Raw genomic sequence first — 115,343 nt, 5'->3', positions numbered from 1 at the left:
GATTTTCAAACATGCCATTAAATTTGCAGACCATATTGTTTATTTTTAAATATATGGAGGGTTCTTTATGAAAATTCGCACACACTACTTCGTCCTGATTTCCCTTCTTACCTTAACCTTGTTTACATTACCAAACACATCCATCTTTGCTGCCGGAGTTGAATTACATACTCCTTTTGTCAGAATTTCTGTTCCACCAGGTGAGTCAGTTGACTACACCATCGATGTAAAAAACAGCACAGGCGAAACTCAGAATATTCCGCTTTACGTGACGGGTATTCCTAAAAGCTGGACCTACAGCCTTAAAGGTGGCGGTTTTAATTTACAGGAACTTTCATTGCTACCGGGTCAGACAAGAACCGTGATGCTAAAGGTGGAAATACCGCAAAAAGTTAATAAGGGTACCTATAAAATAAATGTAGTTGCTAAAAGCTACGATGTATTACACCTGCAGATCAATGTATCCACCCAGGGAACATATAAAACCGAATTCACTACGAATCAGATTAATATGCAGGGTCACGCAAAATCCAAATTCAACTTTACTACGAAACTACGAAACCTCACAGGCGAAAAACAGGAATACTCTTTCCACGCTTCTCCACCGGAAGGCTGGAATGTAATTTTCAAACCTAATTACAAACAGGCTACGGCTGTAGAGGTTGATCCAAACAGTACCTCAAATGTGTCCATAGAAATAAATCCACGGTATAATGTACAGGCAGGAACCTATAAAATCCCGGTGGAAGCATCTAACAGAACGACATCGGCTTCACTTGAACTCGAAGTGGTTATAACCGGATCATACAACATGAACCTGTCAACACCAACAGGCAGGCTGAGTGATGAACTGACTGCAGGAAAGGAAAAAAGGATAGAATTAACGGTTATCAATACAGGAACAAGCACATTAAAAAATGTGATCTTCAGTGCGTCTAAACCACAGAACTGGGATGTTAAGTTTGAACCGGATACATTAACTGCCGTAGTTGCAGGAGGAAATTCCAAGGTAGTGGCGATAGTCAAAGCCTATGACAAATCCATTCCGGGCGATTACGCCGTCAAATTTTCTGCAAGAACAAAAGAAGTCTCATCGGAAGCAACATTCCGGCTCATGGTAAAAACCCCAATGTTATGGGGATGGTTGGGCATTTTGATCATTCTGGCCGTTGTTGCAGCCATATTTTTTCTGTTCAGGAAATACGGAAGGAGGTGATTATGGATCACATCATTGAAATTTCAGATCTAACGAAAAAATATGGCGAGTATTCCGCTGTAAATCATTTGAGCCTGAACATTGCCAAAGGTGAAATATTCGGACTGCTCGGGCCAAACGGTGCAGGTAAGTCCACTACAATTTTAATGCTGATGGGCCTTACCGAACCTTATTCTGGCCGAATCAGCGTGTGTGGGATCAACCCGGTAAAGCAACCAATACAGGTGAAGAAAAAGGTGGGTTATCTTCCGGAAGATGTAGGTTTTTATGATGACTACAGCGGACTTGAGAATCTCATATATACTGCACGCCTTAATGGGCTGTCAAAACACGAAGCTGAAGAAAAAGCTAACCTTCTGATGGAGAAGGTCGGTCTTGGGCAGGAAAAGAAGAAAAAGACCGGAAAATATTCCCGTGGAATGCGGCAACGCCTCGGTTTTGCAGATGTGCTGATCAAGGATCCGGAGGTTATCATTCTGGATGAACCAACCCTGGGAATTGATCCCTCAGGAGTAAAAGAATTTCTGGAGATGATCGTGGAACTGAGCAAAAAAGAAAAGATGACCGTTTTGCTTTCCTCACATCACCTGTATCAGATACAGAAAGTGTGCGACCGTGTGGGCATATTTGTTAAGGGTAATCTTCTGGCAGAAGGTGATATACAAAGCCTTTCCGCACAGCTTTTCACTAAAGAAAATACATTTATTGAAGGCGATATAGATATTTCAAATAACATTCAAAAAGAGTTGCTGCTTAAGGGGCTGAAGAATATTGAGGATATATCTGAGGTAAGGTTTGATAATAACCACTTCAATATTCGAGCACAAAAAGATGTTGCTGCAGAAGTGTCCAGATTTGTCATCAATAGTGGAGCAGGACTGCTTAGCCTGAATAAAAAAATCCTGGGACTTGATGACATTTATGAACGCTATTTCCAGGGCGCAGAGACAACTATATGAATACAGTTATTCATTTTAAGCAGATTTAGTTGAATTTAGAATTTTTCAAGCATGAAATCCAGTACAATACAACAAAATCCGACATCAGATTTAACCTCATTTAAAAACTTACTCTCATCATCAGGAAAGATTGAAAATCCATTATCATCCACGTTTTGGAACATGGTACGGAAAGAAATTTCGGATCATGTAAGAAGCTGGAGGTTTATTATACTTCTGATAATTATTTCTCTCACCTGCCTGGGCTCTCTTTATGTATCACTTTCAGGTTTTGCCGAGGTGGTAAAAAAAAGTGCTTCAAATGATGAGTTCTTTTTTTTGAAGTTGTTTACACAGTCAGACGGAACCCTTCCCTCTTTTTTTGTTTTTGTCAGTTTTCTGGGGCCGTTGTTGGGAATTAGTATTGGTTTCGACGCTATTAATTCAGAGCAAAACAGGGGCACTTTAAGCCGGATTCTGGCTCAACCTGTACCACGCGATTATGTTTTGAATTCAAAATTTATTGCAGGGACAATAGTCGTTGCCATTATGTTTTTCTCTCTTAGTTTTCTTGTCATAGGAACTGGTTTACTGGCGTTGGGTATACCTCCCACACCTGAAGAGTTTCTGAGAATAATGGTTTATACGCTTATAAGCGTCATTTATGTTTCCTTTTGGCTGAACCTGTCTATTCTGTTTTCCGTCAGATTTAAGCAAGCGGCCACATCTGCATTATCAGGCATCGCAGTATGGTTATTTTTCACCGTATTTTATCCGCTTCTGATGAATCTGGTTTTAAAGGGAATACAACCATCAAGATACGCTTTGCCCAGAACAATCTTCAGATATGAAACACTGAAATACGGACTTACGCAGATTATGCCAAACGAGCTGTTCAGTGAGATCACCTCTACTCTTTTAGTACCTTCAGTGCGCAGTCTAGGCCCCTTAACCCAGGGACAGATACAGGGCGCCATTCCGGGCCCTTTACCTCTGGGACAAAGTTTAATGGTGGTCTGGCCTCAACTTACCGGACTGATTGCGCTTACCCTCATCTGTTTTCTCATCTCCTATTACATGTTTATGCGACGTGAAATACGGTCAAGATAAGCATAAATGAGGGCCCCGCCGCAGAGCAGACGGGGTATCAATAAATAATTATTCGTTTAATCGTCCCAAGCGGCGGGGAATAAAACCCATAGATCATAGATCCCTCGACAAAAGGTCGGGATCAGTTCGACTTTGTAATTTCATTTCACTTCGTTTCTGAAATCGCAGTCTCACTGATTTAAAGAGATAAGAAATGCTTTCGTGCTTGCAGGTATGCATTTATTGTTAATTTTATAGCCTGCTAACGAATGTAATAATGAAAGAAAAAGCGTTTAAGACGATTTTTATCATATCTCTTTTTTTGATTTCGGCTTTGAACCAAAGTCAGACACCGGACTTCAGCATGATCGGTTTTGCTACGCTCAACGGCGTAACAACCGGTGGAGAGGGTGGTCAGATTGTAACGCCAACCACATTTGCCGAATTAAAACAGTATGTTGAAGCGATATCAGCACCTTATATTATTCGAATTACCAAAGAATTTAATACCGGTGTTGATACATGGGTGAATGCAGATGGAAGCATTGTAAACAGTGATACAACAGATGCTATAGCAACAACTTTTGGAGCTGTTTTACGGGTAGGATCCAACAAAACACTCATCGGCATCGGTGATCAGGCCTTTTTCAACCGTATAGGCCTGGTGGTTCAGTGCCAGTCAAACATTATCATCCGTAACATCCGGTTCACGATGAAAGATGTTCCTGCAACACGCGACGGTGAATATAAAATTCTGGATACGGACGGTGTCACCACAATCGGAGATCCTGACTGTATAGGTATTCAGGCTGACGCAGAAAGTATACCTGAAGCGGAACGCATCAGCCAGCACATCTGGATTGACCATTGTGAATTTTATAACGAGAATATTGATAACAAAGACCGGTACGACGGATTGTTGGACAATAAGAACAATGTACAAAACATGACTATTTCGTGGTGCTATTTTCATGATCACTCCAAGGCTATGTTGTCAGGAAAAGGTAGCAGCGATGATTATAACCGGACCATAACCTTTCACCACAACTATTTCTATAGAATCTATGGATCAAGGCTTCCTCTTTTGCGGTTCGGGCAACATCATTATTTTAACAATTTTATGGAGGATTGTGAAGGTGATGGTCTGGATCTGCGCATCAATACCAACTGTTACATCGAAAACAATTACTTTAAAGACTCTAAAAAGCCGGTATTCGGAAAACTTTCAGAAAACGGTCAAGGTCTTCTTGTTAACAATATATTTGAAAATTGCAGCAGACTACCGGAAGGGATTTCAAATATTAACGGTGCAAAATCTGATCCTCTGAGCAGCAGTGAAGAGTTTGTGCGCGCATGTAATTTTACTCCGGATAATCTATATGATTATGCCAGTGTTTTGACGGAAGCAACTGATGTTCCGAATATTGTAAAATCTTATTCCGGTATCGGTAAGATATCTGATGAATATACAAAAGTAATACAGGTATCGCCTCCTAAAACCAGGATCTGGGCAGGAGAAAACGCTATCCAAATTGAAACGGATCATGAGGGTATTATAACTGTTTTCAAGCTTGACGGGCAGAAAAAGCTGGAGACAGAGATTGCAAAAGGTACAACTGTCATTCCATTGCATGACCACGACATTTATATCATTAAGTTTCAGTCTCAATCATCAAATTATATTCACAAAATTTATTGGTAAAGATTCACTCCTGTTTAAATAAAAAACGGACTGGCATATTAAATGCAACCATTTTTAAGTAAGCTTACTCTGTTACATGTCTAATAAATAAAAATATGTAACCATGAAACTTTACTTAAACCTACTTATTTTTACAATTCTTATTCTTATCATCAGCTCCTGCGATACTGATAATTATGAAGCCGGATTTTATGCATACTCAGATTTTCAAAGTATTCAGGGTATTCCGGAAAATGAACAGTACAAAGATTACGGAGAAAATCCGTTTGTAAATGTAACTGATGATCCTGTTTCCACATTCTCGGTTGATGCTGATGGCGGATCCTATGCCAATATGCGTCGTTTTATTAATTCAGGACAAGTTCCACCTGTTGCATCCGTGAGAATTGAGGAGTATATTAACTATTTTACCTTTGACTATCCGGAACCAACAGATGGAGAAAATGTGTCCCTGAATTCAGAATTATCTTCCTGTCCCTGGAACAGTGATCATTACCTGCTACGGCTTGGCATGAAAGGAAAGAGCATTCCCGCTAATGAATTACCGTCTTCCAATTATGTATTTTTGATTGATGTATCCGGATCCATGAGTTATGACGACAAACTTGAGACTCTCAAAGCCGGGTTTAAAACCATGGTGGATAACCTGGGTCAAAATGACAGAATAGCTATTGTAACTTATGCCGGTCACGCCGGTGTGTTGCTCCAGTCAACCTCAGGATCAGAAAAAAGCAAGATTAAAAAAGCCATAGATAAATTGGGTGCAGGTGGCTCTACTGCCGGTGCTGAAGGCATTAAAACAGCCTATGCCATTGCAGAAGAAAACTTTATTGAGGGCGGAAACAACCGGGTAATTCTTGGTACCGACGGTGATTTTAATGTTGGTCCCTACTCTACCGAAGACCTTGTTGAACTGATTGAGGAAGAACGTGAGAGCGGTGTTTATCTTACAGTTTTGGGTGTCGGAACCGGAAATCTGAATGATTACATGATGGAACAGGTAGCCAATAAGGGCAACGGGAATTATGAATACATCGATAATGCCAACCAGATAAAAAAGGTATTTACCTATGAACTTTCAAAATTCTATACCGTGGCTAAGGATGCCCGCATACAGGTTACATTTAATCCGGACAAAATTGAAAGCTACAGACTTATAGGTTATGAAAACAGACAGATGGATGATGAAGATTTTAAAAATGATTCAACCGATGCCGGTGAGATTGGTTCAACTCAAACCATTACAGCATTGTATGAAATTGTGATGAACCCTCAACATACCGATGGAATCTATGCTCAGTTTGACTTCAGATATAAAAAACCGAATGAGGAACAAAGCCGGTTGATCTCACATGAGGTTACTTCAGAACCGGTAAATCTGGCTTCAGCATCTGAAAACATGCGGTTTGCAACAGCTGTAGCCGGATTCGGATTGTTGATGAAAGAGTCTGATTACATGGGTACCTTGAACAAACAGATGGTGATCGATCTGGCTAAAAATGCCAAAACATTTGATCCACACGACTATCGTCAGGAATTTGTTAGATTAGTGTCAAAATAGCTTTTCAGAGCTAAGCGGAAGCAGGAAAGTACAACTCTCCTCTTCCGCTTTTCACATTTTAACAGAATTTGATTTTTATGCAAAATTTTTATCTGTTATTTAAACCGAATGCATAATGACTGGTTAGCTAAAACTGAATTTATTTTTTCAATTCCTTTATTTCAATTCTAAAACTCATCTGATTACCAAATTCTGTCCATGGAGCCATACTGGAGGCCCTGGAAAAGCTCAATCCACTTTTCGCCTTCCCAACAGATAAATGAGTTGTTTTATATTCACTTGTCCAACTTTCAAGAGTTTCTAAAGTGACGATAAAATCATTATTAATTGTAATGTTATAGCCTGAAAGGTTAACGCTATCCCAGCCTTTCTCCTTCTTTGAGATAAATCGTATATCTTTTGTATTTATAATTTTCTGAGGATATTCATCTTCTCCACTATAAATCCTAATTCGGTATAAAATACTATCACAATAATTTTTTCTTATATGGAAATAGAACTTTTCTAAAAGAATTGATTTATCGTTTCTGAACAAAGTGCCAATTTCAGCGCCGTTAATTGCTTCGCTCCATACCCAAGCCATTCTTCCAGCTTTTTTAGAGCCTATATAAACAGGTTCTTCATTAGAAGGTTTTACAGTAATTTCCTGAAGTTGAATCTTTTTTTCTTTCATTTTCAGATTCAATAATTCATCATGCATTTTTTTTAAATCTCCAACCTTAAAATCAATACTAACATATCCTACATGTGAGAATCTAACTATCTTTTCATTATCAACTCCAGAAATGTCTATTTTATACATGCCATTACTGGAAGATATAGTTCCTTTGTTTAAACCAACAACACCAATATTCACATATGCTAATGGAGTATAATTTTCATCTGTTAATTTTCCGGAAATACTTTGGGCATTAATTAATATTGGCACAAAGAGTAACATCAAATAAAGTAAAGTTCTTTTCATTATTAGTTCTGGTTTATTCGCATTAATTAATTTTTTAATCTATCAAAATATGAAAATTACGACTGTATGCCAAAATATTACTTTTCCTAAAGCTTAAAGCTTTAGGAAAGGTATTTTACGGATAACAGTAAAACCGGCTGCTTTTATCCTTTTTCATGTTTAAGACTTCGGCATTATTGAACCGAACCTCGGAATTATCCTTAATCTGACCTGTTATCTCCGACATCATACACCTGACATTAACATTACTTCTGTCCGCATCCAGATTTATTTGGTCAAACGATCCGTTATAAGCATAGAACCGGGATTCTGACAACATGGCATTAACTACATGAATTTCAGTATTCCTAAATCCGCTCAACTCGCTATTTCCACTTCCTTCATAATTTAGAGTGTCTGATTTCATGTCATTGATCCAAACATGACTTTTATTTGAAATAAGGTTAACGACATGAGGATTAGTAATATTAACGGTCAGATTAATATATGCATCTGACTTTTTAATAAATAGTGTGTCATGAGCTAAATGGTAGTTTATTTTAACATCATTAGTATCCTTTCTGACCAAAACCGTGATTTCCGTGATTTCTCCACTTCGTACTGTTACAGACTGTTCGTCAACAGAAATATATTTAAACGATGGTAGTTCCACAGATATAGTTTTAAAATCCATCTGTTCCCTGTGCCTGGTTTCGTGATCAAATTGAGTAAGATATATTACAAAACCCAGGAATATCAGTGCCAGAAGACTTATGTAAGAGAATAGAATTATTTTACTTGTTTTCATTGTTTTATACATTTTTGCAGGTTAATAATTATGGGCTCCATCTCCTCCTTTGAAAGATTCAGCAGATCAACCTTTTTTATAAATTCAGGAAGCTCCTGCTCAAAAAATTCTTTCTTCCTGTTATTCAGGATTATCTTCACGGCATCGTCATTGATAAAAAAGCCAATACCCCTTTTATTACTGATAATATTATCGTTCTGAAGTTCAGTATAGGTTCGCATTACGGTATTGGGATTAACCCCGATGTCAGCTCCCATCTCCCTTACCGAAGGTAAACGATCGCCGGGATGATATACTTCATTCAGTATCTTCTCACAAATGGTATCACCAATTTGCTGAAAGATACTTTTGGTATTTTTAAATTCCATATTAAACCTCCTTCTCCTTTAACCTGAAAAACGCAGATGCATGTAACACAAGAGTTGAAAAAACCAAAACAGACGTAACTATATTCATCCCGGTTTCTTTTGTTATATCAGGATCAAAGCCATGTGCATGTGTAAAACCAAATATTTCATCCAGGATCCAGCCATATAACCAATATGTACCTATAAGAACAGCTAAAAAAATGAGGGTCTTAAATAGCGGAGCTTTTGAAAAGAAAGCAGATCCGGTAAACGGAATGGAAATTAAAAACAATACCATGGCATAGATAGTAACCTCTCCTTGTGTAAAGTGAACTTCCTTATGGATCATTTTAAATGGCGTCCAAAGATTATATCCCAACTCATAATGAGTAGTTGTAAAGCTGTTAAATATGGCTCCTGCAAAATTGGCGGCCAGCCAAAACAGTACCGGAAATACAAGGATATAGATTAAAATCCTGAACAAAACTTCAAATAAATATTTTTCGGTCATTGAATTTGGTATCAGCAGATAATCCATGGTCTTTTTCGAATTTCTGAATGCAGGAAAAGCTGTTCCGGAAAACACAATTCCACAGATTGCAAAAAGAGCCAGAAAAAGAGCGGATTGTTTATTAATATCCCAGCTTCTGTAATTGCGATCCACTCCGAGGATAAAAAGGGTCACTGCTGTAATGGCAATAAATAATCCTACCGAGGCGATTAAAAGAAAAGACCGTTTCATGATCACTTCGCGCCTGATGAGTAAACCGAAACGTTTGATACTAAAAATGGATTGTATACTATTCATAATCATAAGCTTTTTTAGTCGAAATTGATGCCTTTGGTGGCTGCATTAAATAAAATCTCAATATCCAGGTCGGTCTCCTCTCCGTTTCGTGGAGTGACAATCTTATATCCACCCGGAACCGCCTCCTGATACAGTGGTTGATACTTATCCGGATCTGTTACCGATTTAAAAGAAAACTTTTCTGTAATATCATAGATGCTGTGGTTCAGTATAATAGTGCCCTGATCCACAATGATCACCTTGTCAATTATGGTCTCAATATCCTTAACCTGATGCGTTGATATCAGTACCAGCTGATCTTCAGTCAACGCACCGGAAATCACTTTTCTGAATACGGCCTTTGAAGGAATATCCAGGCCATTGGTCGGTTCATCAAGGATTAAAAGCTTGCTGCCACAGGACAAAGTCACTGCGATCAGAAATTTCTTTTTCTGTCCATAAGAGAGCTTGTTAAGCTTCCGTCCCGGATCCAATTCAAAATCCAAAAGTATCCGGTCCATTTTTTTTGTGTCAAATCCGGGATAAAACCCGCGAATGGCACTTACAAAATCCTTCATGGATACTGAAGGCAATTCAAACTCTTCCGGAATAAAGAAAATATCCCGCAACAATTCAGGGTTTCTGCATCCGGGCTTAAAACCTAGAGTCTCAATACTACCTTTATCTTGTGTTTGTAACAATCCGGCAATGAGCTTCAACAGTGTTGTCTTGCCGGCACCGTTTTTTCCAAGCAGGCCTACAATACTTCCACCCTGAATATCAAGCGTAAGCTGATTGTATAATGCCGACTGTTTACGGTAAGCAAATGTGAGTTGATCAATTTTAATCATGTTCTATTGTTTTGGTGTATTAGTATATTAATACACTACAAAGTAAAATAGTTTATTTGGTAAAAACAAGTAAATGTTAAAAAATAATCAGATTATGTTGTACTCCGGAGGTTTTCTGGATACTTCATTAAGATATTTTGTCTTCGGGTAACCCACTGTCAGAGCTGCAAATACCTGATGTGTATCCGGAATTCCAAAAGCTGTTCTCATTCCTTTACTACGTTCCATGGCTTTCACAATAAACCCGATGAAGCAACTCCCAAGACCGGCTGAGTGAGCGTAATGTGTTGTATATGTTGCCCAGATTAAGGCATCATCTTTGGCCAGACTGTATTTACCCTTAGTACCATGAAAAAGTAACACCAATGGTGCACCATGACAGATTTGGGATGGGTTGGTTTCCTGCCTTTTAGTATATTTTTGCTTGTATGCTTCCAGGCTTTTTGCACCATATTGGGGAGAAATAAGATTTACAAAGGGTGAGATTATTGGGTGTGTCAGAAGTCCTATTGCCTTTAACAGTGTTTTAGCCGTAAGGTCGTTCAGTTCCTGAATTCTCTTTCTGTCCATTATAGCTGTCACATGAACCGTTCTTTTATTACTGGCAGACGGATAACGGCTCATATTTTTTATCATGTCTTCCAACAAATCTGAAGGTATAGCTTTGTCTCTATAAGATCTGCAACTTCGTAAGTCTGCTGTAAAATTACGGTATATCAAGGGATCAATACCTGAATTCATCACTGGCAACACATCACCAAACTCGGGCATTACAGCCTGTTCAGGGCAAACAGCCACACAGTGGCCACAATGAATACAGGAATCATTAATGTGCCAATGGCCTATTTCAATGGCGTCTGAAGGACAATCCTTCACACACTTCATACATTGAGTACATAAATCGGATGCAATAGCAGGCATATTTTTTAAACGAAAGTAATCATTTTAAGAAAACAGTCTTAGCTAAAGCCAATAATAAGGCCTTTTCTTCGTATGCTGTTCCCTACTTTTTTCTTCTTTCAAGACGGGAAAGATAACGTTCTTTTGCTTCCTCAGCATCAGCATCCTTATCGATATAAATTCTGGTTTTAAAATCGATGATTACTTCCTTGAGGTTATTGATATCAGGAGAAACAGCTGTGGGCTGATTTTTTTTATACATGTTATTAGCCATAACTAACGTTTTAAATTTAAATATCGAATTCATGGTAAGAGGAAGTATGCAGCGTGATGGTGCAACATAACTCAGGATGGGAAAACGATCTTAACGTTTAAATATACGACTAATAAACCTGAGATGTCCCCGGTAAATTCAAATAATGATATCGTTTATAGATAATTAACTAAATCACCCCAAAGAATCATATATATTGTGATACAATAGCGCTTAGTTGATTATGATCCACAACACCTGACTGACGCCAAAGACTTTGTCCGTTTTTATAAAGTGCCAGGGTTGGTACACCACGAATCTGAAAACGCGCTGCCATTTCCTGGTTTTTATCCACATCAATCTTAATGACCTTTACTTTTCCTTCCATCTCGCGAGCAAACTGAGCCAGAATAGGAGATTGAACTTTGCACGGGCCACACCACTCTGCAAAAAAATCAATTAAAACAGGTACATCTGAATGAATGAGTGCATTAAAATTTCCCTTCATGATATATAAAAAATCGGGCAGGCACTGCGTCCTGCCCGGGTTTAAATTATTATGATATTTTAATGGTTTTTGCCGGTTTTGGTTTTACCTCTTCCCTTTTGGGAATACTGATATGCAAAATTCCATCTTCGTACTTAGCGGAAATTTTTTCAGCATCCACAACTTTTTCAGATACACTGAAACTACGCTGGAATGACTGATAACTGAATTCCCTTCGGGTGATTTTCTCACCTTCTTTTTCTTCGTTTTTAAACTCTTTTTCGGATGAAATTATCAAACGTCCATTGTCATAGTCTACTTTGAAATCGTCTTTTTTCATCCCTGGTGCTGCAACTTCAATCGTGAAGTCGTTATCGGTTTCTTTAACATTTACAGCCGGTAAGGTTGAATTCATACCAGCGTAATTGAAATTGTTCCAGTCCATCAAATCTCCTTCAAAAAATCTGTCCAGTAATGAAGGAAAGGATGGAAACATGTTGTTCTGATAGTTATCAGATGATTTTCTTAACAGTGACATAATTGAATCCTCCATTTTTTAGTTAGACTTATGTTTTAATTTCGACACTAATTAATCAAAGGATATGCCATAAGATACGGGTACAACATAGCAGAAATATCACATTTATTGTAAATATCTGGATGTCAGTTTTTTTCAAAAAATTATGTTTAAAACGGCAATTTATACTTTTTAACTATCTATGCCAAAATGACTTACACAAACAATTCAACAATGAAAATTTGACACTGAATTTTATTTTTTTAATCGGCTCAGCCGGAATATTTTATTGGATTCTTATCTGATGATTCCTGTCCTATCCAACCCAGATGCGTGTGCTTAATATCATCCTTGTGCTTCAGTCCGTATCCGAATATGCGATCCATCGAGCTGTGACCGAATAATACGATACCAACGAACAACAACCACTGAAGTTCCAGAAAATAACCAGTCAAGGCAATAATAAGAGCGAGAGCACGATGATGAAACAAGTTATATAATGCTGCTCCTATCCGTGGTCCGGATAAATAGCCCAGCATGCTAAGGTCAGGAATCAGCAGACAAACCCAGAATAGCCACCAGTTGAATCCCAACACAAGCGACATCACGTATGCAAAAATCATTAAAGCTGCCTCCTCAAGCCTGATCATCTGAGTCATATTCAAACAATTAAATTTTCCTGGTCTCTTACCATCTCTTCCATGTAGAATTTTGGACAAATGGAATCGTTAAAATAAGCATCCATGGCCTGAACCAGTTTACGTAATCTGGTTTCAGTTTTAAGATCTGTACAATTACCGTTTGCATCAAATTTGTCCTTAACGTGAGCTACAGAAATGGGGCCCGGAAGAATTATCCCTCCTACATGCGAACAGACACCCCGTAAACTTTCCAGTGATTTAACAGCTCCAATTTCACCACTGGCCACTCCTAGCAGGGCAATGGGTTTTCCCGATAACACAGATGGATAGCCAAGATTTTCTATAATCAGTTTTATCACACTACTGAATGATCCGTGATACTCCGGTGTGGCGAGAATTACACCTGTAGAATCAGCAACCAGATGTCGTAGACGACTCACATCTTCTGAGTGATTGTTCATCCCTGGAAAGGGCAGTTCATAATCCACAGGATTAATAATGTTTACTGTAAGATCCTTCGTTTTTCGTATCTCATCAACCAGGACTTTAACAACCTTAGATGTATAATTTCCCGGCCTCACACTGCCAATTATAATAGATATAACTTTTGTCATGATGTAAAATATTATTCTCTAGCATAACAATTCTCAATCAAGAATGATCATTACAGTCCAGCCGAATCCTTCAGATAACTAATTTCTGTACGGATTCTATGCATAAATTTAAGATCAGAAATAAAAAATTTATGAGAATTTTGTCTGACTTTTTGGGAAGTTTCTCTTAAACATCAAAAATGGTTCATAATCATACCACCTTTGCTAACGAGGATAAGAACCGGAAATCTAAAGAACAAATAAACGCACGCAACCCTTACTTTTAACCTTAACCTTTTGCCTTTTTACTTTTCACTTTTCACTTTATCTGTCAAAACTTTCGGTAAATAAAAACATGTATTTCTTTAGTAGTAATGGAAGATTCAAAATCATCGTAGGATAAAATAGCATACTCAGAATCAGCCTCAGCAGAACCATTGCCAAGATTCACCGCATGAACATCCACCCATATTTCGTCCTCTGTATTTCGCAGATTGTATCCAACAACTGTTGAAGCACGCATACCACTTTCGTTGGTATTACCATCAAAATTAAAGAATCCTTTTGCTGCAGTCCCACATGGAATTTTGTAAATATTAAAATAAAGTAATTGGTCAGGAATAGGATTGTTATCTTTATCCAGTACTGTAACAGTAGCTTTCAACGAAACGGTTATTTCCGGTGCAACCGTATCATCACATGGGTCCATCTTAGTATCAGAACAAGAAAATAAAAGTACCGCAATCGCTGCTACCAACAAACGAACCGGGGAGATTTGTGAATTTTTCATGGCAACTGAGAATTTGCAAATTTTATGTTGAAGTACATAAATTTACGTCATTTTCAGTATTTTACGAAAAATATCTTCTGACCGGAAAGCGGTACTTTCGTCAACTATTTTTGAGCATCTATAATATTGCCTTACTTCTTCGTGTTTTTAAAAAGATGACCAGTTCTTCAAGTTCTCCTTTTGAATAACAATATTATGAATAACAATTCTAATCCATTTGCTACGACCTTTTTATAAATAATTAACACGAACAAAAAAAATCGGCATCACTTGAATCCTGTAACGCTAATATCCTTTTCAGTAAAGTGATCCCGAAGGATAAACATTTACAAACACCTGTAAAACCTGTAGATAGTATTACACATTCTGAGGAATTACTTCACGTTTAATTATGAAAGTGATTCTGCTTCTCATTGTTTAAATCCCTCTGTTAGATGTATTGTCAGAAGGATGTAAACGCCTTCACATTATTTAATACTTGAAGCGTATACGTGGTCCTGTTATTGGGACAATCCTGGCAATAATATGATGCATGTAAAACAAGTTAAAAATGAAAACTGATAATGATTATTTGCCAATTGAGAACTACGGGTTGATAGGCAACCTTCAAACAGGAGCATTGGTTTCAACTGAAGGATCCATTGATTATATGCCATATCCCCGATTTGATTCACCACCGGTTCTGGGTTCATTGCTCGATAAAAATAAAGGCGGTTTTTTTCTGATAGAACCTGAAAGTGAAGACATTAATTATAAACAAATGTATTTACCGGACACTGCTGTCTTGCTTACACGGTATCTGGCAGAAGACGGTATTGCAGAACTTACTGATTTTATGCCACCTGTAGTATTTGAGGAAAAGACTATTCTGGTAAGAAAGCTAAAAGTCATTAAAGGCACACATACTTTCAGAGTGGTATTTAAACCGGCATTCAACTTTGGTCAGGCCGGCTTTGAATATACAGACAAAATGGACCGGATCATGATTGAATCTGAAAATGGAGAAAAACTGGTGTTGAAAAGCAATCTTGAATTTTCATTTAAGGATGACAGGTTTGAAGCAGAAGCCAAACTGAATTCGAAAGATGAAATCTTCCTCATCCTTATCAGTGGTGGCGATGAAGACTCGGTTATACAGCTTAAACCCGCGACCTACTTCACCGAAAAGCTGTTTTCAGAAACCATCAGTTTCTGGAGAAACTGGATCAGCAAATCTAAATATAAAGGGAAATGGCAGGAGATTGTCAACAGGTCTGCCATTACACTTAAAATGTTGACTTCTTATGAATTTGGATCAACCATAGCAGCAGCTACCCTGGGACTGCCGGAAGTTATTGGCGGAAACCGTAACTGGGATTACCGCTACACATGGATCCGTGACGCTGCGTTTACCATGCGCGTGTTTTTACAGCTGGGATATATGAACGAGGCAAAACATTTTATTCACTGGATTGAGGATCGTTGTAACGAAATTTATGATGCAGGCGATTTGAAACTGATGTACAAAGTGGATGGCGGAAAAGATATAGAAGAAAAATCTCTGGATTTTCTGGAAGGCTACAGAAAGTCATATCCTGTACGAACAGGAAACGGTGCATACAGCCAGTTTCAACTTGATATTTACGGGGAACTTATCGATACCATTTACCTGTATAACAAACACGGAGGACCTATCAGTTATGAATTTTGGGTCAATCTGAAGAAGTTTGTCGACTTTGTTTGCGACAACTGGAAAACAAAGGACCGTGGAATGTGGGAAGTGAGGGACGAAAAACGTGAGTTCCTGATTTCAAAAGTCATGTCGTGGGTTGCCATAGACAGGGGAATACGGATCGCGGAACATCGTTCTTTCCCTGCGCCACTGGAAAAATGGAGAAAAACACGCGATGATATTTTCGATGACTTTTATAATAATTACTGGAATCCGGAACTCAAAGCATTTGTGCAGTTCAGGAACTCAAAAAGTCTGGATGCTTCTTCTTTACTAATTCCACTGGTAAGAATCCTTAGTCCGAAAGAACCAAGATGGATGTCAACGCTTAAGGCAATTGAGAACGATCTGGTGACCGACACACTTGTTTACCGGTACAGACTGGACGAAGGGGCCAGTGATGGGTTCACAGGAAAGGAAGGAACATTCAGCATGTGTTCATTCTGGTATGTAGAATGTCTGGCAAGTTCCGGCGAGAAAGAAAAAGCTGTGCTGGCATTTGAAAAGATGCTGGGATATTCTAACCATCTGGGACTGTATTCCGAACAAATCAGCATGAAAGGAGAACAACTAGGGAATTTTCCGCAGGCCTTTACCCATCTGGGACTCATCAGTGCAGCCCTCCAACTGAGTAAAACAAAATAGATCTAAGATATAAGACATAAGATAAAAGATTTAGGATATTAGACATATAAATGGATGATATGAAACTGAAGGGAAAAGTGGCACTGATTACAGGTGCCTCAAGTGGAATAGGAAAAGCAATCGCACTTCGTTTTGCTGCGGAAGGAGCAACGGTTGTAGTGAATCATTTTAATCAGGAAGATAAGGCCAGGGAAGTGGTAGAGAAGATTCGTTCAGAAAACGGGAAAGCCATATATATTGAGGCAGATATCAGTGACGAGACGGCGGTCAAAGCCATGTTTGCTAAAATAATGGAAAGGATAGGCACACTTGATATACTTGTGAACAATGCCGGAAGACAAAAGGATGCTCCGTTCTGGGATATGTCATTACAGGATTGGAATGCTGTAATAAATGTGGATCTGACAGGTCATTTTTTATGTACTCGCGAAGCTGCTAAACTTTTTCTGCAGAAAGAAACGCATGAAGATGAAATGCCCGGCAATATCATATTTATTACCTCGGTTCATCAGAATATTCCCTGGGCACAACGTGCCAATTATACAGCAGCCAAGGCTGGTGCTTCCATGCTGATGAAGACCGCTGCCATGGAACTCGCACCAAAGAATATCAGGGTCAATGCTGTGGCTCCCGGTGCTGTAAAAACAGCCATTAACATCGAAAACTTCAGGGATCCCAATGAGAAAGAGAAAATACTCCGTAAAATACCTTTCGGAAAAGCGGGAAGGGCTGAAGATATTGCTTCTGCTGTTTTATGGCTTGCTTCCAGTGAAGCCGGATATATCACCGGTGAAACCTTATTTGTTGACGGAGGAATGGAGCTCTATGCCGATTTTGCCCACGGAGGATAGATCAGACGTTTCGTTCAGATAAACTTTATTTCCACTTCTCCACCCTTCTGCGCCATCTCAAATTTACCACTATTCTGTATCGTGGTCATTGTTTTAAAACAACTTTGGGTGAGATCGCTGAAAATCTTATCTTTTTCTTCGGGAATACAATCCATATGAAAATAGCAATGCAGATGGTTTTCATCTTCCTTATCATATTGGATTATAAATGCCGCATGTTCCGGGAAAACCAGGTCATCATAGGCGTACATAATATTCAATCCGGTGGATTCCTTAACTATTCCGCGCACCTTTTCTAAATCGTAATATGCCATGTCTTTTCTATAACAGTTTGAACCACATACGTAACTGGTGAAAGAATTCGGCATCATCGGCAGAACGACATTTTACCAACTGCATATTTATTGCATCTTCGAATTCCACATCGTTAAAATCGAGCCATTTTAACATCTCCCTGCGGGTTTTAAACTCTGCACATTTATCTCTCAACTCTTTGCTGGAGATCGCATCTCCCAGAAACTGAATTGCTTTACTCAGGGCCATATTTCAAAAATTTAAATTTCACATGATGTTGAACTACACGAATTGCAGGAACTACCACACGAGGGAGTTGTCTCAAAAGCCATCTGTGATGAAAAAAGTTCCAACTCTTCATCAATAAAATACAGTATATTTTCCTGTAAATCATCTCCTTCAGCTCTGTAAACATTAATTCCACTCTCTACAAACAATCCCAAAGCCATAGGCGGCATTTGCTGACTGATAACCGCATAAATACCCATCTTTTTCAGGCCAATGCTTATATTTCCCACATCCTCACTTATCGACGAGGTTTCAATCCACTCTACCATTCTTGAATCGGTATCATATACAGAAGCAAACTCTGCATTATGAAAACTTTTTGCCAGAACATTCCTTGAACGCTCAGTATCAACCACCGGAATAATCACTTTCATATGCGTTATCTTTTATATTCTGATCCGGTTTAAACAATACAAATGCCATAAATTTAATTAAAATGAATATCAACAGGTTAGACAACATCATAGCGTATATATCCTACATTTTTGTAGGAACATATTCAGAATTCAACATATTTGTCGTCTGGTACAGAACCTTTCAGAGTCATTATTCCCCGGTAAGCGAAAAGAGAAAATGAATTGAAAACAGATAAAAAACCCGGACGATGAATGCCCGGGTTCTGCTTGTATGAATGAAAATACATACATCTACATGTATGAAAAAGAGAAGTACTATTTTATAATCTTACCTGCACGCACCTGCTTATATTTTTCCCAGTTGAAATTGCGCAGAAACTGATCGGCAGCTCTGGCACCACGCACAAAAAGGTCAATTTTTGCTTCTTCCGTGATCCCAAAGTTCAACCAGTCGTGTTCACCGATATCAATATTCTGAACCAGCATGCGTAATTCCGGATTTTTAAGTATAAACTCATAATCATGCAGATGCCTTATGGAATTAAAAAGAGCACCAAACAAGCCTAAAGGGCTTTCCACTGTATTGGCTTTATTGCGATCAACACCAAGTTTTACACCAAATGTAGGTAAACGCGGAACCGTATTAAACTTATGAAATAAATCTATGGGAAAGTTCGACATGATGCCACCATCCACAAAATAAGCTTTTTCAGGAACGACTCCTTTAAATTTGGCCATATCGTACCACCGGTTCATGGCTTCAGGACCCTGTGGCAAATTATCTATGACCAACGGTTCAAAGAAATACGGAATCGACATTGAAGCCCGTACATAATACGCAGGATTTATTTCATCGGCATTTGCCCAGTATAGCGACCTCATGGCGGGAAATTCCACTTTAGTTTCTGTTGTAATATCCGATGCAATCACAGCAAATTTTGGCTTCAACCCCTCTAAAGTTCTGTCCACCCCATCACGTATTTTTAACCCGTCGGGCAAACTGGTGAACTGATCAAGCAGATCTTTGGTGGTTACAATACCATTTTTCATGAGCACATCAGCCAGCCACCGGTAAAAATCATTCCCCGGATTCAGGCCAAGACTGTCAAATACGTTATCAATCACCTGCATTCCTTTCCAGATAAGCTTAACGCGTTTGGCTTTTTCCACTACGGCCTCAATAAAATCTTTGGAATCCTTATCACCATCTACAAAATCGTACAGATTTTTCGATGCTAATACGTTCAAAAGCTTTTCATACTTCGACTCATTGACTTTACCCAACGAGGCTAACAGCAATGCATTGATTGACCCGGCTGATGTACCCGCCAGACTGAAAAAGCGGATACCCATTTGTTCCATCACATAAGTATAGCCGATAAGCGCAACACCGAGAACGCCACCTCCCTCCTGCACTAATTCCACATATTGGTTCTTCTCTGAATCCACAACATCAGAGTATATTTTTTTATCAATTCCATCCTGCTTCAAATTACGCAAGGTCATAAAGACCTCCGGATTTTCTGTAAAATCTGAAATTTCCATAGTAGTATAATTAATGTTTACAATATCTAACCAATCAGAAAAATGTAGAGAGTAGCAACCTGGAGGATGCAATTGCAAGTTAGATTTAATTTAATGTGGGGAGAATTTTTAGTGATAATCAGTCAAATATATGTTAATAAAAACAGAAAGTCAATATAATTTAAATGACATTAGACGTAAGACTTAAGAAATAAGATTGGTAAGCACCTGTCAGAAGCAATAATTTTAATGGCTGTTCTCTGTTAAGTTTTATTTTCATAACTTAGCCTGATAAACGAAATATCCTTCCGAAATGAAAAAAATAGTTATTGTTGCTATGCTTTCAACAATTCTCATTAGTTGTCAGCAGAATAAATCAAATAAAACCATAGTTTTAAAAGCCTCTGGTTATGTATTGGCTGAACCAGATCAGGCATCCATTGATCTTAATCTGAGCTGCGTGGATAAAAACCTGGAAAATGCCAAAACAAAATTGATAAATAAAGCCAATACGGTAAACGACATACTCAAAAAACTGGGCATCGATGAAAAAGATATACTCACAACCAGTTTACGCTTAAATAAAGAATATCAGTGGCGAAATAATTCAAATGTATTCACCGGATACAATGCTTCATCACAGGTTCATGTGGTGATCCGGAATCTGGATATCCTGGGCGACTTTTATACCCGCTTTCTGGTTATGGAGGACCTCTCCATTGGGAATTTAACTTACCAGCACAGTAAAATCGACAGCCTGAGCAACGAAGCTTACCTGAATGCACTTGAAAATGCCAGTATACTGGCAGATAAATTATTGACAAAATTGCCTGAAACCAACAAAACCATAGGCCGGATTAGTAATGAACAATTATCAACATCCGGTCCGGCAAACGAACTTATGTTTGCGCGCGAAGAAAATAATACTGGTATCTCAAAATCAAAAATGCCGGTCAACACAGGAAATATGGCAGTTGAGCAAACCTTATTTGTAGAATATGTTATTTACTAAACCTGTTGAATCATGAAAAAAATAACAGCGGTCATACTACTTATTCTCGCAGTTTCTGCCTGCAAAACCACCAGTGGCTTACCTGCATCAGAACGGGATGGCAGTTCCTTCGAAAGGGCCATCATTGTGAACAGTGTTCCAGAAGAATACCAGTATGCCAGGGAAAACTGTGAAGATTGCCAGTTTGTTGGACAATCACTGGTATATGAACGTAAAAAACCTTACGACATCCTTGAATTTAAAACCCAAACCGATGAAACCGTAAAATACTATTTTGATATTTCGAAATTTTTTGGAAAAGATTTTTAACCTAAATCTCAAGTATACCCATGTACAAATGCCTGTTTATTTTAATCCTGTTAATGAATGTTACACTGCTAAAATCTGAAAATGAAACTGAAAAGTATATTAGCAAAACATTGGAATGTTTAGACAAACTCCTTACAAAAGGGACCTTTACAGATGGATATGTATTTATGAATAACGATACTATAGCCACAAAACTACTTGCATTCAAAGGCAGAGCAAAGAGTAACTATTATTTGTTTTGTATTTCGAAGGATGCCAATGATTCAGTCACTGTTTACAAGGCAAATGAGATAAAAGGATATCAAATTGACGATAATTTATACTTGTCACATTCATCGCAAGGAGATGATTTTTTTATTCAAAAGATTAAATCCGGCAGGGTTGATCTGTATGAACGGGATTATATTCCTTCGGATAAACACTTTTTATACTACCTAAAATTCCAACAATATAATGATCTACTGGTCATTAGCCCCTATGAAGACAATTTTAAGGTTTGGGAATATGATCGAAACAGCTCATCAGGTGTCAGAGGGCAGCAAACAGCCATTATTGAATCTAAAAAGATTCACCAAAAATTTAAAGTTTTTATCAATCAATACTTCGGGGATTGTGGTGCCGTGGTTAACCTGGTTCAGGCTGAAATATTTTTTATAGCCGATTTACCAGAAATTGTTGAAACCTTTAACAATTGCGATAAAAACTAATCGGGAACATTGTGCATGACACACAGCTTAAACCAACGATTGAAAAAATCTGCGTTTATCGGCGAAATCTGCGGGAAATCAAAATTAATCAAAGGCCAGCGAATTAAAGCGCCGTATCCCGATCCGATCAATCGTTCCTTTGCCCTTATAGTTGCATAAAAACACAACCAGTTCAGCAATTTCTTCAGGTTGAATCAGGTCTTCTGTATTGATGTCCGGTCGGACTTTTGAAACCATTTCTGTATTTACACCACCGGGCGATATCAGATGAACACGGATTCCCAGTTCCTGAACCTCTTTGGCTAACGCACTGGTATAACCCGCCACTGCATGTTTGGATGAGGCATATAAACTCTGATTATGATAGCCTTTGTGATCAACCACCGATCCTATATTAATAATTACCGGACGGGAAGTTTCTTTCAGGTAAGGCACAGCCTTTTGACAGAGAAAATAGGAAGCCTTAACATTGACGTTAAAAATAGTACGCCAATCTTCAACCGAACTCTCCGTAAAAAGTCGGTTCAAAGCTATACCGGCATTGTTAACCAGCACATCTAAACGGCCAAAATGGCTGATGGTTTGCGTTATAATATATTCCGGGGCAGTGTCGTCTTCCAGATCAACTGCCACCGGTAAAATTTCTGCATCTGAACTTTTAAGTTCTTCAGATATGTTTGCCAGACTTTCATGAGAACGTGCCACCAGTGCCAGATTATACCCATCCTGAGCAAGGGCAAGCGCAATATGCCTTCCAATTCCTCTGGATGCTCCGGTTATGATGGCCACTTTTTTCATGCTTATCAGGCAAAAGTATTTTGTAACAAATAAGTTTCTGCTTCCACACTCCAGAGGCCGTTATGAGCCTTACAGATTTCATCGAGTTTTGCAAACAAAGGATCTGTTTTTCCTTTTTCAGCAAAATCCGAAATCGCAGTTAACGGCATATCCAGATGGGTATAAATCAGTTTTTTACCACCCGGAATATGAGGAAGATCCAATGTGGTTTCAGGCACCGCATTCAGTCCGCCAATATGGGTGACCAGACCGGCAGGATCCAGTCCCTGTGCGAACATTTCCAGCGATTCCACCATGTCGTCGTTATTTCCGCCACTGGTTCCAACCACATGTGTTGATGCATAATGGACGTTATAAAAGTTAAAGTTTGCTTTAAAGTTCGGATCAGATGGCCCGGCAAAAAAGTTCAGGCATCCATCCTGTCCCAAAATGGCATCTCCCTGTTCTATCACCGGTGGAACCGGCGCAAATACAAATACATCGTCGTAACCTGTTCCACCTGTCTGATCGCGCAATGCTTTTACCGGATCAGCCACATTACCCGTATTCAGATAAATCAGTTCTATGCCGTTCAGTTTTGCAGTTTCAGGAGGAAAGATCGATGCAGCCCTGTCCAGACGTGACTGGTCAATATCGGTTACCACCATCAAAGATGGTTTGCGGTCTATACGGTTTATCACATAATTAATGGCGGCAAGTCCCATCGGACCTACACCCGCCAGGATGGCCATTTTTCCACCATCCACAATTTCCATTTTGTGTTCGTATGAACCGGGCGTTGTATGGTAGTTGGCATGCATGGCACCAATCACACACGATAATGGTTCAGCCAGTGACGCCGGATAATAACCGGGACCGTCATAAGCCAGCAGACAATCCTGAACCAATACATCTTTCGGAATGATCACATAGGTGGCATCACCACCACAGTAAGGATAAGAGTAGCCTGGTGCACTTAAAATACCTACAGGTCCTTCGGGATAATAAATCGCCGGTTGTATGGAAAACTTCTGACCTGCCTTGAATTTGTACTGCCAGTTTTTACCGATTTCAACCAATTCTCCGGCAAACTCATGCCCGATAATGATCGGATTATCAGCTACATTATCAGGAATACGCTTATGATCTGTTCCCTGGGTTGCCGCCTTGTAAGACGACATGCAAATGCTGTCGCTGACCACCTTTGCCAGAATCTCATCATCGCTGATAGCCGGTAATTCAAACTCTTCGAGTCTTAAATCTTTTTTACCGTATAATCTTACTGCTTTTGTTTTCATTGTTTCGTGTTTTATAGACTAACGTCTATACTTTTATATTGTTCTGATAGTTAGGCGTAGTCTCCAGACTACGTCAATCTGAATATAAGCAAATGACGTAGTCCAGAGACTACGCCGAACTGCTTAAGTAATAATTACCTTAACATTTCCTGGCCACCGCTAACCGGTATAGCCTGACCTGTTTCGTTTTCCTGATCGATGGCATAAAGCACTGCTTTAACCACATCTTTAGGTGAACAGCCTTTTCCGAGTGGCACCTGAGCCAGATAGAATGCTTTCACATCATCAATGGTTTTGGCACCGGGAACCTTACCAGCGTTTAAATACTGCACAAACAAGCCGTTTTCAGGATCTGACCACAGCGGACCTTCGTAAAAGTTACCCGGACATACCGAGTTGACTTTAATTTTGTCAGGTGCGAGTTCCAATGCAAAAGACTGTGTTAGTCCAATGCCACCAAATTTTCCACCAGCATAGGCAAAATTCTTTTTACTGCCTTTCAGTCCTGATTTTGAGTTAATCTGAATGATATCGGTGTAATATGCCGGTTTATATGCATTCTGAAGCTTCATGACTGCTGAAGCAACTTTAGTGCAGTAGAAATAGGCGTTGTAATTGATTTTCGTTACCAGATCGAATGTGGCAGGATCCATTTCATCCAGTCCGCCTGCACGTAAGATACCGGCATTACTGATAAATGCATCCAGTCCGCCAAACTCTGCAACGGTCGTGTCCATCAGGTTATTCAGACTGTCCATATTCGACACATCCGTCTGAACAAAAATGGCGCGGTTCTTTGAAGCGATGTCATTAAAAGCGACAGCGGTCTTTTGTCCCACTTCGGGATTAATGTCAGCCACCACAATATTGGCACCTTCAAGGATCAGTTCCCTGGCTATGCCTTCTCCAAAGCCCTGTGCAGCTCCGGTAACAATGATCGTTTTATTTTCTACCCGTCCCGGTTTTGCTGATCCGGCAGCTACCTTACGGCGGTAATTCTCTACCTCCCAGGTATCGATAAACTGTATCTGTTCGGCTGTCATGGCGTGCGGACCTCCAAAAGATTCAGAAATCCAGCCAATTTTCAGCATGTCCTCAAATACATCCAGTATAATGTTGGTCTGCGCAGCTGTTTCAGCAATGGCTGCAATGCCATAGCCTTTAATTACAATGACTTTAGGCTCGTGTGTCTGTTCTTTCTGAAACACCTCATATTTCTGCTGAAACTCAGCAATGAGCGCTGCTGCTGATTCTGTATTCTCAAGGTAAATGTAGTTGGATTTGCAATAGACAATGATATCCGGTGTAAACGGCTTGCTGATTTTATCAAAGTTTTCAGCGTTTGATGCAAAGTGTTCCGTCAGTTTATTTCGGCGTACTTTTAAGGTTTTAACTTTGTCATCGGAAACCAGCATACGCAAAGCAGGAATAAATTCAGAGACTCCCTCTTTTACCGGCAAAACTTCTTCCGGTAGTGCTTCTTTGATCTGTGCTTTTACTTTACTGAAAATATCATCGTAAATGGATTTGACTTCATCCGTTGTATCTGCAGCAACAAAAACACCGTGGTTCTGAAGGAAAATAACTTTCGGATCAACCCCTTTTTCTTTCACATATTTCTCAACCTGACTTTCAACTTCCTTAAATAAAATATAGCCGGGATCGGTATATGGTATGTAAATGGCAGTGTCACCAAACAGTTCATTTATAACCTGTTCAGCATTCTGACTGCACAACAAACCATTCAGATAGGTTGGATGCAGGTGGATCACAAAGCTGTAATTCATCAGGTCGTGCAGTGATGTCTCAACGGACGGGCGACGTTCTTTGGTGATGGTGGCTGCATACAAATCGTCTTTAATCTGCTGTTCTCTTTCAAACGGATCGCTGCTGTAACTGTTTTGTGCAATCAGCTTCAGTTTAGCGCGATCAAGAACCGCAAATCCTTCTTCGGTTATGGTGCTCAGGGCACTTCCACTGGCTTTGACCCAGATTTTATCGTCTGTCTTTACCGAGGTATTCCCACCACCGGCAATCACCATCTCACTGTTTTTCCCGTAAAACTGCGATATTTCAATCAGATCTTTAACGTGTTGTTCCATATCTGTCTCTTCCCTGTTATTTAATAAATGATTTGATCACTTCATCGCCCATTTTAATGTAGCTCTCAATATTTTGTTTATCTGCATTGCCTTCCTCATCCACATAACCGGCCTGATCGTTGGCATGGAGATGCTGATGAGCTGCAATCAGACAGGCACCTTCGTACGATACATGTTTCAGGTCGTCCGGTAGTACCTGTGTACCTTCAATCTTAACTTCCACCGGAAATACACCGGGTGTATTGTGCTCTGATCCTAAAAATACTGCATATCCTTTCGCCCTGAAGTACGCTACAAATTCCCTCAGTTTTCCCACTGAGTTTCTGGATGGAATTAATTCAACGGCATGCACATTCAGTTCCTGCAGAATGGTATCCATGGCTTCCCAGTGCGATTCAAATTCCGTCAGAATATTCCCTTTTTTATCGTCCAGAAGAACCGGATAACATGGAATACCACCGGCATTCAGGATAAACTGAATAATGCGTTTCAATGGTGGAAATGCCGCCGGGTCTTCTTCCACAAAAGCTTTTCCGCCGCTCTTCAGAAGATTTCCGCGCAGTTCGTTTTCCACAGAAGCAATATCGTTCAGATCGGCTTTTACCGCCTTTCCGTCATACAGCTTTTCAAAAAATGCTTTACGGTCGGCTTCTTCTACATATTTTTCAAATACAGCAATGCGGATGGCCTTAGCGATATGTCGCTCACGGACCAGCTCTTCAGCGTATGCAGCTTTTACCGACTCATATGTGAATCCTAGTTCCGGATCGATGGCCTCAACCAACGCACTCGCCTTTTGTGTCATCTCCTTTATCTGGCGCTGGCTTTCACTGATCAGTCCGTCAATAAATGCTTTATTTTCATCGTTGATCACTAATGGATAACTCAGGCCTTTACCGCTAAAGTAGATTCGTCCCGGATTATTCGGGTCATTAATTCTAATTCCTTGTTCCTGCAGGTCGCTCAGCAAGCCGATAAACTCCACGTTAAACTGAGGATAGACTTTATATTGTTTGCTTAGCCTGCTGAATTCAGGATAACCGTCCATGGTAAAAAAGTCGTTGATACCAAGTACATGTACATCCTCTTCCCTGGCCATTTTAAACATCTGCTCAATGGAATCGAAAGAACAGAATGAATAAGGCGAATGGACATGCCCGTTTACATTCAGGATGTCCAGTTCGCTGTTTATTATCATTGGATTTTTTGTCATATTATACTGATGCTTAAATTCCCAGTTTGTTTCTTCTGATCTGCTCGGCTTTGGTAAAGTTGCTTTTCACGGTATGTCCTTTCAACGGAACAATTTTTTCGTGAATGGCATCCAGATACCAGTCCGGCTGTGGGAAGAAATACTCTTCCAGTTCATAAGCTGGTGTGATCCAGTTGCGTGACCCAACCACTACCGGAGGTGCATCGAGGTAATCGAAAGCCAGTTCGGCAATGTTATGCGCAAAATCGTTCAGAAATGATCCACGGGCAGTGGCATCACCGGTTACAATCACACGGCCTGTTTTCTTAACGGATTCAATTACCGGTTCATAATTGAATGGCACCAAAGAGCGGGCATCAATCACCTCAGCTTTCATACCATATTCAGATTCAAGTTTATCTGCGGCTTCCAGTACACGGTATAAGGTAGCACCAACCGACAAAATGGTAATATCTGAACCTTCACGTTTTACATCAGGCTCACCAAACGGTATCTCATAATACCCTTCAGGAACACCTTCCTTATGGAACTGTTCACCAATATCGTAAATGCGCTGACTTTCGAAAAATACCACAGGATCGGTTCCCTGTAAAGAGGCGTTCATCAAACCTTTGGCATCATAAGGCGTTGCAGGGAAAGCCACTTTAAGACCAGGAATATGTGCTACCAGCGATGTCCAGTCCTGTGAATGCTGTGCGCCATATTTGGATCCTACCGATACACGAATAACGACCGGCATTTTAATGAGGTTACCACTCATGGCCTGCCATTTCGGAAGTTGGTTGAATACCTCGTCACCACTACGTCCAAGGAAGTCACAATACATAATTTCCGGCATCACACGGCCACCACACATGGCATAACCGATGGCTGTTCCAACGATGGATGCTTCAGAAATCGGTGAGTTGAATAAACGATTGTAAGGCAGAGCCTCAGTCAGGCCGCGGTAAACAGCAAATGCACCACCCCAGTCACGGTTTTCTTCACCATAAGCAATCAGGGTCGGATCTTTATAAAAACGGTCGGCAATGGCTTCGAACAAACCATCGCGTAACTGGTATTGTTTCATTTTAGAGAACGGCTTACCATCCTTATCGAAGGCATAACGTTCTTTGCGTTCAATCTGTTTTACGCGTGGGTTTTCTGTCAACGGATGGTTAACTTCCGGTTCGCGGTCTTCCATTTTATCCACTGACTCGTCAGAAAACATCATATTACCAATCAGTTCCGGATATTTTTCCATGTCCATGCGCGGCGATACTTCATCATCGATAGATAATTTCAGCATGGCCTGTAATTCAGATTTTATATCTTCCCAAACAGCATCCAGATCATTCTGAGCAGCTACTTTGGCTTTAATCAGATCTTTTCCGTACGATGCAATACAATCCTGCGATTCCCATGCCTCTACTTCTTCTTTTGAACGGTATGAAGATGCATCCGAAGGCGAGTGTCCGCTGTAACGGTAGGTCAGTGTATCGAGTAATACCGGACCTCTTTTCTCATCCAGAATCTCACGTTTGCGACGATAAGCATCAATCACAGCTAAAGGATTGTAACCATCAATACGTTCTGCATGCATCTGGTCGCGGTTCACACCGGCACCAATACGGGCTGCAATGTCATATCCCATGGTTTCACCGCTGGTCTGACCACCCATACCATACTGGTTGTTCATGATGTTGATGATGACCGGCAGTCCACCTTTCATATCACCTTCCCACAACTGGGTAAACTGATCCATGGATGCAAACGAAAGGCCTTCCCAAACCGGACCGGTTGCCATAGAGGCATCACCAATATTGGCAACAACGATCCCTTTTTTACGGTTTACCTTTTTGTATAAAGCAGCTCCAACAGCAATATCACCACTACCACCTACAATAGCGTTGTTCGGATATACACCAAAGGGCGTAAAGAACGCGTGCATACTACCACCCAGACCTTTGTTAAAACCAGTCTCACGGGCAAAAATCTCAGCCAGAGTACCGTAAATCAAAAAGCGTCGTGCCAGTGCTTTGGTATCACCCGAAAAATCTTTTTTAACAATGTTGAGAATGGCGCCATCAAAGAAGTTTTCCATGATCTCCATCAGCTCCTTGTCACTCAGTTGACGAATGGCACTTAATCCTTTGGCTAAAATCTCGCCATGGCTACGGTGTGATCCGAAAATAAAGTCATCCACACCAAGGGTGTAGGCCATACCAACGGCTGCCGCTTCCTGACCGATAGACAGGTGAGCAGGCCCCGGATGGTTATAAGGGATACCACTGTATTCACCTGTGGTTTTTATCAGATTCAGCATGGTTTCAAATTCCCTGATCACCACCATATCATGGTAAATGGACTTTAACTCTTCGTTTGTAAAATTGGCTTTTTCTTCTTCAACAGTCTTGTTATACTGGTTAACGGGAATTGGCTTAAACGTCAATTCTCCTGATTTCCGGACCGCTTTTGGGTCGATAAACTGTACTTTAGGCATATCTGTTTGTTTTTATTATTTCGTGACAGGTGACGGGTTAAACGTTACTTTAATACTTGTCCCCAGTGACTTGTAACCCGTAACTTATTTAAAGTTCAAATTCTAAATTTTCTATCTCTATAGCGATCTGTTTCAGGAAGCGGGTTGCTTCTCCTCCATCCAGTGCACGATGGTCGTATGTTAAACTCAACCCGATGTGAGGTACAAATCCGTACATGCCGTCACCCAGATCTTTCGGACGTGGAAGAATTGTGTTAACGCCAAGAATCGCAGACTGTGGCAGGTTGATAACCGGAGTAAACATCTCCACACCATAATTTCCAAGATTGGAAACGGTAAATGACGCTGCTTCAGAAGCCAGTAACGAAGGATCAATGGCGCCCTTACGACATGCTGCGGCCACTGTGCCCATTTGATTGGAAAGTCCCTTAATGGACAAATCATCTGCATTTTTAATGGCAGGAACCATCAGACCGCGTTCTGTATCAACCGCTAAACCAAGATGTACCTTTTTGAATAAGCGCATCTCTTCACCAAGAAAATGTGAGTTGGCCTGCGGAAATTTCTTCAGTGCTTTAACAACAGCATAGCATACCATATCATTAAGTGTGATGTTGGTATCATAACCGTCTGCCATAGCAGCTTTCACTTTTTTGCGCAGTTCCAGCATTCTGCGTGCATCCGCACTTAAATGGTGCGTCAGCTGAGCTGAATTCTGTAGCGACGCATGCATTGCTTTGGCAATCAGTTTGCGGATCTGAGTCAATGGCTTAATCTCATAATCTTCACCATATACAATATTCGGTGCTGCAGCCAGATCTTTGCTGGTGATGCGTCCACCTAAACCTGAACCTGCCGATGCGGACAGGCCTTCGCTGCTCATCATTTTCTTAGCCAGCGGTGTGGCTTTTGGTCTTGAACTCATGGCATCTTTCACATCACGTTCAATGACACGGCCTTCAGGTCCTGTTCCTTCAAGCGATTTCGGATCAAGCCCCTCTTTCTTAGCCAGGTTTTTAGCCCTTGGTGAAACACCGGTAAATTCAACATTCTCTTTCGGTTGAACCGGAGCTTCAGCTTTCTTTTCTACCGGTGCCGCTTTTTCTTCCTTTTCAGGCACAGCCGCAACCTCAGTTTCCGGTTCCGCTTCGGCACCACCTTCCGGTTTAAACTCAGAAACATCTTCACCTTCCGAACCAATTACACATACATTCAGTAAAACCGGAACTTCGTCGCCGGCTTCATAAAATCGCGCCAGTAAAACACCATCGCAGGGTGCTTCTTCCTCAAACGAGGCCTTGTCGGTTTCATACGAAAATAAAACGTCTCCCTTGGATACTGTGTCCCCAACATTTTTGAACCAGTCAGAAATGATGCAGACCTCTACAGATTGCCCCTGTTTGGGCATGATAACAGCTTGTGCCATATGATATTATTTCAATTTTTTGTCAACTTATATTTACATGTTAACACACATGTAATCGTTCTGAAATCTTTATGAATAAACCATTAACAGAGAATTATTCAAAAATCACCACAAACTTATAACAATAAACTTGTATTTACAAGTTGGCCAAACAATTTTTTTTACATACTTTTGAAAGCTGGATTTTGAATCACACTAAAACAGGCAAAAATGGAACAGAATTTACCGCAATACAGAAGGCTTTATGAGATTCTGAGACGGAACATTATTAACGGAATGTATCCGGAGGGTAGCCTGTTGCCATCAGAAAATGACCTGTGCCGCATACATAATATCACCAGACCCACAGTTCGTCAGGCTTTAACAGCTCTGGTCAGTGATGGATACATTAAAAAGCAGAAAGGAAAGGGAAGTATTGTAAATGCCTTGCCGAAAAATATCGGCATTCTCTCCATACAAAGTACCACCTCGGCTGTTGGTGATCAGAATTTGAAAACAAAAATCATTGTAAAACCGGAAATCCGCCCCTGGCCGGAAGATTTTATTTTTCCTGTTGATGATGATATTAAAGCATTGGGGTGTATTTATTTTGAACGCCTGCGGTTTTTAAATAATGATCCTATTTTTTATGATATCAGCTATATGCCAAACATCAATATGCCAAGGTTTACGACTTTAAAGCTTGAAGACCGGTCCCTATTTGATGTGCTGCGATCCAACTATCAGGTCGAAATTAAGGGTGGTGAACAAAACCTGAAAGCGATAATTGCTGATGATAACATCAGTAACTTTCTGAAAATAAAACCCGGCAGTCCGGTATTAAACCTGGAACGAAAGATTGAGACCAACCGTGTTGGGTATCACTTCTACTCCATCATTTATTGCAACACTTCTAAATACGCCTTAGCGGGGATATTTTAAAAAGTCAATAGAACCAAGACACAAGCATCAAGATACCTATTCCCCAGGTGAATATTTACATCATGGCTATAATCGCCCGGTGATATGCAGAAATTCCTCATTCCGATGTGATCCGAAGCCTTGTTGCAAAGGTTCTGTAATTTATAATTGACTTTGCTTGCGGCCTTGATTTGTTTGTATTTCATCTATGAACAACATTCCCGGCCTTGATTTGCACGGCGCCTATATCCCATGGTTGCATTCGTTACACTCATTTACCATTGGCTACCAATATTTGCCCCTTACAGGGTCATCATTTATATTAACTAGTGAAATAAACCTTCAAACTATTTTTAACATGCCAAATAAGCTCACCTGAAAATTTCATTGCTATTTTATTTATTATATGCTTCAAATGCCTTATTTATTACTTCCTTTTTCTTATAATAAATCGGCCAGGAAAATCCAAGGCACACCATTCCTACACCTATTCCTACGACATTAAAAACCGGAAATTTATTTATGTCCTTAGTTGCTAAAGGTAAAGTAGTAAAACTTCCAACGATTAATGCGCCACTTAAAATATATATAAACGTACTTGTACTATTTAAATTTTTCAACTCATTAATATATACCATTGATTTTTCATTATCTGACATATCAAATTTTAGAGACCTATACTTCGTCTTCTTTAAATTACCAAGGCCTATATTATAATATGTGAAATGATTTGTTCCTCCAAATGAGGCCCCAAATCCAGGTTGACTACTAAATTTTCCATTGTTATAAACGTAATTATTTGTTTGAATTAAACCTGGAGTAGATGTTTTTTCATAAAGGTTTATTTTACCTGAACTTGTCCTTTTGGCAAACCCATTTCCACCAGAATACCCCATCATGCTAACATTTGCATACAATCCTCTTCCATCAGAAAAAAACCTTATTTCATTCATTCTAATTTTTTTCCCGTCCATTGAAATATAAGGTTGTCCAAATGCAACAGATTTGTAAATCAAATTAGAATTAGCCTTTATAATATGATTTTCTTCATCTACATAAAACAACTCTCTATTCTTAACATATTGATTAAGCTCTATAATTTCCCTTCCAATACGATTTTTATAATTAATAAACTCCTCAAGATCCATTTGAATACCATCAACAATTATTTCCGAAATTTTTTCAGCATTTAGGGACATATTAATCAACAGCTGATTACTGTAAATCATAAATCGTAAATTCCCATCATCAACTTTCAGAACTTTACATTCAAATTCCTCTCCCGTTTTTGTAATTATTTTATCCTGAGACAACAAGGAATTATAATTAATAATTATGAGCAATAGATAGAAAAGCAATTTCTTCATAACAAATAGGTTTTGTTGGTTAATTAATATTTACAAACAGATTCTTTAATTACGACACTAAATTAACAATTATTCACAAACAACAAAATGAATTTAATATGGGAAATTAGGCTAAGTCAAATTATTCTTTTATCCCACGAACCGTAAACACAATCCACAAAATCAGGAATATTAAAGCCATTCCAATCAATCCGGATGCCAGCAAATTTTTAGTACTAATCTCAATATAGTGATGAAGTATCACCATTCCCAACCAGAAAATCAACGATGTAAAATAGGAAATGGCTGCTACTTTATGCGCAATTTTCCTTGCCAGTTCATCCTCTGGTGTATATCCATCCTTTTTCCCTTTAATCCTGCCATAGCTCAACACAATTCCCGAGAAGAAAAACGCAACTAATACAACAATAAAAACAATCTCCATGACCTCTGAATCGGATTCTTTTGTCTGAAACAGAATTATTCCTGACAAGACCAAAACCCAGGTCAGGACAAATAGAGGAAGAAACAGCTTTTTCATACTTGTGGATTTAAAAAACCGGGTAATAAAGTTATGAATATTCAGGTTCAGTAACAATATTCTGTATTATTCACAGGGTGAATAATACAGATATTTAAATAATCACCCGGTGAATATCTATGCTATTATTTTAATTTGTTCTAAATAAATTAATCAATTATTTTTGCAGGCAAATTTTCTGATTATGGATCCGTACGGAGGCAAATTAAAACTCATCAATAAACTCGGGCGTGAACAGTTGCTTGAACGTCTGAACAGCGAAACATTCAAACGTACAACCATTTCGTTTTACCGTTATGTTATTCTCGAAGATCCGATGGAGATGCGTAACCTCCTATTTAAAACATGGAATGAACTTGGTTGTCTGGGTCGTATCTATGTAGCAAAAGAAGGGATCAATGCACAGATGAATATACCGGAACATAATTTTGAAGCCTTTAAGTCACACCTTTACTCCATTCCTGAATTCAGGGATGTTCCTTTTAAGTTTGCTATTGAAGATGATGGCAAATCGTTTATTAAACTATCGGTCAAAGTCAGACGACAAATAGTATCTGACGGTCTGAAACCAAAAGATTATGACGTGACCAACGTTGGAAAACACCTGACTGCTGAAGAGTGGAACCGTAAGATTGAAGAAGGTGCTTTGGTCGTGGATATGCGCAATTACTACGAGAGTGAAATCGGTCATTTTCAGGGCGCGAAGTTACCGCAGGCTGAAACATTCCGTGATGAATTACCGGAAGTACTGGATATGCTGAAAGGCCATGAGGACAAACCTGTACTCCTTTACTGTACCGGTGGTGTACGGTGTGAAAAGACCAGTGCGTACCTGAAACATCACGGATTTAAGCATGTCAATCAGTTGTATGGTGGTGTCATTGAATACACCCGACAGGTGAATCACAACAACCTGGAGAACAAATTCAAAGGCAAAAACTTTGTATTCGACAAGCGACTGGGAGAACGGATTTCAGATGAGATCATCGCACATTGCCATCAGTGTGGCAAACCCTGCGATACACATACCAATTGTAAAAACTCACATTGCAACCTTCTGTTTATTCAATGCGAGGAATGCAAAACCAAACACGACGGATGTTGCTCGGATCGCTGTGAGACCATTTATCATACACCGGAAGAGAAAAAGAAAGACGTTATGAAAGAACTGGGTTTTGTTAAATCACCGCGCTACTACCGTCACGACTGTTCGTTATAGGTTCACGTAAATACCACATCGCCATCACCATCCTGAAACGTTAATCCGTCATTTTCATTTTCCGTAAATGAAGCATATATATTCATACTGAACGGACGGTGCTTTATAAAAGGAGATTTCAAAGATTTAAGTTTTTCTGCCATTTCTGAATCCAGAACCGTTAATGTTTTGATTTTGTGTTCAGCACAATAGTTCATCAGAAACTCTGCTATAATATCCGGATCCGCACTTCCAAATCGGTATAAAAATTTCAGATTGCCCTTTTGACGGGAAAGAATTAATCTGGTTTCTTCTCCTGATACCTTATGAACCAATGTGACAAAAAGGTATTCAAAAAAATCAAGATAGGATGTAAACGGATAATTGATTCTATCTAATTTATCCGTTGATACCCATGTATAATTAAAAATCCACTTAAATTCCTTCACCGCTCTTTTTAAGGGTGAAATGGTATCCATACAGTTATTGAGAAATGATATAGTTGGTGAAGAATCCAGATAAACCGAATAAGCGCTCAGGTCATATTTGGAAAACAATCGTGCTTTTATTTTTGCATAGGACGTAATAAATGGATCAATAAGAAATGAAAAAGCATTAATAAGCTTATATTCTTCTCTTCCACTGGTGAATGTTTTTACATCAATATTACCGTAAAAACGAGCTCCGGTTCTTTGACTTAAAAGCTTAAACTGACCGGTTTTATGGTATAATTTGTGTGAGGCATCAGCATAATTGGTATACATCAGGCGGCCTTCCCAATCTTCATACATTTCCCGAAGCAGCAGATCAGAATATCCTTTTCTTCTTTCATCCGGATCCACCCAGTTTCCGCTGCACCAGCCAAAGTTGTAAAGCTTTTTTCCCAGAACGATCTGATCCGCAAAAACGGTCCTAAATGCAATGAGTCGCTTTTCAGAAATTAAAAGATATAAAGAAATATGATCTTTAACGGACCGGGGATTGTGAATATAGGATTGTACACGTTGCGGTGAAATTGGCTTAATACTCAGATTTCTATAAAAATCACCAGAGACAAATTCAGCCAACTCTGAAACATGATACTTTTGAATATGAAGTTTATCAGAAACCTTTTTTTCAATCATAAGCCTTCATGTTTCATTATACGCCGTTTACATTCGCTCAGGTACTTCAATTCCAAGCAGACTTAGAGCCGTTTCAACGGTTTCGCCTGTTGTTTTTGAAATCAGCAGGCGAAGCTGCTTTTTCTTTTCATCTTCTTCACCCAGAATGGTACAGTCGTGATAAAACTGGTTGTATTCTTTAACCAGCTCATACGCATAATTGGCAATTAACGCCGGACTGTAATTATCACCGGCACTTTTCACCACCTGTGGAAAATTGGATAAGCGCTTGATTACGATGCTCTCTTTTTCATTCAGTTCAATATCCGGATCTGCTTTACCGGTAACTGTAATTCCGGTATCTGCTGCTTTACGTAATACAGACTGAATCCTGGCATAGGTATATTGTATGAACGGGCCTGTATTCCCATTAAAATCAATAGATTCCTTTGGATTAAAGGTCATGTTTTTGCGCGGATCAACTTTTAAAATAAAGTATTTCAGAGCTCCCAATGCAACAATTCGAAAAATGTTTGCTGCTTCCTCATCAGAAAAACCTTCCAGTTTTCCCAGTTCGAGAGAAACTTCCCTGGCTGTATTGGTCATATCCTTAATCAGATCATCCGCATCAACCACAGTGCCTTCGCGGGATTTCATTTTTCCTTCAGGTAGTTCCACCATACCGTAAGAGAAATGAACCAAATCCTTACCCCATTCAAAACCCAACTTATCCAACAAAATAGATAACACCTGGAAATGGTAATTCTGTTCATTACCAACCACGTAAATCATCTTGTCGATGTTGTAGTCCTCATATCGCAGTTTTGCCGTTCCGATATCCTGGGTCATATAGACTGATGTGCCATCGCTTCTCAGAAGTATTTTTTCATCCAGTCCGTCTTTGGTAAGATCAGCCCATACGGAGCCATCATTCCGGCGGTAAAATACACCATTTTTAAGGCCTTCCAATACTTTCTCTTTGCCTTCAAGGTAGGTATCCGACTCGTAGTAAATTTTATCAAAAGCCACACCCAAGGCCTTGTAAGTTTCATCAAAACCGGCATAAACCCAACTGTTCATGGTTTCCCAAAGCGTATATACTTCATCGTCTTTTGCTTCCCACTTCCGCAGCATCTCACGGGCTTCAGACATCAAAACGGAAGCTTTCTCCGCTTCTTCCTTTGTCATGCCCTGAGCCTGCAGGTCTGCCAGTTCCTTTTTATATTCCTGATCGAACTTCACATAGTATTTACCAATCAGATGGTCGCCTTTCATGCCCGTTGATTCCGGTGTTTCACCTTCACCCCATTTTTGCCAGGCCAGCATGGATTTACAAATGTGAATACCCCTGTCGTTAACAATATTGGTTTTAACCACTTTATTACCATTGGCTTCCATGACCTTAACTAATGAAAATCCCAACAGATTATTGCGGATATGTCCTAGATGAAGCGGCTTATTGGTATTTGGCGATGAATATTCAATCATCACCAGCGGGGAATCTTCATTTACTGCTTTAAGACCATAGTTCTCCGTAGCTGCAATGGTATTCAATTGTTCGATTAACTTTTCTTCCCCAAGCAACAGGTTCAAAAAACCATTCACCACATTGAAATCTGAAATAAAACCTTGTTCTTTAAGGTAAGACCCTATTTCTTCTGCAGTATCCTGTGGTTTCTTTTTTGATGCTTTTAAATAGGGAAAAACAACCAGTGTTAAATCACCTTCAAAATCTTTCCGGGTCTGCTGAAATTGAACGGATTCAACCTCCTGTTCCAACTGATATAATGTTGCCAGTGCTTCTGTTACAGCTTTCTTTAACTGAACCTGAACGTTCTCCATCTTTTTACTCTGATCGTTTGAAAATTATCGTAACTGTGCATCCAACTGATGTTCGTAGGCTTTTATCAGACGGTGCATAATTTTATCTATATCTTTATCTTTCAATGTTTTGTTCTCATCCTGAAGAATAAAACTTACCGCGTACGATTTTTTACCGTTTGGCAAATTCTTACCTTCATAAACATCGAACAGGGACACTTCCTTTAACAAATTTGACTCTGTTTTATAGGCTATCTTTTCAACTTCCTCAAACCGTGTAGTTTTATCCAGTAACAGCGCCAGATCACGTCGTACTTCCTGGTATTTACTGATCTCTTTATAAGCTGTGGTTACCTCCTTTATTTCTTTCAGAACCACGTCCCAGTTGAAGTCGGCATAGTAAACTTCATTATCAATGTCAAACTGTTTCTGTAATTTTTTGGCCACCTTACCAAAATACACCAGCGTATCGCCTTTCCGGGTCAGATATGTCATGCCGTAATCAAGCAAATCATCGTCTTCCACCTCGCCACCAATCAATGAACCGGAATGAATACCCAGTTTTTTCAATGCATTGAGAACATACGCTTTCAGGTCGTAGAAATCCATCTCTTTCTGAGCCTGATTCCATATTTCTTTTGATCCGAAACCTGTAATAGCAAGCGCCAGATGCTGTACCTCGGAATATGCTGCCAAAGCAACGCCATCCTTTAAATCTTCTTTTTTATCAAAATAATAGCAGTTTCCGAATTCATACAGTTTCAGATCACTGTTTCTTCTGTTCTGATTATATACCACAGATTCAAGCACACCAAATAAGAGTGTCTGTCTCATGGCATTCAAATCTATGCTCAAAGGATTCAATATCTCAACAAGATGCTCCGACTTAAAGGTTTCCAGACCTTCATAATAAGACGCTTTGGTAAGCGAATTATTCATAATTTCGTAAAAACCCTGGGCTGAAAGTAAATCACCTACCATGTTTTTCACCCGATGATCATCAGGCTTTTTGGCATATGAAATGGTTGAGTGTACCGTATCGGATAATTCAACCTTATTATAGCCGTAGATCCTGAGGATATCTTCCATCACATCTGCTTCCCTCTGAACATCAACCCGATAGGTCGGCACTTCAAGTTTCAGAATATCACCTTTGTCATCTGCTACCTTTATTTCAAGACTATTGAGGATATTCAGAATAATCTCTTTAGTCAGGTTTTTGTCTATGATTTTTTGTGTTCTGGACACCGAAAATTCCACCTCAAAAGGTTTTACCGGTTCCGGATAAATATCCACGACCTCAGAACTGATCTCACCACCTGCAATTTCTTTAATAAGCATGGCAGCCCGTTTCAGTGCATACACTGTTCCGGCCGGATCAATTCCCCGCTCAAAACGGAAAGAACTGTCGGTACTAATCTGATGGCGACGTGCGGTCTTACGCACCCAAACCGGATTAAAGTAGGCACTTTCAAGGAATATTTTAGTTGTGCTTTCGGTTACACCTGAATCCAGACCACCAAATACACCACCGATACACATCCCATCCGTTTCATTACAGATCATCAGGTCCTGATCGCTCATCTCACGATCCAGTTCATCGAGTGTTGTAAATTTTGTACCGTCTGCAAGTGTTCTGACCACTATTTTATTACCCGCAATTTTGTCTCCGTCAAAGGCATGTAAAGGTTGTCCAAGTTCATGCAATACAAAGTTGGTCACATCAACCACATTGTTGATCGGGTTCATACCGATAGAAACGAGGCGTTTCTTTAACCAATCAGGAGATTCCTTTACGGTAAGACCTGAAATGGTTACGCCACTGTACCTCGGACAGGCCTCATGATTTGCAACGCCTACATCCAGCGTATAATTTGTATGGTCAACTTTAAAATCGTCTACCGAAGGCCAGTTGACTGTAATATCTTCGTTTTCCTGTTGCAGATAGGCAGCCAGGTCACGCGCCACACCAATGTGTGAACCGGCATCTATACGGTTTGGCGTCAAATCTACCTCTATCATATAGTCAGATTCCACCTTGAAGTAATCGCTGGCCAATGTTCCCGGAACGGCTTCGGGATCCAGTACCATGATGCCGTCGTGAGAACTGCCCAAACCGACTTCATCCTCTGCACAGATCATCCCTTCAGATACCTCACCCCGTATTTTTGCTTTCTTAATCGTAAAACTGTCATCACCCATAAAAAGGGTTGTACCAACCGTTGCAACAATCACCTTCTGCCCGGCAGCCACATTCGGTGCACCACATACAATGGGTAAAGGCTCACCTGTACCAACATTCACTGTAGTACGGCTTAATTTATCGGCATTGGGATGTTTTTCACAGGTCAGTACCTCACCAACCACAATACCTTTCAGTCCACCCTTCACAGATTCCACCTCTTCCACACTACCTACCTCCAGTCCGATATCGGTTAAAATACCTGATAATTTGTGAACGTCTAAGTCTGTGTTGATGTAGCTTTTAAGCCAGTTATACGAAATATTCATAGTTCTTTTTTGTCCTTGTTTTCAAGATGTGCAAAAGTAATAAATTTAAAATTGATAACAATTCAATATATCTTTATTCTCATTGTAGAGACGCGATTAATCGCGTCTCTACAATGAGATACTGTCAAACCGGACAAAGAAAAAAACGCCCCAAAAAGATCGTTTTAATATTTCCAGCGAGGGCCTCACTCAAAGTGAAACCCTCGTTAAACCCAAATCCGTTCGCTCCGCCGAAGCTCTGGCTGGCTGGGAATTCCTTTTATACCATACTGTCGCCCGTACCGGGCTATATCTATACATCAGCTGATTTGAAATCGTGCTCATTTATCCACCCCATACCCTTTGGTTCCCTAAAGGGATCTCCCGATTTTTCTTACAAAAACTACCTTTAAGTTGTTCTTTTGAGATTAAATCTACATTTCAGATCCCTTTATTCAAATCTCATCAGGTATGACTCCGGATGGGGTCACATGTTTGTAGCATTCGTCGTTGCTACAAACATAGGACTCCGATAGGAGTCCAACCTTCGCTAAGTGAGCGGGTGACTTTGAGCCGCGCTAACGTTGAATTCAGGATTTCCCCTTTAGGGGCCAGGGGTGAGTGCAGCAAATGATATCTCGCGAAGTGAAAGTGCGATTAATGGATTTTCAACAATAAGAAAAATATTGTAGAGACGCGATTAATGGATTTTCTACAATATCGACACATTCGTATCGGACAATAAAAAAGCGACCCGGTTGGATCGCTTTTTTATATCTTTAGCGAGGGTTTCGCTTTAAGTGAAGCCCTTGTTAATTCTGTTCTTCCACCCACTTTCTGGCGTTCACAAACGCTTCGAGCCAGGGTGTGTATGCATCTCCTTTTCGGCCAGCAGGATAATGTGCCCATTGCCACGGGAAGATTGCGCGTTCCAGGTGTGGCATCATTGCCAGGTGACGGCCATTGTCAGAACAAACTGCTGCCGTGGCAAAATCAGAACCGTTTGGATTACCCGGATATTCATTGTATAAATATTTACCTGCAATGTTATATGCATTCTCTGGTTTAGGCATGGCAAATTTACCTTCCCCGTGTGCGACCCAAACACCAAGCTGACTTCCGGCCAATGTTTTCAGCATCACCGACTCATTGTGTTCTATCTTCATGGTCAGGAACGAACTTTCAAATTTATGGGATATGTTATGTTCCATTTTAGGTTTCACATCGTGATCAGGATAAACCAACCCAAGCTCCATCATTAGCTGACAGCCATTACAGATTCCGAGACTAAGTGTATCCTTGCGTGCGTAGAATTTTTCCAGTGCTTCCTTGGCTTTTGGATTATAAAGGAAAGCGCCGGCCCATCCTTTGGCTGATCCTAAAACATCGGAGTTAGAGAATCCGCCGACAAAAACAATGAAGTTCACATCTTCCAGTGTTTCCCTTCCCGTGATGAGGTCAGTCATATGCACATCTTTCACATCAAAGCCTGCCAGATACATGGAATAGGCCATTTCACGGTCACCGTTGACACCTTTTTCCCTGATAATAGCAGCTTTAACACCAGACCGGTTGCGCCGGTTCGGATCAACACCAATGTTTTCAAATTTACCCGTAAATGATGCATCAAAATTAAATTCAAGCGGCTGCGTCTTGTAATTATTGAAACGATCAGCAGCACATTTATCGCCACTCTGCTTGCGATCCAAAAGATAAGATGATTTATACCAGATATCACGCATATAATCAATGCCAAACTGATAGATTTCTCCATCTTTCTCAACCAGAACATGACGTTCATCTGTTGGTTTAGCAATTTCAGTAAACGCAATGCCGGCTTCATTTAAAATGGCATCTACTTTGTTTTTATCTGTAACCTGAACCAGAATTCCGGGGTTCTCGGCAAATATTATTTTTATCAGATCATCCTCATCTATCTCATCCAGGCTGACTTCAAGGCCACCTTCTGTGTTGGCAAAACACATTTCGAGTAAGGCTGTTATCATACCACCGGCAGAAATATCGTGTCCCGCAACGATCAACTCCTCTTCCACCAGTTTTTGAACTGCATTAAATGCTTTAATAAAATAATCGCTGTCCTTTACCGTCGGAACTTCTTTTCCGATACGGTTCAAAGCCTGAGCAAAAGCAGATCCACCCAGCTTAAATTTATCAAACGAAAAGTCTATGTAATAAACCGGCTTTTCAGGATCGTTGCTGATGACAGGACTCACAACCTTTTTCACATCACTGACCTCTCCTCCTGCTGAAATAATAACAGTTCCGGGGGACAATACTTTTTCGTCCCCGTATTTTTGGGTCATCGACATGGAATCTTTTCCGGTTGGGACATTGATGCCCAAATCCACACAAAAGTCACTGATGGCTTCTACTGCCTTATATAAGCGGGTATCTTCTCCCTCATTCTTACAAGGCCACATCCAGTTGGCACTCAGGCTAACGCTTTTCATATTATCTTTTAGCGGAGCCCAAACAATGTTGGTCAACGATTCAGCCACAGCCAGTACAGAACCGGCAGCAGGATCAATCATTGCAGCCTGCGGCGCATGTCCAATTGAAGAGGCAATCCCAGATTTCCCTCTGTAGTCCAGAGCGACAACACCCAGATCGTTCAATGGCAACTGAATTTCACCAGCTGTCTGCTGTTTGGCAACTTTTCCGGTTACCGACCGGTCAACTTTATTGGTGAGCCAGTCTTTGCAGGCTACGCCTTCCAGCTGCAACACCTGCTCAAGATATTCGTGTAAGTCCTTTATATCGTATTTTACATCATTGTAGGTCTCGTCAACAGTCACATCTTTCATGTAAGTGCGAGGTGGTTTACCAAACATATATTCCAACTGAATATCTATCGGCTTTATGCCATCGGCCTGTTTGAATATGAACATGTGATCGCCGGTTGCCTCACCAACAACGTACATCGGGGAGCGCTCACGTTCCGCAATTTTATAGACGTAATCAATGTTTTCGGTATTCAGGATCATACCCATACGTTCCTGCGACTCGTTTCCAATTATTTCCTTTGCAGACAGGGTTGGATCACCAACAGGTAGTTTATCCATATTAATTACACCACCTGTTTCCTCCAGTAATTCCGAGAGGCTGTTCAGATGTCCGCCGGCACCGTGATCGTGAATCGAAACGATCGGATTCTTTTCATCCTCACATAATGCACGGATCACATTGGCCGCACGTTTCTGCATTTCAGGGTTAGCCCGTTGCACCGCGTTCAGCTCAACCGCATTGGCATAGTGACCTGTATCAACAGAAGATACTGCTCCACCTCCCATACCGATACGGTAGTTATCGCCGCCGAGCAATACTACTTTATCGCCCTTTTTCGGATGCCCTTTCAACGCATCGGCTTTTTTTGCATAACCAACACCACCGGCCAGCATGATGACTTTATCGTAACCAAACTTTTTGGCGTTTTCGAAGTGCTCAAAGGTGAGCAATGAACCACAGATCAGTGGTTGTCCGAACTTATTTCCAAAATCTGATGCACCGTTGGATGCCTTAATCAGAATTTGCTCCGGAGTTTGATAGAGCCAGGGTCTGGGCTCCGTTACATCTTCCCAGTTCCGACCTTCTTCAGTTCTGGCATAAGAGGTCATATAAACCGCTGTACCAGCTATTGGCAAACTACCAATTCCGCCACCTAAACGGTCCCGGATCTCACCTCCTGACCCCGTTGATGCGCCATTGAATGGTTCAACTGTAGTGGGAAAGTTATGTGTTTCAGCCTTTATGGAAATAACACTTTCATAATCCTTTACGGCAAAAAAGTCAGGCTTATCCTGCGATTCCGGTGCAAACTGCTCGATAACAGGCCCTTCCAGAAAAGCTACATTATCTTTATACGCAGAAATGATAAAATTAGGATTCTCCTTTGATGTGCGTTTTATCAACTGAAACAGGGAGCTTTCCATTTCTTTTCCATCAATGATAAAGGTTCCGTTAAATATTTTATGGCGACAGTGTTCCGAGTTTACCTGAGAAAATCCGAACACTTCGCTGTCCGTCAGTTTTCGTCCGATATTTTTACTTACATCTTCCAGATACTCTATTTCGTCTGCACTCAAAGCCAATCCTTCCAGCTCGTTGTATGAGGAAATATCCTCGATATACACAATGGGATCAGGCTTTTTACTGATGGTAAAAATGGTTTGGTTCAACCCGCTATACATACGCTGCAACATCGGATCGTGTTCTGCATCCTCACTGCTTACCGGAAAGTATTCCTCAATCCGGCTAATGCCTTCTATGCCCATATTTTGGGTGATTTCGACCGCATTGGTACTCCACGGTGTAATCATCTCTTTACGTGGTCCTACATACCATCCATTCATGGCATCTGTATCAACAAAAACGGCTCCTGAATAGAGCCATGACAATTTACTGATATTTTCCGCGGAGAGGGGATTACTAACTTCTGTAGCAATGATTTTTTTGTCGGGAGACTGAAAAAAGAGTATCATGATGTTCCTGTTTCTGCTTTGTGCCGCAAAAATACAAAAAGCAATCTTAATAACAGAGCTACAAAATTGAATTTATTAACAAACAATGACGAATTTCGGGGTAGCAAAGGTGCCTAAAAACAAAAAGTCCGCTTCAGTTTAAAGCGGACTTTTATCTCTATATGTTTAACTTAGAATTTATAAACTAATCCAATATTAGTCGTTTGATTCCTTGGATTATAATACCCGGTCATCTTCAGCTTTTCGTATCTTTTCTTCTCTGATGGTGTTGCCAGGGTACGAATCATATTTATGCCCCATACGCCAACTGCCGTATATAACATGATATCGGAGTATAATTTATAATCATCCGATTCCTGCATCAACCTGTCATGTTCCGCATAATCATTTTGAAGCATGGCTTCTGCAGCTTCATCAGACAGATCCATGGATTTCTCATTTGTAAAATAGGATCCGGCACCCAAACCATAAAACAGAAATCCTCCTATTGCTGACGATTCCCCACGGGTTAAATAGGATCTCCCGGCACCAGGCCAGATCATTGTAAGTAATACCGCTGCTCCTTTACTTCTGTAATGCAAAGGTTCCATAAGGTACTCAAACTTTTCATCAGCATTTTCAATAGTAATCTCATCTTCAATGGTTTTAAACCCTTTTGCTTTGAGTTTCATTGAATATAAACCGCCCAACAGCACGTTTTTCTCATTGGAATTAAATTTCAATGTACTGTCAAGCAAAACTGTTCCTTTCTTAGGTTTTGATATAATGGTAACGCTACACATTTTTGACGGTAATTCAATTTCCTCAACCTGACCATTTTCTTTTACATCAATAGTCTTTTCAAAATCATTGTAGTACTTACTATTTTTAAAGGATAGTGTATGTTCACCTAATGCCAGTGGAATTGAGACGCTACCTGTTCCTACCATATCATCTCCAACCCATATTTCTGCATCGTTAGAATTAGTTAAAACATTAACCTTACAACCCGCCATCAAATTCACATGATAATTTAAGGTATCTGTTGCAGCAAAATCAATATCGAATGTTTCATCAGCAAAATCATCCTTTTTAATAATGAACTGATGCTTTCCTTCCAGGCCCTTTAATAAGAGAGGGGTACTTCCTGATAGTGCACCATCCATATAAACTTTTGCATCTTCAGGATTTGAAGAGACAAGAAACCCTTGCTCCAAAACCACAATAATGCTATCTGCAGTATTCTTTTTAAATGTTACCTCTTTTCTGATTACAGGATAGTCTTCTTTTTCAATTTGAATTTCATGATTTCCGGGTTCCATATCTACAAGAAACTTAGGACTCAACCCCACATATTCTCCGTCCAGGTAAATTTTTGCTTTTGCTGGTTCAGTCACTACAATAAATCCGCTCTTTAATTCCTCACCAATATAATTTGTCTTATTTTTCACAACATCAATATTCTTTTCCAGCGCCAGGAAACCATCTTTAACGAGTTTTAAAGTGTGTTCACCGACCGGAACTGAATCCAGAATCATAGAAGAGAAACCAACCATCTTTCCATCCAAATAGACTTTTGCCAAAGACGGATTTGTAGTGATAGATATTTTTCCAAATACCTGTTGCAACTGAAAGAATTCACGATAAGCCTTCCCTTCTTCTACCTCTATAACCTTAACCTGAGGATCAAAACTTTCCTTGCGCACTTCAATAACATGTGATCCGGTGGACAATCGTCCATTGTACATTTTTGTGCCCTCAAAATTATCATCAATATATATGTCAGCTTCCGGATTTGCCAGGATACTAATGGTTCCGTATCCGGCAGTCAATTCAGCAAAAGCTTTAGCCAGTTCGCTATTCCCGACACTGACATTTACGACAGCATCGTTATAATTTTCCTTTTTAACCACAAACCTGTAATCTCCCGGTGATATACCCTTTAAAGCCAAAGGTGTTTCACCCAGCAACTTTTCTCCGATATACACTGATGATTCAGTCGGCATACTGCTTATCAAAAGGTTTCCTGATGTCTGCGGCTGATTTTCGAATACTTTTGTCACCTGATTTGCTGTTACAACAACGGTATCACGAAATGAAAAAAGCGGAGAGAACTTTATTTCAATCGCATATTCTCCTGTTTCCACCTCTTCATTATACGGAGTAAACAATCCTGTTTCCCTGCCGTTTATTATTACCGGCAAATAACTTGAGTCACTGTCAATTATTAATGTCCCGGTTTCCTGGGCTGACACAAGCTGTAATCCACTCAGAATAAAAAGGAATAAACTAATTGTATAAATTCTCATCGTCAATAAATTTTTCATTTCCGTTCGTATCTCAACAAGACTCGGAAACCTGTCGTCCAGTCTTTTTTATCAGGATCCCAGCTTTCAGCATAATTTAATTCACACTGGTTAGACGGACTCACATAACTTCCGCCTTTTACACTTCCGTCCGCACACAGCTCTGCTACGTTTCCCGACATATCGTATAAACCAAAAGCATTTGGATTTTTCTGACCAACAGGCCTGGTAGATGCCATATTGGTATTTCCTTCATACCATCCAAAATCGCCAAGTGTATTGCTACCACTGTACTTAAATGAATCATTGGCTCTTGCAGCAAAATTCCATTCATCTACGGTAGGCAGACGAAAATCCATAGAAGTCTGTAATTTTAATTTAGTCAGGAAGTTCAGAATATCATATTTGTTTACATTTTCCACAGGATTATTCTGTCCTTTATTTACACTGGGATTATTTCCCATAATGCTCTGCCAAAGCTTTTGCGTTACTTCATATTTCCCAAGGTAATAATTACCGTTAGGCCCTTTTACAAGAACTAATGGAATCCCCATATTATCGAGCATAGAAAGTTGATCACTACTCAATATTGACCTTTGTTCTGCTTTTCGCTTAGCTTCTGCTTCGCGCTTCAGGCGTTCTTTTTCTGCCGCATCCTTTCGTGCTTTCTCCTCCTCCGCAAGTTTTAACTGATTTGCCTCCTCTTCCTTACGAGCTTTATCAGCCAGTTCTTTTCTAATTTTATCTGCTTCTTCCTCCTTAATTTTTTCAATTTCCTCTGCACTTAAAGCCGGGGTATTGTCATTTCCGGTTTCTGCTGTTTTTTCTGTACTTACGGGATCAGAATTCTGGATAACAGGCTGTTCGGTTGTTGTGGCAGGTATAACATTGGCAGTTGACACCTCTGTCTGCTTTTCTTTTTCTTCATTCCGTGCTCCTGCAATCAGTTCCTTTTCAGGCGTTTTTGCTTCAGTTTTTTGTGATTTACTGAATGATTCTGGCAGAAATCCCGGAGGTGCTGCAAAATACAGATATGCCGCTGCGCCAATTAAAACAGCAAACACAATTGATACAGGTAAGACCCACCGTCTTCTTTTCCTGTGCGAGAAATCATCTTTATACTCACCGCCACTTATTACCTGACTCTCATCACCGGAAATTTTTAATGTAGCGAAATTTTCTGAACCAGTATCTTTTTTCCCTTTTTGTTTCTTTTTAGAACCGGCCGGATTTCCTTTATAATCTTTGTTTTTAAGCGCCTCAACCAAAACTGAGCAATCCTGTATACGTTCATCCGGATCTTTGATTAAACAATCCAGTATCAAACGGTTGAGCCACATTGGAATGCTTTTCTCGTAAAACTTAGGCTCCTTGGGCCTTTCATTCAGCAAACTGTGAACTGTGGTCAGCGGATTTGAACTGTGGAATGGCACTTTACCCGTCAAACATTCGTAAATCATTACACCAAGGCTGTAAATATCTGCCCGGTGATCCACTTCTACTTTACCGGTTGCCTGTTCAGGACTCATATATTCAGGCGTCCCCACAACAGTTCCTGCCTGGCTCAAACGGGTTTCCCCGCGTACAAACACAATTCCGAAATCTGTTAATACAGGTTTTTGTTTGGTGACAATAACGTTTGCGGTTTTTATATCGCGGTGAACCAGATTCTTGCTATGCAAATAACCTAAAGCCTCGGCAAGGGGAATAATATATCTTATCGTCTGAGCAACAGATAGTTTACCGCCTTTTCTTATAATATCCCTTAACGTCTCACCTTCAAGGAATTCCATAGCCATATAATGAACTGTACCTATGGAGCCTACATCATAAATTTTAACGATGTTATCGTGATTTAATGATGCCCCAACTCTTGCTTCCCTTAAAAACCGATCAACAAATTCCTTTTCATGTATTAAATTCTGATGTATAACTTTTAATGCAACAGGACGTTGCAGGTTTTTTTGATTAGCTTTAAAAACAACAGCCATTCCACCGGACCCGACCACGCCACTTATTTCATAGGTTTCACCAAGCACCTGTTTTACAAGCGTATCCGGCTGACTATCTGCGACAAAAGATAGAGTATCAGAAGAAATTATGCTACCACAATGCCTACACTTGATAGCATTCTTTCGTATCAGCTCATCACAAAACGGACATCTTTTAGTTTCTTCAGCCATTAGCTATATTTCTTATTGAAAATTCGTTTTAATAAGTTGTTCTTATTATCTGCAGAATCTTCCACAGGTAAACTGAATTCTCTTAATTTTAATTCTTTTATATGTTTTACGCCAACTCTGACGAGAACGACTGAAATGTTATCATCACTTCCCATTTCATAGGCATATGCGACAAGACTTTTGGCGGCCTCATCCAGATCCTTTCTGCCCATAATAAAATTCTTGAACAGATTAATGTTAGTATTAATTCTGTCTGTCAATAATCCATCGGAGCATAATAAAAAGCTTTCACCTTCATTTAATTGCAAACAATTGCTGTCTGTCGGAAACAGATCAGCCTTCTCCATTCCGCCATCAATACATTTGGTGAGAATATGCGAATAATTATCTAAAATATCTTTAGGCAACTTCTCACCTTTTGCTTTCATAAAATCCTGAACATAAGAATGGTCTGTTGTTAACTGCTTATATTCATTACTGTTAAAGTAATATATTCTGCTATCTCCAATAGACGCCCAAACATACTTATTGTCGTGAATAAGAATACAAACCAGCGTTGTTCCCATACCATTCAGATTACGGTCACGGGAAATCTCATCATTAATTGCACCATGTGCTTTTTCGACAGCCATACCCAAATTCTCTTTGAGATTTGTCTCGTTTAACACAATACTGCTATCTTCAAAATGATTGATTAAGGCATTAATTGCCACATAACTTGCTAATTCACCTCCATTAGCACCCCCCATACCATCAGCCACCGCAAATATCCATGTATTCTCATTCAGCTGTTCTGCAGCCAGATAATCCTGATTGTATTCTCTACGGCCATGAAATGTGTATGGCGAAAATTCAATATTGTACATTCAAACAGTTATAAAATATATTGAAATTCCACTTCACCGGTCTTAATGGTTGAATTTGGCTTTATCTCAACTTCTTCGCCCGGTTGTAACTGCACTCCGTCAACAATTGTCAAATTTGTTTTACTTACATTTTTTAACCTTAACTTATTATCGGATTCTATTAATTCTGCCTGCTTTCGTGATATGGTCTTTTCCATTAACCTAATATGCGCATATCCTCTCTCTCCTTTAATATCTTCACGCCCAATAGTTACGATATTTCCTTCAGGTGTAGGATATCCGGCAATTTTAAATACTTTTCCTTCATCGGTACCGGAGATTATTTTCAATTCACCAGGAATAAATTTCAACGTTTTGGGATCGCCTGCAGCAGACAATTTTATGGTTTGAAAATCTTCATCTATGTCTGCGACTTCGCCCCCGGCCTTTCCGCCCGGTTTCCTGAATATTAAAACAAGGATCAGCGCTATAATAATTACCACCCCAATAATCAGAATTATCATAAGGGTATTTATTCCTGACTTTTCTTCAGGAGCTGTTGCAGATGCGGGGAGTGTAAGATTGGTTCTTCCCTGCTCGCTGATAAATGGTTCACCTGTATCCGGTTCAATATAAACGATACCGGTAATTTCGTATTTATAATTGGTTTCGGGTGACACCTGAGCTGTATTGATTTGAATTGTGAAACCATAGTCTCCTTCAACAAGGTAATGGGAAGTTGTATTTTCCTTGCCCGGTACCCAGCGTGTTACAAGACCCTTTATGGTAACCACTTCGCCTTTATATTTTGCAGGATTTTCTTTTATGTCTTTGACAGCAGTAATTTCTGCATGCATAAAAGTTGCCATCATGCTTACTACCATTATAAGTAAAATACGTTTCATCATTTGGTTTATTAAGTTAATTATTAACAGATTAAATGAATATTTTATACAATAGTTTTCTCTACAAGTAGAATAATTATCGATTAATTACACAAACAGAGTAAACCGACCGATACTAATATAAATTTGCAAGATCATTTTCCACCACCAATTTTAATAATTTGGAAGTGTGCTCTTTGGCATTATCATTTACAATTAAATAAAGAGCGTTATCCTTGTCACTATAAGTCATTTTATAAGGACGAAGCACATTTTCAAGCAGCACCTCGTTTTCACCGGTAAACATATCTATTCTACCTAAGAGGTTATATTCGTACTTGGTATAGTAAATGTAATTTTGCGTAACCAGCAAACCTGTAACACCATTTATAAAACTTACAGACCACGTACTTCTGTCCTGGGTTTTAGCAATACCGCCTGCATTAGAAAACCATATAAAATCGTTTCCGTAGTCAAAACTCAGAATTTCACCATGACCATCAAGCTCCCTGTCATATTCAATATATTCGGGGGCCTTGTACTTAACAAGCGGACTTCTCTCATTATCCTTTATAATCGCACCTACATAAATATTTCCATCTTTATCCGTATCAATATCAAACGGTTCTGCCAGACTATCGGTAATATGAGTCAGTTGCTTATTCTTAAAGTTGTACATTAACAACTGAGCATTATCCGTTGGCTGCTCATCTTCTCTTGATGTGATAAACATACAACTGTCATTTACAATAAGACCAAATGGTCTGGTGTTTGAAGTATATACAACCCTGGATTTCTGAGTCGCTTCATCAAATGCCATGATATTATAGGCGCCTTCATCACCCTTAGCTTCATTATTCTTTACAGAATAATATATCGACTGACCGGATACATACACGTCATCTGGTTCATTGAGATTATTCAAAACAGTATCCAGCGTTATATTTAAATCGCTGTTAATTATCAATTCCCCAATGTTTTGCTCACGCGAATTTGGATTCCCGCAACTAATTAAAAGTACCAGAACAAACAGAAAGTAAGCATATTTATTCATATCAATAATTTTGTGTGTTTATAACAAACTACTTAAAAAAATTAAGTAGTTTAATTTATAATACTTAATTAATTCCCTACTATATTTTATATTAAAACACTCTAAATCAGAAAATAATATTCATCTGCTTCCCTACATCACAAAATCAAAATCAATACAGGTGAAATTTGTATAAATTTAACAAATTAACATTTATAAACAAATTTTTCTTTTAAATTGGATAACTAGACTCAGATTTTCATATAAAAATGAAAGTTGCATTTATTTTTGCCATTAATACTACTAACACATAATCAAACACTTACAAAACAATCAATTTTTAATATACCTTACGGATATTACGAAAGACTTCGGAAATTACTCCAATGTAATATATCACTGACTATGGTTTATACAAAATCCATATTTGTAGCAGAAGTTAATTACTCCGATACTACTCTATCAGGCATATTTTATCACTTTGATCACAAAATCTGAGGCGGCCTTTAAATTTACGGAAATTTTGAGAAATTTTAATTAAATCAGGTAAGTAGAATATTAAATTTATCTATTGAAAAAAAAGAAGCGCTCACCGTCATCCTTCCGGCTCACGCTTCTTAAAATTATTCAAACAAAAAACAGATGTTAAAGTGCAGAAACACTTTAATTTAATTGAATTGAATTGAACGAAGCTATTTTACTCGAGATATTGATTAATCAACCGAACCATTAAATGATTCAGGTATTCAACCTCATAATCACCAACTGTAGGTTCTAAATGTTCGTTACCAATACCGCTGTGATTGGTAATAAATACATATGTACCATTTGTTGCAATCGCAATATATCGCATTAAAAATTCCGTTTCCTTATCTATTCCGCTCGCCGTTACCGGAATTATTTTTATGCCTTTTACAGCAGCATCCTTAACTAACTCATTCATTTTTGAAATGATATCAGTTTCATGATGCGGTGGCGCATCAAGCATTAAAAACAAAATGCGGGATTTAGCGCTATTGGACCACTGAAGGTTATTGATTGCCTCATTCAAAGCTGTATGAACAGCTTCAGGAAAATCGCCTCCACCATCTGCTGACTGATCTTTAATAAAATTCACTGTAGTTGATATATCGGTAGTAAACGGGCTTTGTCTTGTCACATATTCATCACCTTCATCACGGTAAAATACACTGCCGGTATTTATTACAGCATCCGGATTAGTTTCCCTAACGCTATCAATAACATCGACTAATTCCACTTTCAGATATTCCAGCTCATCAGACATTGATCCGGTAGCATCCACAACGAATGCTATGTCAATTTTTGAGCCTGCAATAGCAGCATTATAATCATCCAGCGTAATTTCATTTATCCCTTCAGCGTATTTTTTTAGACTTGTAAATGTTATTCCTGCTATTTTAATTTTCATTTCCGAAACTGCAGCATCAGAACCGGATAAACCTGGCCAAAATTCTGCCATACCAGAATAATCCGTTTTTGTGGACCATAAAACCTGATCAGATCCATCCACAAGCTGGATTGTTTCATTAATCACAGGATTACCCGATGAGCCTGTAACCTGTACTGAAATTCTTGTACTTATATCATAATTCCAGTGCTCCGGCATTCCTTTATAGTCCTCATCCTGTCCCAGGTTGAGCCAAAAAGTCCAGTTTGATAAATCATTCCACTCACCAGCTGTTATCTGACCTGCTACAATATCAACCTGCGTAGAATCTCCATTCCCTGAGCCACCGGTAACAGATCCTCCTGCCATACCATCCGCAAGGTACGTAGACTCAGACCCAGCTTTGTCGCCGGACAAATCTCCATCTACAACCTCATCACACGCACTGAACACAAGGATAATTGCTGCAAATAAACCTGTTAGTGTATATTTTCTCATACTGGCTAAATTAAATTCTATAGTACTAAGAGGTTGACGAATTAAAAAAGGTTGCTTCGGTTTAAGATTTTATTTTAAAAATTTATACTATGATCCTTTTCTGAACGGATTGAAATTAATAAAAAAATGCAGCTGCATTGCTGCAGCTGCATGAATAACATACGTATACGTATTTTAACGGTTATCGGTTTTTATACTGTTTGAGTTACATCCCAGACAAATGCCCGGATACCCACGTCCTTATTCACATTATCCAATCTCACCACATTGTCGAGCAGATCACTCACTTTACTATCATCGATAATAGCAAGAATAGAACTGTTAATTTCCGGCCAGGTATGCGTACCCATATGCGGATTACCATCCACAGATCCACGCCCCATCACATTTTCCCATTGGGTATATCCTCTGATCCCCATTCTGTCAAGCACATATTCCACCTTTTCGGTCAATGCCTGATTATATGTTATAAAAACGGCTTTTAAAGCTGGTTTATCCATTTTTCAGTGTTTTTTTAGTTTGAACTTTTAATAGGTGTTTCCATAAATTTGAAACGTTCACGCACTTTCTTTATCCTATCTCTTTCCCCCCGTTTTGAGAATAATGCATACATTACAGGAACCATGATCATGGTAATGATGGTTGAAAATACCAAACCACCAATTACTGAAATTCCCATAGGACTCCAGATCTCCGAACCTTCACCACGGCTCAATGCCATCGGGGTCATACCCAGAATGGTTGTCAGTGCTGTCATTAATACCGGACGTAATCTGGATTTTCCGGAGATCACAATCGCCTCATACAATTCATATCCCCTGTCACGCATAAGGTCGATAAAGTCGACAAGCACAATCGCATTCTTCACCACAATACCTATCAGAAGAACAGCTCCCAGTAAAGCAATTACACTTAAGTTTGTATGGGTAAGGAAAAGGATTAAAAATACTCCTGAAAAAGAAAACGGTATAGAGATCATAATTATTAAGGGCAGTTTAAAGGATTCAAACTGACTGGCCATTACAATGTAAACCAATGCTAAACTTAGCAACATTAAAAGAAGCAGATCACTAAATGATTCTTCCTGATCTTCGTAGGCTCCACCAACTTCGACCATCACACCCTGTGGAGTATCCATGGTTTTCAATACCTCTTTAATAGATGTTGCCAATTCACCTAATGATGTTTTGTAAGGAATGGCAGAAACGGTTACTATACGTTCTTTTCTTTTATGTTCAATGTTTGGAGGAGTCAGTTCCTCTCTGATATCTGCGATTTCTTCCAGCCGGATCGATTTTCCGGTTGGCGTGGTTATTGAGATATTCTTGATGTCAGAAAGCGAATTTCTGTATTGCTCCTTGAACTTAACAATTACATCATATTCGTCTCCAAACTCACGGAAACGTGTTGCCGTTAATCCTTCTATCCTGTTTCTCAAGGCAGAAGATACGGTGGCAGTCGTTAAGCCGTGCTGTGCCATTTTATCCCTGTCAAGATGAACCTGAAGTTCCGGCTTGAAATCATCTCTGCTGATTTGTACCTCACGGGCTCCCGGAATCTGTTCAATCTTATCCTGAAGCATTTTAGCAAACGCAGTGGTTTTATCCATATCATATCCGTAAACACCTACCTCAACATCATTATTTCCTCCCATTGCCATGTTGTTACTGGTAGAAACTGAATATTCAACCAATCCCGGCAATGTGCCCAAATGCTCGCGGATATCTTCTGCAATCTCAAAAACCGAACGATTTCTTTCTTCTGGTTTTACCAGTCGAAGACTATAGTTGATAATATTACTTCCTGTAGTTTGAAACAATGCCTGTAGACCGGCGGAAGCGTCTGAACCGTTCGATCTGGAAATCAATTGTATCTCAGGAAATGTTTCTGACAGGTAATTATCAATTTTCTCACCTAGTTTCACAGCTTCATCGGTACGTGTTCCAACCTGCATGTGCGCTTCTATGCTAATGCTGCTGTTATCTGTTTCGGGTAAGAACTCACCACCTACCTGGAAAACCAAAGCAACAGAACTAATAAGAATAACAAAAGAAAGGATAACAACAACCAACTTGTGATGAATAGCCCATTTAAGCGTTTTTTCATAGAAATTATCCATCCAGTCAAGGAAAGGTTCAATAAAACGCTGGTGCAGTGTACGCTTTTTCTTCTTCTCCTCGGCTGAACGCAAACGCAATAGTTTGGACGACAACATCGGCGTGAGTGAAATGGCCGCTATAGTCGATGTTACAACTGTAATAGAAACAATCCATCCCAACTGACGGAAGAATGTTCCGGTTAAACCACCTAACATGGTTAGCGGGAAGAATACCGCTACAACTGTTAATGTTGTAACAATAACCGCCAGCCACACCTCGTTCGTAGCGTATATAGCTGCCTCACGTGGTGTTGCTCCGCGTTCAATATGTTTAGTAATATTCTCCAAAACCACAATCGCATCATCCACCACCATACCTATCGCTATGGATAACGAGGAAAGTGAGATGATATTAATTGAGTTTCCTGTATTAGCCAGGTAAATAAATGCAACAATAAGTGATATTGGTATAGTCAGAACCACAATAAATGTTGCCCTCCATCTACCAAGAAAGAACAAAACGACCAGCACAACAAACAGCAAGGCATACATGAAAGTCTCCGAAAGATTCGAGATTGAATTTGAGATAAATTCCGACGAATCGAATATAGTCTCAATTTTTACATCCGGCGGCAGGTTCTGCTTGGCTTCTTCTATCTGCTTTTTTACCTGCGTTGCAATATTAACTGTATTTGCGCCACTCTGTTTCATTACAAACATACGGGCTGCCCTCTCGCCGTTAACCGTTTCAGACGCATTGATATCCTTGGCAGAGTCACGAACTGCGGCCACATCTTTTAGGTAAATGGACTGACCATTCACATTTCCGACAACAATATTCCGGATATCTTCACTGCGTTCAAACTCGCCTTCAACACGTATGGGATAATCAATCTCACCCATTTCAATATTACCGGCCGGAGTATTCACGTTTTCCATCCGTAACATATTACCGATCTGTTCCACAGAAAGGTTATATGCATCCAGTTTATACGGATCAACTTCAACTGTTATTTCACGCCCCGGCAAACCTGCCAGACCTACGTTACCAATTCCATCAATCCTGTTTAAGGGATTAATAACTTTCTCATCCATTATCTTCTCTAATCCGTCAAAGCTTTCGTCTGCAGTAACAGAATAGAAAAGAATAGGCATCATAGCCGTATTGAACTTATATATGGTTGGATCCTCTGCATCTTCCGGCAGGAAACGTTTAATAAACGAAAGTGAATTCCGGATATCATTTGCAGCTTCATCAAGGTTCTTCCCAAATTCAAATTCAACCATCACAACAGACATGTTATCGCGCGATGTTGAAGTAATTTCCTTTATATCACTGATTGAACTCAAAGCATCCTCGATGGGTTTGGTTATATTTGTCTCAATATCAGCAGCATTTGCCCCACTGTAGGTCGTAAAAACCGTAATGGCAGGAAACTCCATCTCCGGGTAAAAATCCACCGGCAGCTTCACCAGCGAATAGAGGCCGAATATGATCACACCAACAAATATCAATAATGTGGTGATCGGCTTTTTTACTGCACTAGAATATATACTCATGATAAATTTCTTTTGTCGGTTTTATTAGTCAACGATTTTTACTTTATACTGATCCATAAGGTTACCCTGCCCGGTTACTATCAACTTTACGCCGGGTTTAATTTCGTTGGCAATAATTTCTATTTTATCGTTAAAACGTTTTCCCGTTTTCACCTTAATTTTATGGGCAATACCATTCTCAGCAATAAATACATACTTATCATTTGTACCTTCCTGCTGCATTAAGGCAATAGAAGGAATGACAATGGTTTTATAGGTACCTAAATCAAGGCTCACCCGTGAAAACATCCCCGGACGAAGTTTTTCACCTTTGTTATTCAGTTTGATCTCTACCTTAAATGTCCTGGACATAGGATCAAGTGTCGGATATATTCTGAAAACTTCTCCAACAAACATCTTTTTGGGATAGATATCAAGCTTTACATCAGCTTTCATTCCTTCGTATACATCTGGGAAATATGCCTCTGATACATTCACAATAGCTTTCAGCGGATCAATCTGCATCAGCGAAACAATAGCTGCTTTTCCAGCCTGTGTGTTGGGTGCTCCCGAGTACATCTCACCATTTTCAAAATACTTGCCGGTAACCACACCATTTATCGGGGATACCAAACGTGTATTTTCTTCCAAAAAATCAACATTTGATTTGGTCACATCATATTGCGTCTTGACCTGATCAAACTGTTGGTCGCTTATGCTATTGGTCTCCTTCAGAGCTTTCAAACGTTGGTAGTTTACTTTTGCATTTTCGAGCTGGATTCTGGCCTGCATCAACTGAGTTTTATCCATTTCTGCAATCAAATCACCTTTTTTAACATGATCACCAACTTCCACGTAGATCTTCTGAATCCTTCCCGGTGAAGCAGATGCAAAATGAACCTCCTCAAAAGCAGCTAGAGTAGCTGTATAATCTATTGAATTTTCCAATGTATCTACGGCCAATGTCATAACCCGAACATTATAAGTCTTATCCTTTGGGGCAACAACTTCAGGTGCTGCCTCATCTTTTTTTATCTCCGTATTTTTGGCACCGGATTCTTCCTCTTTCTTTTCTCCGGGTTTGCATGCCGATGTAACAAAAACACCACTAACAAGCAGTAAATAAAGTAGCTTTTTCATTTTATATCTGATTTTTTATGTTTTACAAATTATTATTAAGTTTATCCAACGCCAGTTTCGCCTGTAACATCGACATTACGGACTGGATATAATTACTTTCAGCTTCAAGATAGGTTGAGTTGGATTGTGTGAGTTCCAGACTGGAAATAACACCCTCATTATATTTACGGTTGTATGTATCGTAAACACGTTTGGCAACTTCAACATTCTCCTTTTGCAGATTATAATTTTCAATAGCTGTTTTAAGATTATATTTCAACTGTTCGGATTGCATGTTCAGCTGATCTTCCAGCATTGCCTTACTGTTTCTCACCTTATCCAACTGGATTTCTGCTTTCTGAACCTTTGTCTGACGATTCCATGACGTAAACAGAGGCAGATTAAGGCTGAAACCAATTGTATGAGGTGGGTTTATATCAAACTCTGTAGTAATAATCTTTGCGTTATATGTGTAAAATGCTGAAACAGTAGGCAGATAAGCACTTTTTTGGAGCATTACCTGTTTTTCCTGAACATCTTCCTGACCTTTGAATAGCTGGTAGTCAATATTATCTTCAATTACAAAGGGTGAAAGTGTTGCTTTAACAACTTCCTGATCATTAATCACTTCATCCAGTGTTGTAGTAAGGTTCAAAGGTGTTCCCGGTTCAACACCCAACTGAAAACGCAACATGTTGTAATTCATTTCAAGGTTACGTTCCATTGTCTTTAAGGTATTCTTTAATTGAACACTGGTAATTTTCAACTGGTCTGCATCAATCTGTTCAGCCATACCGGCATCAACCATGGCCTGTCTCTGACTTACAATCTTGTCCATATTACCAATATTTTCCTTCAAAATACGAATTGATTCCTTAGTTATCAGCGTACTGTAATAAGAATTTATAATCAGATTAGTGACATCATTTTCCGTTTTATTATAACTCTTTTCCATCAATTCCTTTGCAAGCTTGGCAGATTGAACACCAACCAGAAACTGCCCACTAAATAAAAGCTGACTCACCTGCAACTTGGCACTGGCCTGATTTTTCATTGAAATAGTTGAATTCGCCATGCTTTGAATTTGCTGTGTGATATAATTATTGGCCTGGATGGTTGAAAAATTGGCATCGGGAAATTGTTGAGCGGCATCAGCATAAATCTTATTTAAATCTTCTGCCGATGTAGTATTCCCACCAAAACTGAAAGCAAATTCATAATTAAAAAAGTTGGTGTAATCAAACGATGCACTTACCTGTGGCAAACCGGATGATATCGCCTCCCATACGGACTTTTTTGCCAGTTCTTTGTCAAGTTCTGCGTTCTGAATCGTTTTGTTGTGATCCAACGCATATGACTTCGCCTCATCCAGCGATAAGTCCATTTTGTCCTGGGCTGAAACAGCCAGAACAGGCAACAGACTCAATGCAATCAGTAGTTTTAATGTATTCATCTTGTTAAATCGGATTTTTAGTTGTTATATGCTTTTAATTTCTCTTCTAATACTTTGAGCCCTTTTGATGTGGCTAAACTTCGGATATGGAGTTCCATTATTGATAAAAAGAATCCCGGTGTCCGGATCTCATCTTCAGTAAAAATATCCCTGTCCATAATTGTTACCACCCTGCTCAGGTATAATTTAGCTACCAAAACAGGATTTACTTCATCCCTGTACAATTCTTCAATTTTACCTTTATTAATATTGGAAATAATGGACTTATATATTTCTTCCCTCTGAATCTCATAAAATTTCCTAAAGATTTCAGGATAGTACTTTTTCAGATCATATTGCATGGAAGGATTTTGGTTTTTCATCATATAGCTAACTTTATCGCTAACCATCATCAAAATCTCAATCGCATTTTTATCCCTTGTATCACACATCTTGTCCCGCTTGTCTATCTGGCCATGCAGATACTCCAGTACCTTTTCAACCAGATCCTCTTTGTTGGACACATACTGATAAAGGGTCTTTTTTGATATACCTAATTCACGTGAAACATCATCCATCGTAACACTTTTAATGCCATAACGCATGAACAGATCCTTCACTTTATCCAGTATATTATTTAACTCTTCTTCACTCATAAATAATATTTTCGGCAAAGATATACCAAAATAAACTCAGGAAACAATATTTACAACAAAAGTTTCCATAGTATTTAAAGTTTTTAACATATATTCCGTTTTGTTGGTTTTTACGTCAACAAAAGAGCGAATAAATTAACTCCGTAACCAGTAATTTTCAGCCAACATCCATTTTTTGTAGGTGAATGTGGATGATCGGGGTTCGAAAGAAAAATTTCAATTACGGGTCAGGATTTGATTCAGGATTAGCAGTGCATAGTTATTGAAATAATTTTACAAAATCAAACAAAATAAATTAACTCTCATACAACCTTTTTCAAATAATAAGACTCTCTGTTAATGTAATGATTCTGAGTTAAATTCATAACTTTACAACATACAAATTACAGGCATATGAAATCAATCTTTACACTTCTGTTATCTCTATGGTTTGCAGGAAGCCTTTATGCACAAGGATTTGATCCTGATGTTTATCAGACTTACCTGGAACAGCACAAAAACATGTCGAAAGAAACATTGTACAGCATGTATCCGCAAAACGGCGAATTCTTTACTGCCGATGAGGGACCTTTCGATATTAAAACCTCCTGCTATTACGACTCTGTGGTACAAAAATTTAATCTTACACCCAACGAACTGGACTTATTAAAAAAGAATCATTTTGTGGTTACGGAACGATTATCTTATAGTTCGGTACTGGAAGGACTGGATCAGGTTTACCACAATGATTTACCTGTATTCATAACCACAGATGTTTTACTTCACGCATTACATAATTCCTACGACAACATGCTTCAGGACATTGAAATTAACTACCTTGAAGCAAACCTCAGCAAGGCTTTAAAAAAAATGTACGACAGGTTTCTTGCTGATGCACCAACTTACAACGCGGATCAGAAATTAAAATATACTGTTTGCGATGCAGAACTTTATATCCTGATGGCTCGGGTATTACTGGACAGCAACCTGGTTATTGAACCTACCTACTGTGCACAGGCAGATTTTGATGCAATTAAAAAGTATGTGTATAATGCTGATTACAAGCCCACTCCGCTGTTTACATATCATAGCAGAAATATTGACTTTAGCCAATTCAAGCCCCGCGGCCATTACACTGACGGTCAGGAATCATATTTCCGTAGCATGATGTGGCTGAGTTTTATCAATATTTTTCTGACGCGCCCCCCGGAAGACTTGACCATGGATAGCACAGATATAAAACGTATGGCTATGTTATCAGCAATGGTGAACGATGTGCTATATAAATCAGGTGCAGATGAAGAACTAAACGAAATTGATGAAATTATAAAGTATTTTGTAGGTGAATCGGACAACCTTACTCCGCTGGAATTTAAGTCTGTTCTGGCAGAACTGAATCTTTCATCAGTTTCAGATTTGGCAGATGATGCTAATTTTAAAAAACTTCAGGACAAACTTCAGTCTGATGAAATGTACGGACAGAAGATTCTTTCGGATATTATTATGACAGATCCTTTTTCCTCTGAACCGGCTCAGCTACCCATATCATACAAATTATTCGGGCAGCGTTTTGTAATAGATTCCTATGTATTGCATAACGTAACCTACGACCGGATCATTTATAATAATCGAAAAGTTTTGCGAATGATGCCCAATCCGCTTGACGTGATGTTTTGCCTGGGAAATAATAATGCCATTCACCTTTTGGGAAAAGATCTGGATAAGTACCCGTATAGCTCAGCAGCAGATGCCATGCGTTACCTTTTCGATGCTTACGATGATGCATACTGGAGTGAATCGTTGTATAACATCTGGCTCAAATCGATAAAGGATCTAAGTGTAGCTGAAAATAATGATTATACCCCATTCTTTATGAAAACTGTAGCATGGCAACACGAAAAAATCAATAGCCAGCTGGCTTCGTGGTCACAATTGAGACATGATAACATTTTATATGCGAAACAATCTTACACAGGTGGCATTTCTTGTTCCTATCCATACGGTTATATTGAGCCCTACCCTGCTTTTTATTTATCCCTTAAACAATTTGCATCTGATGCTGCCCTATTCATGAACAAGGACCGGTTTAACTCTGACAAATATGAAAACTTCTGGAAAGGTTTTGCAGAAGTTGCGGATAATTTACTCGAAATTTCACTTAAAGAAGTCAATGGTGAAGCATTTAGCAGCGAACAGATTCAGTTTTTGCAACAGGCACTCAGAGTTATTCAATATGGTGTTTGCGGTGAACCACCCACATACGATGGCTGGATGCTGAAATTATTCTGGAACGTGGTCGAGGCATCTCAGGAAGACTTTACCGTAGCAGATGTACATACGCAACCAACTGATGAATTGGGGAATATGGTAGGCAAAGTTTTGCATACAGGAGTAGGAAGATTTAATATGGGCATTTTCATTGCACCAGCTCCTGCCAATAATTATAAACCTACACTATTTTGCGGTCCCGTGATGTCATATTACAAATTTATTACTGAAAACTTTGAACGCAGAAATGATGATGAATGGACTGAAATGCTTTGGAAAAGCCAGGCGCCTGACAGACCAGACTGGACCAATATATATCTGGCAGACCGGTCAGGAAAAACCAAAGCTTCAGAACTTGAATTAAAAGGGGTTGAATTCACAGATACTGCCTACTCAACCGGAGGTTCTTCAGATTATAATCCGGCGGATGAACCAACGCTGGATGTCTGGTATAACAACAATGAGATTCATATCAACGGTCTGAATAATTATATCAATACATCTGTATCGCTCTATGATACGGGAGGAAGACTCGTATTTAAGACCATGACAAATACAGGCATTTTAAACACCAAAGGTCTTGAAAATTCTGTTCTGTTTTACAGAATTACCAATAGTAATAAAACTTATAGTGGTAAGATAACTTCATTCAATTGATTCCATAAGGTCACAGGGTGAATATTTATCCGGCATTCATCCTGTGGCTTTTTGTTTTGTGTGACAAGTGACGAGTTACAGGTGACGGGTGACGGGTTACAGGTTAAAAGGTAAAAGTAAAAAGTTTAAAGTTAAAAATTGAAGGTAAAAAGTGACTGGTAAGTAAATCATAATACGTTATTCGTGAATCCTAAATTTGAAACAAATTTTCAATTGTTCATTAATAGCTAAGATCGACTAAAGTAATCCCAGCGCCGCCTAGTTGCACATGTTCATCTCTGGCACTTTCCACAAATTCCACGGTATTCAGGTATTCCCGTATCATCTGTCGTAAGGCTCCGGTACCTGTTCCATGCAAAATTCGCAAATGAGTCGCACCAACCATCACCGCATCATCTACAAAATTCATTACGGCCCTTACGGCTTCTTCTCCACGCATACCACGCACATCAATGTCGCTTCTGAAACTGAGCTTGCGCTTTTGAATATCAGTGTTGCTATATGTTTCAGATGCTTTGTAATTATCCTTTTTACTGCGTTTAGCTTCCCGGTTACTTACTTTCTCCAGATCATTTAGTTTTACCGTGATTCTAAGATGCCCCAACGCAAGTTCCGCTTCTTTGCCTTTAATATCCAACACCTCGGCAAAAGCATTTCTGGATAAAATTTTTACAGTATCTCCTTTTTGTACAACTTCCTTCTTTTGAACTTTAAGTTTCTTCTCAGTTTTTTGATCCGGTTTCTTAGTATTTTTTCTTTCCTGCCGCCGGATCAGCTTCTCCATTTCACGCAGCACTTTGTCATCAGATGAATCACCTGATATCTGTTCTTTCTGCACCTCAAATTCATGTCGTGCATCTTTAGTTTTGAGCTTATCAGCTTCCGATTCTCGGATTTTGCGAATTGTATTTTCAATCGTAGCGTTGGCATTATCCATTAGCTTTGCTGCCTCTCTCCTTGCCTCTTCCAGAATTTTAGACCGTTCAGCCTTTAACTTCTGCAGCTGCTCTTTGTAAGCATTCTCAAGATCTTCAACCTGTTTATTCTTTTTTCGGATATTATCCCGCTTCCGCTCCCAATAGGTTTTATCACGCAAAATCTCCCGCAGGTGCTTATCGAAATCAAGTGTATCCTGTCCTACTTTTTCACTTGCCAACTCAATTACCGATTCCGGAATACCTATCTTGCGAGCCATTTCGATGGCATAAGAACTCCCCGGTTTACCAACCTGTAACTGAAACAGCGGTTGCAAATGTTGCTGATCAAACATCATGGCTCCATTAATAATACCCTGTGTTTGCGATGCATAATGTTTCAGATTGGAATAATGTGTGGTCAGAACACCATAAGCACCTGTATTATTAATATGCTGTAATATAGATTCTGCGATGGCACCACCAATCTGAGGTTCCGTTCCTGTACCAAATTCATCTACCAGCAACAGACTTTTTGATCCCGCGTTTTTCAGAAAATGTTTCATATTGAGCAGATGGGAACTGTAAGTACTCAGATCATTATCCAGAGACTGTTCATCGCCAATATCGATAAAAACATCATCAAAAATACCCATCTCTGAGCTTTCATGTACCGGAACCGGAATGCCACACTGCAGCATATACTGGATCAAACCAACCGTTTTTAAACAGACCGATTTACCACCGGCATTCGGACCGGAAATCAACAAAATCCTGTTGTTATTATTCAACCTTAAGGAGAGCGGAACAACCTTCTTTCCATCTTTTTTAAACGAAAGAAACAATAAGGGATGAACAGCTTCTTTCCAGTCAAACGTTTGTTGATCCTTAACAACAGGTTTTATGGCTTTCAACTGATCAGTCAAAATTGATTTTGACCTTAAAAAATCTATCAATCCCAGAAAATGAAAGGATTGTCCGATCTCTTGTATATGTGGTCGGATGTGAGATGTAAGCTCAATCAAAATCTTTACGATCTCACGCCGTTCCTCTATTTCAAGTTCACGAATGCGATTGTTGGCTTCCACTACTTCGGCCGGTTCAATAAACGCCGTCTTTCCTGTTGCCGATTCATCGTGAATAATGCCGTTGATCTTTCGTTTATTTCTTGCTTCTACCGGAATAACCAGTCTCCCGTCGCGCACAGAAGGTGACACATCACTTTCGATCAAACCATCTGTTTTTGCCTTAACCAAAACCCGTTGGATTCTCCGGGACAAGGTCTGCTGCTCCTGCCTGAGCGACTGACGAATCTTCAATAATTCCGGTGAAGCATTGTCCTTCATCCGGCCTTCATCGTCGAATACCCGTTTTATTTTTTGGATCAGATCAGGAAACTGTAAAACCTCACCCGCTATATCAGAAAGGTTCGGGTATTTTTCTTTGCGTTCACCTTTAAAAAATCCCGCAATACGACCCAATGTTTCCAGAGATTTCCTGAGTTCATGAAAAACCTTTTCACTAAGCCAGGTTCCAAGAGGCCTAACTCCACCAAGCGGTTCACGTAAATCGGTAAAAAAACCTATTTCGAATCCATCCTCCTCCTTACGTATGACCACAAATTCCCATGCCAGTCCAAGTTGTAACTGAATGGCTTTATAATCTTTTAAATAGGTAACTTCATCCACAAGCTGCTCCCCCAGTGTGGTCATGCACTCAACCTTCAGCATCCTGCGGATTCTGTCAAAACCAATTTTCTCTTCAAACTGAATCGGATAGATCATAATTTATTAATGGAGTACAAAAATAACATGTATTGTTTAAATAATATTGGTTTGGAAGTTTTTCGTTTATAAGATTCCTTGTAGGATGATTAGATTAATTGTTCATCCTGCCGTTGATCAATTTCACCCTAAGATCTTTGAAGTAATTCTTCGAACTGGATACCAGGAAGCAAGAAAACCAAGGGCAATAACAGAAACAGAGACAATAACGAAATCTGTTGCAAGTGCATTAACCGGATAATACTCAATAATAAAATTACCACCTCCGCTTAACTTTAATAATCCATACACCATTTGTAACCGAACGAAAATTCCTCCCAGAATTAAACCAAGAATAGTACCGACAAGAGAAATAATCCAACCTTCAAAGACAAAGATCATTCGAATTAATTTACTATTGGCTCCCAGATTTCTAAGCGTATCAATGTCATCCTTCTTATCCATCATTAACATGGAAAGTGAACTTATGAGATTAAATGTTGCTATAAAAAGTACAAACATCAGAATTAAATATGTGATCCACTTTTCAATGTTCATCATATTATAGAATTCTTCCTGTTGTTGAAAACGGTTTAAAACTTTAAAGTCTGAACCCAAATGCTTTTCCAGGTATGACTGTACGTCTCTTATATCCTTACTGTCCGGCACCTTTAATTCTAGTTGGGTAACCTGATCTGTATAGTTGAATAATTTTTGCGCTTCTTCAATTGGAAGTATGATATAATTCATATCATATTCAGGCTGATATACAACAAATAATCCACTAGGATAAAGATAATCGCTGATAAAGTTACTCTCGGGATTAATCATTGAAACCTGCTTTTCACGCTTTGGAGCATGAATCACGATAGGTGCAATAAATTTCAGTCCGATACGCAAAGTTCTTGCCAGCCCATAGCCTACCACAGCCGTTGGTTTCTCTTCGTTCCACAGCGTAAATCTGCCTTCAACCAACATAGTATCAAGGCCGGATACACGCACAAAATTTTGATCTACACCTTTAATTATTACCGGACTTTGCTTATCGTCATATGACACGAATGCCTGATCCTCTATAACTTTAGACCACCATTCTGCACCTGAGTTACCCAGCACTGAATCAATATGCGCAGTATAATTGAAAACTTTTCCTGAAGCAGGCAGAATTTTAAGATCCGGATTAAACGCACTGTAAGATTTACCGATCAGGTCTTCAAACCCATTAAAAACAGAAAGAACTACAATTAATGCCATGGTTCCAATAGTTACACCCGCAACCGATATCATCGAAATGACATTGATAACGGTATGTGATTTTTTTGCAAATAAATACCGGCGTGCTATTTGGAGTGCCAGTCGCATTATTTCCAGGCTTTAACAATCAGCCCTGTTCCTGTTTTATGGTTATTCTTAACGTCAAAATAGTTCAGTATAAGTGCAAACGGATATAAAATGAGATAGTAGAACGGAATAACAATAAAGAATATTTTACTTACATTCAGCAGTTGGATGGGATATTTCATGGAAATTTTCCAGGATAGCGAGCCTGGTTTTCCATAACTATAGCGGGCATCAACTTTTGTGAACCCTGCAGTTTTTAATTTATCCTCAATCTCCCTGATGCCGTAACCATCCCGTACATGTTCATCAATAAAACCGGTCACCTCATCGTGCTCGTGATCATGATGGGTGTCACTCCCGCCCTGGTCCGAAGGTGTGCTTATCAACAGCATTCCACCTTTTTTAAGCGATGCATTAAAGTTCTTAAACACTTCAACATCCTCCAGAATATGCTCCATCACATCTACAGAAAGAATAAAATCAAATGTTTCAGGTTTGCTGAATTTAGTCAGGTCTGCATATTCAAATTTCACCCTGTCCGAACGGTTGATCTGTTCAAAGAAGTGGTTACAGTCATCTATCTGCTCCTGCTTAACATCTACACCCAACACGTTCCATTTTGGGTTCACCCCGGAAAGATAATAGGTATACTGGCCAAAACCTGATCCGGCATCCAGTAACATGGCTTTGTCAGGATAGTTTTTCTTCCAAAGACGCAGTTCCTTTTTTACATGCCAGGTGCGCAATAAAAGAATATCGAGTAAACGGTAAAAGAGTTTTCTTAAAAAGGGAGTTTTATTAAACACATTTCCCAAAGAACGTTTAATAGGATCGTATTGCATTGTTATTCGTTTAACAGTGAATCAATATTTCTTACATAATCTTCTGAATCGTCCATGTAAAACTGGAGGTCAGGAATAACTCTTAACTGGTGTCTAACTTTTTTAGCCAGAAGATTTCTGTAATGCCCTTTGTGGATGTTGATTGTTTCAACAACTGAAGCGGCACCTGATGAAGGAAATACACTGAGATAAACCTTAGCAATGCCTAAATCCGGCGATACCCTTACAACTGTTACTGTAATAAGTTTACCCGGTGCATGCAGCTGCGCCTCTCTCTGGAATATCTCTCCCAAATCCTTCTGCAAAAGTTTTGCAATCTTTTCCTGCCGTGTTGATTCCATATCTGAAAATTTATGCAAAAAAAGTAAAAATAAGCATTAAACGGTAATTATTAGATGATAAAACCAAACTATATGGATTTAAATAAATATAAAACAGAAAAATTCCATCGAATATCTTATATCCCCTGTATGAAAAAGAAAATAAGTATAGTTTAAGCTACTATGTATAGTGATTTAAGAATTGATTATTCCTTCAGCAATTTTCCGGATCTCCTTTTGCCATTTACGTTAAGATTATAAATATATAGTCCAGGCGAAAGATTTTTCACATAGACTTTTTTAGAATAACATACCTCTTCAATAAGTAAACATTGCCCCTGCAAATCATATAATTCAAACGTTACATTATCATTACTGTTTATATCAATTTCAACAAAGTCTCTGACAGGATTTGGATAAAGCCGGTATTTTACATTTACAGTATTCTGAACAGGTGTGCCGCTTTGCTCCGAATAATAATATGTTTCTTTAGTCGTGTATTTTGAACCATTATTATAAAATGTTCTTCCAATCAATTTATTACCAAATTTTAAATGAGAATTGAGTTGATCAAGGCCAACATAGTTAGGAGGCAGCAACAACATATCAGTGGAATACGATGCATCATAATTATACACAATTGTAAAATCTGATTTCCATTTCCCATCCCAGATATACCTGTTGTATTCTGACATATTAAAGTCTTCATTATACAGGTATTCTCCTTTATAGGATATTTCAAAGGTCGTGTATCTTGAATTCCAGAAATAAAAAATATATTGAGTGACATTACCATAAACATCATAGAAAAAATCTGTTTTAGTATTTGGTTTCCAGGTGTTATCAACTTTGCTCCATGAATATACGGTTAATTCAGATATATTACCGTTGGAATTATAGGAAACATCCTTTTTATAAGTTGGTCGAAAGGTGCTATCTGATTTGTCCCACAATTTTTCATACTCAATAGTCATATTATTCATCTCAGAATATTCACTATGGCTGAAAGGATGCCAATTGCCCGAACTCCTTAGATATACTGTTTTTTCAGATAATATATCTTTCTTGTCGTATAAGTACGTTTCATCCCAATTTTGAAGCCACGTTAAAGGTTCACCCATCCATTCATATTCTGCATACTGAATGAGGTTTCCGTTTTCGTTCTGAGAATAGTCTTTTTTGACATCCATCACCCATTCCTCGGTATCAAGATCCCTTAAATAGTTGAATATTGACACTTTATCATTAATTACATCGAATTCAAACTCTTTTTTCTGATATAAATTCCAATTATCTGTAGCTGTATCCAGTTGTAATATTAAGACACTATCAAGGCGTTGTTTTATATCCGATCCAAACTGGCAAGACTCCTTTTCAAAATGGAATTTGTCCATTTCGGTGATTAAAACATTATTATACCCTATCTTCACAGGTACATCTGAAATCTGTGAATTGAGATTAAAAGCGAACAGGAATATAATTCCTAGAATGGTAACTATCTGTTTCACGGTTTTATTTTAAATTGATTTACAACAAAAAAGCATGACGCAAAAGAATGACACTGAACATGTCTTCAACAGTTTAATACATCATTATCAACATCATAAATGTATATAAATTTACGTGTTTTTTTTTGAAAAAATGGTAATAAATCATTTTTTCAAATGCTCCCCTCCCTTTAATCCAAATAACATAGACTTGTTGTAATATTAATCAACTAAAATTACGTTCAGAACCTAAACCACTCTTCAACTTTTTTATCAGAGTCTGGTTCATTTTTGTGATAATAAGCATTTTTCCTGGGTACATATGTGTAGTCCTTTTCCAGTTCAATCACATGATCCGAAATATATTGAACAGCTTCAATAAACAGATCAACTTCTTCTGTTTTCATGGTCGGATGAAGTGACCATCGAATCCAACCGGGTTTTTCTGTGAGGTCTCCCTGGTTGATCTTCTGTGTAATTAAATCAGATCGCTCATGCGAAACCTCCAGAAGCAGATGCCCATAGGTACCCGCACAGGCACAACCACCACGAACCTGAATGCCATACAAATCATTAAGAAGTTTAACGACAAGATTATAATGGATATTCTCCATAAAAAACGAAATTATTCCTAATCTTTTACGTTCATTGTTGGCGAGAATATGAACACCTTTTATCCTATCCAATCCGGCAAATGCTTTTTGCAGCAACTCCTCTTCCCTTTTCATAATTTTATGGGGATCCATCATCTCCTTCAGTTCAAAACACAACGCCGTTCTAATAGATTGCAGAAATCCCGGTGTACCTCCGTCCTCCCGGGCTTCAATATCATCCACATATTTATATTTTCCCCAGGGATTGGTCCAATCCACTGTTCCTCCACCCGGATTATCAGGAACCTCATTTTTATACATGGATTTATCAAAAATCAACACACCTGACGAGCCCGGACCTCCTAAGAATTTATGTGGTGAGAACATAATGGCATCCAGCTTCTGCATTGGATCAGCCGGATGCATATCTATGGGATCATATGGCGCAGATGCCGCAAAGTCGATGAAACAAACACCACCGTATTCGTGCATGATGGATGCCATTTCAAAATAAGGCGTGCGAATTCCCGTGACATTTGAACATGCCGTAAATGATCCGATTTTAAATTCACGATCCTTATATTCTTCCAGTTTTTTTCTCAGGTTTTCGGTACTTACCAAAAGCTTTTCATCCGGTTCAATAATAACAACATCAGCATTGGTCTCGTACCAGGATGTATGGTTGGAATGGTGTTCCATATGTGTAATAAACACCACAGGCCGCTCCCGCTCCCTGATGCATTTTTTTCCATTATTCAGTGAGCAGTATTTTAGCCCAAGTATGCGTTGAAATTTATTGATGACTGCTGTCATTCCAAACCCCGCAGTAATAATGACATCATTTTCGTTGGCATTTACAGTTTTTTTAATCATCTGATGCGATAACTTGTATGCCTTGGTCATTAAAATCCCCGTTTCACTGGTTTCGGAATGCGTATTGGCCACAAATGGTCCAAAGTCATGACACAATTTTTCTTCAATAGGCTTATATAATCTTCCACTGGCTACCCAGTCGGCATAAATAACCTTCTTTTTACCAAAGGGAGTTTCAAAGTCAGTATCGTGTCCAATTATATTTTCTCTGAAAATTTCAAAATGCTTTTCCAATTCCATATTCTAAAGAAAATTATTACCATCTTAACTTATAGATTATTCCGGTTATGTTCAGGCGCTAAGATACCTGCTTATTTTCTAATTTTTAATGATTTATGTAAGAGTTTAAACGTTATATCAGAACTTTCATATGTAATTATCTATATTTTTAAATTTTTCAGGTAGGGTAAACCTGTTTAAGTTCGGTTATGAGTCAAAGAAGTTTCACTAAAATTGATACAATTATGAATAAGGTAGTTTTATTTCAGTTTATAATGGTGTTTGTAGCTTTTGGATGTACACAAGCTGAAATACCCGAAGACTGGGATATGGAAGATTACAAAAGTTACGAACTGCAATCATATCTTGATTCGTTGGTTACAGATACAGCGGTTATTGCAGCGGATAGCAGTGAAGTTAACAATCTGCTTTTTATGCGTGAAGAAGAAAAACTGGCACATGATGTATATGTAACACTGTACGAAAAATGGGGATTCAGAGTATTTAATAACATTTCGTATAGCGAACAACGCCATACTGAAGCTGTACTAACATTGCTGGATTATTATGAAATTGACGATATAGCTGGCGATAATCCTGTAGGTGTATTCGTAAACGAGAAATTACAAGCCTTATATGACACTCTGGTTGTTACGGGAAATATTTCAGAAGTTGAGGCTTTAAAAGTCGGTGCCTTAATTGAGGAAGTGGATATAGCGGATCTGAAAGAAGAACTGGCTCTAACAGATAAGGACCCAATAATTACGGTATATTCCAATTTATTGAAAGGTTCTGAAAACCACCTGCGGGCATTTGTGAGGAACTTAAACCGTTGGGGCGTGGTATATGAGCCTCAGGTTATTGACGCAGATTCATATAATTCTATCATTTTCGGGGATTAATAGTTATTCAGTTCAAAAAATGGCAACCGCCCGGTTGCCATTTTTGTTTTTTGCCCTATTAAATCAGACGGCATGAATGGCCTCTTTACTCCTGCTAGCTCATATAAAATTCACCACGGGCCACTTTTTCCTGAGGCAGTAAGGCAGTATAGACTAATCTGCAGTGATCTGTCTTTACGTTAAGTTCATTGGCAAGCCTAACCACCGTACCTATCTGGCCTTCCAACTCCGAAGGTTTGCCGTCCATAATATCACGTTGTAAGGAAGTGGTAGCATCGGCAGGCATTTTGTCGGAAAAAGTCAAGACTTCCGGTATCATACCTTTTGTAACGTTCACTCCTTTTGCCAGCCCTACATCTATCATTTCACTCACAACATCTGTCAATAACTGTCTGGTTTCCGGAAGTTTCATAAATACACCGAACGGAACACGGGTTAAAGCTCCTATAGAGCTGGTTGAAGTAATAAACAGAAACTTACGCCACATCTCAAGCTCAATATCCTCTGCTATATGGTATTTTATATTACTCTTTTCAAAAATGGTTGCGATTTCCTTAACGCGATATGTTACCCTGTTATCCAGTTCCCCAAACGTAATAGAAGGGTCATAGGCAGCGTGTCTGATCACTCCGGGAGAATCAATCCAGCTGAATATTCTGCAAAGACCACCCAAAACCTGACCGGGACTCACCCACTTTTGTAAAATAGCAGGCGCATCAATGCCGTTTTCAATAGGTAACAGTATGGAATCTTCTGTTGTGATTTTTTTTATCATTGGTTCCAGTGCTTCAATTTGCCAGACTTTCACGGCCAGAATTACCAGATCGAAGGTTATATCGGGCTCATTAGTAGCTTTTGCCGGGTGAATCAAAAAATCACCATTTACACTTTTCACATCCAGCCCTTTTTCCTGGATCGCTTTCAAATGTTCTCCACGAGCAACAAAAGTCACATCGTATCCGGCTTGAGCCATTCGTCCGCCAAAATAACCGCCTACTCCGCCGGTTCCAATTACACAAATTTTCATTGCTATTATTTTATTTTGAAAGAATGCAAATATAAGCAATAAGCTTTTTCCGAATAAGTGATTAAGATCAATCCTTAAACATTCTTTACATTTATTAAATAACAATGGCAAATGTATTGTGTTTATCTCTATTTTTGTCAGCATGAAAAGTAATTCGTCTAACCGCATATTTCCGGCAGAATGGCATTCGCAAAGCGCCATCCAACTGACATGGCCTGATGCAAAAACAGATTGGAATTACATACTTGACGAAGTAATCTCGTGTTATCAAAATATTGCAAAAATCATCAGTGACCGGCAACGCCTTTTGGTGGTCTGCCGTGACCCAAAACAAACAGCCCCGCTCCTTTCTCATTGTGATCCACACCAATTGATCTTGGTACAGGCGGAAATAAATGATACCTGGGCCCGCGATCATGCATTCATTACGGTTCTGGAAGACGAAAAACCTGTTTTACTGGATTTTGGATTCAACGGCTGGGGGAATAAGTTTGATGCTAACGACGATAATAAAATTAACCAAAATTTGTTGGTCCAAAATACATTTTCAGATTGCAGATACGAAGATCATAACGATTTTATGCTGGAAGGTGGCAGCATAGAATCAGACGGTCAGGGCACTATTCTAACCACGTCGGAATGTTTGCTGTCTGCAACGCGAAATCCCGTATACAGCAAAACAGAAATCGAACATTATCTCAAAAATTCCTTTGGTGCGGATCGCATTTTATGGTTGGATCATGGCTATTTAAACGGGGACGATACCGACAGTCACATTGATACGCTGGCACGTTTTTGCTCTCAGGATACCATAGTGTATGTAAAATGCAACGATGAAAACGATGTGCATTTTCAGGCACTGAATCAGATGGAAGCGCAACTAAAAACCTTTGTTCAGGCAAACGGGAATCCCTATAATTTCATTGCACTTCCAATGGCAAAAGCGGTTTATGATAAAGACGATGGACACCGGTTACCCGCTACATATGCTAACTTTCTGATAATTAATGATGCCGTCATGATGCCGGTATACAACCTACCCACAGATACTGAAGCCGGGAAAGCTTTACAAAAAGCCTTTCCCGGACATACAATTATACCTGTTGACTGTTCCCCTTTAATTCGCCAACACGGCTCACTACACTGCATTTCCATGCAATATCCTGCAGAGGTAAAATTTTCTATTTGAACATAAATATCTTCCGGACCTGACCATCAGGAACACCAATAATAAAATTAATATAACCTTCCTTAGGTTGCAGTTCACCCTTTTGAACGTATCCCTCTCCTTTTGGCATACAGGTTCCCCATGCACCTGAGGCCTGACAATCTTTCAAATCAGTTATTTTTACAATCGTATGATTGCCAACAGTCATAAATACTGCTGAATATCCTGCAGCCTCTTTAAGCAGGTCCGGTAGAGTTTCCTTTGTAACTTCGGCTGTTTTATCTGCTTTTTCGGAAGCCAGTTCATTTACACTTTTAATAGGTAACTGATCATCCAGATTTGCATCTGACATAACCATAACACCGGTAAAAAGTTTTGCAATTGTTTCTTTTTTAGAAGTCTGAGCATTTAACACAGCTAATGAAAACACAGCGATGGCTACAAATAAGATTTTTTTCATCTGTCAATTTTTTAAGTTAATATTAGTTCCTAGTAATCCTAATTGATTCAAACAGACAATAAAGATAAAAAAATAGTTCGATCATTCTTTTAATTATTCCTAAAACTGATTATAAATTGTGGTGGCATTTTTGAATATCCTCATCTTAGGCTTATCTTCGCATATGCTAACTAATACGCCATGTTCAGACGAAATACGTTATTTGCATTACTTACCGTGTTAATTTTAATTAGTGCCAAAACTGCTGCTGCCGATAAGTATGAAATGGTTGTCGCACAGGACGGATCCGGTGACTTCTCAACGATACAGGAAGCGATTGACGCCACAAAAGCATTTCCTCCTCAGCGCGTAACTATTTTTATTAAGAACGGCATATATCACGAAAAAGTCAGAGTACCATCATGGAATAATAAACTATCGCTGATAGGCGAAAGTGCCGAACATACTATTATCACATACGATGACTTCTTCAAAAAAATTGATCGTGGAAGAAACAGTACGTTTATGACGTATACTTTACTTGTAGAAGCAAATGATTTTTATGCGGAAAATCTGACGATTATAAATTCTGCCGGTCCGGTTGGGCAGGCTGTTGCCTTACATGTGGAAGGCAACCGTTGCACGTTTAAAAACTGTAAAATAAAAGGGAAACAGGATACGTTATATGCAGCCGGTCAAAACAGCAAACAGTATTATGATTCGTGTTATATTGAAGGGACTACAGATTTCATTTTCGGAGCTGCAACCGCCGTTTTTAACGCATGCACCATCCATAATCTATCAAACTCGTATATCACTGCTGCAAGTACTCCTAAAGGGAGAATATATGGCTATGTGTTTATGAACTGTAAAATAACGGCTGAACCAAATGTCAAAAGCGCATATCTTGGCAGACCCTGGCGGCCATATGCAAATGTAGTATTTATGAACTGTGATCTGGGCCATCATATTGCCTCAACAGGATGGAAACAATGGTCCAATAAGGAAAATCTGACAACTACTTATTATGCCGAGTATAATAATTCCGGATCAGGTGCAAACGCAAGCGAAAGAGTCTCATGGAGTCATCAATTATCAAATAAAGAAGCTAAAAAATATACCATTAAAAAGATTTTTAATTCTGACATGGAGAATGAGCCGGATGATCTTTCATGGCTATGCAAATCAACATTAAAAAATTAAACCGTTTACAATAATGCTTTTATACCGTTACTTTTCAATTATTATTTTTCTTTTTCAGGTAACTGTTATGTCTGTTTACAGCAGTGTTACCGTCACTATTGACGCAGGCAGCCGGACAGCATCCATGTCAAACGAAACGATTTCCCTTTCAATAAACAGTAAAGGTCAGGTTAGCAGCATGAAGTTAAACGGACACGAATATGTTTCGAATGGAGGGAAATTTTATTTCAGTTACAACGACCAGAATGATTATTATGAACTGAATCCAAATGCCATCCACATTCAGAAACAAACGGATGATTATGCTGAAGTTGTTTATTCCAATACAACAGGAAACATAAAAGTTGAACAGGGATTCATCATCAGATCAGGGGTGAATGGATTGTACTCCTATGTCATTGTAAGAGGGACAGCAACATCTACCAGATTACGCGAAATGCGCGTTGTTTATCGTGTGGATCCAAACCAGTTCGACTATGGGTATGTGGATGACTCCATGCAAGGCTACCTGCCATCTGTTGATGTGATGAAAGCTGTTGATGCCAACGCCATAATGGATGCTACTTATCCCCTTCCTGATGGATCAATATATACTAAATACAACTGGGCAAATTACATTGTTCGCGACAGCCTTCATGGCATCATGTCTGATGCATATGGATTGTGGGCCATACCGGTAAGTAATGAATATATGAATGGTGGCCCTATGAAGCAGGAACTTACAGTGCATACAACAACCAAAACACCGCTTGTATTACAAATGTTGCAGGGCGAACACTTTGGTGCCTCAGCGCAAACCTACGAAACAGGTGATAACAAAATTTATGGTCCCTTTTTTATTTATGTGAATTCAGGAGAATCTCATGAGGCCTTGGTAAATGATGCCAAAGCCCAGGTAGCCGTACAGAAAGCACAATGGCCGTTCAACTGGCTGGAAAATGACCTTTATCCCCTGGATCGATGCACCGTTAACGGACGTATAAAAGTACCCTGGGGAGTTTCAAAAAAGGATATTCAGGTTGTTCTGGCTCAACCCGGTTCGCACATATATGAACAGGGCAAGGAATATATGTTCTGGGATAAAACAGATGCCAATGGAAATTTCAGCATTAAGAATGTACGTCCCGGAGAATATTCGGTTTATGCATATGCCACATCAGGCGATGTAACAGATGAATATTATGTACAAAACGCAACTTTTTCAGGCTCTGATGTTAACCTTGGAGAGCTGAATTGGGAAACAGAAAAACGAGAAAATCTGCTTTGGGTAATTGGTGAAAACGATCGCTTATCTGATGGTTATAAGTACAGCGATACCATTCGACAATATGGCTTGTATGAACTACCTCCCGCAAATCTGACATATACTATTGGCTCAAGTACACCGGATAAAAACTGGTATTATGCACAAACAAAAGAGGGCAACTGGGATATAAAGTTTAATTTAGATCGAACCTATAGCGGACCAGCCTACCTGACTGCCTCCATTGCCGGAGCAGCAAATAGTCCTGAGGTTGATGTATACGTTAATGGTTCCAGAAAAGACACCTGGTCCTTTAGTAACGATGGCAGTATTTATCGTAGTGCTGTACTCGGTGGAAAACACACGGTAAAATCTGTTTCGTTTTCTGCATCAAACCTGCATGCGGGCGCCAATACCATCCGGCTAAGAATGAACAATGTCGGAAACCGTGGCGGTGTAATGTACGATTGTATTAAACTTGAAACAGGAGGTCTCATTACAGGTAATAATACAACGAAAATTATTCCTTCAACAAAATTAAATTGTTATCCGAATCCATTTAACGAGTCAGTAACTATTTCATATTATGCCTCAGAATCAGAAACGGTGAAAGTTGATATTTTAAACCTAGAGGGCAAACTGATTGATACCGTTTTTGATGGGGCCATTCCTCAGGGCGAAACTAATTTCTCATGGACAACAGGCAATCTCAGTTCCGGAACATATATCTGTAAAATTTCTACCAGTTATAACATTTATACTACAAAGCTTTTCGTTATGAAGTAACACCCCTAATATTAACACTTCACCTAACACTGACAAAACCTGCATTTAAAGCTTATCTCCGCTTAAGAATAAGGAAATTTTTCTTTATTAAATTATTCATATTCAATATTTTAGATATTTTATTTCATATCCAAAAATTGTTATAATCACTAAAAAATGTCATATATTTGAAAGGCAAAAAAGACTCAATTTATCCTAGATATATGTCCCCGTTGATGTGTTTTATGATTACCCATAAAACTAATCATACTTCTTACAGCTGTGTTCTAAACAGTGTATTCTTCAATTAATAAATGTACTTAATAGCACCTTATGGATTTTATGTTTGCAATTCTACTTAGAAGCTTTAGGACTGTAAATCGAACTTGAGTGTCGATACTCAGATTACATTTAACAAAATAAATCATCTAAAAATAAATCCCTTATAAATATTAAAACAGGAGGATAAGTCATGAATCGTATACCATTACTTCTAATTTTTTTTCTGCTTTTTTCTACAGGTAATTTATCGGCCCAGCTATCGGGAACCTATACCATTGGTTCAGGTGGCGATTATGGCAACTTTAATGATGCAGTAACCGCCCTTACCACCAGTGGCGTAAACGGTGCTGTAACCTTTGATGTTTTATCAGGAAATTACAGTGAACAGATTGTTATTCCTGCCATTAGCGGAGCAAGTGCATCCAATACAATAACTTTCCACGCACAGACAAATAATGCATCCGATGTGACATTACTTCATAGTGCTAGTGGCAGCGGAGATAATTATGTTGTCAGGTTAGATGGAGCATCATATATTACTTTTAATACACTGACACTATCTGCATTAGGAACTACTTATGCACGTGTCGTAGAAATATTTAATGCTTCCGATCATATTACACTGAGTAATTCGGTATTAAATGGATATGAATCAGCTACGACTTCTGCCAATCAATATTTGGTTACAGGTAATAATACATTGATAGAAAATCTGACTGTTGATAACTGTACATTTAACGAAGGATCAATTGGTGTATATCTTCAGGGCGTTAACGGCAGCAATTTGAGCGGATCAAATGTCATACAGAATACGGTATTTAACAGTTTAGGTTACTATGCTGTATATACGCAATATCAAAGTGGAATTCATCTGACCGGAAATGAAGTCAGTGCTGGAAATGGTTTTTATCTGCACACCTCACAGGGAGAAATGCGGATTTTGAATAATAAAATAAGCTGCTATGATTATGGTCTGAATATATATAACAGTACCGGAGGGAACAACTTAGTTACCGGCCCAGGGTTGATAGCCAATAATATGATTTATGCAAGCAATAATTACGGAACCTATATATATGCCTGCAACTACCAGAATTATTACAACAACAGCATTAACATGACTTCAGGTAACAATGGGACTGTTGGTTTTTATATCTACAGTGGCGGGAACAACAACATTGTAAATAACAGTTTTGTACATATGGGATATGGCTTTGCCGCCCATATTCAGTCTTCGTCATCGATAAATGAACTGGATTACAACAATTACTTCAGCAATGGCAATTTCCTTATTAAATGGGGAAATGATGGCGTTTATGATCTGTCGGATTTCCAGGCATTAAGCACCAAAGATGTTCATTCGGTGTCGGTATATCCCAATTATTCTTCCAGCAACGATCTGCATACCATGACACCATGGCTGGATGGAAAAGGAACTTATCTAAGCGAAGTGCCCCAGGATTATGACGGGGAAAACCGTGATGGGTCAACTCCCGATATTGGTGCTGATGAGTTTACACCTGATGCTGCCAATACAACGCCTCTTGCCGGGCATTATACAATAGGCGGCAGTTCTCCTGATTATGCTTCAATGGCTGATGCGGTAACAGATTTACTCATTAAAGGGGTATCAGATTCCGTTTTTATGGATTTCCGCAATGGAAATTACAACGTTCAGCAAACTATCTATACCGTTCCGGGGACAACTACGGATATTCCTGTTGTATTTCAATCAGAAACCGGAAATCGTGATAATGTGACCCTTTACTTTTATGCTACAGGTACCGGAGACAATTATATGGTACATTTACATGGTGCAGATAATATTCATTTCCGTAAGCTTGGATTCTCAGGGAATACAGATAATTCGGCTTACAGCAGGAATATTGCCCTGACCGGTGGTGTGAATAATTTTAAACTGGAAGATTGTAACCTTAACGGTTCTCAAAATTCAAATGCTTATGCAGCATTGTTATCCGCACAGACTTCTTTGTATTACTCCAGGCTCATTTCTGGCAACAGTTTTAACGGCGGAGCCTTTGGCGTTTACAGCTCAGGAGTTAATGGAAATATTCGTAGTATGAATGCTGTGATTACTGATAATGAGTTCAATGATCAACGAAATTACGCATTACAAGTTCAGTATGAAGACGATATCTCTATCATGGACAACATGGTAAATGCACCATCCGGGAATGGAATTTATCTGCATACCTGTCATGGCGAAATCAAGGTTCTGAAAAACATGATTTCTTCATCAAGCTACGGAATAAATGTTTATAGCTGTACGGGTGGCAGCAATTTAGAGACAGGCCCTGGATTGATTGCAAATAACATGATTTATGCAAATAATAATTATGGAACCTATATGTATGCCTGTAATTACCAGAATTATTACAACAACAGCATTAACATGACTTCTGGTAACAGCGGAACTGTTGGTTTCTATATCTACAGTGGCGGGAACAACAACATTGTAAATAACAGTTTTGTACATATGGGATATGGCTTTGCCGCCCATATTCAGTCTTCGTCATCGATAAATGAACTGGATTACAACAATTACTTCAGCAATGGCAATTACCTTATTAAATGGGGAAATGATGGCGTTTATGATCTGACTGATTTCCAGGCATTAAGCACCAAAGATGTTCATTCGGTATCGGTATATCCCAATTATTCTTCCAGCAACGATCTGCACACCATGACACCATGGCTGGATGGAAAAGGAACTTATCTAAGCGAAGTGCCCCAGGATTATGACGGGGAAAACCGTGATGGGTCAACTCCCGATATTGGTGCTGATGAGTTTACACCTGATGCTGCCAATACAACGCCTCTTGCCGGGCATTATACCATTGGAGGAAGTAGCCCCGACTATGCGTCAATGGCTGATGCAGTTACAGATTTACTCATTAAAGGGGTATCAGATTCTGTATTCTTTGATTTTCGCAATGGAAACTACAACGTTCAGCAAACCATCTATACCATTCCGGGGACGACTACGGATATTCCTGTTGTATTTCAATCAGAATCAGGAAACCGTGATAATGTGACCCTTTACTTTTATGCTACAGGTACCGGAGACAATTATATGGTACATTTACATGGTGCAGATAATATTCATTTCCGTAAGCTTGGATTCTCAGGGAATACAGATAATTCGGCTTACAGCAGGAATATTGCCCTGACCGGTGGTGTGAATAATTTTAAACTGGAAGATTGTAACCTTAACGGTTCTCAAAATTCAAATGCTAATGCAGCATTGTTATCCGCACAGACTTCTTTGTATTACTCCAGGCTCATTTCAGGCAACAGTTTTAACGGCGGAGCCTTTGGCGTTTACAGCTCAGGAGTTAATGGAAATATTCGTAGTATGAATGCTATTATTTCAAATAATGATTTCAACGATCAACGAAATTATGCATTACAAGTTCAGTATGAAGATGGTGTTTCCATAATAGATAATATGGTAAATGCAGCATCCGGGAATGGAATTTATCTGCATACCTGTCATGGCGAAATCAAGGTATTAAGAAATATGATATATTCCAGAGATTATTGCCTGAATTTGTACAGTAGCTCAGGCGGTAATGATTTAGAGACCGGGCCAGGTTTAATTGCCAATAACATGTTTTATGCAAGTAACAATTACGGAACCTATATGTATGCCAGCAGCTTCCAGAATTATTACAACAACAGCATTAACATGACTTCTGGTAACAGCGGGACCGTTAGTTTCTATATCAACAGTGGCGGGAACAACAACATTATCAATAACAGTTTTGTACATATGGGATACGGTGTTGCGGCCCAAATACAAACTTCATCCTCACTTGGCGAGCTGGACTACAACAACTATTTCAGCAATGGGAATTACCTTGTGGAATGGGGAAATGATGGCGTTTATGATCTGCCGGATTTCCAGGCATTAAGCACCAAAGATGTTCATTCGGTATCGGTATATCCCAATTATTCTTCCAGCAACGATCTGCATACCATGACACCATGGCTCGATGGTAAGGGAACTTATCTAAGCGAAGTGCCCCAGGATTATGACGGGGAAAACCGTGATGGATCCACACCGGATATTGGCGCCGATGAATTTACACCTGATGCTGCTAATACAACGCCTCTTGCCGGACATTATACCATTGGCGGTAGTTCTCCTGATTATGAATCAATTGCAGATGCGGTTACAGATTTACTTATTAAAGGGGTATCTGATTCCGTATTTATGGATTTTCGTAACGGGAATTACAACTTCCAACAGACGATCTACACCGTTCCCGGAACAAGTAAAGATGCCCCCGTTGTTTTTGAATCAGAAACAGAAAACCGCGATAATGTAACCCTGTATATTTATGCCGCAGACGCCAGTCAGAATTATATTTTACACTTGCATGGTGCGGACTACATTCATTTACGAAATCTGGGCTTTTCAGGGAATACAAATACATCTCAGTTTAGCAGAAACATTGCCCTGACCGGCGGTGTAAACCATTTTAAACTGGAAGATTGTAAATTAATGGGATCTCAAAATGCGAATGCTAATGCAGCATTATTGTCCGCACAAACTTCTTTGTATAAATCCAGACTCATATCAGGCAACAGTTTCAATAGTGGAGCGTATGGGGTTTATAGCTCCGGTGTAAATGGAAACATCCGCAGCTTAAATGCCATTATTTCTAATAATGAGTTCAACGATCAACGTAATTATGCGGTTCAGGTACAGTATGAAGATAGCATATCTATAATGGATAACATGGTAAATGCACCGTCAGGGAACGGTATATACATGCATACCTGTCATGGTGGAACCAAAGTTTTGAATAATAAGATCTATTCATCAAACTATGGTCTGAATGTATACAACTGTACGGGAGGTAATAATCTGGAATCCAACCCCGGACTCATCGCTAATAATTTTATTACTTCAGGTAACAATTATAGCACCTATATATATGGCAGTAGCAATCAGAACTTCTATAATAACAGTGTTAACTTAACAGGTGGCAATACAAATTCCACTGCATTTTATATTTACTCTGGCGGCAATAATAACATCGTTAATAACATACTGGTTAATAGCAATAGTGGATTTGCCTATTATGTTTATACCGCAGCATCAGTAAATGCAAGTGATTATAACGATATATATTCTAATGGATCTGTTGTTGGTTATTGGGGTGCAAATAAAGCAACCCTTGCCGATCTCCAGTCTGCCAGCAGTAAAGATGCAAATTCGATATCCATTGATCCTCAGTTCATATCCGGTACAGATTTGCATGTCAAGGCCCAGGGGATAGATGGTGCAGGTACACCATTGGCAGATGTCACTGAAGATATAGATGGAGAAGTGCGTGATGAGACAACTCCGGATATTGGCGCTGATGAGTTTACATACGGGCTTAACTATGCTCCTGAAATAACCTCAGAACCTTTTATGGATGCCGTAGTACAGCACCTTTATGAGTATCAGGTTACAGCAACAGATAATAATGGTGATGCATTGTCGTATAGCCTGACTACAGCGCCTACATTCCTTGGCGTAGATGCTTCAGGTCTGATTTCCGGAACTCCTTCATCAGGAGATGTGGGAGACCATACTGTGGTAGTAGAGGTAACTGACGGAAATGGTGGAAGCGATACCCAGACATTTACACTGCATGTCGAATTAAATGTTGGACTTGATGATGTAAATTCAGGAACTCCTTCAAATTACATGTTGTATCACAATTACCCTGATCCATTCAGGAATACAACTTATATTAAGTATGACCTGCCGGTATCAGATTATGTAAAACTGGAGGTTTATGATATTAACGGAAGATTGATTAAACAGCTGGTTAGCAGCAGACAAGATGCTGGATCCTACACAATTCCATTCAATGCTGAGACACTACAGGATGGAATATATTTATACAGGATTAATATTGGCCAGTTCAGTGCAGTACAAAAAATGATTCTAAACAGGTAGGCACTGTTTATCGGATAATAAAAAATCAGCTTCTTATAGGAGCTGATTTTTTAATACACTAACTTTTGGACAATTTAAGCATCTGCACAGAACTTCTTTATTGTTCGTTCATTGTTTTATCTTACAAACTACTTATTTAACTATCGTATTCACTCAGTTTAACGAAAAGCTTTTGAGCTGTTAACTGATGATACAGTTCATTCACATGAGTTCCGTTATCCCTGAAAACAGCTTTGCCGTATTCTTTATATAAGCCATTAATATAGCTGAGATTTGGGAATGCTGCGTGTATCATATTATCCAGATCAGTACATAAAGCTGGTTCTATTTTTGTTTGCGATCTTAAATTTGGCCCCATGAGAATGAATTCAATCCTGTTGGACCGGCAATAATCCTCAATTTCAATTATTAATCGTTTAATTTTGGATAATGCAAACCATCTGTTGCCAATTAAACAGCCAGCCATATAATTTAAATCTACCAATGAATTATGATATTTTGAAGTGCGTTTGTTTTGTGGTTGATAATAGGTTCGACCAATCGATAACAGATCGTAGTTTTCAGACTCGTTAATATCTATTAAATGAAAATTTAATGAATGCTTAAGACATCCTTCATTATTTCTGTATCGGTAATATAACTTAATCATTCTTAAATATGGTTCAGGCCTTATACTCAACACTACAGCTTTAAAATTTCTGTCTCTAGTCTTATCTTTCAATTTCCCAAAAACATCTGAAAACCGCTCATATCTTATGATATCCGTTTCAAGCATCACACTGCTGTTTTCCATAAACAGTTTTCCTGTAATGTTTAGAAAAATATCCTCTGCAAGAATATCATACTGAACCGGAAAACAACCTCCTATGAATGCTATTCTTAACTTGTTCCTGTTGTTCTCTGATGCGAGTTTCACCGCGCTTTGATATTCCTGAACGGATATTATACGATCAACGCTTTTCGATAAACCTTTTCCAGAATTATATTCTTCATATTCAGCTATGATGTTCTCCGCATAATTCTCTGCCGGATAGTAATTAAGACGGTTTTGCAACAACATATTAAATTTCAAATCACTACCTGAAAATTTTAAACTTTTTGTAGTCTGTTGATTCGTTAATGTTATCTGACCAAAGTTGTTACCTGTTAATGTTTTCAAGTATCCCAGCATTGCAATGTAGAATTTTTCATTTGACCAATGCAAATAAGGTGAATTAATAAAACAGGTTTTATCGGGCTCAATTTGAGACAGAATTTTTTTAATCCACTTCCAGTACTCAAAGTTTTCCTGATGAAAAAACGGAAATACTCCTGCACATAAGTTATAGTCACAGTGACCAAAAGCTATATTGTTTACTTCCGGATGATTTGCAATTTCAGATGTTCTATCTAAGCCTGCTCTGTTTTCTATAACTGGAATTATTTCTTTATAACCAATGTGGCAACGATGCAGTTCTTTGATGATGTCATTTAATACTCTCACACTTTGAATCTTGGGTAAAAACACAGAATGAAATGTTAAATTACTTAATGCGTGGACATCTTTTTCAAATTCCGGATTCTTTATAGCATTAAGTCTGACACCTAATTTTGATTGTTTGTTAAACTGCCCATAAACATTCAAAAACTTTTTTCTGCCTTCTTTTTTCAAATTAACAGTACCTTCATAATCCCCATGTTTCATAAGTCCATCCTCAAAATCAAAACATATGATTAGCCTCTCATCTCCGGCATTTTTAATATGAGAGATAGTCGTATTTTCATCAAATTTTATAAACTGGTAAATCTTCATCAGCCAGGTAAATTGATTATATAAATCAGATTTTTATTTGCATAAGTTTATGGCTTAAAGATATGAAATATATCCGTCCTTACAGCAACATAAAAAAACAACATTTCCAGACTTTTTATTTTATGATAGCCTCAAATGTTAAACCTTTTAAAACTAATGACGAGTAGTGTTAAAAGAAAAAACAAATTCACAACAAATTATCATTCCTGCTGTTTTAAACTAGTTCTGAGTGATAAAAGGAATATTAAAAACCGTTTAATTTAACTCGACATGACATACAAACATTCCTTTAAAGGACCTTTCTATTTCTTGCCTGCTATAATGTTATTCATTTTAGTGGTACCGTCCTGCACCAAGGATGATTCAAGAGTTGGAGAAACCTATGAAATGAGTTTCTCTGTTAATGGAACAACCGTAAAATATACATCACAAGCTTCATTACTGGCTAATTTCGCAAATACTGGAGCTCAATATCTTGCAGTATTTACTGGTAATGATGCTACATCCAGTATGAATATTACGGCATACGACGATCAACCTGTAAGTAAGAAAAGTTATTCGGGATATGCCACATCGGGCACAGCATTAGTCGGTGTACTGATGACATATCAGGATAATGACGGAACTGTTTTTTCCCAAGGCGGTGGAGACGTAATTGTCAGTATTTCTTCTATAACCGACACGTCTGTAAGCGGTACGTTTAGTGGAATTTTGAAAGCCTCTGGAAAACCGGATATGGTCATTACAGACGGAAAATTTACATTAAAGCGCACTGGCTGATTGGACGAACATACTGCACATTTTCGCATACAAGCCCAAATATTATGTTTGTAAATGTTTGATTACTTACATTCCTCAAAAAGATATACGTTATCTGGTTCAGGCTTATATTCTCCATTTTCTATATCATGAATTATCTCAATAACTTTATCATTATAGGGCGTAGGAACATCAAACTTTTTTCCATATTCCGAAACAATACCATTTATAGATTGTATTTCACAGGGTTTTCCTTTCTCTAAATCCTGAAGCATACTCGGCTTCAATGAAGCATGTTTCTTTATCACAAGCGGAATTAAAAGAAAAGTTATGTATTCCTTCAGTTTATTATTATAGTTCATTAGTTTTCGAATGTTCTTTCCCTGTATCGGTTCAATATTAATATTGGCTTTATCCGCAACGTCAATACATTCTTTGATGATCCTTTGAATGCATAATCTGGACTTTTTATTATTTGCAGCCTCTCCAAATGTACATCCCAACACGGCTGAAACACCACTAAAAGAACTATTTATCAACAACTTGGACCATCTGGCACCTATAAAATTTGATTCTATGGTAACCGTTCCCATTTTTTCAAGAACATTCTTAATTTCATGTAATTTCTTTATGTCCCGTCCTGGAGTGCCTATACTAAATGTTAGGCTATCAGGGCTGGAAGTCAATTCACAGACGCCGTTTCCAATCATTGTTGCTCCCCAACTAACTGCACATCCAAATGTTTTATCTTCACCTATTATTTCCGAAACTAAAGCTTCAGGCATTCCATTTTGAGCCGTACAGATAACCCCATCCTTAGTTAAAAAAGCGCTAAGGAATTTTACTGTAGCTTTATTCTCCAACTGTTTGGTCAACAAAAATATCAGGTCATACTTTCGGGTCATTTCTTCTGGATAGATTGCATTAACCGGAACATTCATTTCTACGGTGCCGATAATTTTTGCCCCTTTTTTCCTTAATCCCTCAATATGAGATGTATTTCGGTTTACCAGATCAACATTTAAATCTGCCTTTGTTAAATAAGCTCCAATTATAGTACCCAATGATCCGGCTCCATAAATCGCAATATTCATTGTGAAATTTTGCTTTAATATTTTGAATTCCAATGCAATTTAAAATATTTTCATTGAATTTTAATAAGTCGCAATTGTTTATTCCCGACTTGGATACAGTAGTGATGAAATTTATAAGTTTAATCACTCCTATTTCAATTGCTTTCTTACATAACATGCCTAAAAAACAACATATTGAACATAAATTCAAATTTTAACATACGTGTCCCCCCTCACAATAACCAGTAAGAATAATAAAATCTATAACGGGTACGGTATAGGCTCAAACATTTATTGATAATATGAAAATTGACTCATCCTAAGATATGAAATTTGGTTCATTTATTTTTTATGCATGAGCCAACAATAAATAATACTACCGGACTAATTATCCTTTAGCACCACCTCATCGTATTCCAGTTCAAAACGTAATTTATGTCTGGATTCCTCCTGAGATAGGCTGAAGAACAAGGACTGTAGCAATTGGTCTGTGACTTTTTGGGCAAGGTTAGTATAAAGATGGAAAGCCGCTTTTTCCTTCTTCATCGCGACAATCAATATCTCCTGATAACTCATGCCGGCATGGGGTACAATATCAACCAGATAATCGCCTATTTTGATATCCTGTATTTCTTTAGGAGTAAACTTAAACTGTCTGCTGGTTCGGATGTTTTCCAGACGCTTTTTATGAGCGCGTTCTTCCCCGGCAAAAGAAAGGAATACATTTTTCATCTCAGGATTGCGTGCAGTCTTCGAAAGGTCTACATACAAATCAACACTTTCCTCTTCGCGCTCAATCGCAAATTGCAAAATATCATCAGAAGTTTGAAAATCTTTAACCATGATCGTAAGTTTTAAAGTTTAGTGATTACATAAAAAGGCATCAATTCCTTTGGCAGCACGGTGGCCATCGGCAATAGCACTGATGGCATCTGCCGTTCTGTTAACAGAATCTCCGCCAGCAAAAAGCCTTTCGATGGAGGTCTGCATCTGTGAATTTGTAACTATATGTCCCCGTTCCGTTTTGAGTTTTTCAATCCATTCAACACCAAGAAAATCGTAATAGGCTTCCTGACCAATGGCTCCGATCACAGTATCAACTTCAACAATCGTTTCGCTACCCTCAATAGGTACTGGCCGGGGACGACGTCCCTTTGGATCATCAACCATTTTAGCATGCAGGTATTCAACAGCTTTCACCTTCCCTTCCTCGTCTTTCAATATGCGTGTAGGAATAGCCTGAGGAATAATATGTACGCTTTCCTGTTCACAGCCTTCAATCTCCTCCGGATCGCTGGGCATGTCCTGAACCCTCCTCCTGTAGAGAATGGTTACTTCAGCTCCCAACCGACGGCTAACCCGGGCTGCATCCATTGCCACATTCCCACCACCAATGACAACAGCTTTCGCGCCCAGGCCAGTTTCTTTGTTTTCATTTACATTTCTCAGGAAATCAATCGCCTGCATGGAACCAGCAGCATCTTCACCATCAATAGCAATGAGGTATGGCTTTTCAAGCCCCACACCCATAAATACAGCATCATAAGCAGTATACAACTCATCAAACGTTACTTCATTACCCACCGTGGTATTGAACTGAAACTGAACGCCCATATCCCCGAGAAACCCGATTTCTCTTTCAAGCATATCCATTGGTAGTCTGTATTTTGGAATTCCATACATGGTAGCACCTCCTGGATGTTCTTTTGCTTCAAAAACAGTAATTCTGTAACCCAACGTGCGCAGATAATAAGCAGCACTTATGCCCGAAGGACCAGCACCAATAATGGCAATATGTTTTTTCCCTTCCGGCAGGGAATCAAGTCCCAGTATTTTTTTGTACCGATCGAAAGGAACATGATCGGCAATATATCTTTTCAACCAGCGGATAGCCAGTGCATCACCTTTCACGCCCACAGAACATACTTCTTCGCAACGGTGAGTACATACACGACCACAAATCTCTGGCAGTGGATTGGTTTCATAGAGAATTTTCAAACCTTCTTCCAGCTTCTCATCCCTTATAGCTTTAATGTATCCTGGAACATCCATATGAGCCGGACAGGAAGCCACGCAAATGCCGCAGGATACACAACGGTCGGCCTCTTTCTCTGCCTGTTCTTTTGAATATCCTTTTACAATCTCAATGAAACTGGTTGTTCGACTGTCTGGTTCAACTTCTTCCATGACAACCCGTTCGGGATTATAAAGAGAATAACCGGGATTGGTCCAACCTTTTTCGGCATCATCCCATGGTTTCTTTTCCACACCGGGAATATACCGAAATTCATCAGGATTGTCGGCCACCCAGGTATATTCGTTTGACATAGTCAAAGACCCGGTGGTACAAATATCCACACAGAGAGCACACCAACAGCAACGGCCATAATCGACCATCGGACGCAGTCCGCTGTCGCCTTTTTTAGTCTCAATCCCCTCAACAGGTACCAGATCAATGGCCCGGTTTTCACATATGGCCTCGCAGCTTCCACATCCTATACATACTTCAACATTATTCTTATGAAAACCCCGGTAACGATCCGCCCCGGGACGTTCAGTAAAAGGATCCCTGACAGTAACTGGATTTTTAACAATGTTACTCCATGCCGTAAAAGGGGTTATTATATCTTTGATCTTCATTGTGCTTTATACTTGAAAATTATCGTTCAATTTCAGGCGGACACGTGGCCAGGGAAACCATCATCACACTTATATCAGAAATATTGGCGTTCACCAGCAACTTTTCCAGAAGCGCGATGGCATGTGTATAACTGGGGCCGCGCAGATTGATACGGCGCGGATATTCTGTACCGTCACTCACGGTGAAAAAACCATATTCTCCACGGGATGACTCACTGCGAACATAAGTTTGCCCCGCAGGAATTTTCCAGTTCAGTGCATTAGGAATTTCTCCAAGGATTTCCCCTCTTTTAGGCATTTTTCCAAGAATCTGTCGAATCAGATCGACTGTATACTTCAAATCCATGTAACGCACCCAGGTGCGACTGAACACATCACTGGCAGACTCTTTATCCACATAGGGTTCAAAATCCAGTTGATCATAAACCAGGTAAGGATTGTCTTTTCGAACATCCCGGTTATATCCGGCAGCCCGTGCATTAGGACCCACGATACCATAATGATCAACCCAGGATGGATCAACATAACCGGTGCCAACAGCGCGTTTTTTAAATACGGCATTGTCGATTACCAGCCGCTTAAATCGAATCAGAAAATCGTCAATATCATTTAGGTTACCGGTGAGCCGATCCTTAAATCCTTCAGGCATTTTGCCACGTACACCTCCCGGAATCATGTACATGTGGTAGATTCGCGCACCCGTAAGTTCCTCAAAACGGTCGAGGATCAGGTCACGAAGGTATACTCCCCATTGAACACCAAGCCCAAGTCCCAAGGTACCACCATGTGCAGGCAACAAACGAAGCAGGTTACCGATTCGGGCCATCTCCAACACCAGGGTACGCATCCACTGGGCATATTCCGGTACTTTTACACCTGTAAGTTCCTCCATAGCAGCAGCCAGGTTGTATTCGTTGCTATCCGGTTCAGGCACACACATACGTACAACCGTTGGGAAACACTGCATCCAGGTACGGCGTTCAAATAATTTCTCAAACCCGCGGTGAAGATAACCAACATGGGACTTTGCTTCCACAACTTCATCTCCGCAGACTGTGAGTTCGAGAGACATGTTACCGGTTACACCAGGATGGTTCGGACCATGCCACAACCTGACATATTTACCTGAACTGAGATCAAACTGTAGTTGTCCGCTTTCATCAGGTTGTGGGTAAGCGCTTCGGTCAGGCTGAATCAATATTTTAGTGTTATTGCTACTCATCGGGATACAATTTTTGTTTCATGTACGTGGCCGGATCATGGGTCATACGACCAGGTCTCTGGAAATAGGTTTCTTCGCTGTATTTAAGGGTATCAAAATCTCGGCGCATGGGCGGTACATTATCCCAGCCTTCCAGCACGAAGTTTTCGTCCACCCGGGGACTTCCGGGAAAATCAATACCGTACATTTCTTTCAGCTCGCGCTGGTAGGTCCATGCCTGCGCCCAGAGATGATGTGCCGAATGCATCGTCGCATTTTCGCGGTTTATATTGGTAACAATCGAAATATCTGCATGCAGGTCATGATTATGCACTATATAATTGAGTTTGAAAATACCTTTTTCATTCCAGTCGACCACTGTAATCATCACGAGATGGGAAAAACCTTCCATATCTCGAAGGTGTGTAACCACAGATATAGCCTGATCTTTTGGTACTGTAACAAAATACAGGTCGTCCCTCTGTTTCTTAACGGCCATCACCTCAAAGGTTGACCGTAAACGTTCTATAATCTTTTCCATAAACGGCTACCAGTTATAATCGGGCATGTTCCAGTCCCGAATGATTTTTTTCTGATTAGCTTTATATTCATTAAAGTTTTCGGCGTATTTATTTGCGCCCTCGGCTTTACCTGCCTTAATCCTTTTTTTAAGCGCCTCGAAACCTGCCAGAATAGCTTCCGGTCGCGGCATGCACCCGGCCACATAAACATCTACAGGCAAGTATTTATCCAACCGGTTGATGGTATTGTAACTGTCAAAATACATGCCCCCGTTTATGGTACAGCTTCCCAGGGCCATGACGAACTTTGGATTCTGCATCTGTTCGTAACTACGGATAGCCCTTTTCAATGTCTTTACACTGAGATATCCCGAAATAATCATCAGGTTGGCCTGGCGAGGGGTTGGACGCATCTGTACACCAAACCTGTATGCATCAAACCGCGGTGTTAGCAGAGGGTACAATTCGATACTACCACATCCTGTTCCAAATGCCAGTACCCAGATACTCTCGGCTCTCGCCCAGTTAAAAAAATTCTCAAATATCCTTGTACGCCTGGGTTCATGTATCTTTGGCTTTGCATCACAGAAGTAATCCTGGATGGGATCAACTGTGATCTCCTCCTCTTCCGGACCAATCACTGTTCGTTTCATTAAATCCTTGTCGATAAATTCTTTTTTAATTGCCATGAGATCAGGATTATATCATAAAAATTCCAACAATACTGAGTGCCAGCGGTAGTTTCAGAAACCACGGGATACTTTGATCAATACGAAAACGCGGAAAAACCAGCCCAACAAATACAGGCCAGAAGAATACACAGAATGATTTCACAATCAGTTCAATCCAATTTGTTGCTCCTCCAAAAAACAGGTTTACCATCAGAATGGATTCACTCACATACAGAATAGCGCGGTTGGTTTGCATCAGCCCCAGGTAAGTTCCATGATATTCAGTTGGCGGACCAATGGGGATCTCCTGTGGAGCCTGCACAACATTAAACGGAGCAGCCATCATCATCCCGAGAAAGGAAAGCATCGCTGCACTTCCTGCAAAAGGATTCGTAAAAATGTTCCAGTGCATAATGCCCCCCTGCTGACCGGCTACAATTTCAGTTAGTGAGAAGGAATGATGACTTGCAGCCACAGCGATCACCGCCAGGGTGAAGGGTACTTCCACAGTAGTCACCTGTGACAATCCACGACTTATTCCAATAAATGAATAAGGATGTCCTCCCTCACTCGCCCCCAACGCCATTCCCAACGTTCCAAAAAACATGAAATACATGACCAGAATCACATCACCTGAAAATGAATAGTTACTCCAGAGTTCACTTCCGTAAATAAGAGGCATAAAAAGAAAGATTCCCACACCACCTGAAAGGCGAAATACCGGCCCCAGGTAAAACATCACTCCATGGGTTATCTGACTGCGCATTGTATAGTTTTTTATAAGGTCTATATAAGGCTGATAAAAAGGCATACCGATCCGCTTACCTATTCTTGCCGTAATCCGACGTATCAAACCGTACTGTAGTAAGCCGTAATTTAATACGATAAATAGTCCTAAAAGGGTAAACAACAGTTTTGTCCAGTCAATAATCATAACAATTTTCCTCCACTAAATGAGAAATAGAGAATAATAGCATAAATCAGCATGTGAAGAGCATACGTCTGTCCGTTACCTGTATACCAGGTTCGTATCTTATCGGCTATCGCATCAGAACACTCTGAAACAGCTTCCCAAAACCTTGATGCCAACGGAGTCATCAGAAAACCCAGTGCTTTTTTATAACCTGCAAACATGTTGTAGGATATGTGTGTGGTTTCAGGTCTGAAAGGACGTTCAGCGGCAAATACAATGTTGAATTGCTTAACTTTTTGTGCTTTCCGGCTGTGATACATTAGCCATCCCAATATAATCACAAACATTACGACCACGACAGATATTATAACAAAAGCATTCCAATAGCCAAAGGAGGTTGAAGCCAGACTTCCTGACCATTTGAGAGTTTCTCCTGATACAGATACCGGAATCAGTGTAGCCAGCGGTTTAAGGAGTACACCCGGATCTGCCGAAAGCACCATTATTGCGACCATAAAAATTACCTGTGGCAGTAAGTAATACCAGGGTGCTTCTTTCACCCTACGATGGTTGTCCTTTAATTGTCCAAGAAAAACTGAAGCGATAAGTTTGTAGAGATAAAGAAAAGCCACGATACCAGAAAAGAAAATCACGGCACCCTGCAGATACCATCCGTTTATCATTACTGCATTGTAAAACATCCATTTACCAGCGAAGCCTGCCAGAGGCGGCATGCCTGCCACTGTGATGATACCTATCAGCACTACGATAAATGATAGCGGCATACGTTTAATCAGCCCACCCATTTCGTACATATTTCGTGTTCCGGTTCGATATATCACACCTGCTGCCGACTGGAACAGCATGGTTTTATACACAAAGTGCAAAACCATATAGAAGAGAGCAATAAGTAATCCAAGTCTGTTATTCATGGCCAGGGCAAACATGATATAACCCATGGCCCCCACGCTGGAATACGCAATCAGCCGTTTCATATCTTCTTCATAGATTGCCAGCATATTACCGGCCAGTGCAGTAAAAGCCCCTATCCAGCCTATAATATAATAGATATCATAGCCAAAGAGTTGTTGAGGGCCAAAAGAAGTAACCAGCCAGAACAGCCCCAGTATTCCCGCATTTATCAGCACACTTGAAACAAGTGGTGTGGCATCATCCTCAGCTTCGCTATATGCACCAGGCAACCATATGTGCAATCCAATAGCTGCTGTTTTAATCATAAATGCAATGGCAAACAATATAAACAGTATGCCGCCACCAGCGACAAAACCTCCCAAATTGCCGAAAAACACATCTCCGGCCTTTAATGATAATAAACCAAAGGCGAAAAGCATAATGAAAGCGCCTCCGGCTGAAAACATCATGTAACGCAAGGCTGCTTCCCTTGCGTTCTTACCACGAAGGATCAGTATATAGCTACCAAGAGCCATCAGCTCCCAGCCCAGAAAAAAGCTGAGGTTATCTTCAGGATGAACCAACATAATCAACCCATAAATAGTCATTGCAGCAAAAGGATAAAATCCGGGACGCTTTCCTTTTCTTACAAAGCCGGGAATGAGCGTGAGTACTCCTCCCAAAAGAAAAACACCGATGAAAATCAGTTGCAGCAGGTTACCGTTAATTTCCGGATATACCAGATATCCAAAAATCATCAGGGAGATGATGAGTAAACTGTTTTTAATAAAAACCGGTAGGAAGTCAAACATAAAAAATACGGCAATAAGCAGAATCGGCAATAGTACGAAAAGTGAATTGAGATTAAGGTTATCAATGAAGAAATAAGAGGCAATAAAGAGTCCTGCACCAAATACCACTACCGGCAGTTGTCTGAACCAGGGCATATCAGGTTTTGCAGACGAATCAACTTCTGCATGGAAGACTCTTCCGAACCATTTAAAGAGGAACTGAATTTCGAAAACGCTGCCAAGCAATATCAGTCCGATCCACCCCCAGGCGTGACCACCTGACAGATGCATTACCATTTCCCATTTAGCAAAAAATGAAGGGAATGGTGGTAAGCCTGCCAGAGCAGTTACAAAAACTCCAAAAAGAAAATACAGGAATGTCTTTTTTCGAAGAATACCCCATTTTGATTGTTCATCACTTTCAACCAATCCGTTCAGCCAGAACAGTCCGGCTTTAGCAAAGTAATTGGTAATGAGAAATCCGAGGATAATAAACCAGAAACTATTTCCATAAAATGACGGTATAGTCACCAGAGACAGCATCAGACCACTCTGTGCTACAGATGAGTACCCCAGCATGCGACGAACATTTTCCTGCCGTGTGGCCAGAAAATTGGATGTGGCAAAGGTAATGATCCCAAAAAGAGCTATGACCGGATGCCAGCCTTCGGGTACTACTGGCATCAGTTTATAAATAACGAACAACACGGCGGGTACTGATGCCGCTGAAAGTGCACTACCAATAGCCGGGTGGGACGTTTCATACATATCCAGTGCCCATCCATTGGCCGGAAAGGGTTTACTCTCAAGAACCAGTGCAATTATCACAAAGAAAGCTGCAATGGCACCTCCCTTAATTGTGGTTAGATGTGCCATAAAATCGATATTGAGAGTTGCTGTATAGGCGTAGGTAAAAATAATCCCAATCAGCAACAGTCCGGATATTATTGAAGAAGCAATCATGAATTTAAAACCGACTGCAATACTCCTTTGGTTCTGAACCAGGACCAACAAACCGGCAGTAGCAATGGAAGTAACCTCAAGGAAAACAAAGAGATTAAAGAGGTCACGGGTCATTACCATCACGTTAAGACCAAACAGAAAAACGACAAGAATCGAAAGTATATATTTCCCTGAATTCTTCAACAGATCAAAGAGATATATTACCGTCATTAAACCCAATAGATTAATCATGGTAGTAAGCGTTGCTTCAACCAGGCTCATACGAAGGTTAATCGCAAATGGAGGCTTAAAGCCAGCTGTATAAACCTCAATAGATTTTATAGATCCCAACAGAATGCCTGTTAACCACGATGCTGAGATAGCCAACATTCCTGCTATTGCTATCAAAAGGACATAAACAAGCCTGTGTTGCTGGCGTTTTCCAGTAATACTCAAAAGGAATGCACTAATTAATGCGATGGAGACAATATGAACCGGATTTACCATTTTGTTTCTTTAAAATCTTTTATATCCAATGATTGACGGGTCCTGAACATTTTAAGAGCATAGGTAAGCATCACACCGGTAACTCCCACTCCAATAACGATAGAAGTAAGTACCAGAGCTTGCGGAACCGGATCAACAAACTTTTCTGAGAGATGTTGAATTCCGGTTGTTTTGTCGATGATTGGTGCTACACGACCTTTCATGTAAGACAAGGCGACGATAACCAGATTCAGCCCGGCATCAAAGATTGTAAAGGATACTATTATACGCAGGATATTTTTATTGGTCAGTGCCCCATACAAGCCCAGAAGTATCAGGAGAAAACCTGTTACCAAACCTATATTCTGTAAACTTATGTGTTCCATTATTCCTTGTTTTGAACTTCGTTAAGATGATGAAGGATATTAGAAAGTTCAGCTCCGACTTTGAGCCCTATAAAACTGTAGATAATCGGGATAACTCCTGCACTGAACAGTCTCCCCAAATGCCCCAGAGGTAGAATGCGGTTGTCAAGAAAACCCAGTCCAAGAATAGCTCCCAGTATGCCTATTATGACATAGCTGATTCCTGAGATACTCTCAATGGTATTGAACAAACCATGCCGGAATTCTGTCTGAGGATTAGCCATCAGCAGAAGTAAGAATCCTGTAGCAATGATTGCCCCCCCCTGGAAACCTCCTCCAGGAGTAAGATGGCCGTTGGCAAAAACGTACACACCAAAAAGTAGAATTAGAGGAAACAGCAGTTTCTGAGCAGTTGAAAGTATGATAGAAGATGGCCGTGGGTCATGTTTTTTTCTTGCTCCACCATTTTTCAGAAACATAGCAATCAGAGAAGCTGCAACAAAAAGAATGGTTACTTCCCCCAGGGTATCGAAACCGCGATATGTAACCACTACGGCAGTTACAATATTTGCTGCTCCAACTTCATGATCCGCATTATCGGCATAATATGCCGGAAGTTCAGGGAGTGATTCATTTTCATGATGCGTCAGTAGAAAACGTCCTAAAAGTACCCCAAAACCGATCAAAATAACAATTATGAATATGTTTTTATACATCGGATCTCCTTATTTTATTGATAACATAAAAGAAGATAATGGTAGTGAGTCCACTTCCGATTGCAGCTTCAGTCATTGCCACATCTGGTGCGGCTAATAAAAGATACAGTATGGAAGCAATCAGACTTAAAATTCCCGACGCAAGTACAGCCGTCCGAACTTTGCGAACAATGAGCGTTGCAATAGCCATACTTATCATAACCAAACTCAGGATTAAAGCTAAAATGATAGTTCCCATATTACTTTTCCTTTTTCTTTTCTTCTGACTCTGATTCGCTTAATTTATCAATCACTGTTTTTTTAGAAAGCGTAATACCGATATGATGCGCGGCCCTTGCAAGAGTATGAGAGGATACAGGATTAGTAATGATCACAAACGAAATCAGGATAAAGGCCTTGCCTGCCCAGGTAAGGTTGATAATAGCAATACCCGCTATGGAAAGGATGGTTCCCAATGTACTGGCTTTAGTTCCTGTTTGAAGGCGATTGTACAAATCAGGCATCCGCACAATTCCCAATGCCCCAAGGAAAATAAAAATTGATCCCAGGAGGGTAACAATACTTCCGATTAACGTGCGAATCTCCATATCTACATCCCTTTTTCAATAAAACGTGCTACAACGATGACCCCGGTAAAACTGAGCAGACCATATACCAATGCTACATCAAGATAAATAAACCGGTTATTAAAAAAGGCAATCAGGGTAATCAAGGCAATTGATGAAACAGTCATCACGTCAAAAGCCATGATACGGTCGGCTGAAGTAGGCCCTTTTATAAAGCGCCAGAGGGCTGTCAACATACCCAGCAGTATAAATCCGCCTGATATATACAAAATAATATTAACCATACATTACCTCCAGATATTTTTCAAATTTTGATACTATAGCATGAGTTGCTTCTTCGGTCCGTGTACTGCTTACATCAATCCAATGAATAAACATGCTGTCATCACGAATATCCACCGTGAGTGTACCCGGAGTAAGGGTAATGGAATTAGCAAGCATCATTTTTCCAATATTGGTTTTCAACCGGGTTTTTACCTCTACAATACCAGGGTTGATAGGTAGAGATGGATTAAGCACACGTAAAGCCACATCAATATTTGACTTTATGAGTTCCCACCAAAACACTCCCAGAAAGGCAATTGAATAAAGAAAGCTTTTAGGAGTTAATCGTACGTGTTGTAATACTTCACATCTGCTGCAAACAGCTACAGCAATCAACGCAGAAATAATCGCTCCGGTAATAAGGACATCTGCAGCAACTGACCAATTCAGAGCCATCCAGGTAATGTATGACAACACAAAAATTAAGGACAAATTTTTCACATTCATGTAAATGAATTTAAAGCACTTCAAAGCTATTAAGCTCATAGCTAGGATAACCAGAAATCAAGTATAAATATGTTTACTAGTTGATAAAATTATGTTGATATCAGAACAGATATAAAGCAAAAAAAAAACAGAGCTATGGATACTGTTATAAAAATGCACTAATTTTGGTAGTTCACAATAGGAGGTTGAAAATGTACGAACAGAAAAAGACCTGTCAGGAATGCAATACAAAATCAACCTGTTTTAAAAAACTTAGCATACTAGAACTGGAAGTGGCAAATGCCAATCGAGTGGAATTACATTATCGAAAGGGTGAAAACATAGCCAAGCAAGGTTCGTTTGTTAGTCAGATTTTATATCTGCAGAAGGGTATTGTTAAAGTATATATGGAGACCGGGCGGGAATCGGATATGATCCTAAATATCTTCAGTGAAGGTAGCCTTATTGGCTTGTCCGGTATTTTTTCTGAAGAATCCATGCAATATTCAGTAGCCGCCTTAGAAGATTCCATAATTTGCGCCATTGATAAAAAGGTTATTGAAGATATGGTGAAAAATAATGGCGAATTTGCGAGAAGCATTATTGAGGACATCAACAGGCTGACGTATTATCATTTTAAAAAATTAATTGCAGCAACGCAAAAACAACTCAATGGAAGAATGGCTGATGCGTTGCTGCATCTTTCGAATGACGTATATTTCAGTGATGATTTTAATCTGGCTCTTTCGAGAAAAGAACTGGCCGAATTGGCTGGAATGAGCATGATGAGTGCAATTAGAGTTATTAAAGATATGCAGAAAAACGGCATTATAGAAGAAAGTAATGGTTATTTACTGATCACTGACAGACAAAGACTGGAAGAATGGAGTACCTATGGATAAAATCTTTGATTTATCTGTTTTATGATAATCCTCACATAGCGGGATTTTTGAAGAATTAATCCCGATATGAAGTCTGAATCACCCGCATTGCAGCTGCGAACACATGGTTTAAATGTTGTACACCTTCTCTTCAAAAAAAATGATTTCTACTGAGACTTTTAGTGTGAGCACTGCCTTACTACTATGAAACATATTAAAAACGAATGAAAGCGCTTCTGCCATAGATGATATACAGCCCTAAACTTACCGTACTATAAATTGAAATAAAATATTAAATTGCAGGGTTTAAATTTTGTGTATTAAATGAAGATTGTCCCAAACTATTTATACACCGTACTGGCTTATACAGTATTACACACACTAACTGCGATTAGTGTTTTGTTAAGCCTGCTTTTTCATGCTCTGAGAATGGATAAGGCCATGAATGCTGTTATTCATTTATGGGCAAGAGGATCGTTTCTGATCATCGGAAAACGACTTCATGCAGAGGGCATAGAAAACTTCGAAAAAGGGAAAAAGTATATATTAATGGCCAACCACACAAGCATGTTCGACATCATGGGGATTATGTCTGTTTTCCCGGGAGTGGCCTGGTTTGGGAAAGAATATCTTGTAAAAATACCGGTTTTTGGAACCCTCTTACGTGGAATAAATTATGTTCCTATGAGAACAACCGATTTGAGGAATACCAAAGAAATGGTTGGTAAGTTGATTAGTCATACGCATGATCACACCGTGGCAATTTTCCCTGAAGGAACGCGAACTATCACAGGTGAACTCAGTAAATTCAGAAAAGGCTTTTTGCATGTACTAAAAGCAAGTGAAAGAGACATACTACCCGTTAGCCTTATCGGTTTTTTTGAATTCAAACCAAAAAACCGGTTTTATTTCAGATACAGAGTAAGATTAACCGTTAAGGTTCACAAACCACTGCTTTATTCTGAATTAAAAGAATTAACTGATTCTGAAATAATTAACCTGGTTCAGTCGCGCATTGAATCAGTATTACCAACGTATAAAACTGCATAACTGTGGAAAGTTCTAATCAATGGGCATTTATTATAAACCCTGTGGCAGGAAACGGACATTCTCTCGAAGTCGAAAAGGAATTAGTTGCCCAGCTAAAAAAAAGAAACATTGAAGCAAAACTGGTCAGAACAGAAAGAAAAAACCATGCAAAAAAATTGGTTAAAGAACTTGCTGAACAAGGTTTCAATACCATAGTCGCTGTGGGAGGTGATGGAACATTTAACGAAGTTGGAAGCTCTGTTACCAAAATTCCTGACCTTACTGTAGGACTGATTCCGGCTGGAACGGGCAACGATTTTGCTCAGATTATTGGTCAAAACGAGAATTTTTCGGAAAATGACTGGGATATTTTTTTTGAAGCAAATACAAAAAAGATGGATGTAGGCCGTTGCAACGGAAATATGTTCTTTAATGGCATGGGACTTGGATTTGATGCTCAGGTTGCCTCTGAAAATTATATCACTCCGGATAAGGTTAAAGAAAGAAGTAAAAACCTTTACGTATGGCACATTTTAAAAAATCTGCTGTTTTATAAAGAACGGATATTCAAAACGTCAACCAATGGTGAAATGCATGAAACACTTGGTTTCATGAATACAATTGCAATTGGTAGAAGATTTGCCGGTGGTTATCTCATTACCCCTAAAGCACTTGCAAACGATGGGTTGTTGGATGTTTGCATGGTTGGAAAGGTTAGTCTGCCTGAACGTTTAAATATACTATTGAAAGTTCCCAAAGGAAGGCATTTGGATCACAAAAAAGTGACCTTTTATACAACCGATAAAATGGTTATTGAGGTTAATAAGAAATCCGCATATCATCTGGATGGCGAACTGTTTTTCGATACACGTTTTGAAATTGATATTTTGCCTGGGAAAGTAAATATTATCTATAATCCTCATGGAAACCATTTTTTCACGGATTCAAACAAATAGGTGAATGCATAAAAATTATATCGCTTTTTTTGATTTGGACGAAACCATTCTGGCTGTTAACAGCGGAAGAATCCTGGTTAAAGAATGCTACAGGAATGGGGTAATGTCACGTAGCGATTTACTGAAAGCGTACTGGCTATCGATATTACACAAATTAAAACTAAAAAGCAGCAGACGTTCCTCTTTGTCTATGATGAAATGGCTAAAGGGTACCGAAGCGAAATTTATGCAGGAATTTACAGACAAAGTAGTCGAAGAGAAGCTTGTTTCTTTCATTCGCCCTGAAATCAAGAAAGAAATCCATACACACCGCGAAAATGGCAGCAGAATTGTCATGCTCTCAGCCGCACTGACTTTCATTGTAAAACCAATTGCTGAGTATTTAAAATTCGACGATTATATCTGTTCTGATCCTGAAGTTGAAAACGGATATTATACAGGAAACCCCAACGGTCCTGTATGCATTGATGATGAAAAGGAAAAACAGATCCGTGAATATTGTCAGCAGAATAAGGTCGTATTATCGGATGTCTGGTTTTATGGTGATTCATGGTCTGACAGATTCGCCCTGAATATTGTGGGTCACCCGGTATGTGTTCAGCCTGACAGCCGCTTATTAAAACGTTCAAAGGAAAAAAACTGGCGAGTGATCGAATAGATGGTGATGCTTCGTCAAGCTTAGCAACCGCGGGTTAATGATTACACATTGTTGAAGTCTAATATTCGCCATCAAGTTTTATCCTGTTAAGCAGAATTATTCCACTACAGTTCAGGCATTCAGCCATTTTTTAAAATCGGCAGATCGATCAATACTAACAATTGTATCCAGTTCATCATCGGCTACCGGGATCAATTCAAGCTTAAAACGCGATCTGGAATAGGCTACCATATTACTTATCGAATCTATACTTACAATATACTTTCGGTTAATCCTGAAAAATTTCTCCGGATTAATCATACTTTCGAGTTTATCCAACGTATAATCCACAGGATACGATTTACCCTGAAAAGTTCTCATATAAACCGCTTTCTCAAGCACAAAAAAATAGGCAATCTCTCCTATTTCAACTTTTCGTATTTTCTCACCAAGCTGGATAAGAAACCGCTTTTTGTATTCTGGCTCCCTGCCTTGAATATTTGCCAGCAACGTTTCAAAATCAATGGCAAAAGCAGATTTCAGTGTTTGATATTTTTGCAGACTCTCCTCTAATTCAATTCTCCTTATTGGTTTTAGAAGGTAAGCAATACTGTTGAGCTGAAATGCTTTAATGGCATACTGATCATAAGCCGTTGTGAAAATTACCGGAGTGTTTATCATTACCTGCTCAAAAATACTGAAGCTGATACCATCGGATAACTGGATGTCCAGAAAAATAAGATCAACCGAATTGTTCATTAACCATTTGACGGACTCTTTTATAGAACCTGTTTTTGCAGCAACGCTTATGGATGGATTAATTTCCAAAACCATTTGTTCCAGTTTTTCGGCTGCGAATTGTTCGTCTTCAATGATAAGTACCTTCATGGAGTTCAGTTTTTATTAATGGAAGCCTGGCTATATAGTGGTTAGTATCCAATTTAAATTCAGGTTCAAGATTACTGATTAAGGCATACCGTTTTACCAGATTTTTCAAACCCAGTCCGGTTGAAACACCTTTCGAAATCTTTGGTTGCAAATTATTTTTTACTATCAAGGTTAGAGCTTCATCTGTTATTTTAATATGTAGCGGTTTTGATTCATTAATAATGTTATGTTTCATGGCATTTTCCAAAACGACCTGCAGCGAAAGGGGCGGAAGAAACAATTCCATAAGTCCGGCACTTATATCTACTGAATAGGTTAAGTTCTCTCCATACCTGATTTGCTGCAAAAAAAGATAGGATCGCATAAACTCGAGTTCTTTCCCCAATGTAGCAACAGGCTGTTCAATAGTCTCAAGTACATAACGATATATCATAGAGAATTCATCAATAAACTGCTGTGCTTTTGTCACATCACTGTTTATTAATCCTGATAGTACATTCAGACTATTAAACATAAAATGCGGATTTATCTGGCTTTTCAGCACTTCGAATTTAATCTGGGAAAGCTCGGTCTGCAGGTTGTCTGCCATTTGCTTTGCCTTCGTCCGTTCAATATACAGGATCCATCCTTCAAAAATTGCCATAACAACAATGTTGACTACGGCGTAGATCAGTATATTGGTAAGAACAATACTTACTATTGCATGATCAGTATAAGGCTTAATCCAGTGTGCAAACAATGTCACCGATATTGCTACAACAGCAGAAGTACATACAGACAGTATCAACTGCAATGGAATCCTTTTAAATATATTCTTTCCCCATGGCGCGACTCTGTTTAAATATTCAATCACGAATAAATCGGGATATGCAATTAAGAAACCAGCAAGCAGACTTAACGATGTTCCTCTTAAAAGTCTTTTGACAAAATGCAAATAACCATCCAGAACAAAATAACCACTCATATGATTATACAGAATCACAATAATCTGAATGACAACAGCAATGCCTAATAAAAATTTCAAAAGGCGCTTGAAGGGAAAAATACTGTTTACCTGTTTAAAAAGCATGTGAGTCTTTTCATCTATCCGTTATTTTCAAAAGTATAAAATGTCTTGCAGAAAATAATGCTATGATACAATAAACTGCCCCTGAATAACCTTGATCCGATTTCAGTATTTCCACAAGTGTAAATCTATTTCACCAATCCCATTACGGCTTTTATACTTCAGCTTCCAGTACCCGGGCCTGGCTACAAAATCTTCATCCACTGACCATTGTTCCGGTGCCTTTATGATGGCTGAATAAACTATATCTCCATAACTATTCAAAAGCGTAACTTCAACTTCTCCTTCCGAAAGACTTAAAACTCCTTTCAGCATAATATGATCAACACCGTCAGAAATGTTGGCTATCACCAAACCTTCTGATGACTTGTCAATCCGGGAATCAAATCCAAATCGTATATTTGTCTCCTTCTCACAAGAGATGAGCAGAATAATGCTTATAATCGAAATAATACTATATTTTTTCATAACTGTACTTTTAACTGGTTAATCTTTGTATAAACATAAGAGGACAATCTGCCGGTTATATCGAACTGTCCTCTTACTTGAAAACTAAAACTGTTTTATTACACCAACCCGAACTGAAACATACTGATAAAACAGTGTTTGGGAATCGCCCTCAAATTCTGTATCCCTTACGAGAGAATTAAATTTAAGGCCGGGAGTAAAACTCCAATTGTTTCCAAAAGGAATGGCTATGCCACCAGCCAACTGATAACCCCATCCATGTTTGGTGTCATTAATAATATCCCCGGCGTTATTCTCAGTTTCAATATGATTATATAGAGCACCGGCCCGTAAAAAATAATCCATCTTTGACTGCCCCAATGGATGTTTAAAGTTAAGTCCCATCACATATCCCGTTTCTTCGAAGCACACATCGTTTCCTGCAAATGACATTTCTGAACCAAAACGGTTCCATCCCCATCCTGCATAAACACCAAGATGAGACATAAACCTGTAATGCAGTATTCCCTCAAAACCAAATCCCGGGTTGAATGTTACATCATCCGTTTTTTTGGTACACACTGATGCACCACTGTTCAGTTCAATACCAAATCTTTTTTCCGATTCCTGAGCAAAGCAACTTAATGATAATACTAAAAGCATTGTTAATACTGTTCCTTTTGTTTTCATGTTTTTAAAATTTAAGTGTTGTGATTTCATGAAACAAAAGTATATCGCCGGAAAAGACACTTAAAACCTAAGATGCCGAAAGTGTGATATGATAAGATGAAAGTGTGATCTTACAGGTTGAACGTGTTTTTAAATAATCAGTTTTTAGTCTGAACCAAAGTGATCAGACCTTTCAACGCTGTATGAATAAGATAAAACCAGATCATACATCGTGAACCACAACATAAATCCAATGTCTTTATGGAATAAAATATTCAGATAATATTAATTGTAGGACTGAAAGCATGTAACAACTAAAAAAATAATTCTGATACTCACATTCACAGAGTCTTGTATAAAGAAAAAGCAGGACTTTACTAGTCCTGCTATTTACAATATATAAAGTTGAGTTTATCGTTTTTCGTATGCCGGACGTTCTGGCATTTTAAAGCTGTCCGGGCTGTTCAGTTCTTTCATGACTTCCTTAATAGCAACATCCAGTTGTTCATCATCACCTTTTGCCAGTTTCTGATAATCCTGCGGCACTTTAATATCAGGATCAACACCATGGCCCTCTTTAAACCATTTACCATCCGGATCGTACATACGGAATGTCGGTACCGTAATGCTGCCATTATCAATCAGGGTTGGAGCACCACTGATACCAATTAAACCACCCCATGTGCGTGTTCCGATAAGCGGACCAAGGCCACTTTTGCGGAAATAATCAGGAAAAGCATCACCACCTGAACCACTGAAGCCATTAATCAGCATTACTTTAGGTCCGTAGTTGGCAGCCGGTGGCCATTGCCAGTCCTTACCATCCCTTACGGCAAAGAATGCCAGAGGTTTCCGGTTCAGCAGTTCTACAAAACGATCCGGAATTTGTCCACCACTGTTAAAGCGTTCGTCAATGATAAATCCTTCTTTAGCGATTTGACCATAATACTGCCTGATCAACTCATTCTGACCGTCAACACCGGTACTGCGCACATACACATACCCGATTTTGCCATTTGTAGCCTTATCCACTTTCTCGCGGTTGCTTTCTATCCAGGCCAGATGGCGCAGGCGGGTTTCATCATTCATCAGTTTCACCACCACTTTTTTCGCCTCTTTCATATTAGGTTCAGTGTTAACTGTCAGCTGGACAGTTGCGTCTGCCAGTCCCTGAAATGCAGCCGAAATGGGCTTGGTGACATCCATTTTCTGTCCGTTAACGGCCAGGATATAATCGCCTTCTTTAACACCTGTTCCAGGCTCATCCAATGGCGAACGCACTTCGATATCCCAGGGAGCACCCTTAATAATTTTATGAATACGGAATGCTCCGTTTTCAACTTTCATATCTGCCCCCAGATAGCCAACATTAATCTGAGATGCCCTGTCCATATCACCACCGCCATTGTACGTATGCGACGCATTCAGCTCTGCAATCAGATCGCCGATGATAATGTTCACATCATTTCTTGAATTGGCCTGATCCAAAAGTTTTCCATAATGTGTCTTCATGTAATTCCAGTCCACACCGTGCATGTTAGGATCGTAGAAGTAATCGCGTTCAATGCGCCATACATCGTTGAAGATCTGCTTCCATTCCTCCTTAGGTATAACTTCCATGGCCATATCCTGGGTTGGAACGGTTTTTTCAATCTTCTGATCCGGTCCCACACCGATCACAGCCATTTTACCGTTCTGCATAACAAGAATCTTTTTGCCATCTGCCGTTACCGTATACTGAGACACCATAGGAACAATCGTCTTTACCTCCCTCTCCTTGATATCGTAATATTTCAACTCTGGTTTTTCTCCTTCGGCTGATCCCGCATTCGGATAGCGAACAAATAACAACTTTCCTTCTGCGGCTGCCAGCCGGCCCAAATTACCCGGTTTAATATCCAGCATTTCCGCACGCTGTTCAAATCCATCCATGTCTATTTTTACAGGCTCAACCTTTTCTTCCTTTTCTTCCTCCTTATCGCCTTTCTTATCTTTTTTTGGCTTTTCAGCTTTGTCATCCTTTTTAGCATCTTTCTCATCCGTTTTGGCTACATCGTTTTTAGGAGCCAGCAACGATTCACCGTCGGTCGTCAACGTAGCAACGGCAATTTTAGTAGAATTCGGATAGATAAATGTATTATCCAGATCGGAATATACCGGATCGAAAGACCTGTTGGTACTGTAGAATAAATATTTCCCATCAGTACTGAATACAGGACTTGCATCGGAATAATATCCGGATGTAAGCTGCGATACCTTTTTGTTTTCGGTGTCGTATACAAAAATGGCCGTTAGTAACCGGGTATCAACACTCCGTGAATAAGTAATCCATTTGCTGTCGGGTGACCACGAAACACGGAACCCGCGCAGATTACCTTCGTACATATATTTACCCTTATCGAATTTTACTACTTTTCCAGAGGCCACATCATAGTAACACATATTCATGGCCTGATCCACAAACGCCAGTTTTTTACTGTCGGGCGACCAGAAAATATCATAACGGAAACCATTTGGAAAACTGGTCACCGTTTTGGGTTCACTATTACCCGTCATGTCACGCAAAATCAACTGATATTCTCCGGATGCATCACTCCAGTAAGCCAGCGTGTTTCCATCAGGTGACCAGGCTGGATTACGTTCCGCTACACCAGGTGTCTGTGTCAGGTCAGAAACAAAGCCTTCGGTAGCAGGTACATCAAACAATTCTCCCCTTGCCATTACCACTACCCTGTTTCCATCGGGTGAAACAGTAGCTGACTGAATATATTTATCCGCCTTTTTCAGTTGAGGAATCAAGCTGATTTGATCCGAAACAACATTGATGTTAAGTTCTTCCGATTTCTCTGAAGCCATATTGTAGAGATAGAGCTTCCCTCCTGCCTCAAACACAATATCTTTTTTGCTGTTTCCCGGAAAGGTAATATCGTAATCCTTGAAATGGGTTAACTGTGTATTTTTCTTCGTTGTCAGATCATATTTCCAGATGTTATTCTTTTCATTTGGTCCGGCATCGGACATGTAATAAATGGTGTTTCCTACCCACATCGGCAACTCATCGTTGGCATCGTTGTTGGTAATATTTTCTGATGCATACGTTGTCAGATCGAACACGGTGATATCAGGCGCCATGCCACCACGGTAACGTTTCCAGTTCCGGTTCACCCGTGAGATATCTGTAAAGGCCAGTTTCTTTCCATCAGGTGAAAACGATGCATAAAAACCATAAGGAACGGGCAGTTTTGTCGGCGATCCACCTGCAACAGGAATGGTAAAAAACTGGGCAAACCTCTGCCTTCCACTTTCACGCGATGAAGCAAATAATACGGATTTCCCATCCGGTGTCCAGCCCAGTACAACATCGCCCATACCGTGATAAGTCAAACGTTCGGGAATGCCTCCCTTCACCGGAATGACATATACGTCGCTGTTGCCCTGATAATTAGCTGTATAAGCGATCATACTGCCATCGGGTGAAAATTTTGGATACCGTTCTGGTCCCTCGGGCGAACTTAAACGTGTTGCCGTACCACCCGCCTTCGGCGCAACCCATACGTCATCGCCATAAACAAAACAAACCTGAGTATCAGATACATCAGGATACTGCATCAAACTTGCACTAATCTGTGCGTCTGCTATACCATAAACGGCAAGCAGAAAAAGTAATGTGATTAATTTTCTCATTTGTATGTATGTGTTAGTGATGATTACATTCTAAAATTACGGGAAATATGTGTAAATGTTACATGATATAACATAGGGAAATGATGATTTGTTGAAATATGGGCAAACAATATTACCTGACTTACCCCGGTTCGGACAACTTGCAGGAATATGCTAATCTTTCCCACTCTATCCTAATAGACAAAGAGGGAATTTCTGAACTACATCAAGAGCATTAACAAATAATGAATTAGAGATTTATCAACTATCGTACAATGGCCGACAAGAACTACATCCGAAAATTGCTTTATCCTGCGCGGTCGTGATTTACATTTTTACACATTTTGTTACAATACTGACACTCCTTCGGAGTTGTGTCTGCGTAATCTATAAGGACTTTTTATTTTTAGTTCTAAAAAACCTCTCTCCCTGGCGGAAGAGAGGTTTTAAGACGTTATTATTTGATATCAGCCAGAGCCTCTTTCACCGCCTGAGAAAGCGACGTTGTTGGTCTGCCGAGAACGGTTGAAAGCTGGTGCGACTCATCGTAAAGATCACCATGCGATGCACTTACGTCCCAGTTTGCGATAGCATCAGAAATACCCTGTGGTAAGCCTACCTGGTTCAATACTTGAGCATATTCATCTTCCGGTAAGTTGCTATATGGAATACTTCTCCCCGATTGTTTTGAAACTTCCTCCGCTAAATCAGATAAAGTGTAGGAATCATCACCCGCAAATTCAAAAATCTTACCTTTATTTTCTTCATTGGTTAAAACGATAGCAGCTGCTTCAGCAAAGTCTTCGCGTGTGGCTGATGAAATTTTTCCGTCGCCTGCACTACCGATCAAGGTTCCTGCTGCCAACGCATTGCCAATAGAACCGGTATAGTTTTCCGTGTACCATCCATGACGCAAAATAGTGTAAGATATTCCTGAATCCATAATGCCCTTTTCTGTTGCCACATGTTCGCCTGCCAGATTAATGGTTGATGTATCTGCCCGTAAAAGACTTGTGTACACAATCCATTTAATACCGGCTTTTTTTGCGGCATTTATTACGTTGGTGTGTTGCTTAACCCGTTTCCCAATTTCACTGGCAGATATCAGTAAAAGGTTATCAATATCTTTAAGTTGATCCACCAAAATCTCCGGGTTGTCATAATCGAACTCACGTGCTTCAACACCCAAATCCGAAGCTTTATCTGTATTCCTAACCAGTGCTACGATATCGTCCGACGGCATTCTTTTTTTCAGTTGCTCAATAACTTTGCGCCCCAACTGACCAGTCGCTCCTGTGATTGCAGTTTTCATGATTTATATTTTTCTTATGAATACAATTATGAAGGAACTTTGGATTACGGCTTTAATTACTTTTAGTAATCATTAACACACTAACTCATATGATATATCATATTTACGTTTTGATGATTTCACTATCAATAGTAGTTGACTGTTAATCCGACTCAGGTGAACCTACATTTATTCTCAGGATAGGCCAGCATTTATTTTGGCATGGTGGAATGACTAAAACTACAAGCTTTATAACCCCATCCTGAACTGTCCACGTCATAAAATACTCTATGACCATCGATCAGATCTTTCCTTGCCTGGTCATAATCCTAAACCACAACAGAATAAATCAATCCTTTTTGCTGTCTTTATCATTGTAATAATACTTAATAGACCGGTTAAAAGTGGCTAGATATTGGTGATGAAACCTATCCCCAAAAGTATAATTATGAAAACAGGCAATTTTTTACAGAGACCTTTAGTATATTGCACAAAAAAGAAACATCGAAGTTGAATCAGATAAATTTGTAAAATGAAAAAAGCGATCATATTAATGGCTCTCCTAATGCCTTTAACAAATTTTGCACAGAATAAACTGATCCAGAATGTTTATGCAAGGAACTGTCATACGCTTAATGGAAGCTGGTACTACATTGTAGATCCCTTCGATAATGGGTTCTATGATTACCGGCTGAATGAAAATCCTAACGGATTTTTCAAAAACAAAAAGGCACAAAGTAAAACCGACCTTGTAGAGTACAACTTTGATACTTCCCCGCTAATGGTCATTCCCTCGGATTGGAATACCAGAGATGCAAAACTGTTTTTTTATGAAGGAAGCGTATGGTTTAAAAAGGATTTCACTTACAGCCCTAAAAAAGGGTTCAAAACATATGTATATTTTGGTGCTGTTAATTACGATGCCAAAGTCTACCTGAACGGTGAGAAAGTGGGTGAACACATTGGAGGTTTTACACCATTCAACATTGACATCACCGGAAAAGTGAAAGAGGGTAACAACTTCATTGTAGTCCGGGTGAATAATGAGCGCCATCCCGAAGGCGTTCCGACCATAAATGCAGACTGGTGGAACTATGGCGGGATCACAAGAGAGGTTATGCTGGTTGATGTACCTGAAGTTTTTATTCGCGATTATACCATCCGGCTCGAAAAAGGAAAGTATAACAAAATTACGGGTAAAGTGCTGCTGAATAAAGCAGTTGCAGGACAGAACATTGCAATAAATATCCCGGAACTTAAGATATCGGATGCTGCTTCTACAGATGAAAACGGATTCGTGACCTTTTCAATTGATGCCAAACCGGAGTTATGGAGCCCGGAAAATCCCAAACTATACGATGTGATCCTTTCATATAACGGAGAAGAAATCAATGATCAAATCGGATTCAGGCAGATAGAGACAAAGGGTAAAGACATTCTGCTCAATGGGAAAAAGATATTTTTAAGAGGAATAAGCATTCACGAAGAGGCACCTTTCAGACAAGGCCGTGCCTGGTCAACAGATGATGACCAAGTGCTGTTGGGTTGGGCAAAGGAACTTGGATGCAATTTTGTGCGACTGGCACATTATCCGCACAACGAGCACATGGTTCGTGAAGCCGAAAAAATGGGGATCATGGTTTGGTCAGAAATACCGGTCTACTGGACTATCCACTGGGAAAACCCGGGAACCTATGCCAATGCACAGGCTCAGCTTGATGATATGATCAACCGTGATAAGAACCGCTGTGCCATCACCGTGTGGTCCATTGCGAATGAAACACCGCATAGCGATGCCCGCGATCAGTTCCTGGCCAGACTGGCAGAATATGCCCGCAAAAAAGATGATTCCAGACTCATCAGCATGGCCATGGAAGTGACAGGCCAGTCTAAAAACCTGAGCAAGGTGGAAGACAACATGAATAAGTACGTTGACATCATCAGTTTTAACAGTTACCTGGGTTGGTATGGCGGTTCAATAGAAGATATCAAGACCCGTAACTGGGAAATCCCATATGACAAACCATTTTTTGTCAGCGAATTCGGAGCAGGCGCTCTACAAGGCAAACACAGTGACGGAACTGAAATCTGGAGCGAGGAATACCAGGCCAAACTTTACGAGGAAACACTAAAAATGTTTGACAAAGTAGAAGGATTTTCAGGTACCAGTCCATGGATTTTGGTGGACTTCCACTCTCCCCGACGCCTTCTTAACAATATTCAGGATTACTATAACCGCAAAGGGATTATCTCGGATAACGGAATTAAGAAAGAGGCGTTCTATGTGTTGCAGAAGTTTTATCAGCAGAAGGAGAACGAGAAATAAAACCATTCTAAGTTTGTAATTTTTTTCAGTCCCTTCAAACCTTTTCAATCTTTTCCAAAGTTTGAAACTTTGGAAAAGGTCAAGACAACTGTTGTTTTATCTTTTTAAATTACATCAAACCACAACAAGCCCTTATAAGGATCAATATAGTAATACGTTGTTTTATCTTTTTAAATTACATCAAACCACAACTTCAGGTTGGACTTTATTTAAAAATCAGTTGTTGTTTTATCTTTTTAAATTACATCAAACCACAACAAGCATTTTATTTTAGTTACAGTCATAAAAGTTGTTTTATCTTTTTAAATTACATCAAACCACAACCAGTGGGTTTTGGTGGCTGTTTCTCCAAAAGTTGTTTTATCTTTTTAAATTACATCAAACCACAACCCAGGCATAGCTGACAGTAAAATTCATAGGGTTGTTTTATCTTTTTAAATTACATCAAACCACAACTGCACTTCGCGCACCGGTTGAATCTGCTTTTGTTGTTTTATCTTTTTAAATTACATCAAACCACAACTGCACTTCGCGCACCGGTTGAATCTGCTTTTGTTGTTTTATCTTTTTAAATTACATCAAACCACAACTGCACTTCGCGCACCGGTTGAATCTGCTTTTGTTGTTTTATCTTTTTAAATTACATCAAACCACAACTAAAAATGAAGTCGCATATAATTGCGTTGCTGTTGTTTTATCTTTTTAAATTACATCAAACCACAACTATTTCCCGTGGATAAAATCCATTATTCTCGTTGTTTTATCTTTTTAAATTACATCAAACCACAACTTTTTCTGTATGTCCAGCCATTAATTTTTAGTTGTTTTATC

92 protein-coding genes and 1 CRISPR repeat array are annotated in these 115,343 nt (G+C 39.3%); of the genes, 24 read left to right on the top strand and 68 right to left on the bottom strand.

Features of this window, described 5'->3' with window-relative positions; genetic code table 11:
- The first annotated feature begins 67 nt into the window (after nt 1-67).
- The 5 genes from ACE1ET_RS15065 (at nt 68) to ACE1ET_RS15045 (ending at nt 6,506) form a co-directional block, all read left to right on the top strand.
- Nucleotides 68-1,216, top strand: a complete 1,149-nt coding sequence (locus ACE1ET_RS15065) for a COG1470 family protein (protein ID WP_375729251.1) — start codon at nt 68-70, stop codon at nt 1,214-1,216.
- Between the two features lie 2 nt (nt 1,217-1,218).
- Nucleotides 1,219-2,175: an ABC transporter ATP-binding protein gene (locus ACE1ET_RS15060; RefSeq protein ID WP_375729250.1), complete on the top strand. Its 957-nt coding sequence runs from the start codon at nt 1,219-1,221 to the stop codon at nt 2,173-2,175.
- Nucleotides 2,176-2,226: 51 nt separating this feature from the next.
- Nucleotides 2,227-3,264: an ABC transporter permease gene (locus ACE1ET_RS15055; RefSeq protein WP_375729249.1), complete on the top strand. Its 1,038-nt coding sequence runs from the start codon at nt 2,227-2,229 to the stop codon at nt 3,262-3,264.
- Between the two features lie 256 nt (nt 3,265-3,520).
- The gene (locus ACE1ET_RS15050; protein WP_375729248.1) at nt 3,521-4,945 is read left to right on the top strand and encodes a pectate lyase family protein; all 1,425 of its coding nucleotides are present in this window, start codon (nt 3,521-3,523) and stop codon (nt 4,943-4,945) included.
- Between the two features lie 103 nt (nt 4,946-5,048).
- Nucleotides 5,049-6,506 (top strand): vWA domain-containing protein, encoded by a 1,458-nt coding sequence (locus ACE1ET_RS15045; RefSeq protein ID WP_375729247.1) that lies wholly within the window; start codon nt 5,049-5,051, stop codon nt 6,504-6,506.
- Nucleotides 6,507-6,645: 139 nt separating this feature from the next.
- Here ACE1ET_RS15045 and ACE1ET_RS15040 read toward each other — a convergent pair whose 3' ends face one another.
- The 12 genes from ACE1ET_RS15040 to ACE1ET_RS14985 form a co-directional block, all read right to left on the bottom strand.
- Nucleotides 6,646-7,470: a carboxypeptidase-like regulatory domain-containing protein gene (locus tag ACE1ET_RS15040; RefSeq protein WP_375729246.1), complete on the bottom strand. Its 825-nt coding sequence runs from the start codon at nt 7,468-7,470 to the stop codon at nt 6,646-6,648.
- Nucleotides 7,471-7,585: 115 nt separating this feature from the next.
- Nucleotides 7,586-8,257: a hypothetical protein gene (locus ACE1ET_RS15035; RefSeq protein WP_375729245.1), complete on the bottom strand. Its 672-nt coding sequence runs from the start codon at nt 8,255-8,257 to the stop codon at nt 7,586-7,588.
- Nucleotides 8,254-8,625, bottom strand: coding sequence for a GntR family transcriptional regulator (locus ACE1ET_RS15030; RefSeq protein WP_375729244.1), 372 nt, complete (start codon nt 8,623-8,625; stop codon nt 8,254-8,256). Before ACE1ET_RS15030 ends, ACE1ET_RS15035 begins: the two co-directional genes overlap by 4 nt.
- A gap of 1 nt (nt 8,626) precedes the next feature.
- Complete coding sequence (locus ACE1ET_RS15025; protein ID WP_375729243.1) at nt 8,627-9,412, bottom strand: hypothetical protein; 786 nt, start codon at nt 9,410-9,412, stop codon at nt 8,627-8,629.
- 14 nt (nt 9,413-9,426) lie between these two features.
- The gene (locus ACE1ET_RS15020; RefSeq protein WP_375729242.1) at nt 9,427-10,242 is read right to left on the bottom strand and encodes an ABC transporter ATP-binding protein; all 816 of its coding nucleotides are present in this window, start codon (nt 10,240-10,242) and stop codon (nt 9,427-9,429) included.
- 87 nt (nt 10,243-10,329) lie between these two features.
- Nucleotides 10,330-11,163 (bottom strand): nitroreductase family protein, encoded by an 834-nt coding sequence (locus ACE1ET_RS15015; protein ID WP_375729241.1) that lies wholly within the window; start codon nt 11,161-11,163, stop codon nt 10,330-10,332.
- An 82-nt stretch (nt 11,164-11,245) separates the two neighbouring features.
- Nucleotides 11,246-11,416 carry a hypothetical protein gene (locus ACE1ET_RS15010; RefSeq protein ID WP_375718865.1) on the bottom strand — a complete coding sequence of 57 codons (171 nt, stop codon included), beginning with the start codon at nt 11,414-11,416 and terminating at the stop codon, nt 11,246-11,248.
- Nucleotides 11,417-11,603: 187 nt separating this feature from the next.
- Entirely contained in the window at nt 11,604-11,903 is a 300-nt protein-coding gene (gene trxA / locus ACE1ET_RS15005; RefSeq protein WP_375729240.1) for a thioredoxin, read from the bottom strand.
- A 49-nt stretch (nt 11,904-11,952) separates the two neighbouring features.
- Nucleotides 11,953-12,435, bottom strand: coding sequence for an Hsp20/alpha crystallin family protein (locus ACE1ET_RS15000; protein ID WP_375729239.1), 483 nt, complete (start codon nt 12,433-12,435; stop codon nt 11,953-11,955).
- A 236-nt stretch (nt 12,436-12,671) separates the two neighbouring features.
- Nucleotides 12,672-13,058 (bottom strand): DUF4260 domain-containing protein, encoded by a 387-nt coding sequence (locus tag ACE1ET_RS14995; protein WP_375729238.1) that lies wholly within the window; start codon nt 13,056-13,058, stop codon nt 12,672-12,674.
- Between the two features lie 2 nt (nt 13,059-13,060).
- On the bottom strand, nt 13,061-13,654 hold the full coding sequence (locus ACE1ET_RS14990; RefSeq protein WP_375729237.1) for an NADPH-dependent FMN reductase: 594 nt from the start codon (nt 13,652-13,654) through the stop codon (nt 13,061-13,063).
- Between the two features lie 310 nt (nt 13,655-13,964).
- Nucleotides 13,965-14,423 carry a hypothetical protein gene (locus tag ACE1ET_RS14985; protein ID WP_375729236.1) on the bottom strand — a complete coding sequence of 153 codons (459 nt, stop codon included), beginning with the start codon at nt 14,421-14,423 and terminating at the stop codon, nt 13,965-13,967.
- 550 nt (nt 14,424-14,973) lie between these two features.
- Between ACE1ET_RS14985 and ACE1ET_RS14980 the strand changes: the two genes are divergently transcribed.
- Both ACE1ET_RS14980 and fabG read left to right on the top strand, forming a co-directional pair.
- Nucleotides 14,974-16,779, top strand: coding sequence for a glycoside hydrolase family 15 protein (locus ACE1ET_RS14980; RefSeq protein ID WP_375729235.1), 1,806 nt, complete (start codon nt 14,974-14,976; stop codon nt 16,777-16,779).
- A 59-nt stretch (nt 16,780-16,838) separates the two neighbouring features.
- Entirely contained in the window at nt 16,839-17,630 is a 792-nt protein-coding gene (gene fabG, locus ACE1ET_RS14975; RefSeq protein WP_375729234.1) for a 3-oxoacyl-ACP reductase FabG, read from the top strand.
- A gap of 14 nt (nt 17,631-17,644) precedes the next feature.
- Here the strand turns inward: fabG and ACE1ET_RS14970 are convergent, their stop codons facing one another.
- The 4 genes from ACE1ET_RS14970 to ACE1ET_RS14955 form a co-directional block, all read right to left on the bottom strand.
- Nucleotides 17,645-17,944: a hypothetical protein gene (locus ACE1ET_RS14970; RefSeq protein ID WP_375729233.1), complete on the bottom strand. Its 300-nt coding sequence runs from the start codon at nt 17,942-17,944 to the stop codon at nt 17,645-17,647.
- Between the two features lie 7 nt (nt 17,945-17,951).
- A complete protein-coding gene (locus ACE1ET_RS14965; RefSeq protein WP_375729232.1) occupies nt 17,952-18,173 on the bottom strand; it encodes a hypothetical protein in 222 nt (73 codons plus the stop codon).
- 11 nt (nt 18,174-18,184) lie between these two features.
- A complete protein-coding gene (locus ACE1ET_RS14960) occupies nt 18,185-18,586 on the bottom strand; it encodes a NifB/NifX family molybdenum-iron cluster-binding protein (RefSeq protein ID WP_375729231.1) in 402 nt (133 codons plus the stop codon).
- 297 nt (nt 18,587-18,883) lie between these two features.
- A complete protein-coding gene (locus ACE1ET_RS14955; protein WP_375729230.1) occupies nt 18,884-20,113 on the bottom strand; it encodes a patatin-like phospholipase family protein in 1,230 nt (409 codons plus the stop codon).
- A gap of 292 nt (nt 20,114-20,405) precedes the next feature.
- Here ACE1ET_RS14955 and ACE1ET_RS14950 point away from each other — a divergent pair, with 292 nt between their 5' ends.
- The 3 genes from ACE1ET_RS14950 to ACE1ET_RS14940 are packed head-to-tail and all read left to right on the top strand — an operon-like array spanning nt 20,406 to nt 22,120.
- Nucleotides 20,406-21,104, top strand: a complete 699-nt coding sequence (locus tag ACE1ET_RS14950; protein WP_375729229.1) for an SIMPL domain-containing protein — start codon at nt 20,406-20,408, stop codon at nt 21,102-21,104.
- 12 nt (nt 21,105-21,116) lie between these two features.
- Nucleotides 21,117-21,413 (top strand): hypothetical protein, encoded by a 297-nt coding sequence (locus tag ACE1ET_RS14945; RefSeq protein WP_375729228.1) that lies wholly within the window; start codon nt 21,117-21,119, stop codon nt 21,411-21,413.
- Between the two features lie 53 nt (nt 21,414-21,466).
- A complete protein-coding gene (locus ACE1ET_RS14940; RefSeq protein WP_375729227.1) occupies nt 21,467-22,120 on the top strand; it encodes a hypothetical protein in 654 nt (217 codons plus the stop codon).
- An 84-nt stretch (nt 22,121-22,204) separates the two neighbouring features.
- Here the strand turns inward: ACE1ET_RS14940 and ACE1ET_RS14935 are convergent, their stop codons facing one another.
- From ACE1ET_RS14935 to ACE1ET_RS14910, 6 genes are all read right to left on the bottom strand, one after another.
- Nucleotides 22,205-22,918 (bottom strand): SDR family NAD(P)-dependent oxidoreductase, encoded by a 714-nt coding sequence (locus tag ACE1ET_RS14935; RefSeq protein ID WP_375729226.1) that lies wholly within the window; start codon nt 22,916-22,918, stop codon nt 22,205-22,207.
- 5 nt (nt 22,919-22,923) lie between these two features.
- A complete protein-coding gene (locus tag ACE1ET_RS14930) occupies nt 22,924-24,195 on the bottom strand; it encodes a zinc-binding dehydrogenase (RefSeq protein WP_375729225.1) in 1,272 nt (423 codons plus the stop codon).
- Nucleotides 24,196-24,329: 134 nt separating this feature from the next.
- Complete coding sequence (locus ACE1ET_RS14925; RefSeq protein ID WP_375729224.1) at nt 24,330-26,297, bottom strand: SDR family NAD(P)-dependent oxidoreductase; 1,968 nt, start codon at nt 26,295-26,297, stop codon at nt 24,330-24,332.
- Nucleotides 26,298-26,313: 16 nt separating this feature from the next.
- Complete coding sequence (locus ACE1ET_RS14920) at nt 26,314-27,495, bottom strand: PHP domain-containing protein (RefSeq protein WP_375729223.1); 1,182 nt, start codon at nt 27,493-27,495, stop codon at nt 26,314-26,316.
- A gap of 28 nt (nt 27,496-27,523) precedes the next feature.
- The gene (locus tag ACE1ET_RS14915) at nt 27,524-29,992 is read right to left on the bottom strand and encodes an alpha-ketoacid dehydrogenase subunit alpha/beta (protein ID WP_375729222.1); all 2,469 of its coding nucleotides are present in this window, start codon (nt 29,990-29,992) and stop codon (nt 27,524-27,526) included.
- An 88-nt stretch (nt 29,993-30,080) separates the two neighbouring features.
- Complete coding sequence (locus ACE1ET_RS14910; protein WP_375729221.1) at nt 30,081-31,418, bottom strand: dihydrolipoamide acetyltransferase family protein; 1,338 nt, start codon at nt 31,416-31,418, stop codon at nt 30,081-30,083.
- Nucleotides 31,419-31,628: 210 nt separating this feature from the next.
- Between ACE1ET_RS14910 and ACE1ET_RS14905 the strand changes: the two genes are divergently transcribed.
- Nucleotides 31,629-32,339 (top strand): GntR family transcriptional regulator, encoded by a 711-nt coding sequence (locus ACE1ET_RS14905; protein WP_375729220.1) that lies wholly within the window; start codon nt 31,629-31,631, stop codon nt 32,337-32,339.
- Between the two features lie 374 nt (nt 32,340-32,713).
- Here the strand turns inward: ACE1ET_RS14905 and ACE1ET_RS14900 are convergent, their stop codons facing one another.
- Both ACE1ET_RS14900 and ACE1ET_RS14895 read right to left on the bottom strand, forming a co-directional pair.
- On the bottom strand, nt 32,714-33,685 hold the full coding sequence (locus ACE1ET_RS14900; RefSeq protein ID WP_375729219.1) for a hypothetical protein: 972 nt from the start codon (nt 33,683-33,685) through the stop codon (nt 32,714-32,716).
- A gap of 121 nt (nt 33,686-33,806) precedes the next feature.
- On the bottom strand, nt 33,807-34,205 hold the full coding sequence (locus tag ACE1ET_RS14895; RefSeq protein ID WP_375729218.1) for a hypothetical protein: 399 nt from the start codon (nt 34,203-34,205) through the stop codon (nt 33,807-33,809).
- A gap of 184 nt (nt 34,206-34,389) precedes the next feature.
- On the opposite strand from ACE1ET_RS14895, the gene trhO reads away from it, so the two are divergent.
- Entirely contained in the window at nt 34,390-35,424 is a 1,035-nt protein-coding gene (gene trhO, locus ACE1ET_RS14890; protein ID WP_375729217.1) for an oxygen-dependent tRNA uridine(34) hydroxylase TrhO, read from the top strand.
- A gap of 2 nt (nt 35,425-35,426) precedes the next feature.
- Here the strand turns inward: trhO and ACE1ET_RS14885 are convergent, their stop codons facing one another.
- The 15 genes from ACE1ET_RS14885 to ACE1ET_RS14815 all read right to left on the bottom strand — a co-directional run bounded on the left by ACE1ET_RS14885 (nt 35,427) and on the right by ACE1ET_RS14815 (nt 61,296).
- Nucleotides 35,427-36,527 (bottom strand): hypothetical protein, encoded by a 1,101-nt coding sequence (locus tag ACE1ET_RS14885; RefSeq protein WP_375729216.1) that lies wholly within the window; start codon nt 36,525-36,527, stop codon nt 35,427-35,429.
- 27 nt (nt 36,528-36,554) lie between these two features.
- Nucleotides 36,555-38,348 carry an arginine--tRNA ligase gene (gene argS / locus ACE1ET_RS14880; RefSeq protein ID WP_375729215.1) on the bottom strand — a complete coding sequence of 598 codons (1,794 nt, stop codon included), beginning with the start codon at nt 38,346-38,348 and terminating at the stop codon, nt 36,555-36,557.
- 24 nt (nt 38,349-38,372) lie between these two features.
- Complete coding sequence (pheT, locus tag ACE1ET_RS14875) at nt 38,373-40,838, bottom strand: phenylalanine--tRNA ligase subunit beta (protein ID WP_375729214.1); 2,466 nt, start codon at nt 40,836-40,838, stop codon at nt 38,373-38,375.
- Nucleotides 40,839-41,629: 791 nt separating this feature from the next.
- The gene (purL, locus tag ACE1ET_RS14870; RefSeq protein ID WP_375729213.1) at nt 41,630-45,316 is read right to left on the bottom strand and encodes a phosphoribosylformylglycinamidine synthase; all 3,687 of its coding nucleotides are present in this window, start codon (nt 45,314-45,316) and stop codon (nt 41,630-41,632) included.
- A 170-nt stretch (nt 45,317-45,486) separates the two neighbouring features.
- Nucleotides 45,487-47,604 carry a PEGA domain-containing protein gene (locus tag ACE1ET_RS14865; RefSeq protein ID WP_375729212.1) on the bottom strand — a complete coding sequence of 706 codons (2,118 nt, stop codon included), beginning with the start codon at nt 47,602-47,604 and terminating at the stop codon, nt 45,487-45,489.
- A gap of 14 nt (nt 47,605-47,618) precedes the next feature.
- On the bottom strand, nt 47,619-49,784 hold the full coding sequence (locus ACE1ET_RS14860) for a protein kinase domain-containing protein (RefSeq protein WP_375729211.1): 2,166 nt from the start codon (nt 49,782-49,784) through the stop codon (nt 47,619-47,621).
- Nucleotides 49,784-50,650 carry a PP2C family protein-serine/threonine phosphatase gene (locus tag ACE1ET_RS14855; RefSeq protein WP_375729210.1) on the bottom strand — a complete coding sequence of 289 codons (867 nt, stop codon included), beginning with the start codon at nt 50,648-50,650 and terminating at the stop codon, nt 49,784-49,786. The genes ACE1ET_RS14860 and ACE1ET_RS14855 overlap by 1 nt, the downstream gene beginning before the upstream one ends.
- A gap of 8 nt (nt 50,651-50,658) precedes the next feature.
- Nucleotides 50,659-51,537 carry an FHA domain-containing protein gene (locus ACE1ET_RS14850; protein ID WP_375729209.1) on the bottom strand — a complete coding sequence of 293 codons (879 nt, stop codon included), beginning with the start codon at nt 51,535-51,537 and terminating at the stop codon, nt 50,659-50,661.
- Between the two features lie 112 nt (nt 51,538-51,649).
- Nucleotides 51,650-52,567: an NHL repeat-containing protein gene (locus ACE1ET_RS14845; RefSeq protein ID WP_375729208.1), complete on the bottom strand. Its 918-nt coding sequence runs from the start codon at nt 52,565-52,567 to the stop codon at nt 51,650-51,652.
- Between the two features lie 676 nt (nt 52,568-53,243).
- On the bottom strand, nt 53,244-54,452 hold the full coding sequence (locus tag ACE1ET_RS14840) for a VWA domain-containing protein (RefSeq protein WP_375729207.1): 1,209 nt from the start codon (nt 54,450-54,452) through the stop codon (nt 53,244-53,246).
- 191 nt (nt 54,453-54,643) lie between these two features.
- Entirely contained in the window at nt 54,644-54,952 is a 309-nt protein-coding gene (locus tag ACE1ET_RS14835) for a PG0541 family transporter-associated protein (protein ID WP_375729206.1), read from the bottom strand.
- Nucleotides 54,953-54,966: 14 nt separating this feature from the next.
- A complete protein-coding gene (locus tag ACE1ET_RS14830; RefSeq protein WP_375729205.1) occupies nt 54,967-58,110 on the bottom strand; it encodes an efflux RND transporter permease subunit in 3,144 nt (1,047 codons plus the stop codon).
- 24 nt (nt 58,111-58,134) lie between these two features.
- Nucleotides 58,135-59,229 carry an efflux RND transporter periplasmic adaptor subunit gene (locus tag ACE1ET_RS14825; protein ID WP_375729204.1) on the bottom strand — a complete coding sequence of 365 codons (1,095 nt, stop codon included), beginning with the start codon at nt 59,227-59,229 and terminating at the stop codon, nt 58,135-58,137.
- A gap of 22 nt (nt 59,230-59,251) precedes the next feature.
- Complete coding sequence (locus ACE1ET_RS14820) at nt 59,252-60,661, bottom strand: TolC family protein (protein WP_375729203.1); 1,410 nt, start codon at nt 60,659-60,661, stop codon at nt 59,252-59,254.
- Nucleotides 60,662-60,678: 17 nt separating this feature from the next.
- Nucleotides 60,679-61,296: a TetR/AcrR family transcriptional regulator gene (locus ACE1ET_RS14815; protein WP_375729202.1), complete on the bottom strand. Its 618-nt coding sequence runs from the start codon at nt 61,294-61,296 to the stop codon at nt 60,679-60,681.
- Between the two features lie 393 nt (nt 61,297-61,689).
- Between ACE1ET_RS14815 and ACE1ET_RS14810 the strand changes: the two genes are divergently transcribed.
- Nucleotides 61,690-64,200, top strand: a complete 2,511-nt coding sequence (locus tag ACE1ET_RS14810; protein ID WP_375729201.1) for a DUF3160 domain-containing protein — start codon at nt 61,690-61,692, stop codon at nt 64,198-64,200.
- Between the two features lie 220 nt (nt 64,201-64,420).
- On the opposite strand, the gene ACE1ET_RS14805 is transcribed toward ACE1ET_RS14810, so the two are convergent.
- The 6 genes from ACE1ET_RS14805 to ACE1ET_RS14780 all read right to left on the bottom strand — a co-directional run bounded on the left by ACE1ET_RS14805 (nt 64,421) and on the right by ACE1ET_RS14780 (nt 72,573).
- Entirely contained in the window at nt 64,421-66,898 is a 2,478-nt protein-coding gene (locus ACE1ET_RS14805) for an endonuclease MutS2 (RefSeq protein ID WP_375729200.1), read from the bottom strand.
- A 123-nt stretch (nt 66,899-67,021) separates the two neighbouring features.
- On the bottom strand, nt 67,022-68,239 hold the full coding sequence (locus ACE1ET_RS14800; protein ID WP_375729199.1) for an FtsX-like permease family protein: 1,218 nt from the start codon (nt 68,237-68,239) through the stop codon (nt 67,022-67,024).
- Nucleotides 68,239-69,060, bottom strand: a complete 822-nt coding sequence (locus tag ACE1ET_RS14795; RefSeq protein ID WP_375729198.1) for a class I SAM-dependent methyltransferase — start codon at nt 69,058-69,060, stop codon at nt 68,239-68,241. The genes ACE1ET_RS14800 and ACE1ET_RS14795 overlap by 1 nt, the downstream gene beginning before the upstream one ends.
- A 2-nt stretch (nt 69,061-69,062) precedes the next feature.
- Nucleotides 69,063-69,401, bottom strand: a complete 339-nt coding sequence (rbfA, locus tag ACE1ET_RS14790; RefSeq protein ID WP_375729197.1) for a 30S ribosome-binding factor RbfA — start codon at nt 69,399-69,401, stop codon at nt 69,063-69,065.
- Between the two features lie 185 nt (nt 69,402-69,586).
- Nucleotides 69,587-70,888 (bottom strand): T9SS type A sorting domain-containing protein, encoded by a 1,302-nt coding sequence (locus ACE1ET_RS14785; RefSeq protein WP_375729196.1) that lies wholly within the window; start codon nt 70,886-70,888, stop codon nt 69,587-69,589.
- A gap of 221 nt (nt 70,889-71,109) precedes the next feature.
- A complete protein-coding gene (locus ACE1ET_RS14780) occupies nt 71,110-72,573 on the bottom strand; it encodes an aminotransferase class V-fold PLP-dependent enzyme (RefSeq protein ID WP_375729195.1) in 1,464 nt (487 codons plus the stop codon).
- 224 nt (nt 72,574-72,797) lie between these two features.
- Between ACE1ET_RS14780 and ACE1ET_RS14775 the strand changes: the two genes are divergently transcribed.
- Nucleotides 72,798-73,454 (top strand): DUF2202 domain-containing protein, encoded by a 657-nt coding sequence (locus ACE1ET_RS14775; protein WP_375729194.1) that lies wholly within the window; start codon nt 72,798-72,800, stop codon nt 73,452-73,454.
- 94 nt (nt 73,455-73,548) lie between these two features.
- On the opposite strand, the gene ACE1ET_RS14770 is transcribed toward ACE1ET_RS14775, so the two are convergent.
- Complete coding sequence (locus ACE1ET_RS14770) at nt 73,549-74,481, bottom strand: ketopantoate reductase family protein (RefSeq protein ID WP_375729193.1); 933 nt, start codon at nt 74,479-74,481, stop codon at nt 73,549-73,551.
- Nucleotides 74,482-74,623: 142 nt separating this feature from the next.
- Here ACE1ET_RS14770 and ACE1ET_RS14765 point away from each other — a divergent pair, with 142 nt between their 5' ends.
- Nucleotides 74,624-75,670, top strand: coding sequence for an agmatine deiminase family protein (locus ACE1ET_RS14765; protein WP_375729192.1), 1,047 nt, complete (start codon nt 74,624-74,626; stop codon nt 75,668-75,670).
- Here the strand turns inward: ACE1ET_RS14765 and ACE1ET_RS14760 are convergent.
- Nucleotides 75,663-76,109, bottom strand: a complete 447-nt coding sequence (locus ACE1ET_RS14760; protein WP_375729191.1) for a hypothetical protein — start codon at nt 76,107-76,109, stop codon at nt 75,663-75,665. The genes ACE1ET_RS14765 and ACE1ET_RS14760 overlap by 8 nt on opposite strands.
- A gap of 180 nt (nt 76,110-76,289) precedes the next feature.
- Between ACE1ET_RS14760 and ACE1ET_RS14755 the strand changes: the two genes are divergently transcribed.
- From ACE1ET_RS14755 to ACE1ET_RS14745, 3 genes are all read left to right on the top strand, one after another.
- Entirely contained in the window at nt 76,290-77,291 is a 1,002-nt protein-coding gene (locus ACE1ET_RS14755; RefSeq protein ID WP_375729190.1) for a pectinesterase family protein, read from the top strand.
- 13 nt (nt 77,292-77,304) lie between these two features.
- On the top strand, nt 77,305-79,320 hold the full coding sequence (locus ACE1ET_RS14750; protein WP_375729189.1) for a polysaccharide lyase family protein: 2,016 nt from the start codon (nt 77,305-77,307) through the stop codon (nt 79,318-79,320).
- 451 nt (nt 79,321-79,771) lie between these two features.
- Nucleotides 79,772-85,561: a NosD domain-containing protein gene (locus ACE1ET_RS14745; RefSeq protein ID WP_375729188.1), complete on the top strand. Its 5,790-nt coding sequence runs from the start codon at nt 79,772-79,774 to the stop codon at nt 85,559-85,561.
- A 136-nt stretch (nt 85,562-85,697) separates the two neighbouring features.
- Here ACE1ET_RS14745 and ACE1ET_RS14740 read toward each other — a convergent pair whose 3' ends face one another.
- Complete coding sequence (locus ACE1ET_RS14740) at nt 85,698-87,353, bottom strand: aldolase/citrate lyase family protein (protein ID WP_375729187.1); 1,656 nt, start codon at nt 87,351-87,353, stop codon at nt 85,698-85,700.
- 270 nt (nt 87,354-87,623) lie between these two features.
- On the opposite strand from ACE1ET_RS14740, the gene ACE1ET_RS14735 reads away from it, so the two are divergent.
- A complete protein-coding gene (locus ACE1ET_RS14735) occupies nt 87,624-88,133 on the top strand; it encodes a hypothetical protein (protein ID WP_375729186.1) in 510 nt (169 codons plus the stop codon).
- A gap of 62 nt (nt 88,134-88,195) precedes the next feature.
- Here ACE1ET_RS14735 and ACE1ET_RS14730 read toward each other — a convergent pair whose 3' ends face one another.
- The 14 genes from ACE1ET_RS14730 to ACE1ET_RS14665 all read right to left on the bottom strand — a co-directional run bounded on the left by ACE1ET_RS14730 (nt 88,196) and on the right by ACE1ET_RS14665 (nt 100,680).
- A complete protein-coding gene (locus ACE1ET_RS14730) occupies nt 88,196-89,239 on the bottom strand; it encodes a ketopantoate reductase family protein (RefSeq protein WP_375729185.1) in 1,044 nt (347 codons plus the stop codon).
- 330 nt (nt 89,240-89,569) lie between these two features.
- On the bottom strand, nt 89,570-90,028 hold the full coding sequence (locus ACE1ET_RS14725) for a ferritin-like domain-containing protein (protein ID WP_375729184.1): 459 nt from the start codon (nt 90,026-90,028) through the stop codon (nt 89,570-89,572).
- Nucleotides 90,029-90,046: 18 nt separating this feature from the next.
- Nucleotides 90,047-91,825: an FAD-dependent oxidoreductase gene (locus tag ACE1ET_RS14720; RefSeq protein ID WP_375729183.1), complete on the bottom strand. Its 1,779-nt coding sequence runs from the start codon at nt 91,823-91,825 to the stop codon at nt 90,047-90,049.
- Between the two features lie 19 nt (nt 91,826-91,844).
- Nucleotides 91,845-93,047, bottom strand: coding sequence for an NADH-quinone oxidoreductase subunit D (locus tag ACE1ET_RS14715; RefSeq protein WP_375729182.1), 1,203 nt, complete (start codon nt 93,045-93,047; stop codon nt 91,845-91,847).
- On the bottom strand, nt 93,040-93,567 hold the full coding sequence (locus ACE1ET_RS14710) for an NADH-quinone oxidoreductase subunit C (RefSeq protein ID WP_375729181.1): 528 nt from the start codon (nt 93,565-93,567) through the stop codon (nt 93,040-93,042). Before ACE1ET_RS14710 ends, ACE1ET_RS14715 begins: the two co-directional genes overlap by 8 nt.
- A 6-nt stretch (nt 93,568-93,573) precedes the next feature.
- Nucleotides 93,574-94,236: an NADH-quinone oxidoreductase subunit B gene (locus tag ACE1ET_RS14705; protein ID WP_375729180.1), complete on the bottom strand. Its 663-nt coding sequence runs from the start codon at nt 94,234-94,236 to the stop codon at nt 93,574-93,576.
- A gap of 10 nt (nt 94,237-94,246) precedes the next feature.
- Nucleotides 94,247-95,152, bottom strand: coding sequence for a respiratory chain complex I subunit 1 family protein (locus tag ACE1ET_RS14700; RefSeq protein WP_375729179.1), 906 nt, complete (start codon nt 95,150-95,152; stop codon nt 94,247-94,249).
- Complete coding sequence (locus ACE1ET_RS14695) at nt 95,149-98,283, bottom strand: proton-conducting transporter transmembrane domain-containing protein (protein ID WP_375729178.1); 3,135 nt, start codon at nt 98,281-98,283, stop codon at nt 95,149-95,151. Before ACE1ET_RS14695 ends, ACE1ET_RS14700 begins: the two co-directional genes overlap by 4 nt.
- Nucleotides 98,277-98,648: a sodium:proton antiporter gene (locus tag ACE1ET_RS14690; protein ID WP_375729177.1), complete on the bottom strand. Its 372-nt coding sequence runs from the start codon at nt 98,646-98,648 to the stop codon at nt 98,277-98,279. The genes ACE1ET_RS14695 and ACE1ET_RS14690 overlap by 7 nt, the downstream gene beginning before the upstream one ends.
- Entirely contained in the window at nt 98,648-99,343 is a 696-nt protein-coding gene (locus ACE1ET_RS14685; RefSeq protein WP_375729176.1) for a Na(+)/H(+) antiporter subunit B, read from the bottom strand. Before ACE1ET_RS14685 ends, ACE1ET_RS14690 begins: the two co-directional genes overlap by 1 nt.
- Nucleotides 99,336-99,581 (bottom strand): hydrogenase subunit MbhD domain-containing protein, encoded by a 246-nt coding sequence (locus ACE1ET_RS14680; RefSeq protein ID WP_375729175.1) that lies wholly within the window; start codon nt 99,579-99,581, stop codon nt 99,336-99,338. The genes ACE1ET_RS14685 and ACE1ET_RS14680 overlap by 8 nt, the downstream gene beginning before the upstream one ends.
- Nucleotide 99,582: 1 nt before the next feature.
- Nucleotides 99,583-99,930 carry a monovalent cation/H(+) antiporter subunit G gene (mnhG, locus tag ACE1ET_RS14675; protein ID WP_375729174.1) on the bottom strand — a complete coding sequence of 116 codons (348 nt, stop codon included), beginning with the start codon at nt 99,928-99,930 and terminating at the stop codon, nt 99,583-99,585.
- A 2-nt stretch (nt 99,931-99,932) separates the two neighbouring features.
- Nucleotides 99,933-100,145 (bottom strand): MrpF/PhaF family protein, encoded by a 213-nt coding sequence (locus tag ACE1ET_RS14670; protein WP_375729173.1) that lies wholly within the window; start codon nt 100,143-100,145, stop codon nt 99,933-99,935.
- A 40-nt stretch (nt 100,146-100,185) separates the two neighbouring features.
- On the bottom strand, nt 100,186-100,680 hold the full coding sequence (locus ACE1ET_RS14665) for a Na+/H+ antiporter subunit E (RefSeq protein ID WP_375729172.1): 495 nt from the start codon (nt 100,678-100,680) through the stop codon (nt 100,186-100,188).
- Nucleotides 100,681-100,871: 191 nt separating this feature from the next.
- Between ACE1ET_RS14665 and ACE1ET_RS14660 the strand changes: the two genes are divergently transcribed.
- The 4 genes from ACE1ET_RS14660 (at nt 100,872) to ACE1ET_RS14645 (ending at nt 104,183) form a co-directional block, all read left to right on the top strand.
- Nucleotides 100,872-101,561, top strand: coding sequence for a Crp/Fnr family transcriptional regulator (locus tag ACE1ET_RS14660; protein ID WP_375729171.1), 690 nt, complete (start codon nt 100,872-100,874; stop codon nt 101,559-101,561).
- A 303-nt stretch (nt 101,562-101,864) separates the two neighbouring features.
- Nucleotides 101,865-102,590 carry a lysophospholipid acyltransferase family protein gene (locus ACE1ET_RS14655; protein WP_375729170.1) on the top strand — a complete coding sequence of 242 codons (726 nt, stop codon included), beginning with the start codon at nt 101,865-101,867 and terminating at the stop codon, nt 102,588-102,590.
- Nucleotides 102,591-102,592: 2 nt separating this feature from the next.
- Nucleotides 102,593-103,525 (top strand): diacylglycerol/lipid kinase family protein, encoded by a 933-nt coding sequence (locus ACE1ET_RS14650; protein WP_375729169.1) that lies wholly within the window; start codon nt 102,593-102,595, stop codon nt 103,523-103,525.
- A gap of 4 nt (nt 103,526-103,529) precedes the next feature.
- On the top strand, nt 103,530-104,183 hold the full coding sequence (locus ACE1ET_RS14645) for an HAD family hydrolase (RefSeq protein WP_375729168.1): 654 nt from the start codon (nt 103,530-103,532) through the stop codon (nt 104,181-104,183).
- Nucleotides 104,184-104,294: 111 nt separating this feature from the next.
- Here ACE1ET_RS14645 and ACE1ET_RS14640 read toward each other — a convergent pair whose 3' ends face one another.
- The 6 genes from ACE1ET_RS14640 to ACE1ET_RS14615 all read right to left on the bottom strand — a co-directional run bounded on the left by ACE1ET_RS14640 (nt 104,295) and on the right by ACE1ET_RS14615 (nt 112,207).
- Nucleotides 104,295-105,050 carry a LytR/AlgR family response regulator transcription factor gene (locus ACE1ET_RS14640; RefSeq protein ID WP_375729167.1) on the bottom strand — a complete coding sequence of 252 codons (756 nt, stop codon included), beginning with the start codon at nt 105,048-105,050 and terminating at the stop codon, nt 104,295-104,297.
- Nucleotides 105,031-106,074 carry a sensor histidine kinase gene (locus ACE1ET_RS14635; protein WP_375729166.1) on the bottom strand — a complete coding sequence of 348 codons (1,044 nt, stop codon included), beginning with the start codon at nt 106,072-106,074 and terminating at the stop codon, nt 105,031-105,033. The genes ACE1ET_RS14640 and ACE1ET_RS14635 overlap by 20 nt, the downstream gene beginning before the upstream one ends.
- A gap of 147 nt (nt 106,075-106,221) precedes the next feature.
- Complete coding sequence (locus ACE1ET_RS14630) at nt 106,222-106,584, bottom strand: hypothetical protein (RefSeq protein WP_375729165.1); 363 nt, start codon at nt 106,582-106,584, stop codon at nt 106,222-106,224.
- A gap of 84 nt (nt 106,585-106,668) precedes the next feature.
- On the bottom strand, nt 106,669-107,253 hold the full coding sequence (locus tag ACE1ET_RS14625) for an outer membrane beta-barrel protein (RefSeq protein ID WP_375729164.1): 585 nt from the start codon (nt 107,251-107,253) through the stop codon (nt 106,669-106,671).
- A gap of 390 nt (nt 107,254-107,643) precedes the next feature.
- Nucleotides 107,644-110,916 carry a S41 family peptidase gene (locus ACE1ET_RS14620; protein ID WP_375729163.1) on the bottom strand — a complete coding sequence of 1,091 codons (3,273 nt, stop codon included), beginning with the start codon at nt 110,914-110,916 and terminating at the stop codon, nt 107,644-107,646.
- Nucleotides 110,917-111,352: 436 nt separating this feature from the next.
- Complete coding sequence (locus tag ACE1ET_RS14615; RefSeq protein ID WP_375729162.1) at nt 111,353-112,207, bottom strand: SDR family oxidoreductase; 855 nt, start codon at nt 112,205-112,207, stop codon at nt 111,353-111,355.
- 511 nt (nt 112,208-112,718) lie between these two features.
- Between ACE1ET_RS14615 and ACE1ET_RS14610 the strand changes: the two genes are divergently transcribed.
- Nucleotides 112,719-114,512, top strand: a complete 1,794-nt coding sequence (locus ACE1ET_RS14610) for a glycoside hydrolase family 2 protein (RefSeq protein ID WP_375729161.1) — start codon at nt 112,719-112,721, stop codon at nt 114,510-114,512.
- Nucleotides 114,513-114,602: 90 nt separating this feature from the next.
- A CRISPR array of direct repeats spans nt 114,603-115,302; the repeat unit is 36 nt; unit sequence GTTGTTTTATCTTTTTAAATTACATCAAACCACAAC.
- Nucleotides 115,303-115,343: the final 41 nt, after the last annotated feature.

The sequence above is a fragment of the Quyinboa mangrovi genome, assembly GCF_042219825.1.
Classification (GTDB): domain Bacteria; phylum Bacteroidota; class Bacteroidia; order Bacteroidales; family UBA5342; genus JBHJHP01.
Note: the sequence above shows the minus strand (reverse complement) of the source record. Positions and strands in the feature narration are given on the sequence as shown.

Excerpts from the sequence above, each read along its gene's own strand:
- ACE1ET_RS14835 (WP_375729206.1), bottom strand. The coding sequence starts at position 54,952 with ATGGATAAACCAGCTTTAAAAGCCGTTTTTATAACATATAATCAGGCA.
- ACE1ET_RS14825 (WP_375729204.1), bottom strand. The coding sequence starts at position 59,229 with ATGAAAAAGCTACTTTATTTACTGCTTGTTAGTGGTGTTTTTGTTACA.
- ACE1ET_RS14750 (WP_375729189.1), top strand. The coding sequence starts at position 77,305 with ATGCTTTTATACCGTTACTTTTCAATTATTATTTTTCTTTTTCAGGTA.
- ACE1ET_RS14960 (WP_375729231.1), bottom strand. The coding sequence starts at position 18,586 with ATGAAAGTGATTATTCCGGTGGTTGATACTGAGCGTTCAAGGAATGTT.
- ACE1ET_RS14670 (WP_375729173.1), bottom strand. The coding sequence starts at position 100,145 with ATGTTGACAGCCCTCTGGCGCTTTATAAAAGGGCCTACTTCAGCCGAC.
- ACE1ET_RS14955 (WP_375729230.1), bottom strand. The coding sequence starts at position 20,113 with ATGGAAATTTCAGATTTTACAGAAAATCCGGAGGTCTTTATGACCTTG.
- ACE1ET_RS15010 (WP_375718865.1), bottom strand. The coding sequence starts at position 11,416 with ATGGCTAATAACATGTATAAAAAAAATCAGCCCACAGCTGTTTCTCCT.
- ACE1ET_RS14705 (WP_375729180.1), bottom strand. The coding sequence starts at position 94,236 with ATGGCAATTAAAAAAGAATTTATCGACAAGGATTTAATGAAACGAACA.
- ACE1ET_RS14655 (WP_375729170.1), top strand. The coding sequence starts at position 101,865 with ATGAAGATTGTCCCAAACTATTTATACACCGTACTGGCTTATACAGTA.
- ACE1ET_RS14690 (WP_375729177.1), bottom strand. The coding sequence starts at position 98,648 with ATGGAACACATAAGTTTACAGAATATAGGTTTGGTAACAGGTTTTCTC.
- ACE1ET_RS14700 (WP_375729179.1), bottom strand. The coding sequence starts at position 95,152 with ATGATTATTGACTGGACAAAACTGTTGTTTACCCTTTTAGGACTATTT.
- ACE1ET_RS14695 (WP_375729178.1), bottom strand. The coding sequence starts at position 98,283 with ATGGTAAATCCGGTTCATATTGTCTCCATCGCATTAATTAGTGCATTC.
- trxA (WP_375729240.1), bottom strand. The coding sequence starts at position 11,903 with ATGAAGGGAAATTTTAATGCACTCATTCATTCAGATGTACCTGTTTTA.
- ACE1ET_RS14815 (WP_375729202.1), bottom strand. The coding sequence starts at position 61,296 with ATGAGTGAAGAAGAGTTAAATAATATACTGGATAAAGTGAAGGATCTG.
- ACE1ET_RS14860 (WP_375729211.1), bottom strand. The coding sequence starts at position 49,784 with ATGGCTGAAGAAACTAAAAGATGTCCGTTTTGTGATGAGCTGATACGA.
- trhO (WP_375729217.1), top strand. The coding sequence starts at position 34,390 with ATGGATCCGTACGGAGGCAAATTAAAACTCATCAATAAACTCGGGCGT.
- ACE1ET_RS14885 (WP_375729216.1), bottom strand. The coding sequence starts at position 36,527 with ATGATTGAAAAAAAGGTTTCTGATAAACTTCATATTCAAAAGTATCAT.
- ACE1ET_RS14610 (WP_375729161.1), top strand. The coding sequence starts at position 112,719 with ATGAAAAAAGCGATCATATTAATGGCTCTCCTAATGCCTTTAACAAAT.
- ACE1ET_RS14965 (WP_375729232.1), bottom strand. The coding sequence starts at position 18,173 with ATGGCCCTGAGTAAAGCAATTCAGTTTCTGGGAGATGCGATCTCCAGC.
- ACE1ET_RS14740 (WP_375729187.1), bottom strand. The coding sequence starts at position 87,353 with ATGAAGATTTACCAGTTTATAAAATTTGATGAAAATACGACTATCTCT.
- ACE1ET_RS15065 (WP_375729251.1), top strand. The coding sequence starts at position 68 with ATGAAAATTCGCACACACTACTTCGTCCTGATTTCCCTTCTTACCTTA.
- ACE1ET_RS14985 (WP_375729236.1), bottom strand. The coding sequence starts at position 14,423 with ATGAAAAATTCACAAATCTCCCCGGTTCGTTTGTTGGTAGCAGCGATT.
- ACE1ET_RS14800 (WP_375729199.1), bottom strand. The coding sequence starts at position 68,239 with ATGCGACTGGCACTCCAAATAGCACGCCGGTATTTATTTGCAAAAAAA.
- ACE1ET_RS15030 (WP_375729244.1), bottom strand. The coding sequence starts at position 8,625 with ATGGAATTTAAAAATACCAAAAGTATCTTTCAGCAAATTGGTGATACC.
- ACE1ET_RS14905 (WP_375729220.1), top strand. The coding sequence starts at position 31,629 with ATGGAACAGAATTTACCGCAATACAGAAGGCTTTATGAGATTCTGAGA.
- ACE1ET_RS14640 (WP_375729167.1), bottom strand. The coding sequence starts at position 105,050 with ATGAAGGTACTTATCATTGAAGACGAACAATTCGCAGCCGAAAAACTG.
- ACE1ET_RS14820 (WP_375729203.1), bottom strand. The coding sequence starts at position 60,661 with ATGAATACATTAAAACTACTGATTGCATTGAGTCTGTTGCCTGTTCTG.
- pheT (WP_375729214.1), bottom strand. The coding sequence starts at position 40,838 with ATGAATATTTCGTATAACTGGCTTAAAAGCTACATCAACACAGACTTA.
- ACE1ET_RS14830 (WP_375729205.1), bottom strand. The coding sequence starts at position 58,110 with ATGAGTATATATTCTAGTGCAGTAAAAAAGCCGATCACCACATTATTG.
- argS (WP_375729215.1), bottom strand. The coding sequence starts at position 38,348 with ATGGAGAACGTTCAGGTTCAGTTAAAGAAAGCTGTAACAGAAGCACTG.
- ACE1ET_RS14980 (WP_375729235.1), top strand. The coding sequence starts at position 14,974 with ATGAAAACTGATAATGATTATTTGCCAATTGAGAACTACGGGTTGATA.
- ACE1ET_RS14680 (WP_375729175.1), bottom strand. The coding sequence starts at position 99,581 with ATGGGAACTATCATTTTAGCTTTAATCCTGAGTTTGGTTATGATAAGT.
- ACE1ET_RS14810 (WP_375729201.1), top strand. The coding sequence starts at position 61,690 with ATGAAATCAATCTTTACACTTCTGTTATCTCTATGGTTTGCAGGAAGC.
- ACE1ET_RS14780 (WP_375729195.1), bottom strand. The coding sequence starts at position 72,573 with ATGGAATTGGAAAAGCATTTTGAAATTTTCAGAGAAAATATAATTGGA.
- ACE1ET_RS14910 (WP_375729221.1), bottom strand. The coding sequence starts at position 31,418 with ATGGCACAAGCTGTTATCATGCCCAAACAGGGGCAATCTGTAGAGGTC.
- ACE1ET_RS14710 (WP_375729181.1), bottom strand. The coding sequence starts at position 93,567 with ATGGAAAAGATTATAGAACGTTTACGGTCAACCTTTGAGGTGATGGCC.
- ACE1ET_RS14945 (WP_375729228.1), top strand. The coding sequence starts at position 21,117 with ATGAAAAAAATAACAGCGGTCATACTACTTATTCTCGCAGTTTCTGCC.
- ACE1ET_RS14930 (WP_375729225.1), bottom strand. The coding sequence starts at position 24,195 with ATGAAAACAAAAGCAGTAAGATTATACGGTAAAAAAGATTTAAGACTC.
- ACE1ET_RS14770 (WP_375729193.1), bottom strand. The coding sequence starts at position 74,481 with ATGAAAATTTGTGTAATTGGAACCGGCGGAGTAGGCGGTTATTTTGGC.
- purL (WP_375729213.1), bottom strand. The coding sequence starts at position 45,316 with ATGATACTCTTTTTTCAGTCTCCCGACAAAAAAATCATTGCTACAGAA.
- ACE1ET_RS14895 (WP_375729218.1), bottom strand. The coding sequence starts at position 34,205 with ATGAAAAAGCTGTTTCTTCCTCTATTTGTCCTGACCTGGGTTTTGGTC.
- ACE1ET_RS14805 (WP_375729200.1), bottom strand. The coding sequence starts at position 66,898 with ATGATCTATCCGATTCAGTTTGAAGAGAAAATTGGTTTTGACAGAATC.
- ACE1ET_RS14915 (WP_375729222.1), bottom strand. The coding sequence starts at position 29,992 with ATGCCTAAAGTACAGTTTATCGACCCAAAAGCGGTCCGGAAATCAGGA.
- ACE1ET_RS14660 (WP_375729171.1), top strand. The coding sequence starts at position 100,872 with ATGTACGAACAGAAAAAGACCTGTCAGGAATGCAATACAAAATCAACC.
- ACE1ET_RS14995 (WP_375729238.1), bottom strand. The coding sequence starts at position 13,058 with ATGACTCAGATGATCAGGCTTGAGGAGGCAGCTTTAATGATTTTTGCA.
- ACE1ET_RS14625 (WP_375729164.1), bottom strand. The coding sequence starts at position 107,253 with ATGAAAACAAAAGGAACAGTATTAACAATGCTTTTAGTATTATCATTA.
- ACE1ET_RS14630 (WP_375729165.1), bottom strand. The coding sequence starts at position 106,584 with ATGAAAAAATATAGTATTATTTCGATTATAAGCATTATTCTGCTCATC.
- ACE1ET_RS14615 (WP_375729162.1), bottom strand. The coding sequence starts at position 112,207 with ATGAAAACTGCAATCACAGGAGCGACTGGTCAGTTGGGGCGCAAAGTT.
- ACE1ET_RS14970 (WP_375729233.1), bottom strand. The coding sequence starts at position 17,944 with ATGGCATATTACGATTTAGAAAAGGTGCGCGGAATAGTTAAGGAATCC.
- ACE1ET_RS14645 (WP_375729168.1), top strand. The coding sequence starts at position 103,530 with ATGCATAAAAATTATATCGCTTTTTTTGATTTGGACGAAACCATTCTG.
- ACE1ET_RS14775 (WP_375729194.1), top strand. The coding sequence starts at position 72,798 with ATGAATAAGGTAGTTTTATTTCAGTTTATAATGGTGTTTGTAGCTTTT.
- ACE1ET_RS14745 (WP_375729188.1), top strand. The coding sequence starts at position 79,772 with ATGAATCGTATACCATTACTTCTAATTTTTTTTCTGCTTTTTTCTACA.
- ACE1ET_RS15035 (WP_375729245.1), bottom strand. The coding sequence starts at position 8,257 with ATGAAAACAAGTAAAATAATTCTATTCTCTTACATAAGTCTTCTGGCA.
- ACE1ET_RS14715 (WP_375729182.1), bottom strand. The coding sequence starts at position 93,047 with ATGAGTAGCAATAACACTAAAATATTGATTCAGCCTGACCGAAGCGCT.
- ACE1ET_RS15020 (WP_375729242.1), bottom strand. The coding sequence starts at position 10,242 with ATGATTAAAATTGATCAACTCACATTTGCTTACCGTAAACAGTCGGCA.
- mnhG (WP_375729174.1), bottom strand. The coding sequence starts at position 99,930 with ATGGAGATTCGCACGTTAATCGGAAGTATTGTTACCCTCCTGGGATCA.
- ACE1ET_RS14795 (WP_375729198.1), bottom strand. The coding sequence starts at position 69,060 with ATGCAATACGATCCTATTAAACGTTCTTTGGGAAATGTGTTTAATAAA.
- ACE1ET_RS14685 (WP_375729176.1), bottom strand. The coding sequence starts at position 99,343 with ATGTATAAAAACATATTCATAATTGTTATTTTGATCGGTTTTGGGGTA.
- ACE1ET_RS14620 (WP_375729163.1), bottom strand. The coding sequence starts at position 110,916 with ATGAGAAAATTAATCACATTACTTTTTCTGCTTGCCGTTTATGGTATA.
- ACE1ET_RS14900 (WP_375729219.1), bottom strand. The coding sequence starts at position 33,685 with ATGAAGAAATTGCTTTTCTATCTATTGCTCATAATTATTAATTATAAT.
- ACE1ET_RS14935 (WP_375729226.1), bottom strand. The coding sequence starts at position 22,918 with ATGAAAAAAGTGGCCATCATAACCGGAGCATCCAGAGGAATTGGAAGG.
- ACE1ET_RS14920 (WP_375729223.1), bottom strand. The coding sequence starts at position 27,495 with ATGATAATAAACAGCGAACTGGACATCCTGAATGTAAACGGGCATGTC.
- fabG (WP_375729234.1), top strand. The coding sequence starts at position 16,839 with ATGAAACTGAAGGGAAAAGTGGCACTGATTACAGGTGCCTCAAGTGGA.
- ACE1ET_RS15045 (WP_375729247.1), top strand. The coding sequence starts at position 5,049 with ATGAAACTTTACTTAAACCTACTTATTTTTACAATTCTTATTCTTATC.
- ACE1ET_RS15055 (WP_375729249.1), top strand. The coding sequence starts at position 2,227 with ATGAAATCCAGTACAATACAACAAAATCCGACATCAGATTTAACCTCA.
- ACE1ET_RS14735 (WP_375729186.1), top strand. The coding sequence starts at position 87,624 with ATGACATACAAACATTCCTTTAAAGGACCTTTCTATTTCTTGCCTGCT.
- ACE1ET_RS14845 (WP_375729208.1), bottom strand. The coding sequence starts at position 52,567 with ATGAATAAATATGCTTACTTTCTGTTTGTTCTGGTACTTTTAATTAGT.
- ACE1ET_RS15060 (WP_375729250.1), top strand. The coding sequence starts at position 1,219 with ATGGATCACATCATTGAAATTTCAGATCTAACGAAAAAATATGGCGAG.
- ACE1ET_RS15000 (WP_375729239.1), bottom strand. The coding sequence starts at position 12,435 with ATGGAGGATTCAATTATGTCACTGTTAAGAAAATCATCTGATAACTAT.
- ACE1ET_RS15015 (WP_375729241.1), bottom strand. The coding sequence starts at position 11,163 with ATGCCTGCTATTGCATCCGATTTATGTACTCAATGTATGAAGTGTGTG.
- ACE1ET_RS14665 (WP_375729172.1), bottom strand. The coding sequence starts at position 100,680 with ATGAATGTGAAAAATTTGTCCTTAATTTTTGTGTTGTCATACATTACC.
- ACE1ET_RS14855 (WP_375729210.1), bottom strand. The coding sequence starts at position 50,650 with ATGTACAATATTGAATTTTCGCCATACACATTTCATGGCCGTAGAGAA.
- ACE1ET_RS14720 (WP_375729183.1), bottom strand. The coding sequence starts at position 91,825 with ATGAAGATCAAAGATATAATAACCCCTTTTACGGCATGGAGTAACATT.
- ACE1ET_RS14725 (WP_375729184.1), bottom strand. The coding sequence starts at position 90,028 with ATGGTTAAAGATTTTCAAACTTCTGATGATATTTTGCAATTTGCGATT.
- ACE1ET_RS14865 (WP_375729212.1), bottom strand. The coding sequence starts at position 47,604 with ATGAGAATTTATACAATTAGTTTATTCCTTTTTATTCTGAGTGGATTA.
- ACE1ET_RS14765 (WP_375729192.1), top strand. The coding sequence starts at position 74,624 with ATGAAAAGTAATTCGTCTAACCGCATATTTCCGGCAGAATGGCATTCG.
- ACE1ET_RS14940 (WP_375729227.1), top strand. The coding sequence starts at position 21,467 with ATGAATGTTACACTGCTAAAATCTGAAAATGAAACTGAAAAGTATATT.
- ACE1ET_RS14950 (WP_375729229.1), top strand. The coding sequence starts at position 20,406 with ATGAAAAAAATAGTTATTGTTGCTATGCTTTCAACAATTCTCATTAGT.
- ACE1ET_RS15025 (WP_375729243.1), bottom strand. The coding sequence starts at position 9,412 with ATGAATAGTATACAATCCATTTTTAGTATCAAACGTTTCGGTTTACTC.
- ACE1ET_RS15050 (WP_375729248.1), top strand. The coding sequence starts at position 3,521 with ATGAAAGAAAAAGCGTTTAAGACGATTTTTATCATATCTCTTTTTTTG.
- ACE1ET_RS14760 (WP_375729191.1), bottom strand. The coding sequence starts at position 76,109 with ATGAAAAAAATCTTATTTGTAGCCATCGCTGTGTTTTCATTAGCTGTG.
- rbfA (WP_375729197.1), bottom strand. The coding sequence starts at position 69,401 with ATGGAATCAACACGGCAGGAAAAGATTGCAAAACTTTTGCAGAAGGAT.
- ACE1ET_RS14755 (WP_375729190.1), top strand. The coding sequence starts at position 76,290 with ATGTTCAGACGAAATACGTTATTTGCATTACTTACCGTGTTAATTTTA.
- ACE1ET_RS15040 (WP_375729246.1), bottom strand. The coding sequence starts at position 7,470 with ATGAAAAGAACTTTACTTTATTTGATGTTACTCTTTGTGCCAATATTA.
- ACE1ET_RS14850 (WP_375729209.1), bottom strand. The coding sequence starts at position 51,537 with ATGATGAAACGTATTTTACTTATAATGGTAGTAAGCATGATGGCAACT.
- ACE1ET_RS14840 (WP_375729207.1), bottom strand. The coding sequence starts at position 54,452 with ATGAGAAAATATACACTAACAGGTTTATTTGCAGCAATTATCCTTGTG.
- ACE1ET_RS14990 (WP_375729237.1), bottom strand. The coding sequence starts at position 13,654 with ATGACAAAAGTTATATCTATTATAATTGGCAGTGTGAGGCCGGGAAAT.
- ACE1ET_RS14925 (WP_375729224.1), bottom strand. The coding sequence starts at position 26,297 with ATGGAACAACACGTTAAAGATCTGATTGAAATATCGCAGTTTTACGGG.